At 69.8% G+C, this 110,366-nt stretch carries 107 protein-coding genes, 3 tRNA genes, 1 pseudogene and 2 riboswitches (2 of these 113 cut by a window edge); of the genes and pseudogenes, 51 read left to right on the top strand and 60 right to left on the bottom strand.

All coding sequences use genetic code 11. From position 1 onward, the window contains the following. Together ASF44_RS24140 and ASF44_RS24145 are read right to left on the bottom strand one after the other, a co-directional pair. Positions 1–739: the 5' portion of an alpha/beta fold hydrolase gene (locus ASF44_RS24140; RefSeq protein WP_082525012.1), read on the bottom strand. The gene continues 125 nt to the left of window position 1, outside the view; only the first 739 of its 864 coding nucleotides appear in the window; it begins with the start codon at positions 737–739; its stop codon lies off the left edge, out of view. Next, positions 736–1,494: an SDR family NAD(P)-dependent oxidoreductase gene (locus ASF44_RS24145; RefSeq protein ID WP_082525033.1), complete on the bottom strand. Its 759-nt coding sequence runs from the start codon at positions 1,492–1,494 to the stop codon at positions 736–738. The genes ASF44_RS24140 and ASF44_RS24145 overlap by 4 nt, the downstream gene beginning before the upstream one ends. A 241-nt stretch (positions 1,495–1,735) precedes the next feature. Between ASF44_RS24145 and ASF44_RS24150 the strand changes: the two genes are divergently transcribed. Then, the gene (locus ASF44_RS24150; protein ID WP_156374657.1) at positions 1,736–2,659 is read left to right on the top strand and encodes a tripartite tricarboxylate transporter substrate binding protein; all 924 of its coding nucleotides are present in this window, start codon (positions 1,736–1,738) and stop codon (positions 2,657–2,659) included. Between the two features lie 175 nt (positions 2,660–2,834). Then, the gene (locus ASF44_RS24155; protein WP_056901817.1) at positions 2,835–4,955 is read left to right on the top strand and encodes a bifunctional diguanylate cyclase/phosphodiesterase; all 2,121 of its coding nucleotides are present in this window, start codon (positions 2,835–2,837) and stop codon (positions 4,953–4,955) included. Positions 4,956–4,968: 13 nt separating this feature from the next. On the opposite strand, the gene ASF44_RS24160 is transcribed toward ASF44_RS24155, so the two are convergent. Next, entirely contained in the window at positions 4,969–5,169 is a 201-nt protein-coding gene (locus ASF44_RS24160) for an Lrp/AsnC ligand binding domain-containing protein (RefSeq protein ID WP_235579333.1), read from the bottom strand. Positions 5,170–5,177: 8 nt separating this feature from the next. Between ASF44_RS24160 and ASF44_RS24165 the strand changes: the two genes are divergently transcribed. After that, positions 5,178–6,101, top strand: a complete 924-nt coding sequence (locus tag ASF44_RS24165; RefSeq protein ID WP_056901818.1) for a DMT family transporter — start codon at positions 5,178–5,180, stop codon at positions 6,099–6,101. A gap of 31 nt (positions 6,102–6,132) precedes the next feature. Here ASF44_RS24165 and ASF44_RS24170 read toward each other — a convergent pair whose 3' ends face one another. Genes ASF44_RS24170 through ASF44_RS24190 form a run of 5 tightly spaced genes read right to left on the bottom strand, consistent with a single transcriptional unit; the run spans position 6,133 to position 11,170 of the window. Next, positions 6,133–6,801 carry a hypothetical protein gene (locus ASF44_RS24170; RefSeq protein WP_056901819.1) on the bottom strand — a complete coding sequence of 223 codons (669 nt, stop codon included), beginning with the start codon at positions 6,799–6,801 and terminating at the stop codon, positions 6,133–6,135. Between the two features lie 50 nt (positions 6,802–6,851). Continuing rightward, positions 6,852–7,664, bottom strand: coding sequence for an IclR family transcriptional regulator (locus tag ASF44_RS24175; RefSeq protein ID WP_056901820.1), 813 nt, complete (start codon positions 7,662–7,664; stop codon positions 6,852–6,854). 1 nt (position 7,665) lies between these two features. Further along, positions 7,666–8,883: a CaiB/BaiF CoA-transferase family protein gene (locus tag ASF44_RS24180; protein WP_056902032.1), complete on the bottom strand. Its 1,218-nt coding sequence runs from the start codon at positions 8,881–8,883 to the stop codon at positions 7,666–7,668. 8 nt (positions 8,884–8,891) lie between these two features. Next, complete coding sequence (locus ASF44_RS24185; protein WP_056901821.1) at positions 8,892–10,088, bottom strand: acyl-CoA dehydrogenase family protein; 1,197 nt, start codon at positions 10,086–10,088, stop codon at positions 8,892–8,894. 2 nt (positions 10,089–10,090) lie between these two features. After that, positions 10,091–11,170: an acyl-CoA dehydrogenase family protein gene (locus ASF44_RS24190; protein ID WP_056901822.1), complete on the bottom strand. Its 1,080-nt coding sequence runs from the start codon at positions 11,168–11,170 to the stop codon at positions 10,091–10,093. A gap of 103 nt (positions 11,171–11,273) precedes the next feature. Here ASF44_RS24190 and ASF44_RS24195 point away from each other — a divergent pair, with 103 nt between their 5' ends. Continuing rightward, positions 11,274–12,230: a tripartite tricarboxylate transporter substrate binding protein gene (locus ASF44_RS24195; RefSeq protein WP_056901823.1), complete on the top strand. Its 957-nt coding sequence runs from the start codon at positions 11,274–11,276 to the stop codon at positions 12,228–12,230. A gap of 14 nt (positions 12,231–12,244) precedes the next feature. Continuing rightward, positions 12,245–13,216, top strand: coding sequence for a tripartite tricarboxylate transporter substrate binding protein (locus ASF44_RS24200; RefSeq protein WP_056901824.1), 972 nt, complete (start codon positions 12,245–12,247; stop codon positions 13,214–13,216). On the opposite strand, the gene ASF44_RS24205 is transcribed toward ASF44_RS24200, so the two are convergent. Continuing rightward, the gene (locus ASF44_RS24205) at positions 13,176–14,114 is read right to left on the bottom strand and encodes a LysR family transcriptional regulator (RefSeq protein ID WP_056901825.1); all 939 of its coding nucleotides are present in this window, start codon (positions 14,112–14,114) and stop codon (positions 13,176–13,178) included. The genes ASF44_RS24200 and ASF44_RS24205 overlap by 41 nt on opposite strands. 107 nt (positions 14,115–14,221) lie before the next feature. On the opposite strand from ASF44_RS24205, the gene ASF44_RS24210 reads away from it, so the two are divergent. Beyond that, a complete protein-coding gene (locus ASF44_RS24210) occupies positions 14,222–14,992 on the top strand; it encodes a sulfite exporter TauE/SafE family protein (protein ID WP_156374659.1) in 771 nt (256 codons plus the stop codon). Positions 14,993–15,044: 52 nt separating this feature from the next. On the opposite strand, the gene mnmH is transcribed toward ASF44_RS24210, so the two are convergent. Next, positions 15,045–16,163 (bottom strand): tRNA 2-selenouridine(34) synthase MnmH, encoded by a 1,119-nt coding sequence (gene mnmH, locus ASF44_RS24215; protein ID WP_056901827.1) that lies wholly within the window; start codon positions 16,161–16,163, stop codon positions 15,045–15,047. Positions 16,164–16,351: 188 nt separating this feature from the next. Between mnmH and selD the strand changes: the two genes are divergently transcribed. Next, positions 16,352–17,416 (top strand): selenide, water dikinase SelD, encoded by a 1,065-nt coding sequence (gene selD, locus ASF44_RS24220; RefSeq protein ID WP_056901828.1) that lies wholly within the window; start codon positions 16,352–16,354, stop codon positions 17,414–17,416. A gap of 10 nt (positions 17,417–17,426) precedes the next feature. On the opposite strand, the gene ASF44_RS24225 is transcribed toward selD, so the two are convergent. The 5 genes from ASF44_RS24225 to ASF44_RS24245 form a co-directional block, all read right to left on the bottom strand. Then, on the bottom strand, positions 17,427–17,933 hold the full coding sequence (locus ASF44_RS24225) for a GAF domain-containing protein (RefSeq protein ID WP_056901829.1): 507 nt from the start codon (positions 17,931–17,933) through the stop codon (positions 17,427–17,429). Positions 17,934–18,099: 166 nt separating this feature from the next. After that, entirely contained in the window at positions 18,100–18,831 is a 732-nt protein-coding gene (locus ASF44_RS24230) for a DUF502 domain-containing protein (protein ID WP_056901830.1), read from the bottom strand. Further along, complete coding sequence (locus tag ASF44_RS24235; protein WP_056901831.1) at positions 18,780–20,468, bottom strand: hypothetical protein; 1,689 nt, start codon at positions 20,466–20,468, stop codon at positions 18,780–18,782. Before ASF44_RS24235 ends, ASF44_RS24230 begins: the two co-directional genes overlap by 52 nt. Then, complete coding sequence (locus ASF44_RS24240; RefSeq protein WP_056901832.1) at positions 20,465–21,061, bottom strand: YceI family protein; 597 nt, start codon at positions 21,059–21,061, stop codon at positions 20,465–20,467. The genes ASF44_RS24235 and ASF44_RS24240 overlap by 4 nt, the downstream gene beginning before the upstream one ends. Beyond that, positions 21,058–21,834, bottom strand: a complete 777-nt coding sequence (locus ASF44_RS24245) for a CDP-alcohol phosphatidyltransferase family protein (RefSeq protein ID WP_082525014.1) — start codon at positions 21,832–21,834, stop codon at positions 21,058–21,060. The genes ASF44_RS24240 and ASF44_RS24245 overlap by 4 nt, the downstream gene beginning before the upstream one ends. Positions 21,835–21,886: 52 nt before the next feature. Between ASF44_RS24245 and ASF44_RS24250 the strand changes: the two genes are divergently transcribed. The 5 genes from ASF44_RS24250 (at position 21,887) to ASF44_RS24270 (ending at position 25,936) form a co-directional block, all read left to right on the top strand. Continuing rightward, positions 21,887–22,867, top strand: a complete 981-nt coding sequence (locus ASF44_RS24250; RefSeq protein ID WP_235579336.1) for a zinc-binding alcohol dehydrogenase — start codon at positions 21,887–21,889, stop codon at positions 22,865–22,867. Beyond that, entirely contained in the window at positions 22,864–23,505 is a 642-nt protein-coding gene (locus ASF44_RS24255) for a DUF938 domain-containing protein (RefSeq protein ID WP_056901834.1), read from the top strand. The genes ASF44_RS24250 and ASF44_RS24255 overlap by 4 nt, the downstream gene beginning before the upstream one ends. 4 nt (positions 23,506–23,509) lie before the next feature. Further along, on the top strand, positions 23,510–23,923 hold the full coding sequence (locus ASF44_RS24260) for a 6-carboxytetrahydropterin synthase (protein ID WP_056901835.1): 414 nt from the start codon (positions 23,510–23,512) through the stop codon (positions 23,921–23,923). Positions 23,924–23,928: 5 nt separating this feature from the next. After that, a complete protein-coding gene (locus tag ASF44_RS24265) occupies positions 23,929–24,999 on the top strand; it encodes a glycosyltransferase family 4 protein (protein WP_056902034.1) in 1,071 nt (356 codons plus the stop codon). Positions 25,000–25,072: 73 nt separating this feature from the next. Beyond that, positions 25,073–25,936: a class I SAM-dependent methyltransferase gene (locus tag ASF44_RS24270; RefSeq protein WP_056901836.1), complete on the top strand. Its 864-nt coding sequence runs from the start codon at positions 25,073–25,075 to the stop codon at positions 25,934–25,936. Positions 25,937–25,946: 10 nt separating this feature from the next. On the opposite strand, the gene ASF44_RS24275 is transcribed toward ASF44_RS24270, so the two are convergent. Continuing rightward, the gene (locus tag ASF44_RS24275) at positions 25,947–26,720 is read right to left on the bottom strand and encodes a RibD family protein (RefSeq protein ID WP_200930653.1); all 774 of its coding nucleotides are present in this window, start codon (positions 26,718–26,720) and stop codon (positions 25,947–25,949) included. Positions 26,721–27,023: 303 nt separating this feature from the next. Here ASF44_RS24275 and ASF44_RS24280 point away from each other — a divergent pair, with 303 nt between their 5' ends. Continuing rightward, positions 27,024–28,337 (top strand): DUF4010 domain-containing protein, encoded by a 1,314-nt coding sequence (locus ASF44_RS24280; RefSeq protein WP_235579337.1) that lies wholly within the window; start codon positions 27,024–27,026, stop codon positions 28,335–28,337. Here the strand turns inward: ASF44_RS24280 and ASF44_RS24285 are convergent. From ASF44_RS24285 to ASF44_RS24330, 10 genes are all read right to left on the bottom strand, one after another. After that, on the bottom strand, positions 28,297–29,556 hold the full coding sequence (locus tag ASF44_RS24285; protein WP_056901838.1) for an MFS transporter: 1,260 nt from the start codon (positions 29,554–29,556) through the stop codon (positions 28,297–28,299). The genes ASF44_RS24280 and ASF44_RS24285 overlap by 41 nt on opposite strands. Positions 29,557–29,642: 86 nt before the next feature. After that, the gene (locus tag ASF44_RS24290; RefSeq protein WP_056901839.1) at positions 29,643–30,275 is read right to left on the bottom strand and encodes an RluA family pseudouridine synthase; all 633 of its coding nucleotides are present in this window, start codon (positions 30,273–30,275) and stop codon (positions 29,643–29,645) included. A gap of 193 nt (positions 30,276–30,468) precedes the next feature. Further along, positions 30,469–32,553 carry an ATP-binding protein gene (locus ASF44_RS24295; RefSeq protein WP_082525015.1) on the bottom strand — a complete coding sequence of 695 codons (2,085 nt, stop codon included), beginning with the start codon at positions 32,551–32,553 and terminating at the stop codon, positions 30,469–30,471. Between the two features lie 22 nt (positions 32,554–32,575). Beyond that, positions 32,576–35,452 carry an aminomethyl-transferring glycine dehydrogenase gene (gene gcvP / locus ASF44_RS24300; RefSeq protein WP_056901840.1) on the bottom strand — a complete coding sequence of 959 codons (2,877 nt, stop codon included), beginning with the start codon at positions 35,450–35,452 and terminating at the stop codon, positions 32,576–32,578. Positions 35,453–35,474: 22 nt separating this feature from the next. Beyond that, positions 35,475–35,843 carry a glycine cleavage system protein GcvH gene (gene gcvH, locus ASF44_RS24305; RefSeq protein ID WP_056901841.1) on the bottom strand — a complete coding sequence of 123 codons (369 nt, stop codon included), beginning with the start codon at positions 35,841–35,843 and terminating at the stop codon, positions 35,475–35,477. A 26-nt stretch (positions 35,844–35,869) separates the two neighbouring features. Next, entirely contained in the window at positions 35,870–36,994 is a 1,125-nt protein-coding gene (gene gcvT, locus ASF44_RS24310) for a glycine cleavage system aminomethyltransferase GcvT (protein ID WP_056901842.1), read from the bottom strand. 57 nt (positions 36,995–37,051) lie between these two features. Further along, a riboswitch (glycine riboswitch) is annotated at positions 37,052–37,151 on the bottom strand. Between the two features lie 4 nt (positions 37,152–37,155). Continuing rightward, positions 37,156–37,247, bottom strand: a riboswitch (glycine riboswitch). Between the two features lie 15 nt (positions 37,248–37,262). Then, on the bottom strand, positions 37,263–38,555 hold the full coding sequence (locus tag ASF44_RS24315; RefSeq protein WP_056901843.1) for a TRAP transporter large permease: 1,293 nt from the start codon (positions 38,553–38,555) through the stop codon (positions 37,263–37,265). Between the two features lie 58 nt (positions 38,556–38,613). Beyond that, positions 38,614–39,126, bottom strand: coding sequence for a TRAP transporter small permease (locus ASF44_RS24320; RefSeq protein ID WP_056901844.1), 513 nt, complete (start codon positions 39,124–39,126; stop codon positions 38,614–38,616). A gap of 68 nt (positions 39,127–39,194) precedes the next feature. Further along, positions 39,195–40,166, bottom strand: coding sequence for a TRAP transporter substrate-binding protein (locus ASF44_RS24325; protein WP_056901845.1), 972 nt, complete (start codon positions 40,164–40,166; stop codon positions 39,195–39,197). Between the two features lie 162 nt (positions 40,167–40,328). Then, entirely contained in the window at positions 40,329–42,026 is a 1,698-nt protein-coding gene (locus tag ASF44_RS24330; protein ID WP_056901846.1) for an electron transfer flavoprotein-ubiquinone oxidoreductase, read from the bottom strand. A 164-nt stretch (positions 42,027–42,190) separates the two neighbouring features. On the opposite strand from ASF44_RS24330, the gene ASF44_RS24335 reads away from it, so the two are divergent. Then, positions 42,191–42,973, top strand: coding sequence for an SDR family oxidoreductase (locus tag ASF44_RS24335; RefSeq protein WP_056902037.1), 783 nt, complete (start codon positions 42,191–42,193; stop codon positions 42,971–42,973). Between the two features lie 4 nt (positions 42,974–42,977). Then, positions 42,978–43,400: a thioesterase family protein gene (locus ASF44_RS24340; RefSeq protein ID WP_056901847.1), complete on the top strand. Its 423-nt coding sequence runs from the start codon at positions 42,978–42,980 to the stop codon at positions 43,398–43,400. Position 43,401: 1 nt separating this feature from the next. On the opposite strand, the gene ASF44_RS24345 is transcribed toward ASF44_RS24340, so the two are convergent. From ASF44_RS24345 to eat, 4 genes are all read right to left on the bottom strand, one after another. Beyond that, positions 43,402–43,992, bottom strand: a complete 591-nt coding sequence (locus ASF44_RS24345) for a peroxidase-related enzyme (RefSeq protein WP_056901848.1) — start codon at positions 43,990–43,992, stop codon at positions 43,402–43,404. A 98-nt stretch (positions 43,993–44,090) separates the two neighbouring features. Then, positions 44,091–44,885 (bottom strand): ethanolamine ammonia-lyase subunit EutC, encoded by a 795-nt coding sequence (gene eutC / locus ASF44_RS24350; RefSeq protein WP_056901849.1) that lies wholly within the window; start codon positions 44,883–44,885, stop codon positions 44,091–44,093. Continuing rightward, positions 44,882–46,282 (bottom strand): ethanolamine ammonia-lyase subunit EutB, encoded by a 1,401-nt coding sequence (locus ASF44_RS24355; RefSeq protein WP_056901850.1) that lies wholly within the window; start codon positions 46,280–46,282, stop codon positions 44,882–44,884. Before ASF44_RS24355 ends, eutC begins: the two co-directional genes overlap by 4 nt. Before the next feature lie 11 nt (positions 46,283–46,293). Continuing rightward, on the bottom strand, positions 46,294–47,700 hold the full coding sequence (eat, locus tag ASF44_RS24360; RefSeq protein WP_056901851.1) for an ethanolamine permease: 1,407 nt from the start codon (positions 47,698–47,700) through the stop codon (positions 46,294–46,296). Positions 47,701–47,833: 133 nt separating this feature from the next. On the opposite strand from eat, the gene ASF44_RS24365 reads away from it, so the two are divergent. Continuing rightward, positions 47,834–48,817 (top strand): helix-turn-helix domain-containing protein, encoded by a 984-nt coding sequence (locus tag ASF44_RS24365; protein ID WP_056901852.1) that lies wholly within the window; start codon positions 47,834–47,836, stop codon positions 48,815–48,817. On the opposite strand, the gene ASF44_RS24370 is transcribed toward ASF44_RS24365, so the two are convergent. After that, a complete protein-coding gene (locus ASF44_RS24370) occupies positions 48,807–49,361 on the bottom strand; it encodes a PAS and helix-turn-helix domain-containing protein (RefSeq protein WP_056901853.1) in 555 nt (184 codons plus the stop codon). The two genes, ASF44_RS24365 and ASF44_RS24370, sit on opposite strands and share 11 nt — an antisense overlap. A 76-nt stretch (positions 49,362–49,437) precedes the next feature. Here ASF44_RS24370 and ASF44_RS24375 point away from each other — a divergent pair, with 76 nt between their 5' ends. The 5 genes from ASF44_RS24375 to ASF44_RS24395 all read left to right on the top strand — a co-directional run bounded on the left by ASF44_RS24375 (position 49,438) and on the right by ASF44_RS24395 (position 53,313). Then, positions 49,438–50,250 (top strand): CoA transferase subunit A, encoded by an 813-nt coding sequence (locus tag ASF44_RS24375; protein ID WP_056901854.1) that lies wholly within the window; start codon positions 49,438–49,440, stop codon positions 50,248–50,250. 2 nt (positions 50,251–50,252) lie between these two features. Then, positions 50,253–50,891 (top strand): CoA transferase subunit B, encoded by a 639-nt coding sequence (locus tag ASF44_RS24380; RefSeq protein WP_056901855.1) that lies wholly within the window; start codon positions 50,253–50,255, stop codon positions 50,889–50,891. 2 nt (positions 50,892–50,893) lie between these two features. Further along, positions 50,894–51,847, top strand: a complete 954-nt coding sequence (tilS, locus tag ASF44_RS24385; RefSeq protein ID WP_235579338.1) for a tRNA lysidine(34) synthetase TilS — start codon at positions 50,894–50,896, stop codon at positions 51,845–51,847. A gap of 63 nt (positions 51,848–51,910) precedes the next feature. Then, entirely contained in the window at positions 51,911–53,182 is a 1,272-nt protein-coding gene (locus ASF44_RS24390; protein WP_056901856.1) for an aspartate kinase, read from the top strand. Between the two features lie 38 nt (positions 53,183–53,220). After that, positions 53,221–53,313, top strand: a tRNA-Ser gene (locus ASF44_RS24395). 298 nt (positions 53,314–53,611) lie between these two features. Here ASF44_RS24395 and ASF44_RS24400 read toward each other — a convergent pair. From ASF44_RS24400 to ASF44_RS24410, 3 genes are all read right to left on the bottom strand, one after another. After that, a tRNA-Gly gene (locus tag ASF44_RS24400) sits at positions 53,612–53,685 on the bottom strand. Between the two features lie 81 nt (positions 53,686–53,766). Beyond that, positions 53,767–54,066 (bottom strand): AzlD domain-containing protein, encoded by a 300-nt coding sequence (locus tag ASF44_RS24405; protein WP_235579352.1) that lies wholly within the window; start codon positions 54,064–54,066, stop codon positions 53,767–53,769. Positions 54,067–54,071: 5 nt separating this feature from the next. Then, the gene (locus tag ASF44_RS24410) at positions 54,072–54,755 is read right to left on the bottom strand and encodes an AzlC family ABC transporter permease (protein WP_056901858.1); all 684 of its coding nucleotides are present in this window, start codon (positions 54,753–54,755) and stop codon (positions 54,072–54,074) included. Positions 54,756–54,861: 106 nt separating this feature from the next. Here ASF44_RS24410 and ASF44_RS24415 point away from each other — a divergent pair, with 106 nt between their 5' ends. Then, complete coding sequence (locus tag ASF44_RS24415) at positions 54,862–56,430, top strand: AMP-binding protein (protein ID WP_235579339.1); 1,569 nt, start codon at positions 54,862–54,864, stop codon at positions 56,428–56,430. 28 nt (positions 56,431–56,458) lie between these two features. Here the strand turns inward: ASF44_RS24415 and bktB are convergent, their stop codons facing one another. After that, positions 56,459–57,643 carry a beta-ketothiolase BktB gene (gene bktB / locus ASF44_RS24420; RefSeq protein ID WP_056901860.1) on the bottom strand — a complete coding sequence of 395 codons (1,185 nt, stop codon included), beginning with the start codon at positions 57,641–57,643 and terminating at the stop codon, positions 56,459–56,461. 90 nt (positions 57,644–57,733) lie between these two features. Continuing rightward, the gene (gene cadR / locus ASF44_RS24425; RefSeq protein ID WP_056901861.1) at positions 57,734–58,174 is read right to left on the bottom strand and encodes a Cd(II)/Pb(II)-responsive transcriptional regulator; all 441 of its coding nucleotides are present in this window, start codon (positions 58,172–58,174) and stop codon (positions 57,734–57,736) included. A 61-nt stretch (positions 58,175–58,235) separates the two neighbouring features. Here cadR and ASF44_RS24430 point away from each other — a divergent pair, with 61 nt between their 5' ends. Further along, positions 58,236–60,302: a heavy metal translocating P-type ATPase gene (locus ASF44_RS24430; RefSeq protein WP_235579340.1), complete on the top strand. Its 2,067-nt coding sequence runs from the start codon at positions 58,236–58,238 to the stop codon at positions 60,300–60,302. 3 nt (positions 60,303–60,305) lie between these two features. Here the strand turns inward: ASF44_RS24430 and ASF44_RS24435 are convergent, their stop codons facing one another. Next, positions 60,306–61,109, bottom strand: coding sequence for a helix-turn-helix transcriptional regulator (locus ASF44_RS24435; RefSeq protein ID WP_235579342.1), 804 nt, complete (start codon positions 61,107–61,109; stop codon positions 60,306–60,308). A gap of 157 nt (positions 61,110–61,266) precedes the next feature. Here ASF44_RS24435 and ASF44_RS24440 point away from each other — a divergent pair, with 157 nt between their 5' ends. From ASF44_RS24440 to ASF44_RS24460, 5 genes are all read left to right on the top strand, one after another. Continuing rightward, on the top strand, positions 61,267–61,740 hold the full coding sequence (locus tag ASF44_RS24440; protein WP_056901862.1) for a DUF3237 domain-containing protein: 474 nt from the start codon (positions 61,267–61,269) through the stop codon (positions 61,738–61,740). Positions 61,741–61,769: 29 nt separating this feature from the next. Further along, positions 61,770–62,744 carry a tripartite tricarboxylate transporter substrate binding protein gene (locus ASF44_RS24445; protein ID WP_056901863.1) on the top strand — a complete coding sequence of 325 codons (975 nt, stop codon included), beginning with the start codon at positions 61,770–61,772 and terminating at the stop codon, positions 62,742–62,744. Positions 62,745–62,772: 28 nt separating this feature from the next. Beyond that, positions 62,773–64,431, top strand: coding sequence for a DUF6351 family protein (locus ASF44_RS24450; RefSeq protein WP_056901864.1), 1,659 nt, complete (start codon positions 62,773–62,775; stop codon positions 64,429–64,431). A gap of 37 nt (positions 64,432–64,468) precedes the next feature. Then, positions 64,469–65,188: a TetR/AcrR family transcriptional regulator gene (locus tag ASF44_RS24455; RefSeq protein WP_056901865.1), complete on the top strand. Its 720-nt coding sequence runs from the start codon at positions 64,469–64,471 to the stop codon at positions 65,186–65,188. 122 nt (positions 65,189–65,310) lie between these two features. Continuing rightward, on the top strand, positions 65,311–66,300 hold the full coding sequence (locus tag ASF44_RS24460; RefSeq protein WP_056901866.1) for a nitronate monooxygenase family protein: 990 nt from the start codon (positions 65,311–65,313) through the stop codon (positions 66,298–66,300). Between the two features lie 57 nt (positions 66,301–66,357). Here the strand turns inward: ASF44_RS24460 and ASF44_RS24465 are convergent, their stop codons facing one another. The 3 genes from ASF44_RS24465 to ASF44_RS24475 form a co-directional block, all read right to left on the bottom strand. Next, positions 66,358–67,335, bottom strand: a complete 978-nt coding sequence (locus ASF44_RS24465; protein ID WP_082525017.1) for an acyltransferase — start codon at positions 67,333–67,335, stop codon at positions 66,358–66,360. 129 nt (positions 67,336–67,464) lie between these two features. Further along, positions 67,465–68,010: a hemerythrin domain-containing protein gene (locus ASF44_RS24470; RefSeq protein ID WP_056901868.1), complete on the bottom strand. Its 546-nt coding sequence runs from the start codon at positions 68,008–68,010 to the stop codon at positions 67,465–67,467. 95 nt (positions 68,011–68,105) lie between these two features. After that, a complete protein-coding gene (locus tag ASF44_RS24475) occupies positions 68,106–69,125 on the bottom strand; it encodes a zinc-binding alcohol dehydrogenase family protein (protein WP_056902040.1) in 1,020 nt (339 codons plus the stop codon). Between the two features lie 101 nt (positions 69,126–69,226). Between ASF44_RS24475 and ASF44_RS24480 the strand changes: the two genes are divergently transcribed. Then, the gene (locus ASF44_RS24480; RefSeq protein WP_056901869.1) at positions 69,227–70,138 is read left to right on the top strand and encodes a LysR family transcriptional regulator; all 912 of its coding nucleotides are present in this window, start codon (positions 69,227–69,229) and stop codon (positions 70,136–70,138) included. A gap of 4 nt (positions 70,139–70,142) precedes the next feature. On the opposite strand, the gene ASF44_RS24485 is transcribed toward ASF44_RS24480, so the two are convergent. Continuing rightward, positions 70,143–70,610: a DUF192 domain-containing protein gene (locus tag ASF44_RS24485; RefSeq protein WP_082525019.1), complete on the bottom strand. Its 468-nt coding sequence runs from the start codon at positions 70,608–70,610 to the stop codon at positions 70,143–70,145. 180 nt (positions 70,611–70,790) lie between these two features. Between ASF44_RS24485 and icd the strand changes: the two genes are divergently transcribed. From icd to ASF44_RS31295, 3 genes are all read left to right on the top strand, one after another. Next, the gene (icd, locus tag ASF44_RS24490) at positions 70,791–72,044 is read left to right on the top strand and encodes an NADP-dependent isocitrate dehydrogenase (protein ID WP_056901870.1); all 1,254 of its coding nucleotides are present in this window, start codon (positions 70,791–70,793) and stop codon (positions 72,042–72,044) included. Positions 72,045–72,221: 177 nt separating this feature from the next. Continuing rightward, complete coding sequence (locus tag ASF44_RS24495; protein ID WP_056901871.1) at positions 72,222–72,920, top strand: DJ-1/PfpI family protein; 699 nt, start codon at positions 72,222–72,224, stop codon at positions 72,918–72,920. Positions 72,921–73,603: 683 nt separating this feature from the next. Continuing rightward, positions 73,604–74,158 (top strand): DUF427 domain-containing protein, encoded by a 555-nt coding sequence (locus ASF44_RS31295; RefSeq protein ID WP_082525037.1) that lies wholly within the window; start codon positions 73,604–73,606, stop codon positions 74,156–74,158. A 233-nt stretch (positions 74,159–74,391) separates the two neighbouring features. Here ASF44_RS31295 and ASF44_RS24500 read toward each other — a convergent pair whose 3' ends face one another. The 6 genes from ASF44_RS24500 to ASF44_RS24525 all read right to left on the bottom strand — a co-directional run bounded on the left by ASF44_RS24500 (position 74,392) and on the right by ASF44_RS24525 (position 81,508). Beyond that, positions 74,392–75,438 carry a tripartite tricarboxylate transporter substrate binding protein gene (locus ASF44_RS24500; RefSeq protein ID WP_056901872.1) on the bottom strand — a complete coding sequence of 349 codons (1,047 nt, stop codon included), beginning with the start codon at positions 75,436–75,438 and terminating at the stop codon, positions 74,392–74,394. Positions 75,439–75,479: 41 nt separating this feature from the next. Then, positions 75,480–76,655 carry an iron-containing alcohol dehydrogenase gene (locus ASF44_RS24505; RefSeq protein WP_056901873.1) on the bottom strand — a complete coding sequence of 392 codons (1,176 nt, stop codon included), beginning with the start codon at positions 76,653–76,655 and terminating at the stop codon, positions 75,480–75,482. 11 nt (positions 76,656–76,666) lie between these two features. Beyond that, the gene (locus tag ASF44_RS24510; protein WP_056901874.1) at positions 76,667–77,872 is read right to left on the bottom strand and encodes a CaiB/BaiF CoA-transferase family protein; all 1,206 of its coding nucleotides are present in this window, start codon (positions 77,870–77,872) and stop codon (positions 76,667–76,669) included. Positions 77,873–77,924: 52 nt separating this feature from the next. Beyond that, on the bottom strand, positions 77,925–79,358 hold the full coding sequence (locus tag ASF44_RS24515; RefSeq protein WP_056901875.1) for an aldehyde dehydrogenase family protein: 1,434 nt from the start codon (positions 79,356–79,358) through the stop codon (positions 77,925–77,927). A gap of 28 nt (positions 79,359–79,386) precedes the next feature. After that, entirely contained in the window at positions 79,387–80,505 is a 1,119-nt protein-coding gene (locus tag ASF44_RS24520) for an iron-containing alcohol dehydrogenase (RefSeq protein ID WP_056901876.1), read from the bottom strand. Between the two features lie 223 nt (positions 80,506–80,728). Next, positions 80,729–81,508: an SDR family oxidoreductase gene (locus ASF44_RS24525; protein WP_056901877.1), complete on the bottom strand. Its 780-nt coding sequence runs from the start codon at positions 81,506–81,508 to the stop codon at positions 80,729–80,731. A 226-nt stretch (positions 81,509–81,734) separates the two neighbouring features. On the opposite strand from ASF44_RS24525, the gene ASF44_RS24530 reads away from it, so the two are divergent. Genes ASF44_RS24530 through ASF44_RS24545 form a run of 4 tightly spaced genes read left to right on the top strand, consistent with a single transcriptional unit; the run spans position 81,735 to position 86,510 of the window. Beyond that, positions 81,735–82,955, top strand: a complete 1,221-nt coding sequence (locus ASF44_RS24530) for an acyl-CoA dehydrogenase family protein (protein WP_056901878.1) — start codon at positions 81,735–81,737, stop codon at positions 82,953–82,955. Next, positions 82,952–84,286: a 3-hydroxyacyl-CoA dehydrogenase gene (locus ASF44_RS24535; RefSeq protein WP_056901879.1), complete on the top strand. Its 1,335-nt coding sequence runs from the start codon at positions 82,952–82,954 to the stop codon at positions 84,284–84,286. Before ASF44_RS24530 ends, ASF44_RS24535 begins: the two co-directional genes overlap by 4 nt. Further along, positions 84,283–85,467, top strand: a complete 1,185-nt coding sequence (locus ASF44_RS24540) for an acetyl-CoA C-acyltransferase (RefSeq protein ID WP_056902042.1) — start codon at positions 84,283–84,285, stop codon at positions 85,465–85,467. The genes ASF44_RS24535 and ASF44_RS24540 overlap by 4 nt, the downstream gene beginning before the upstream one ends. After that, a complete protein-coding gene (locus ASF44_RS24545) occupies positions 85,464–86,510 on the top strand; it encodes a phosphotransferase (RefSeq protein ID WP_056901880.1) in 1,047 nt (348 codons plus the stop codon). Before ASF44_RS24540 ends, ASF44_RS24545 begins: the two co-directional genes overlap by 4 nt. A 9-nt stretch (positions 86,511–86,519) precedes the next feature. Here ASF44_RS24545 and ASF44_RS24550 read toward each other — a convergent pair whose 3' ends face one another. After that, the gene (locus tag ASF44_RS24550) at positions 86,520–87,356 is read right to left on the bottom strand and encodes an IclR family transcriptional regulator (RefSeq protein WP_056901881.1); all 837 of its coding nucleotides are present in this window, start codon (positions 87,354–87,356) and stop codon (positions 86,520–86,522) included. A 117-nt stretch (positions 87,357–87,473) separates the two neighbouring features. Here ASF44_RS24550 and ASF44_RS24555 point away from each other — a divergent pair, with 117 nt between their 5' ends. The 9 genes from ASF44_RS24555 (at position 87,474) to ASF44_RS24595 (ending at position 96,380) form a co-directional block, all read left to right on the top strand. Continuing rightward, entirely contained in the window at positions 87,474–88,505 is a 1,032-nt protein-coding gene (locus ASF44_RS24555) for a tripartite tricarboxylate transporter substrate binding protein (protein WP_082525020.1), read from the top strand. Next, on the top strand, positions 88,502–89,344 hold the full coding sequence (locus ASF44_RS24560; protein WP_082525021.1) for an ABC transporter ATP-binding protein: 843 nt from the start codon (positions 88,502–88,504) through the stop codon (positions 89,342–89,344). Before ASF44_RS24555 ends, ASF44_RS24560 begins: the two co-directional genes overlap by 4 nt. Next, positions 89,341–90,060 carry an ABC transporter ATP-binding protein gene (locus ASF44_RS24565; protein ID WP_056901882.1) on the top strand — a complete coding sequence of 240 codons (720 nt, stop codon included), beginning with the start codon at positions 89,341–89,343 and terminating at the stop codon, positions 90,058–90,060. Before ASF44_RS24560 ends, ASF44_RS24565 begins: the two co-directional genes overlap by 4 nt. Before the next feature lie 22 nt (positions 90,061–90,082). Then, positions 90,083–90,955, top strand: coding sequence for a branched-chain amino acid ABC transporter permease (locus tag ASF44_RS24570; RefSeq protein WP_056901883.1), 873 nt, complete (start codon positions 90,083–90,085; stop codon positions 90,953–90,955). Between the two features lie 26 nt (positions 90,956–90,981). Then, positions 90,982–91,998, top strand: a complete 1,017-nt coding sequence (locus ASF44_RS24575) for a branched-chain amino acid ABC transporter permease (RefSeq protein ID WP_056901884.1) — start codon at positions 90,982–90,984, stop codon at positions 91,996–91,998. 102 nt (positions 91,999–92,100) lie between these two features. Further along, positions 92,101–93,291: an ABC transporter substrate-binding protein gene (locus ASF44_RS24580; protein ID WP_156374660.1), complete on the top strand. Its 1,191-nt coding sequence runs from the start codon at positions 92,101–92,103 to the stop codon at positions 93,289–93,291. A 44-nt stretch (positions 93,292–93,335) separates the two neighbouring features. Further along, entirely contained in the window at positions 93,336–94,100 is a 765-nt protein-coding gene (locus ASF44_RS24585) for an SDR family NAD(P)-dependent oxidoreductase (protein ID WP_056902046.1), read from the top strand. Positions 94,101–94,146: 46 nt separating this feature from the next. Next, on the top strand, positions 94,147–95,169 hold the full coding sequence (locus ASF44_RS24590) for an MBL fold metallo-hydrolase (protein ID WP_082525022.1): 1,023 nt from the start codon (positions 94,147–94,149) through the stop codon (positions 95,167–95,169). Positions 95,170–95,207: 38 nt separating this feature from the next. Continuing rightward, positions 95,208–96,380, top strand: a complete 1,173-nt coding sequence (locus tag ASF44_RS24595) for an iron-containing alcohol dehydrogenase (protein WP_056901885.1) — start codon at positions 95,208–95,210, stop codon at positions 96,378–96,380. Positions 96,381–96,449: 69 nt separating this feature from the next. Here the strand turns inward: ASF44_RS24595 and ASF44_RS24600 are convergent, their stop codons facing one another. Together ASF44_RS24600 and ASF44_RS24605 are read right to left on the bottom strand one after the other, a co-directional pair. Continuing rightward, positions 96,450–97,430, bottom strand: coding sequence for an NADPH:quinone reductase (locus ASF44_RS24600; protein ID WP_056901886.1), 981 nt, complete (start codon positions 97,428–97,430; stop codon positions 96,450–96,452). Between the two features lie 541 nt (positions 97,431–97,971). Continuing rightward, positions 97,972–98,412, bottom strand: a complete 441-nt coding sequence (locus tag ASF44_RS24605) for an H-NS family nucleoid-associated regulatory protein (RefSeq protein ID WP_056901887.1) — start codon at positions 98,410–98,412, stop codon at positions 97,972–97,974. A 253-nt stretch (positions 98,413–98,665) separates the two neighbouring features. On the opposite strand from ASF44_RS24605, the gene ASF44_RS24610 reads away from it, so the two are divergent. The 4 genes and pseudogenes from ASF44_RS24610 to ASF44_RS33300 all read left to right on the top strand — a co-directional run. Then, positions 98,666–99,130 (top strand): hypothetical protein, encoded by a 465-nt coding sequence (locus ASF44_RS24610; RefSeq protein ID WP_156374661.1) that lies wholly within the window; start codon positions 98,666–98,668, stop codon positions 99,128–99,130. Positions 99,131–99,274: 144 nt separating this feature from the next. Continuing rightward, on the top strand, positions 99,275–99,658 hold the full coding sequence (locus tag ASF44_RS32060; protein WP_156374662.1) for a hypothetical protein: 384 nt from the start codon (positions 99,275–99,277) through the stop codon (positions 99,656–99,658). Between the two features lie 2 nt (positions 99,659–99,660). Further along, positions 99,661–100,167 carry a hypothetical protein gene (locus ASF44_RS32065; protein WP_156374663.1) on the top strand — a complete coding sequence of 169 codons (507 nt, stop codon included), beginning with the start codon at positions 99,661–99,663 and terminating at the stop codon, positions 100,165–100,167. Positions 100,168–100,955: 788 nt separating this feature from the next. Continuing rightward, a pseudogene (locus tag ASF44_RS33300) lies at positions 100,956–101,039 on the top strand (SEC-C metal-binding domain-containing protein); the annotation flags it as partial. Positions 101,040–101,057: 18 nt separating this feature from the next. Here the strand turns inward: ASF44_RS33300 and ASF44_RS31305 are convergent. The 8 genes from ASF44_RS31305 to ASF44_RS24640 all read right to left on the bottom strand — a co-directional run bounded on the left by ASF44_RS31305 (position 101,058) and on the right by ASF44_RS24640 (position 105,844). Then, positions 101,058–101,603 (bottom strand): site-specific integrase, encoded by a 546-nt coding sequence (locus tag ASF44_RS31305; protein WP_162243866.1) that lies wholly within the window; start codon positions 101,601–101,603, stop codon positions 101,058–101,060. A 215-nt stretch (positions 101,604–101,818) separates the two neighbouring features. Continuing rightward, positions 101,819–102,367 carry a hypothetical protein gene (locus tag ASF44_RS32070; protein ID WP_156374664.1) on the bottom strand — a complete coding sequence of 183 codons (549 nt, stop codon included), beginning with the start codon at positions 102,365–102,367 and terminating at the stop codon, positions 101,819–101,821. Between the two features lie 312 nt (positions 102,368–102,679). Next, entirely contained in the window at positions 102,680–103,699 is a 1,020-nt protein-coding gene (locus tag ASF44_RS24620; protein WP_156374665.1) for a site-specific integrase, read from the bottom strand. 31 nt (positions 103,700–103,730) lie between these two features. After that, on the bottom strand, positions 103,731–103,883 hold the full coding sequence (locus tag ASF44_RS33305; RefSeq protein ID WP_369820956.1) for a DUF6538 domain-containing protein: 153 nt from the start codon (positions 103,881–103,883) through the stop codon (positions 103,731–103,733). 82 nt (positions 103,884–103,965) lie between these two features. Next, positions 103,966–104,056: transfer RNA gene (locus ASF44_RS24625), tRNA-Ser, on the bottom strand. Between the two features lie 24 nt (positions 104,057–104,080). Then, positions 104,081–104,470 (bottom strand): DUF2237 family protein, encoded by a 390-nt coding sequence (locus ASF44_RS24630; protein ID WP_056901891.1) that lies wholly within the window; start codon positions 104,468–104,470, stop codon positions 104,081–104,083. After that, a complete protein-coding gene (locus ASF44_RS24635; protein WP_056901892.1) occupies positions 104,467–105,384 on the bottom strand; it encodes an SPFH domain-containing protein in 918 nt (305 codons plus the stop codon). The genes ASF44_RS24630 and ASF44_RS24635 overlap by 4 nt, the downstream gene beginning before the upstream one ends. A 34-nt stretch (positions 105,385–105,418) precedes the next feature. Further along, positions 105,419–105,844, bottom strand: a complete 426-nt coding sequence (locus tag ASF44_RS24640) for an NfeD family protein (RefSeq protein ID WP_056902048.1) — start codon at positions 105,842–105,844, stop codon at positions 105,419–105,421. A 127-nt stretch (positions 105,845–105,971) separates the two neighbouring features. On the opposite strand from ASF44_RS24640, the gene ASF44_RS24645 reads away from it, so the two are divergent. Continuing rightward, the gene (locus ASF44_RS24645; RefSeq protein WP_056901893.1) at positions 105,972–108,323 is read left to right on the top strand and encodes an arginine/lysine/ornithine decarboxylase; all 2,352 of its coding nucleotides are present in this window, start codon (positions 105,972–105,974) and stop codon (positions 108,321–108,323) included. A gap of 1 nt (position 108,324) precedes the next feature. Here ASF44_RS24645 and ASF44_RS24650 read toward each other — a convergent pair whose 3' ends face one another. Together ASF44_RS24650 and fabI are read right to left on the bottom strand one after the other, a co-directional pair. Continuing rightward, a complete protein-coding gene (locus tag ASF44_RS24650; RefSeq protein ID WP_056901894.1) occupies positions 108,325–109,206 on the bottom strand; it encodes a DNA ligase in 882 nt (293 codons plus the stop codon). Continuing rightward, a complete protein-coding gene (gene fabI, locus ASF44_RS24655; RefSeq protein ID WP_056901895.1) occupies positions 109,157–109,942 on the bottom strand; it encodes an enoyl-ACP reductase FabI in 786 nt (261 codons plus the stop codon). Before fabI ends, ASF44_RS24650 begins: the two co-directional genes overlap by 50 nt. Before the next feature lie 95 nt (positions 109,943–110,037). Here fabI and ASF44_RS24660 point away from each other — a divergent pair, with 95 nt between their 5' ends. Beyond that, positions 110,038–110,366: the start of an extracellular solute-binding protein gene (locus tag ASF44_RS24660; RefSeq protein ID WP_056901896.1), read on the top strand. The gene runs 1,468 nt beyond the window's last position; 329 of the gene's 1,797 nt are visible here — the first part of the coding sequence; it begins with the start codon at positions 110,038–110,040; the stop codon falls past the right edge of the window.

Consider the following 110,366-nt stretch of genomic DNA (forward strand, 5'->3'; position numbering starts at 1 on the left):
CCGCGATGCGGCGGGGGTGCACGAGCGAGCCGTATTCGTCGTCCTCGCCGTGGATGGCCAGCACCGGGCAGCGCACGGCCGGCAGCGCGGCGTGGATGGACCAGCCGGCGAACGCCGGCGAGAGCCAGGTGCCGGTCCACGCCTGCAGCACCCAGCGCGCCTTGTCGCCGTGGTAGCGCGCCAGGCGGTCGAGCTGGCCCGGCTCGGCGAACTGCGCCTGGGCCACGCGGATGCCCGCGAGCGTGCGGTCTTCGGCAAAGGTCTGGGCCGATTCGGTGACGAGCGCCGTGCAACGCTCGCCGAAGGCCGCGGCCGTCTCCACCGCCATGGCGCCGCCCACGCTGTGGCCAAACGCGGCGAAGCGGTCGATGCCGAGCTGCGCGCACAGCGCCGGCACATTGGCCTGTGCCTCGTGTCGCACGAAGGCCGGCGTCAGGCTGGCGCTGCAGGCGTCGGACTGGCCGAAGCCCAGCCGGTCGTAGGCCACCACGCGCCGGCCGGTGGCCTGGGCCAGCGCGGCGGGAAAGTCGCGCCACAGCGCGACGCTGCCCAGCGAGTCGTGGAACAGCAGCACGGGCGGCGCAGGCGGCACGCCCGCCACCGCGTCCGGCACCCAGCTGCGCGCGAACAGCCGGCCAGCCGGCGTGGCAATGGCGTGGTCCGCGGTGCGCACGGCCTCCGCGTTCCCCGCCGCGCGGGGTTCGCCTGCGCCCGAGGGGGGTGGCGCAGCGTGGCTCATGCCGGGTCGCGCACGTCGGCCACCGGGTTGGCGCCGAAGTCGGGCCGTGCCAGGTAGGCCAGCACGCGCGCGGCGGCTTCGTCGGGCGCGGTCAGCTGTCCGCCCGCATGCATCTTCGCGAAGCTGCCCTGGTCCGGGAAGCTGGCGGCGTCGGCGCCACGCAGCTGGGCCTGCATGTCGGTGTCGATCACGCCGGGGGCGAGCGAACAGACCTTGGCGCCGTTGGGCCGGGCCGTCTCGTCCAGCGCCAGGCAGCGCGTGAAGTGGTCCATGCCGGCCTTGGCCGCGCAGTAGGCCGATTGCGAGGCCTGGGCGCGCCGGCCCAGGCCCGAGGAGATGTTGAGCACACGGCGCTGGCCGCTCCAGCCGGCGGTGGCGCCGAGGAAGGCCGCGCTGAGCTGCATCGGCGCTTCCAGGCCCACGCGCAGCGCGCGCGCCAGGTCGGCCGGGTCGGCCTCGCTGAGCGGCACCAGCGCCGGGATCACGCCCGCGTTGTTGACCAGCGTGGCGCTGGCCCAGCGCGCGCCGTGGTGGGCGCTGAGCCAATGGTCCAGCCGCGCGGCCACGGCCGCGCCGTCGGCCAGGTCGGCCTGCCACTGCGTGCAGTGCGCGCCGCCGGCCTGGGCCAGTTCGTCGTTGGCCTGGCGCGAGATGCACAGCAGGTGGTGGCCAGCCTGCAGCAGCTGCCGGGCCATGGCCAGGCCCATGCCGCGCGAGGCGCCGGTCAGGATGGTGAGGTGGGAAGGGGAGGTCATGGCGGTGCCGGAGGCGGGAAACGGGGGAGCGGCCATGTTAGGCCAGGCGCCGGCCAGGAAGGCGAGGCGTGCCACGCAGGCACACTCCGACGGGTTCCAGCCTTTCACCACACCCAGGAGACACACCATGCAAGCGTTGCGCCGCCCGTTATCCCACACCCGGTTTTCCCGCCCCCGGTTCTTGCGCCTCGGGTTCGTTCGCCGCGGATGGCTCGCCGCCGCGGGCGCGGCCTTGTGCGCCATGGCCGGCCCGTCCGCATTCGCGCAGGCCTGGCCCGACCGGCCGGTCCAGCTCGTCATCCCGTACCCGCCCGGCGGCAGCGCCGACCTCGTGGCCCGGCCGCTGTCGATCAAGCTGCAGGAACGCCTGGGCCAGCCCGTGGTGCTGGAGTACAAGCCCGGCGCGGGCGGCACGCTGGCCTCGCAGTACGCCGCGCGCGCCAAGCCCGACGGCCATACCTTCATCATGGTGCTGGCCGCGCACGCCATCAACGCGAGCCTGTACCCCAAGCTGCCCTACGACACGCGCAAGGACTTCGCGCCGGTCTCGCTGGTGGCCAACCTGCCGCTGCTGGTCACGGGCAGCAGCTCGCTGAAGGCGCGCACGGTGCCCGAGCTCATCGCCGAGGCCAAGGCCAACCCGGGCAAGATCACCTTCGCCTCGGCCGGCAACGGCAACACCAGCCACCTGGCGGCCGAGTACTTCAGCACGGCGGCCGGCGTGAAGATGACGCACGTGCCCTACAAGGGCAGCGCGCCCATGGTCAACGCGCTGCTGGGCGGCGAGGTGAACCTGGCCTTCGACAGCGCCTCGACCTCGCTGCCGCATGTGAAGGCCGGCAAGCTGCATCCGCTGGCCGTGACCGGCGACCGCCGCATGCCCATGCTGCCGGACGTGCCGACCATGCAGGAGCTGGGCGTGCCCAACTTCGTCGTGAACGGCTGGTACGCCATCCTGGCACCGGCCGGCACGCCGGCCGAGATCACCGAGCGGCTGAGCCGCGAGATCGCCGCCGTCGTGGCGCAGCCCGAGACCCGCGCGCAGCTGGAGGCCAGCGGCTACCAGCTGGTGGGCTCCACCCCGGCCGCGCTGGGCGCGCACATCGATGCCGAACTCACGCGCTGGGCCAAGGTGGTCAAGGACTCGGGCGCGCGCGTGGATTGAACGGCGCGGCCGGTGCGCGACCGGTCCGCCAGCGCCGGCGGGCACGGCCAGGCCTTCGGGGAACGCCATGCTTGCTCAACAATTGCGTGCCGGCCTGGCGGGAGAATTTGGCACTTCGCCGCACAGCGCCCGCCTCCCGGGTGCGGTCCACGCGGCCCACCGGAGTTCCCGCGCCATGCCCGCATCCTTCGCCGAGGTCAGCTACAACCACTGGGTCGTGGCGCTGTCGTTCCTGATCGCCAGCTATGCCTCCTTCGTCGCGCTGGACCTGGCGCAGCGCGTGCGCGCGACCGACCGCACCATCGCCCGGGCCTGGTGGGTCGGCGGTTCGCTCGCCATGGGCACGGGCATCTGGTCCATGCACTTCGTCGGCATGCTGGCCGCCACGCTGCCGTTCGAGGTGGGCTACGGCTATGCCATCACCGCGCTGTCGTGGGTGGCGGCGGTGGTCGTGTCGGGCGTGGCGCTGCACACGGCCAGCCTGGCCCGGCTGAACCTGGTGCGGCTGTGCCGCGGTGCGCTGGCCATGGGCGCCGGCATCTGCGCCATGCACTACCTGGGCATGGCCTCGCTGGAGCTGACGCCGGGCATCCAGTGGGATGGGCTGCTGGTGCTGGCGTCGGCCGCCATCGCCGTGGTGGCGTCCGCCGCGGCGCTGGTCATCTTCTTCGCGCTGCGCGGTTACCGCGGCGTGGCCGCGCGCAACCGGCAGGTGCTGGCCGCGCTGGTGATGGGCGCGGCGATCAGCGGCATGCACTACACCGGCATGGCCGCCGCGGAGTTCTCCACCGGCAGCGTGTGCCTGACCGCCAACCAGCTGCGCGGCGACAGCCTGGGCGTGCTGGTCACCGTGGCCGCCACCCTGCTGCTGAGCATGGCCATGTCCACCTCGCTGCTGGACGCCCGCATGCAGGGCAAGACCGAGAAGCTGGCGGTGTCCCTGAAGGCCGCCAACGCCGAGCTGCAGCAGATCGCCTTCCGCGACGCGTTGACCGGCCTGCCCAACCGCCTGCTGTTCGACGACCGCGTCACGTCCGCGGTGGAGCGCTGCCGGCGCGACAGCACCAGCCTGGCGCTGCTGTTCATCGACCTGGACGGCTTCAAGCCCGTCAACGACTCCTTCGGCCACCGCGTCGGCGACGCGGTGCTGCAGGAGGTCGGGCGCCGCCTGGCGATCGGGCTGCGCGCCTCCGACACGGTGGCGCGTGTGGGGGGCGACGAGTTCGTGCTGCTGCTGGAGGGCTGCTGCGATTCGGCGGCCATCGCCCAGACGGCCCAGCGGCTGATCGACGTGGTCAGCATGCCGATGGAGCAGGGCGGGCACGAGGTGCGGCTGTCGTGCTCGATCGGCATCGCGCTGTTCCCCTCCGACGGCCCGGACGCCGAACTCATGGCGCATGCCGACGCGGCGATGTACGCGGCCAAGCGTGCCGGTGGCGCGTCCTACGCCTTCTTCGAGGCGCACATGAACGCCGGCGTGCGCGAGCAGATCGCGCTGCAGCGCGACCTGCGGCTGGCCATCGAGCGCGGCGAACTGGCGCTGCACTACCAGCCCAAGGTCAGCGCGGGCCGCGCGGTCATCACCGGCGTGGAGGCGCTGGTGCGCTGGCACCACCCGGCGCGCGGCCTGCTGGGCCCGGCGCTGTTCATCCCGGTGGCAGAGCGTTTCGGCCTCATCTCCGCGGTCGGCAACTGGGTCGTCGAGGAGGCCTGCCGCCAGGTCGCGGCCTGGCAGCAGCAGGGCCTGCGCCTGCGCGTGGCGATCAACCTGTCGGTGCACCAGCTGCGCCAGGAGGATTTCGTGCGGCGCGTGGCGGCCATCATCGCGCGCGCCGGCATCGACCCCGCGCTGCTGACCTTCGAGATCACCGAGTCGGTCGCGATGGACGATGCCGAGGGCACGCTCAAGGCCTTCGAGGCGCTGAGCGGCATCGGCGTGCAGCTGTCGATCGACGACTTCGGCACGGGCTATTCCAGCCTGTCCTACCTGCGCCAGCTGCAGGTGGGCGAGCTCAAGATCGACCGCTCCTTCGTGCAGGACCTGGAGTCCAGCGCCGACGCGCGGGCCATCGTGGAGGCCGTGATCCGGCTGGCCCATGCGCTGGGCCTCAAGGTGGTGGCCGAAGGGGTGGAAACCGCCGCCCAGCGGGACGTGCTGACGCACCTGCAGTGCGACGACCTGCAGGGCTACCTGTTCGCCAAGCCGATGACGGCCGAGCGCGTGGCCGAGTGGGCTGAGGACAACCGCCGGCCGAACCAGTTGCCGTTCGCGCTGTCGACCTACCGGCCGGCTTGAGCTTGCCGGCGCGTCAACCCGCGCGCACGGGCACCTGCAGGCCGAGCTTGAGGCAACCCAGCGCCACGGAGGTGCGAAAGCGCCGCACGTTCTCGTCGCCGCGCAGCAGGCGGTCGGCCAGCGCGTCGTAGTCGGCCATCGAGGCCACGGTGACGACCAGCAGGTAGTCCGCCTCGCCCGTCCGAGCCAAAACGAGCCGCTCGGCGCAATACATTCTCTCCAATGTCGTCCCAACGCAGCCTTGCCGGCACCTCCCTCTGGTTTCCCTTCCTGGCCATCCTGGGCGCCGTCGGCTTCCTGGGCATCGGCACCTCCTGGGCCAAGATCGCCCTGTTCCCGCTGGTCGGCGCACAGGGCACGACGGCCGTGCGCGTGGGCCTGTCGGCCGTGGTGCTGCTGCTGTTGTGGCGGCCCTGGCGGCGCCTGCCCGGCCGCGCCGACCTGCGCGTGATCGCCTGCTACGGCGCGGCGCTGGGCATCATGAACCTGGCGTTCTACATGTCGCTGCGCACCTTGCCCTTCGGCGTGGCCGTGGCCATCGAGTTCTCGGGCCCGCTGGCGGTGGCGCTGTACGGCTCGCGCCGGCCGGTCGACTTCGTCTGGGTGCTGCTGGCCGTGGCCGGCCTCGCATTGCTGCTGCCGCTGGGGCACGGCGTCGCCACGCTCGACCCGGTGGGCGTGGGCTTCGCGCTGCTGGCGGCCGTGTGCTGGGCCACCTACATCGTCTTCGGCAAGCGCGTGGGCCATGTGCCGGCGGGCCTGTCGGTGTCCATGGGCCTGGCCGTGGCCGCGCTGGTGGTGCTGCCGGTGGGCGTGGCGCATGCGGGTGCGGCGCTGCTCTCGTTGCCGGTGCTGGGCATCGGCCTGTGCGTGGCCATCCTGTCCAGCGCGGTGCCGATCTCGCTGGAGATGCTGGCGCTGCAGCGGCTGCCGAAGCAGGCCTTCGGCATCATGATCAGCATGGAGCCGGCCGTGGCCGCCCTGGTGGCGCTGGGCCTGCTGGGCGAGCGGCTCAGCGTGGGGCAGTGGGCGGCGATCGGGCTGATCATGGCGGCCTCGATGGGCAGTGCCGCCACGGCGCGTGGCACGGCGGTGCCGCGGCAGGCCAGGCAGGCGGCCGATGCTGCGGCGATGGCGCCGCGCTGACTGCCGCAGCTTGTGGTTTGCTCTGGCCGAACTAGATACTCTGCGGAAAATTAAGCAGCAAAAACAGGCCGCCGCTCACTGACGCGTATCCCAGGACGAACCACAGTCGGGCGCGGCGCCGCCACTGCCACGGCGTCAACAGACTCAACAGGCACAGCGCCCACGCAACAGGCAGGAGCAGCGGAAGGGGCAGCATGAACAAGAGCAGGAGCGACCAGAACCGCAGGCCAAATTCATGGTCGTGCCAGCGCGTCAGAACGGGCACAAGATGAGACTTCTCCAGCTCCGCCTGGAAATCTTCGGCATCTGAAAACGCGATGGCCTGGTCGCCACGGACGATGTAGTAGCTCTTTTCATCGGCCGGCTGACGTTCGCTTGTCGCCGTCGCGGGATCGTATTGCGCGACCAGGGCACCGCGGTAAAGATAGAACGAGGTGAATGCCAAACCATCCAGCGTCACCACGCGATGGTCCCCGCCATCGTGCGACAGTTCGTACCCTCCAGGCACCACCTCTTTCCAGGCGGACAAGCCGCCTGCCCATGCACTGAAGGTGCAGCACAGAAGCACGAACGTGAACCACTGCTTGCGTATCGGCCAAAACATGAATGCGATGGGATGAATGGAACTCTCGAGCCGGGCCAGCTTCACGGCCTCGGCGCGCACCGGGTCCTGCGGCACCGGCACATCGACCAGGCCCATGGCCAGCGCCGCGTCGTCGCCGATGCGCCGGCCCGGTGGGGTGGTGCGGCTCAGGCATGGTGGTTCGGGTCGACCAGCAGCGCGCGCAGCTGCGGCACGACCTCGTCGACCGTGCGTTCGAGCTGGGTGATCAGGCCGCCCACGCCCACGGCGAAGCTGGCACCGGCCGAACCGGCCGGCGCCGCGACCGCGACGATGCCGATGCCCTCGGTCACCACGCCCCTGGAGAAGGCGTAGCCCTGGCGCCGCGTCTCCTCGACGCGCGCCATCACGAAGTCCGCATCGATGGTCTGCCCGCCGGGCTGCAGCCGCAGGTTGCTGCGGTGCACTGCGCGCGCCATGTGCTCGTCGCTGCCGGCGGCCAGCAGGGCCCAGCCCATGCCCGACATGCACAGCAGCCGGCGCGTGCCGGGCTGCACGTTGAACTGCACGGCACGCGTGCCCAGGATCACGTGCACGTACTGCGCGTAGATGTCGTTCTCCACGCCCAGGATGGCGGTGAAGCCGGTCTTGCGCGCGATCTCGGCCAGCGAATCCAGCACGCGGCCGCCCTGGAACATGGTGTCCATGACCCAGTCGCCGATCGAGGCCAGCCGCGGTGTCGCCAGGTAGGCGCGCAGCGCGGAGTCGTAGCGCAGGTAGCCCAGCGTGGCGATGCTCTTGAGCAGCACCTGGGCGCTGGACAGCGGGTAGGCCAGCTTCTCGGAGATCTCGCGCACCGTCACCGGCCGGCGCACCTCGCGCAGGTACTCCAGGACCTCGAACACGCGTCCCGCCGTCTTGATGACCGATTGCTCCATGCCTGCCCCGTTGTTGTCCACCGTCGGCATCTCGACACGGTCGTCCAGCCAAACGGCGGCCATGCTACTGCAGCCCGGGGCCGGGCCCGGGCCCGGCCAGCGCGGCGATGGCCTCGGGCGCCAGGCCCGCCTCGCGCAGCACCTCGGCCGTGTGCTGGCCGATGGTCGGCGCCTGGCGGTACACGCGCGTGGGCGTGGCGGCGAAGCGCGTGGTCGGGCGCAGCTGGCGGACCGGGCCCTCGGTGGGGTGCTCGGCGTCCTCGAACAGGCCGACGGCCTGCAGCTGCGGGTGCGCGGGCAGCTCGTCCAGCGTGTAGATCGGCGTGGCCGGGATGTCCAGGCGCTCGCACAGGGCCATCCAGTCGGCCGTGCTGCGCAGGGGCGTCAGCGCGCGCAGCTGCGCGTACAGCGCGCGCACCTGGGCATTGCGCGCGTGCCGGTCGCGGATGCCGTATTTCTCCGCCAGGTCGGGCCGGTCCACCTCCAGGAAGAAGGCGGCCCAGTGGCGCTCGGTGTAGGGCAGCATGCTGATCCAGCCGTCGCGCGTGGGCGCGGGCTGGCGCCCGCCCTCCAGCAGGCGCGGATAGCCGGCCTTGACGTGCGATCCGCGGAAGGTCAGCCCGCCCATGTGCTCGGCCAACACGAAGGCGGCCATGGTCTCCAGCATGGGCACCTCCACGTACTGGCCCTGGCCGCTGCGGCTCTTGTGCAACAGCGCGGCCATGACGGCGTTGGCCACCACCAGGCCGGTGGTCTTGTCCGCGATCAGGCTGGCGGTGTAGGCCGGTGTGTCGCCACCGCCCGCGCCCAGGCTGGCCAGGCCGCAGCCGGCCTGGATGATGTCGTCGAAGGCCGGCTTGTCGCGGTGCGGCCCGTCCTGGCCGAAGCCCACGGCCGCGCAGTAGACGATGCCGGGGTTCAGCGCCGCCACGGCCGCGTAGCCCAGGCCCAGCCGCTCGATGGCGGCCACGCGCATGTTGTGCACCAGCACGTCGACGGTGGGCACCAGGGCCTGCAGCGCCGCCAGGCCCTGGGGCGTCTTGAGGTCCAGCGCGATGGAGCGCTTGTTGCGGTTCACGGCCAGGAAGATCGAACCCATGCCCGGGTGCTGCGAGATGCCGTTGGCACGCATCATGTCGCCCTCCGGCGGCTCGACCTTGATCACGTCGGCACCGTAGTCGGCCAGCGTCAGCGTGGCCAGCGGGCCGAGCACCACGGCCGTGAGGTCGAGCACGCGGATGCCCTGCAGCGGGCCGGTGGGGGTGGTGGGATCGGTGGTCATCTTGGAGATCAATTCGGGAGCCCGACGAGGTGGCGGCTCATCACCACGCGCTGGATCTGGCCCGTGCCTTCGACGATGTCCAGCGCCTTGACGTCGCGGAACAGCTTTTCGACCAGGTGCTCGCCGGCGCCGCCGGCCAGGCCCAGCACCTCCATCGCGAAGGCAGTGGCGTCGAATGCGGCCGGCGGCGCCATGGCCTTGGCGGCCGAGGCCTCCAGCATGTTGGGCTGGCGCTGGTCGGCCAGCCAGGCGGCCTTGAGCGCCAGCAGCAGCGCGCCCTTGAGCTTGCGGCGGTGGCGTTCCAGCCGGTCGCGCAGGCGCTGGTCGGACCACAGGCCTTGCGCCTGCATCGCCTGCGCGGCTTCGTCGAGCGCCGCGCGGCCGATGCCCACCGCCATGCCCGCGATCGCCGGCCGGCCGGCGTTGAAGGTGTTCATCGCGCCCTTGAAGCCGCCGGAGCGCTGCCTGTAGTAGTCCTCGCCGCCGAGCAGGTTGGCATGCGGCACGCGGCAGCCGCTCAGGAAGAACGAGGTGGACTCGTAGGCCTTCAGTCCCATCTTCTTCTCGGTGCGGAAATCCGCGAGCCCGGGCGTGCCGCGTTCGACCACGAAGGCGCGGTGGCCGGCGCGGCCCAGCGCCGGATCGACGGTGGCGAACACCACGATCCATTCGGCCCGGCCGGCGTTGCCCGAGAACGACTTGGCGCCGTCGATGACCCAGCCGTCGCCATCGCGGCGCGCACGCGTCTTGATGTTGGCCACGTCCGAGCCGCCCGAGGGCTCGGTCATCGCGAAGGCGCCCCAGATCGGCTTGGCGGGATCGACGAAGGGCGCGAGGAAGCGCTGCTGCTGTTCGGGCGTGCCCATCGACAGGATGGCCGGCTCGCCCAGGCCGGGGCCGGGCAGCGCCACGCCGATGCCGCGGTCCCAGTAGGCGCCTTCCTCGGCCAGCAGCACCTGGGTGACGGCGGACTCGGCCTTGTTCGGCGCCGTGGCCGCACTGCCGGTGCCGTCTGCCCCGCCCGGGGGGCGCCAGCGCGTGCGGCCGAAGCCCTCGGCCAGCATGCGGGTGAAGAACGGGTCGTCGGCCGGCAGCGGTGCGCCGGCGCGGTCGGCGCGCCAGCCAGCGGGCCGCATCTGCTCGCGGCCGAGCTGGCGCAATCGCGCGATCCTGGCGGCCTGGTCGGTGGTGATGGCGAAGTCCATGTTCAGTGCTCCAGGGCTGCGGTCTTGAGGAATGGCGGCAGGGCGCCTTCAGCCACGGCGTCGTCGCGTGCCGCGTCGGCGCCGCCCAGCAGAAGGCCCAGCGCGCGCAGCTCGCGCAGGTGCTTTTCCACCGGCACGTCGCGCATGAAGCCGGCGCCGCCCAGGATCTGCACCGCGTTGGCGCCGATGAACAGCGCGGATTCGGCGGCCTCGACGAAGGCCGTGGCGGCGGCGGCCGTGTCCTGCGCATCGGCGTCGAGACGCCAGGCGGCCTCGTACGCCACCTGGCGCGCGGCATCGACGGCGATGTGCATGTCGGCGATCAGGAAGGCCAGCGCCTGGTGGTGTGCGATGGGCCGGCCGAAGGCCACGCGCTCCAGCGCGTAGTGGCGCGCGTACTCGGCCGCCGCATGCATCTGGCCGACCAGCAATGCCGCCACGTGCAGGCGCGCATGGGCCAGTGCGCGCGCGGCGGCGGTGCGGTCGGTCCAGTGCGCACGCACGGGCGCGGCCTGCAGGCGGACCGCGCTGGCGCCCGCGCCGCGCAGCCCGCTGCCGGCGACCGCGGTGAGCGCCAGTCCCTCGTCGACCAGCACCAGGCCGTCGCGCGTGAGCACGGCCAGCAGGTCGATGCGGGCGCTGGGCACCCAGGCCAGCTCGCCGCTCAGGGTGTTGCCGTGGCGTTGCAGCGCGCCGCGCGCGTCGAACACCAGGCAGGCGCGCGCGTCCGGCGTGGCGGACAGGCGCTGCGCATGCGCATCCAGCAGCTGCGGGCCGCCGAACGCCAGCAGCGCGTGCGCCACGCTGCCCATGGGCTGCAGCGCCAGCGCCGCGGCCGGGCAGCCGGTAGCCAGCGCCTCCAGCATGCGCACCCGTGCCAGCGCCCCCATGGCGGCCCCGCCGCACGAGTCGGGCCAGTCGATGCGCTCGAAACCGATGGCGGCGGCCTCGCGCTGCAGCTGCGGCGGCACACCAAGCGCCGATTCGAAGGCGCGTTGCTGCGGTGCCAGCCGCTCCTGCGCGAAGCGCCGGGCGGTCTCCAGCACCAGCTCCAGTGCCTCATCCGTCGCGAAATCCAGCATTTGCCCGTCTCCTCAGTCCATAAAAACATGAATGTGTTTTTATTAAACCATGGATGTATTATTGACACGCGAATTCCAGCCAAAAGGAGACAACGTGAAGCCAATGAGAAGACAGGTCTGCGCCGCCGCCCTGCTGGGCTGGGCGGCCGGCCTGGCCGCCGCGCAGCCCGCGCCGTACCCGAACCGGCCGATCAGGATCGTGGTGCCGTTCACCGCGGGCAGCGGTTCGGACAATTCCTCGCGCTACTTCGGCGACCAGATCGCCACGCTGCTCAGCCAGCCGGTGGTGGTGGAGAACAAGCCCGGGGCCAACGGCATCATTGCGCTGCAGGCCGTCAAGAACGCGCCGGCCGATGGCTACACGGTGCTGCTGGCCAGCAATTCACCCATGGCGGTGAACCCGCTGGTGGTCAAGGACCTGGGCTACGACTCGGTGAAGGACTACAAGCCGGTGTCCGGCCTCACGCGCGGCATGAACGTGATCGTGGTGTCCAACGACGCGCAGTTCGCCGACATCGACGCGCTGCTGGCCGCGGGCCGCCAGCGCGCGCTCAACGTGGGCACCTATTCGGCCGGCTACGAGCTGGCTGCGTCGTGGCTGTCCAGCGTCTCGGGCGCCCGGTTCACCAACGTGCCCTACAAGGGCCAGGCGCCGATCATGACGGACGTGATCGGCAACCAGCTGGACTTCGCGCTGGTCGACCTGGGCGGCGCGATGCCGCTGATCAAGGGCGGCAAGGTGCGCGCGCTGGCCGTGACCGGCGAGGCGCGCAACGCCGACCTGCCCGATGTGCCCACGGTGCGCGAGCGCGGCTTCGACGAGTACGTGCAGTACAGCTGGGTCTCGTTCTACGTGCGCACGCAGACGCCCGACGACGTGACGGCGCGGCTCGCCAGCGCGCTGCAGACGGCGCTGGGCGCGCCCGGCGCGCGCGACTTCGTGCGCAGGAGCGGCGCCGAACTCATGGCCTACGGACCCGAGCGGATGCGCGCCTTCCACCTGTCGGAGATCGAGCGATTCCGCAAGATCGCCGAGGCGGCCGGCGTGCGGCCCCAATGAGGAAGGACGACGCCATGGTGTTCACACGCCGACGCATGGCCCAGGCCGTGGCACTGGGTGCGGGCCTGGCCGCGCTGCAGCTGCGCGCCGCCGGCTTTCCCGACAAGCCGATCCGCATGATCCTGCCGTTCTCGGCCGGCGGCGGCACGGACGAAAGCTCGCGCTCTTACGCCGACGAGATGCACAAGCTGCTGGGCGTGCCCATCGTGGTGGAGAACAAGCCCGGCGCCAGCGGCCTGGTGGCCATCAACGCCTTGCTGGCTGCGCCGGCCGACGGCTACACCATGCTGGTGGCGACCAATTCGCTCGCGGCCGTGAACCCGGTCATGCGCAAGGACCTGCCTTACGACGCGTTCAAGGACCTGCAGCCCATCCACGGCCTGGTCAACAGCGCGCCGGTGGTCTCGGCGCCGCTGTCCTCGGGCGCGGTGCCGCTCAAGGAGATGCTGCTGCGCGCGAAGAGGGAGGGCAGGGCGCTGTCCATCGGCAACTACTCCGAGGGCTACCAGCTGCTGGCCGCCTGGATCGGCACGCTGGAGCAGGTGCCGGTGGTGCACGTGCCCTACAAGGGCCCGTCGCCGATGCTGGTGGACCTGGTCGGCGGCCGGCTCGATTTCGCCATCAGCGACCCGACCAGCGCGATGGAACTGGTGCGCACCGCCAAGCTGCGCGGCGTGGCCACCGGCGGCGCCGAGCGCGAGCGCCAGATGCCCGACATGCCGACCATGGCCGAGCTGGGCTACCCGGAGTTCGAGACCTACGTGTGGTCGTCGCTGTTCGTGCGCGCCGGCACGCCGGTGGACATCGCGAGGAAACTGGCCGACGCCGTCGGCGCGGCCTTGGTGGCGCCCGCCGTCGTGGCGCGCAACGCCAGCCGGCCCGGCACGCCGATGATGATGGCGCTGGGTGCGCTGGGAGATTTCCAGCGGCGCGAGTACGAGCGCTTCAGGCGCGTGGCCGACGCGGCCGGGATGGCGCCGCGCTGACCGCGCCGGGGGCGCAACTGCCCAGCAGGTGCTGCACGAACAGCTGCGCCGCCGGGCCCAGCGCGTGGCCCTCGCGCAGGCACAGCACCAGCTGGCGCGCCGCCCAGGGCTCGGCCAGCGCCACGCGCTGCACGCCGGCCTGGCGCGCGCAGCGCAGCGCCACGGTGCGCGGCACGATGCCCACGCCGATGCCGGCGCCCACCAGGCGGCAGACCGACTCGAAGCTGCGCAGCCGCACCCGGTAGGCCAGGCGCCTGCCGATGCGCCGGGCGTGCTGCGCCAGGTGCGCGTGGAAGGCGCTGTGCTCGGCCAGGCCGACCAGCGGTGCATCGGCCACCTCGGCCAGCGTGACGCCGGCGCGGCCGGCCCAGGCGTGGCCGCGCGGCACCACGAGCACCAGCGGATCTGCCCACAGCGCGTGCACCTGCAGCCCGGCCAGGTCGGCCGCGTCCGAGGCCAGGCCGACATCGCACAGGTCGTTGCGCAGCGCGTCGGCGATGTCCTCGCTGGGCCGCTCCTCCAGGTCGACCGAGATGCCGGGGTGCTCCGACAGGAAGGCGGCCAGCACGCGCGGCAGGTGCTCGGCCATGGCCGAGGTGTTGCACAGCAGGCGCACCTGGCCCTGCAGGCCGGCGCCGTAGTGGCCCAGGTCGGCCTGCAGGCGCTCGACCTGCAGCAGCACCTGGCGCGCGTGCTGCAGCAGGCTGCGCCCGGCAGGCGTGGGCTGCACGCCGCGCGGCTGGCGCTGCAGCAGCGGCACGCCCAGCGAATCCTCCATCGCGCGGATGCGCTCGCTGGCCGAGGCCAGCGTCATGTGGCTGGCCTGGGCGCCACCGGTGATGGTGCCGGCCTGGTGGATGTGGGTGAACAGGCGCAGGTCGGTGAGGTCGAAGCGCATGGCGGCACGCTACCACGCCGGTGGCGCCGCGGTTCAGGCATGGCCTGAGCCCGGCTGCGCGCATGCCGGCTGGTCGCCGCAGGCCGGTGCTGCGCAGAATCGGCGCCATGGCCCTGTCGCAAAGCCTCGCCCAATCGCCCTTCGTGCTGCCCGCGCTGGTGGCCGGTGTGTTCCTGCTGGCCGGCCTGGTGAAGGGCGTGGTCGGCATGGGGCTGCCGACCGTGGCGCTGGGACTGCTGGCGCTGTGGATGGCGCCGGCCGAGGCCGCCGCACTGCTGATCGTGCCCTCGCTCGCCACCAACCTGTGGCAGATGCAGCCCTGGGGCCGCCTGCTGCCCATGCTGCGGCGCCTGTGGCCCATGCAGCTGGGCGTGGTGGCCGGCACGGTGGGCGGGGCCTGGTGCTTCGGCGCGCTGGCCGGGGCCTGGGCGCCGGTGGCGCTGGGACTGGCGCTGGTGGCCTATGCGCTGTGGAGCCTGGCGGGCCTGCGGCTGGCGGTGGCGCCCGGGGCGGAGCCGGTGCTGGGCCCGCTGGTCGGCGGCATCACCGGCCTGGTGACCGCCGCCACGGGCGTGTTCGTGCTGCCGGCCGTGCCCTACCTGCAGGCGCTGCGCTGGAGCAGCGACGAACTGATCCAGGCCATGGGCATCTCGTTCACGGTGTCCACGCTGGCGCTGGCCATCGGCCTGCGCCTGGGCGACGGGAGCGCGGAGATGGCCTGGGGCCTGTCGCTGGGCATGCTGGTGCCGGCGCTGGCGGGCATGGCGCTCGGGGCCGGGCTGCGGCGGCGGCTGTCGCCGGCGGTGTTCCGGCGCTGTTTCCTGGCCGGGCTGCTGGTGCTGGGCGCGCACATGGTGCTGCGCGAGCTGCTGCGCTAGCGGCGGCAGGACGCCTTCTGCGCGCCCGGTGTGGGGCGCTGCCGGAGCGCGTTCAGCCCGCGCCGTGGCCGCGCGGCGCATCGGCACCGGCATCGGCCCGTGCGGCAGGCGGCCGGCTGCCGGCGTGCAGGTCCAGCGCGGCAACGCGCTGCGCCAACGCCTCGATGCCTTGGGGCGAGAGGTCATCGGCCTCGACGACCCGGCGCTGCCCCCAGGCACGGAAGTACGAGCGGTTGGAGCGCGCGTACCAGGGGTCGTAGTGCCGCGTCACCAGCTCGTCGAACAGCTGCGGCAGCTGGCGCGCCAGGGCCATGGCCTGCCAGGCGGACGTGGTCTCGTTGCCGTGCAGCGGCTTGAGTGGATCGAGCCGGTCCGCCAGCCACTGCGGCCGCTCGCCCAGGTAGGCATAGTCGCGCAGCAGGAATTCGACGCGCGCCGCGGTCGACGCGTTCAGCTCGATGCAGGGGCTGTCGCGCATGCGCTCGACCAGGGCGAGCGGCACGGTCAGGCGGCCGATGCGGCGGCCCTCGCCCTCGACGTACAGCGGGCGTCGGGGGTCCAGCCCTTCCAGGACGGTGGCGATGGCGGTCTCGAAGGCCGTCTGCGAGGGTTGCGGCTGGTCGGGCAGTGCGCCCAGCAGCGAGCCCTTGTGCCGGGCCAGGCCTTCCAGGTCCAGTGTCTGCTGCCCCTGCGCGGCCAGCGCGTGCAGCAGCCGGGTCTTGGCGGTGCCGGTGGCGCCGCACACCACCACCAGCGCCAGGTGCGGCGCCTGCTGCGCGATGGTGTCGATGACGTGGCGCCGCCATCCCTTGTAGCCGCCGGCCAGTTGCTGTGCGTCCCAGCCCACCAGGCGCAGCCAGGAGGTCATGGAACCGCTGCGCAGCCCGCCGCGCCAGCAGTAGACGAGCGGCTTCCAGTGCGCGGGGCGGTCGGCGAGCGGGCCCTGCAGGTGGCGCGCCAGGTTGGCGGCCACCATGGCACCGCCGACGCGCCGGGCCTCGAAGGCGCCGACCTGCTTGTACAAGGTGCCCACGATCCGGCGTTCCTCGTTGTCGAGCACGGGATAGTTCACCGCGCCGGGGATGTGGTCGATGGCGAACTCGGCCGGGGTGCGCGCATCGATCAGCGTGTCGAAGCCGTGCCTGTCCTGCACGCGGGTGGGCGCCTTCATGCGGGCACCTTGCGGCTGGCCGTTGCACCAGCGCCGCGCGGCTGCGGTGCCTGCGGACCCGTCGATGGAGGGTTCTCGGTCATGGTGCGCATTGTCGGTGCGCCATGCACGGCGGCGCGCGGGCCTCTGGGAAAATCGGGGCGTTGCCGATGCCGCCCTGCCGACGCCCCGCACCCTGGACACACGCCATGAACGCACCCGACCAGACCGCAGAACCCCGCCTGACCTCGCTGTCCCACGGAGGCGGCTGCGGCTGCAAGATCGCGCCGGGCATGCTGTCGGAGATCCTCAAGGGAACCTCCTCGATGCCGATCCCGAAGGAGCTGCTGGTCGGCATCGAGACCGCCGACGACGCCGCGGTCTACCAGCTCAACGGCGAGCAGGCCCTGGTCGCCACGACCGATTTCTTCATGCCCATCGTCGACGACCCGCACCACTTCGGGCGCATCGCTGCCACCAACGCGATCAGCGACGTGTATGCCATGGGGGGGCGGCCGATCATGGCCCTGGCACTGGTGGCCATGCCGATCGCCGTGCTGTCCACGCAGACGATCGGCCGCATCCTCGAAGGCGGTGTATCGGTCTGCCGCGACATCGGCATCCCGGTCGCGGGTGGCCACACCATCGACTCGGTCGAGGCGATCTACGGGCTGGTGGCGCTGGGGCTGGTGCATCCGCGCCACGTCAAGCGCAACGCCGATGCCCGGCCCGGCGATGTGCTGGTGCTGGGCAAGCCGGTTGGCGTCGGCGTGATGTCCGCCGCGCTCAAGAAAGGGCTGCTGGGCGAGGCCAGCTATGCGCAGATGATCGCGACGACCACGCAGCTGAACACGCCCGGCCCCGACCTGGCGGCGCTGCCCGGCGTCCATGCGCTGACGGACGTGACCGGTTTCGGCCTGGGCGGGCATGCGCTGGAGATGGCCCGTGGCGCGGGCTGCGATGTCCGGCTGGACTGGGCGGCCGTGCCGTTGATGGCCGGCGTCCGCGCGCTGGCGTCGCAGGGCTTCGTCACGGGGGCCTCGGGCCGCAACTGGGCGGGATACGGCGGCGACGTGGCCTTGCCCGCGTCCTTCGCCGCCGAGGACCAGGCGTTGCTGACCGATCCGCAGACCAGCGGCGGCCTGCTCGTGTCGTGCGCGCCCTCCGCGCTGGACGAGGTCATGGCCGTCTTTCGCCGCCACGGTTTCGACCAGGCCGCGGTCGTCGGCAGCATCGGCCAGGCGAGTGAAGCCCCGCGCCTGGTGGTGGGCTGATCCCGGCTTCTCAGCCCTTGCCCGGTGCCAGCCGGGCCGCCAGCAGGCTCGCCGTGTACCGCAGACGGCTGATGTCCGCGTCCGCCTGCACGCCGCGGCTGAAGCAGCACAGCGTGCCGTAGACCGTGCCGTCCGCCAGGCAGACGGGCGTGCTCAGGTGGGTGCCGATCGGCATGCCCGGATCGGGCGCCAGCCCCGACGCGACGAAGGGCGCTGCGTCGTCCATGCACTCGGGCAGGCGGCCTTCGACCACGCGCTGGCACCAGCTCTCCTCGATGGGATCCGACATGCCGACCTGGATCGGGCTGAACTCCGGCGCGCAATCGACGGCCTTGAAGGTCCGGCGTCCGCCGGCGATCTGCGAGACGAAGGCCACGTCCATGCCCAGGCGCTGGCGCAGCAGTCGCAGCACCTCCGACACGGCGGCCGGCAGTTCGGGGTCGGCGACGTCGCTGGTGGCGACCAGCAACTCGGAGATCGTGACGTCGAAGGCGTCGGGGCTGTAGTCCAGGTGCATGGAGCGGGGTGTCCTCCAGCGCCGCCCAACTTGCGAAAGGCACATGGCGCAGCTGTGGTGGTGGAGCGCGGCGCCACGTCGCCGCGCCGGCCGCCAAGATTGCACAGTCTAGCCAGTCGGTACAAGCCCCTGCGGTCACAGGGTGTGGCGGGCGCCCTGCGCCGGATCAGGCGGGCTTCACGGGCGCGGTGCCTGGCGGGTTGGCCGCCGGCCGCGCACCCATGTACTGGTTGGTCGTGAGGCCCATCGAGACGTAGATGCTGGTCAGGCCCTCGATGCCGATGTCGGCCCGGCTCACCCAGTCCTCGGGCACATACAGCAGGCCGCCGCCGACGGGCACCGGCGCGGTGGGGACCAGCACGCCGAGGTAGCGCCGGCCGCCGTCCATGACCACGGGCTCGGGCGTGCACAGCAAGGCCAGCACGGCCACCTTCTGCGCGTCGCTGCCCGCGGCGCCCTCGGCCGGCCGGCCGCCGAAATGCAGCCACACCGGGCTCATCGAGCCCAGGCCCTCGCCGCCCCGGCGCGAGAACAGGTCGACCATGCGCTTGACCAGGTCGTAGATGTTGCGCACCAGCGGGATGCGCGTCACGAGCCGGTCGACGATGCGCTGCAGGCCACGCTGCAGGCCGGCCTGCACCAGCAGCCCGAGCGCGTAGATGGCCACGCACAGCAGCAGCAGGCCCAGCACGTAGCCGATGGACTCCGAGCGCGTGACGGAAAAGCCGATCGCCACCAGCACCGAGCCGAACAGGCTGGACGGGCCGAACCAGGCCGCCAGCAGCTGCCAGAACCAGCCCAGCAGCGTGAGCGTGGCGGCCAGGGGCAGGATGGCCAGCAGCCCGGTCAGGAAGGGGCGGGCGAGGTGTTTGGACTGGGCCTGCAGGCGGGCGAGCATGGTGTGGTGGCGGGGAGGGTGGGGGCGGGCGATGGTAAGGCCAGTGCCGTGCCGGCGAACGCGCGCAGCAGCACGGGCGTGAGCTCGTGCATGCCGCCCAGCGCCGGGCCGCGCGGCGCCAGGCCTTCGACGAAGCCCGCGTCCAGCAGGTGCTGGCGCAGTGCGCGGTCGTGCCCCATCACGTGCACGGGCACGTCCCAGGGCGCCTGGGCGCCGCTGACGCCGGCGAAGGCCTGGTGGTCGCCGAGCACGATGGTCACCAGGCCCGGTGGTGCCAGCCGCTGCAGGTAGTCGCCCAGCCAGGCCCAGGTGCCGGCGATGGACTGCACGTAGGCCGGCACCGGCGCGCGCAGGGACACCGGCTCGTCGAGCGCCTGCGCGCGTTCCTGGACGGTGTAGGGCTGCGGGCCGGCCAGCCGCTGCCAGTCGGCGACGAAGGGCGCCAGTGGCCGGAACGGGGCGTGGCTGTCGAGCGTGGGGAACACCACGAAGCGCGGTGCGCGCGGCGCCGGGCTGGCGAACTCCTGCGCATGCAGCTGCGCCATGGCGGCCTGGTCGGGCAGGCGGGCGTTGCCAAAGGGCATGCCGGCGCGGCCGATGTCGCGCGCGTCGGCGATGCGGTCGAAGCCGAAGAAGCGGCCCTCGGGCCAGTCGCGCTGCAGGCCCGGCATCCAGCCCACCGTGCGCCAGCCGTGGGCACCGAAGTGCTGCACCAGCGTGCGGCGCTGGCTGCTCAGCAGCAGTTCGTAGTCCAGCGGGTCGCGCGTGTCCACGCCGGCCAGCAATGCGCCGTGGGCCAGCCACGAGCCGCCCGCGAAGGTGGGCGAGCGCACGCGCGCCGACACGGCCCAGCGGCCGCTGCCATCGAGGGCCCGGGCCAGCGCGGCGCGCGGGGCGGCGAGCGCGGCATCCTGCGCGGGCAGGTCCAGCGTGCTGACGCCATAGGACTCGGAGAACAGCAGCAGCACGTCGGCGCCGTGCAGGCCGTCGAGGCCGGTGTCGAAGGCCGGGCTGGCCGTCAGCCGGTCGGCCGCGGCATCGCGTGGCAGCAGCAGCGCCGTCAGCGCCAGCTGGCGTGCCAGCACGGGCGTGACGGTGCCGGCGAACCAGCGGTGCCGGTCCAGGCCCTGCACACCGTGCGCGCTGAACAGCGCCAGCAGCAGGGCGCTGGCGCCCAGCGCCGCGTGGCGCAGCGGCCCCACCGCGAGCGCCTGGCCCAGTGCGCGCCAACCGGCCAGCGCCAGGCGGTACAGCAGCGCGCAGGCCAGCACGAGCAGGCAGGCGCCGGCTGCCACCTGCCAGCGCGCGACGCCCTGGTCCGCCAGCACCTGGCCCAGGTGGCGGCCGTCCCAGTAGATGTGCAGCGTGCGGCCGTACAGCGCGGCCGAGGTGACCTCGGCCAGGCGCACCACCACGAGCACGGTGGATGCGGCGGCCAGGGCATGCGCCAGGCGGGCCGGCAGGCGGCCGTGCCAACCGGTCCAGGCCGCGGCCAGCAGCACCGCCATGCACAGCTCGGGTGCGATGCGCGCGGCCAGCTGCGGCCAGGGTGTGGGCCCGGGATTGACCAGCGTCAGCAGCGCATTGAGCAGCAGCAAGGGCACGGTCAGCCGCAGCAGCGGCAGGCCCCAGCTCACTTGCGGATGGCCTCGAACTCGATGAGCAGCTGCACCTCGTCGCCGACCCAGCCATTGGCCACGCCGTAGTCCATGCCGAAGGCACTGCGCTTGACGCTGCCGCGCGCCGACACGCCCATGGTGTGCAGCTTGGTGATCGGCGAGGGCGCGCTCTTGTTCCACGTGGCGGTCAGCGTGAGCGGCTGCCTGCGGCCCAGCAGCTCCAGCTCGCCGACGATCTCGTACTGGCGTTCGGCCACGCGCTTGCCGCCGGCAGCGGTGAAGACCATGCGCGGGAAGCTGGAGGCATTGAGGAAATCGGAGCCGCGCACATGCCGGTCGCGGCCGTTGTGCTGCGTGGTCGCGCTGTCGGTCTCGACCTCGATGCGCACTGCGCCCAACTGGCCGCTGGCCTCGTCGAAGCTGTAGCTGCCGCTGGCCTTGCGGAACTGGCCCAGCACCTTGGCGTAGCCGATGTGCTCGACCAGGAAGGCCAATGTCAGGTGGTCGGGGTCGATCTCGTAGCGCGCGCCCTGCGCGAAGGCGGGCAGCGCGGCGGCGCAGAGCAGGCCGGTGCACAGCAGGCGGCGCAGGCGGGCGGGAGCGGATTTCATGGGTGGACTCCGGTGGCGTGCCGGCGCGCGAGCCAGGCGATGTCGACGGCGAAGGACCAGGCCAGCAGCGCCAGGCTGGCCGCGGCCAGCGCGCCGGACGCCAGCGGCGGCACGATGGGTCCCAGGCACACGATGAGCGCCACGATCTGCACCACGCAGACCGTCTTGCGGCGCCAGCTCGGGGGCAAGGGCGCGTCCAGCCAGGGCCAGGCGCGCGCGGCCAGCACGAAGGCATAGCGCATGCCGCCTGCGGCCAGCACCCAGGCGCCGGCCTTGCCGAACTGCAGCACCAAGGCGCAGAGCACGAGGATCAGCAGCGCGTCGGTCTCCATGTCGAAGCGCGCACCGAAGGCGCTGGCCTGGCCCCGGGCGCGCGCCAGCGGGCCGTCCACGGCGTCGAGGACGGCCGTCAGCGTGGCCAGCAGCACGGCCGCCCAGGCCAGGCCGGGCTGGCTGGCCAGCGGCTCGCCCAGTGCCGCGGCCAGCAGGGCGGCCAGCGCCAGCCGCGCCAGCGTGATCGCGTTGGCCGCGCCGAAGCGCCGGTGTGGCGCATGCGCATGCAGGCCCTGCCAGACGCAGGCCGCGCCCAGCCCGAACAGCGCCAGTGCCTTGGGGGCGTACCACGCACCGAAGCCGGCCAGCAAGCACGCGGCCACGGCCGCCGCCAACAGCGCCAGCGTGGCGCCGGCCAGGGCGAGCGCCGTGTCGCGCCGCAGCGCCGCGCGATCGCGCGGTGCATCGCGTGGTGCAGCAAGGGCATGGGCCGTGGTCATGGAGTGCCTCGATAAGATGCGGGCAAGCATGCCAGCAACGCATTCCCCGAAAGTGTCCAAGGGTTACAGCGCCTGCTGGACCGAAGCGCCCGGCCGCGCCGCGCTGCGCCAGGGTGCGCTGCCCGCGCTGGCCGCCGGCATGCTGCAGGTGCGCGCGCTGCACAGCGCCGTGAGCCGCGGCACCGAGCTGCTGGTGTTCCGCGGCGAGGTGCCGGCCAGCGAGGCCGCGCGCATGCGCGCCCCGTTCCAGGAAGGCGAGTTCCCCGGCCCGGTGAAGTACGGCTACGCCAGCGTCGGCGTGGTCGAGGACGGCCCGGCCGACTGGCTGGGCCGCCAGGTGTTCTGCCTGCACCCGCACCAGACGCGCTACCAGGTGCCCGCCACGGCCGTGCACGCGCTGCCCGAGGGCCTGCCCCCCGCCCGCGCGGTGCTGGCCGCCAACATGGAGACGGCCGTCAACGCGCTATGGGACGCCACGCCGCGCCTGGGCGACCGCATCGCCGTGGTCGGCGGCGGCGTGGTGGGCCTGCTGGTGGCCTGGCTGGCCGCGCGTGTTCCCGGCTGCGCGGTGGAGCTCGTCGATGTGCAGCCCGCGCGCGCGGCCGTGGCCGCGCGGCTGGGCCTGGCCTTCGCGCTGCCTGCGGCGGCACGGCGCGAGGCCGACCTCGTGGTCCATGCCAGTGGCCAGCCGCAGGGCCTGGTCACGGCGCTGGGCCTCGCCGGTTTCGAGGCGACGGTGCTGGAGCTGAGCTGGTACGGCCAGCGTGCCGTGACGCTGCCGCTGGGCGAAGCCTTCCACGCGCAGCGTCTGAGCCTGCGCAGCTCGCAGGTCGGCCATGTCGCCGCGCCCCAGCGCAGCCGCTGGAGCCATGGCCGGCGCATGGCCCTGGCGCTGGACCTGCTGCGCGAGCCCGCGCTCGACGCGCTGCTGACCGACCACGCGCCTTTCGACGCGCTGCCTGCCGTGCTGCAGCGCCTGGCGGGCGGCGCGCCCGACACCCTTTGCCAACGCATCGACTACACCCCACCATGACCATCGCCTCCACCCTGCAGCACCTGGCCCAGCGCAGCCCGGCCAGCGAACGCAACCGCGAACCCATCCTGCAGCGGCTGCTGCAACTGCTGCCGCCGGCCGGCAACGCGCTGGAGGTCGCCAGCGGCACCGGCCAGCACGTGGCCTTCTTCGCGGCGCGCATGCCGCTGTGGATCTGGCAGCCCAGCGACCGCACGGACGAAGCCTTCGCCTCCATCGACGCCTGGTGCGCGCAGGAGGGCGCGGCCAAGGTGCATGGGCCGGTGCTGCTGGACGCCACGGCGCCGCGCTGGCCCGACGACGGCCCGGCCTTCGAGCCCGCCAGCTTCGACCTCGTGCTGTGCGTCAACATGCTGCACATCGCGCCCTGGGCCGCCTGCGCGGGCCTCATGCGCGGCGCGGCGCGCTGCCTGGCGCCCAATGGCCGGCTCGTGACCTACGGGCCGTACACCGAGGCCGATGTGCCCACCGTGCCCAGCAACCTGGCATTCGATGCCGACCTGCGCCAGCGCGACCCCGCCTGGGGCCTGCGCGCGCTGGCCGACGTGGTGGCCGAGGCCGAGGCCGCCGGCCTGCGGCTGGCCGAGCGCCACGCCATGCCTGCCAACAACCTGCTGCTCGTCTTCCAACCGGCCTGAACCCATGTACAGCGTCAACGTCCGCGACCACTTCATGATCGCCCACAGCTTCCGCGGCGAGGCCTTCGGGCCGGCCCAGCGCCTGCACGGTGCCACCTACGTGGTCGATGCCACGTTCCGGCGCCGCGCGCTCGATGCCGACGGCATGGTGGTCGACATCGCGCTGGCCACCTCCGTGCTGCGCGAGGTGCTGGCCGCGTTCAACTTCCGCAACCTCGACGACGAGAGCGCCTTCGCCGGCCAGAACACCACGACCGAGTTCATGGCCCGCGTGGTGTTCGAGCGCATCGCCGCGCGCGCGCTCGCCGGCGAATTGGGGCCGCATGCCCACGGCCTGGAATCGCTGCGCGTACGCCTGCACGAATCGCACGTGGCCTGGGCCGAGTACGAAGGCCCGCTGGCGCCGGCCGCGGCCTGACGGTGGTGGCCATTCCGCGCCGCTGCGTGTTCCTGGTGCCGGGCGATCCGCAGGCCCGCACCGGCGGCACGCTGTACGACCGGCGCATCGCGGGCGGCCTGCGGGCCGGCGGCTGGCAGGTGGACTGGTGTGCGCTGGCCGAGGGCTTCCCCCGGCCCGGTGCCGCCGCGCTGGCGCAGGCCGAGGCGCTGGTGGACGCCCTGCCCGATGGCATGCTGGTGGTGGCCGACGGCTTGGCCTTCGGCGCGCTGCCGGAACTGGCCGAACGCCATGCGGCCCGGCTGCGCTGGGTGGCGCTGGTGCACCATCCGCTGGCACTCGAAAGCGGCCTGTCGCCGCGCGCGCAGGACGTTCTCCAGGCCAGCGAGCGGCGCGCGCTGGCCTGCGCGCGCCAGGTGGTCGTGACCAGCCCTGAGACCGCGCGGGCCCTGGCGCCGTACGCGGTGCCGGCGGCGCGCATCGCCGTGGTCGAGCCGGGCACCGAGCCGGTGCCGCCGGCGCAGGGCAGCCCCGATGGATCGGGCGAATCGGGCGGACTGTCGCTGCTGTGCGTGGCCACCGTCACGCCGCGCAAGGCGCATGCGCTGCTGCTGCAGGCGCTGGCGGGCCTGCGCGACCGGCCCTGGCACCTGCACTGTGTCGGCAGCCTGGCGCGCGATGCGGCCACGGCCGCCGCGGCGCAGGCCCTGGTGCCGGCGCTGGGGCTGGCCGGGCGCGTGACTTGGCACGGCGAGCTGGCGTCCGCGCCGCTGCAGGCGCTGTACCTGCAGGCCGACCTGTTCGTGCTGCCCTCGCTGTACGAAGGCTACGGCATGGCCTTCGCCGAGGCGCTCGCGCATGGATTGCCGGTGCTGGGTTGCGCCGCCGGTGCGGTGCCCGACACGGTGCCGGCCACGGCCGGTGTGCTGGTGCCGCCCGGCGACGGGGACGCGCTGCAGGCCGCGCTGCAGGACTTGCTCGACGACGCGCCGCTGCGCCGGGCGCTGGCCGCGGGCGCGCGCGCGGCGGGCCTGCAACTGCCGCGCTGGGAACAGTCGGCCGCCCGCTTCGCGGCCGTGCTGGAGGCTTGCGCGTGAGCGCCGTGCCGGGCTGCCCCCGACGAGCGCGCTCGCCCTCGGGTGGAGAGCCCGCAGGCCGATGGGGGCACCAATGAGCGGTTTCAGCCCCGGCTGGCTGGCCTTGCGCGAGCCCTTCGACCGCGCTGCACGCGCCGCTGGCGATGCCGCCATGGCCATGCTGCGTCCGCCCGGCCTGCTGCAGGTGCTGGACCTGGGCTGCGGCACCGGCAGCAGCCTGCGCGCGCTGGCGCCTCGCCTCGGCGGCGCGCAGCGCTGGTGCCTGGTGGACCACGACCCGGCGTTGCTCGCCACCGTTCCGCAGGCCGTGCAGGCATGGGCTGGCAGCGAAGGTCTGCGCGTGCAGACGCAAGGCCCGCAGTGGTTGCTGCAGGGCGCCGGCCTGCAGGTCGAATGGGACAGCCGGCAGGCCGACCTGGCCACGGGGCTGGCGGGCCTGCCGTTCCCGCAGGCCGGCCTGGTCACGGCCTCGGCGCTGCTCGACCTGGTGTCCGAGGGCTGGCTGGCCGATCTCGTGGCGCGCTGCCGCGCAGTGGGCGCGGCCGTGTGCTGGGCCTTGAGCGTCGACGGGGGCGTGGACTTCACGCCGGCCGATCCGGCCGACGCGCAGGTGCTGGCGCTGTTCGCCGCGCACCAGCAGCGCGACAAGGGCTTCGGCCCGGCACTGGGCGCTGCGGCGCCCGCGCGGGCAGAGGTGCTGCTGCGCGCGGCCGGCTACCGCACGGTACGGCTGCAGAGCGACTGGCACATCGCCGGAGCCAGCGGTGCGGACGGCCGCGGCATGCTGCGTGCGCTGGTCGACGGCATCGCCACGGCGGCCCTGGAGCAGGGCCCGCACGATGCCGAAGCGGTGCAGGCCTGGCGCGCGCGCCGCCTGGCCCGGCTGGCCGGCACGCGGCTGCGCGTGGGCCACGCCGACCTGGTCGGCACGCTGTAGCCGGCCTGGTTCAGCCGCGCAGGTCCATGTCCCACAGCACGTCGCCGCCCAGGGCGAACGTGCGCGTGGGTGGCCGCAGCGCCTGGGCCATGGCGTCGGCGCGGCGCACCTGCAGGCCGGGCCGGCCGGCGCCGATGACCACGGGCGCGACGATGAGGTGCAGCCGGTCCAGGCAGCCCTGCTGCGCGAACTGCGACACCGTGACGCCGCCGCCCTCGACGAACAGCGTGCGCAGGCCGCGCTCGGCCAGCGCCTGGCGCAGCGCCGGCAGCGGCAGCTGGCCATCGGCGCCGGGCACGAGCGCGATGACCTGCTCAGCGCCCAGCCGCGCCTCGGCCTGCGCCCGGTGGGCGGCGTCGCAGACCAGCAGCGTGGGCGCCGCGCCGTCGCGGAACACGCGCGCATCGGCGCGCACGCGCAGCCGCGGGTCCAGCACCACGCGCACGGGGTTGGGGCCGGCCACGTGGCGCGTGGTCAGCTGCGGGTTGTCCAGGCTCGCCGTGCTGGCGCCCACGACCACCGCGTCGCACAGCGCGCGCAGGCGGTGCAGGTGGGTCAGGCCCTCGGGGCCGTTGACGTAGAACGCGTCACCGCAGTGCGTGGCGATGCAGCCGTCCAGGCTCTGGCCCAGCTGGGCGATGGTCCAGTCGGCGCCCGCGCCCTGGCGGTCCAGCAGGGGCTTGAGCAGCGCGAACAGCTGCATGGCCTCGGCGTCCCAGCCCGGGCGCAGCGCATAGCCGCCCGCCCCGGACCAGCGCAGCGCCGCACCATCGGCCAGCGGCAACCGGCCTTCGCGGCGGCGCTGCGCGAGCGCCAGGCACAGTGGCCACAGGGCATCGATGCCGCACGGCTGGGCGGCGGCCTGCGTTGGTTCGGCTGGCGGTGCGTCGGCGTGCAGCAGGGGAACGGCGCTCAGGGTCTTCTCCCGGGGACAGGCACGCGCCGGACTGGCGCGGGCAGCTGCGGGCCATGCTAGCAGCGCGCGGCAGGGGTCCCTGTAGGCCAGGAGGCCTTCGCCGGGCGTGCGGCCGCGGCGCGCAATGAGTCTTGCAACCGGCGTCTTACACTGGCCCGCGCCATGCCCGACATGTCTTCTCCCTTGCCGGCCGAGAGCTGGCCCTACGTGCAGATCCTCGTGCGGCTGGCGCTGAGCCTGGCCCTGGGCCTGCTGATCGGCCTGGAACGCGAGCGCCGCGGCAAGGAGGCCGGGCTGCGCACCTTCGGCTTCGTCTGCCTGCTGGGCGCGCTGGGCGGCTCGATGGGCACGCCCTTCGCGCTGCTGACGCTGGCGCTGACCGGCATGCTGGCCGTGGTGCTCAACGTGCAGACGCTGCGCGCGGGCCAGGGCGCGGAGCTGACCACCTCGGCCGCGATGCTGGTGACCTGCATGTCGGGCATTCTGTGCGGGCTGGGCCACACCATCTCGCCGGCCGCCGTGATGGTGATCGCCACCGCGCTGCTGGCCTGGAAGGAGCGGCTGGCCGGCCTGTCGATGGGCCTGTCCGAAGGCGAGATGCGCTCGGCGCTGCTGCTGGCCATCCTGGCCATCGTGATCTACCCGGCGCTGCCGACCGGGGCCATCGGGCCCTTCGGCCTGGTGGAGCCGCGCGCGGCCTGGGTCACGGTGATCCTGATCGCGGGCATCGGCTTCGTGAACTACATCCTCTGGAAGATGTACGGCACGCGCGGAGCCGAACTCTCGGGTTTCCTCGGCGGGCTCGTCAACAGCAACTTCACGGTGATCGAGATGGCCTCGCGCGTGCGCCAGTCGGCCGGTGCGCTGCAGGGCACGGCCTTCCGCGGCATCCTTTTGGCCACCGCGGCCATGCTGCTGCGCAATGCCGCGCTGCTGGCCATCCTGGCGCCGCTGGCGCTGCTGGGCTCGCTGGGCGCGTTCGGTCTCATGCTGCTGTGCTGCCTGGTGCTGGTGCTGGCCAGCCTGCGCGGGCGCCGCGGTGCGCTGCCCGCGCCCGCACCGGCCATCACGCTGGACCTGCCGTTCTCGCTGCCGCAGGCGCTCAAGTACGGCGTGGTGTTCCTGTTGCTGCACGTGGTGGGCGCGCTCACGCAGCGCCAGTTCGGCGATGCAGGCTTTTATTTCGTGAGCGTGGTCGGCGGGCTGATGTCCAGCGCCAGCGCGGTGGCGGCTGCCGCCACGCTGGCCGCGCAGGGCAGCCTGGCACCGGGCGTGGCCGGCACCGGCGCGGTGCTGGCCTCGTTCACGAGCATGGCGTTCAGCCTGTCGTTCGTGCTGCGCACGCGCGAACGCGGGCTCATCCTGCGCCTCGGCGCGGCCATGCTCGGCGTGGCTGCCGCCGGCCTGGCGGGCCTGCTGCTGGCGCGCCGGATCGAACCCCTGCTCACGCAGTGGCTGCCGGCGCTGGGCCGGCTGCATTCCTAGGCGCCTGGCCGGGCGGCGGCCGGGCTCCGAACGCGAACACGATCTGCGTGATGCCGGCGGCCAGCCCCATCGCCGCCGCGACCTGCCAGGCCAGCTGGTAGTTGCCCAGCAGGTCGTAGACCAGGCCGCCGCCGAAGGCGCCCAGGAAGCTGCCGAGCTGGTGGCTGCAGAAGGCCACGCCGGCCAGCATGGCCTGCCAGCGCAGGCCGAAGGTGTCGGCGATCCAGCCCGAGACCAGCGGCGCCACGCCCAGCCACAGGAAGCCCATGACCGAGGCGAACACCAGCGTGCTCTGCACCGTGGGCAGGGTGTGGAAGTACCAGACCACGACGAAGGAGCGCAGCACGTAGATCAGGCCCAGCAGCACCTGCTTGGGCCAGCGCCCGCCGGCCCAGCCGAAGAACAGGCTGCCCAGCACGTTGAAGCCGCCGATCAGGCCCAGCGCCTGCGCGCCGAGCATGGGGTCCATGCCGCACAGGTCCAGGTAGGCCGGCAGGTGGGTGGTCAGGAACACCAGCTGCATGCCGCAGACGAAGTAGGCCAGTGCCATCACGACGAAGGGCCGGTGCGCCAGCGCCATGCGCAGCGCGCTGCCGGCGCCTTGCTGCACGCCGCCGGCCGGCGGCACCGGCGCGGGCAGGCGGTCGACCCGGCCGGCCCACCAGGCGGCCGGCAGCATGGCCAGCGCCAGCACCGCGAAGGCCACCACGCCCATGCGCCAGCCCGATTGCTGGCTGATGGCCTGGCCCAGCGGCGCCGCGACCAGGGCACCCAGGGAGCCGGCCGCAGAGACCATGCCCAGCACGCTGCTGCGCAGCAGCGGCGGCACGGCGCGCGCGGCCACCGCCATGGCCAGCGCGCTGCCGGTGCAGGCCATGGCCGCGCCGATCAGGATGCCGGCGCCCAGCAGCACGCCCAGGAAGCCCTGGGCCATGGCCAGCAGCACCAGGCCCAGCAGGTACAGCACCGCACCGCCCAGCAGCAGCGGCCGGTAGCCGATCCGCACGGCCAGCGCGCCCGCGAACGGCTGGAAGAAGCCCCAGGCCAGGTTCTGCACCGAGATGGCGATGGTGAAGTCCGACACCGAGATGCCGATGTCGCGCGTCAGCGGCGGCATGAACAGGCCCAGGCTCTGGCGCAGCCCCATGGCCAGGCTCAGCAGCAGCGAGGCGCCGACGAGGATCGGAAGGACGGGGCGCGCGTCGGTCCAGCGGGACATCGCTTGTCTCTGGTCGTGGGGAGCGGGCAAGCATAGTCCTGCGGGCGCCCTGCGGCGCGCACGGCTGTCGCCTGCGCGTCTGGGTATCAAAACGGCGCCGGACTGCCGAACTCCAGGGTGCGGCCATCGGTCGGGTGCTGCAGCTGCAGGCAGCACGCATGCAGCAGCAGCCGTGGCGCACGCGCCTGCACCGCTGCGCCGGCGTAGAGCGGATCGCCCAGGATGGCGTGGCCCTGCGCCGCCAGGTGCAGCCTCAGCTGGTGCGAGCGGCCCGTGACCGGCTCCAGCGCCAGCCGGCTGCGCTGGCCATCGCACGCCAGCAGCTGCCAGCGCGTGCGGCTGGGCTTGCCGGCCGCGGGGTCGACGATGGACAAGGGCCGGCGCGGCCAGTCCAGGCGGATCGGCAGGTCGATGGTGCCCCAGCCATCGGGGCCGGGCGGCAGGTCCCACGCGCCGTCCACCACGGCTTCGTAGCGCTTGCCGATGCGGCGCTGCTCGAAGGCCATGGACAGCGCACGCTGGGCCTGCGGCCCGCGGCCCATGAGCACCAGGCCCGAGGTGGCCATGTCGAGCCGGTGCACGACCAGCGCGTCGGGGTAGGGGGCCTGCGCGCGCGCGGCCAGGCAGTCCTGCTTGTCGGGCCCGCGCCCCGGCACGCAGAGCATCCCCGCCGGCTTGACGAGCACCAGCAGCGCCTCGTCGACGTACAAGACCTGCATGTCGATGGACTACCGCGCGGCAGCCCACCCGCCGAGCACGACGCCGGCCCGCAGGCCGCGGGACCGAAGGTCGCGGAGCAGGCCGTGCGCGTGCGCCCGCGGGACGGGCTTCACCGGACCGCTGGGTGCGCCGCTGCGGGGGGATGCAATGGCGACGCGCAGTGCGCCATTCCAACGGGGCGTTTCCATCCCTTCAAGCGCTTTCCTGCAGCAGCCGCTGCACGGTGGCGCACAGCTCCTGCACGTCGTTGGGCTTGTGGATCAGCGCGCGCGCGCCCTCGGCCATGGCCTCGCGCTCGATCTCGGCCGTGACGTAGCCCGAGGCCAGCGCCACCGGCAGGTCGGCGCGGATGCCACGCGCCTCGCGCACCAGGTCCACGCCGCAATAGCCGGGCATGTTGTAGTCGGTCACGACCAGGTCGTAGCCCTGGGGTTCGGCACGCAGTGCATCGGCCGCGGCATGCGGATCGGTGAACCCGCTGACGCGAAAGCCGCGCCGGCGCAGCAGGCGCTCGACCAGGAACACGAGGGCCTGGTCGTCGTCCACGTACATCACGTGCTGGCCGGCACCCTGCACGCTGGCCGGCGGGGGCGGCGCGCTGGCGGCGGTCTCGGCCGCCTCGCTGGTGGCGGGGAAGTACAGCATGAAGTGGCTGCCGCGGCCGGGCTCGCTGTGAACATCCACCGCGCCGCCATTGCTGCGCATCACGCCGTGCACCACGGCCAGGCCCAGGCCCGTGCCCTGGCCGACTTCCTTGGTGGTGAAGAAGGGCTCGAAGATGCGCTCGCGCGTGGCCGGGTCCATGCCCGGGCCGTTGTCGCGCACGCTGAGCCGTGCGTAGTGGCCCGGCGCCAGCCCCAGCCGCGCGCAGCGCGCGGGCGAGGGCGCCTCGCTCTGCAGCTCGATCCAGACCGTGCCGCGCGCCTCGGCCGTCGCCTGGATCGCCTGGATGGCGTTCGTGCACAGGTTCAGCACGGCCTGCTCGACCTGCGTGGGATCGGCCAGCACCGCGGGCACCCCGGGATGCACGCGCAGCTGCAGTTCCACCTGCGGCGGCAGCGTCACGCGCAGCAGGCGCTCGGTCTCGCTGCCGACTTCGGCCAGGTCGATGGGCACGCGGCGCGGCGCCTCGTTGCGGCTGAAGGTCAGGATCTGGCGCACGAGGTCGCGTGCGCGCCGGCCGGCCTTCTCGATCTCGCGCAGGCTTTCCTGGGCGGTGGCGTTCAGGGCGCTGTCTTCCTTGGCCAGTTCCACGTTGCCCAGGATGGCGTGCAGGATGTTGTTGAAGTCGTGCGCGATGCCGCCGGCCATGGTGCCCACGGCCTGCATCTTCTGCGACTCGCGCAGCTGCGCCTCCAGCGCGCTGCGCTGCGCCTCCTCGCGCTTGCGCGCGGTGAGGTCGCGCGCGAACACGGTGGTGGTGTCGCCGAAGGCCATGCTGACCTCGACCGGCACGGCGGCGCCGAGCGCGGTGCGGGCCTGCATCTCGGTGGCCGGCAGCTCGGTGGAGATCTGGTGCATCGCCAGCACCTCGGCCGCGTCCGGGAAGAAGCGCTCCAGCGGGCTGCCCAGCGCGTCGGCCGGCGGGCACTGGAACAGCGCGGCGGCCGTGGGGTTGAACACCGTGATGCGGCGCTCGCGGTCGACGCAGACGATGGCATCCAGCGAGGAGTTGATGATGTCGGCCAGCCGCGCCTCGCTCAGGCGCAGCTGCTCGTTGCGCTGCTGGAGCTCGGCGCCGCTTTGCAGCAGCGCGCGGCGCTCGGCGAGCAGGGGGCCCTGGTCGATCACGGCGCAGATGAAATGCGCCACCGGCTCGTGCGCGTTGTCCAGCCGCGCGATGTGCAGGTCGCCGGTGATGGCGCCGTCCTCGCCGATCTGGAACACGACCTCCTTGGCCTCGGCATGGCCCTCCGTGCGGGCCTGCGCGAAGGCGGCCTGCACGGCATCGGCGCTGCCGGCGCTCACGAAGGGCATCAGGAAGTTGAGCGGCCGGTCGCGCTCCGTCGGCTGGAACGAGCGCTGCGCCATCGAGTTGCTCTGCACCACGAGGTCGTGCTCGTCGACCACCATGAGCGCCAGCGGCACGCTGGAGAACAGCGTCTCGAAGCGCTCGGACGCGGCCTCGGCCATGGACTGGCTGTAGCGCAGGACCTTGTTCTGGCTCTCCAGCTCGGCCTGGTAGGTGCGCAGGTCGCGGATCAGCTGGGGCAGCTGGTAGCTCTCGATGGTGGGTTCGGCCGGGGCCCCGGCCAGGGGGTGGGCGGGGGTGTTCATCGCGCGCCGCCCGCCGCCCTCGTCAGGCGTAGGCGTCCACCGGCACGCAGCTGCAGAACAGGTTGCGGTCGCCGTAGACGTTGTCCACGCGGGCCACCGGCGGCCAGTACTTGGCCAGGGCCTGGCCCGGCCGGGCGACGGCACCGAGCTCGCGCGCATACGGGCGCGGCCAGTCGGCCTGCAGCAGCGTGGCGGCGGTGTGGGGAGCGTTCTTGAGCGGGTTGTCGTCGCTGGGCCATGTTCCGTTCTCGACCTGCCGTATCTCGGCGCGGATGGCGATCATCGCATCGATGAAACGGTCCAGTTCGTACAGGGTCTCGCTCTCGGTGGGCTCCACCATCAGCGTGCCGGCCACCGGGAAGGACAGCGTGGGCGCGTGGAAGCCGTAGTCGATCAGGCGCTTGGCCACGTCCTCGGCCGTCACGCCGCTGGACTTGGTGATGGGGCGCAGATCCAGGATGCACTCGTGCGCCACGTGGCCGTTGGCCGAGGCATACAGCGTGGGGAAGTGATCGCGCAGCCGCGCGCTGACGTAGTTGGCCGACAGGATCGCGGTCTCGGTGGCCTGCGTGAGGCCGGCGGCGCCCATCATGCGGATGTACATCCAGCTGATCGGCAGCACGGCCGCATTGCCCAGCGGCGCAGCCGAGACGGCGCCCACGCCGGCATGTTCCAGGCCCGCGGCGTCGTGGCCGGGCAGGTAGGGCACGAGGTCCTCGACCACGCAGACCGGGCCGACGCCGGGGCCGCCGCCGCCGTGCGGGATGCAGAAGGTCTTGTGCAGGTTCAGGTGGCTCACGTCGCCGCCGAACTCGCCCGGCGCGGCCACGCCGACCAGCGCGTTCATGTTGGCGCCGTCCACGTAGACGCGGCCGCCGTGCCGGTGCACCAGCGCGCACAACTCCTTGACCTGGGTCTCGAACACGCCGTGCGTGCTGGGGTAGGTGATCATCACGCAGGCCAGGCGGTCGGCGTGCTTCTCGCACTTGGCGGCCAGGTCGGCCAGGTCCACGTTGCCCTGGCTGTCGCAGGCCGTCACGACCACCGTGAGGCCCACCATCTGCGCGCTGGCCGGGTTGGTGCCGTGCGCCGAGGAGGGGATCAGGCAGATGTCGCGCTGGCCCTGGCCGCGCGCCTTGTGCCAGGCGCGGATGGCCAGGAGGCCCGCGTACTCGCCCTGCGAGCCGGCGTTGGGCTGCAGGCTGATGCCGGCGTATCCGGTGGCCTGGGACAGCCAGTCGCACAGCTGGCGGTTCAGCGTGGCATAGCCCTGCAGCTGGTCGGCGGGCGCGAAGGGATGGATCTCGGCGAAGCCCGGCCAGGTGATGGGGATCATCTCGCTGGTGGCGTTGAGCTTCATGGTGCAGCTGCCCAGCGGGATCATGCTGCGGTCCAGTGCGAGGTCCTTGTCCGACAGCGCGCGGATGTAGCGCAGCATGCCGGTCTCGCTGTGGTGGGTGTTGAACACCGGGTGCGTGAGGAAGGGCGTGCTGCGGCGCAGCGCGGCCGGGATGCGGTCGGGCGCGCCGGCTTCGAGCGCGGCGAAGGCGGGCACCTTGGCCGGGTCGTCGGCGAACCAGGTCCACAGCGAGACGACGTCCTCGCGCGTGGTGGTCTCGTCCAGCGCCACGCCCAGGCGGTCGGCCGCCAGCTGGCGCAGGTTGGCCTGGCCGCGCTGGGCGCGGTCGAGGATGGCGGAAGTCTGCTCGGCCGTGCGCACGGCCAGCGTGTCGAAGCCGGCGCCGTGCACGGGCGCGAAGCCCATCTGCTCCAGCCCGCGGGCCAGGATGGCGGCCAGGCGTGCCGTGCGCTGGGCGATGCGTGTCAGGCCTTGCGGCCCGTGGTAGACCGCGTACATGCTGGCGACGACGGCCGGCAGCACCTGGGCCGTGCAGATGTTGGAGGTGGCCTTCTCGCGCCGGATGTGCTGCTCGCGCGTCTGCAGCGCGAGGCGGTAGGCGGGGCGGCCCTCCACGTCGACGCTGACGCCCACGAGGCGGCCCGGCAACGAGCGCTTGAACGCGTCGCGGCAGGCCATGTAGGCCGCGTGCGGGCCGCCGTTGCCCATGGGCATGCCGAAGCGTTGCGTGGTGCCGACCACGATGTCGGCGCCCCAACTGCCGGGCGCTGCCAGCAGCGTGAGCGCCAGCAGGTCGGCCGCCACGCACAGCGCAGCGTCCTGCGCGTGCAGCGCGTCGGCCAGGCCCTGCACCTCGGGCAGCGCGCCGTCGGTGCCCGGGTACTGCAGCAGCAGGCCGAAGCCGGCCTGCGTGCGCAGTTCGGCCAGCGGCGCGACCACGACGGCGATGCCCAGCGGCTCGGCGCGCGTGCGCACCACCTCGATGGTCTGCGGATGGCAGTCGTCCGCGACCAGGAACACGTTGCTCTTGCTCTTGACGCTGCGCCGGGCCAGCGTCATGGCCTCGGCCGCGGCCGTGGCCTCGTCCAGCATGGAGGCGTTGGCAATGTCCATGCCGGTGAGGTCGGTCACCATGGTCTGGAAGTTGACCAGCGCCTCCATGCGGCCCTGGCTGATCTCGGCCTGGTAGGGCGTGTAGGCCGTGTACCAGGCGGGGTTCTCCAGGATGTTGCGCAGCACCACGCCCGGCGTCAGCGTGCCGTGGTATCCCTGGCCGATGTAGCTCTTGAACACGCGGTTCTGCGCGGCGATGGCGCGCAGCTCGGCCAGCGCGGCGGCTTCACTGGTGGCCGGCGGCAGCTGCATGGGCGTGGCCCGCGCGATGCTGGCCGGCACGATGCCTGCCACGAGTTCCTGGCGCGAGGCGGCTTCGACCACGGCCAGCATGCGGGCCTCGTCGTCCGGCGTGATGCCGATGTGGCGGGCGATGAACTCGGACGGGTTCTCGAGTTCGGAAAGAGAAGGCGTGGTCTCGGCCATGGCGCGCAGGATCCGGTGTCAGTCAGCTGTTGGCGGCGAACGCGTTGTAGGCCGTTTCGTCGAGCAGGGCGTCCAGTTGGCTGGCGTCCGAGAGCTTGACCTTGAAGAACCAGCCGGCGCCCAGAGGATCGCTGTTGGCCAGGGCCGGGTCGGCGCGCAGGGCTTCGTTGACCTCGGTGATCTCGCCGTCGACCGGCATGTAGACGTCGGCCGCGGCCTTGACGGATTCGACGACGCCGGCAACGTCCTTGTGCGCCAGGGTCTTGCCGACTTCGGGCAGGTCGACGAACACCACATCGCCCAGCGCGTCCTGCGCATGCACGGTGATGCCGACGGTGGCGGTGTCGCCCTCGACCTTCAGCCATTCGTGGTCTTCGGTGTACTTGATCATGGGTTGTCCTTGGGTTGGGAAAAGGTTCAGCCGCGGTGGTAGCGCGGCGGGATGAAGGGCAGGGCGACCACTTCCATGGGCACGGCCTTGCCGCGCACGATGGCGTGCACCCTGGTGCCAGGCGCAGCAAATTCCGTGCGCACGTAGGCCATGGCGATGGGTTTGTCGACGCCGGGGGCGAGCAGGCCGCTGGTCACTTCGCCGATGGCCTGGCCGTCGGCCGACTGCAGGGTGGTGTGCTCGCGCACGGGCACGCGCTCCAGCGCGACCAGGCCCACGCGCTTGCGTTCGACGGGCGCGCTGCCGTCCAGCTGCGCCAGCACCTTGCTGGCGCCCGGGAAGCCGCCCGCGCGCGCGCCGCCGGTGCGGCGCACCTTCTGCATGGCCCAGTTCAGCTGGGCTTGCACCGGCGTGGTGGTGGTGTCGATGTCGTTGCCGTACAGGCACAGGCCGGCTTCCAGCCGCAGCGAGTTGCGCGCGCCCAGGCCGATCGGCAGCACCTCGGGCTGGCCCAGCAGCGCGCGGGCCAGGGCCTCGGCCTTGGCGCCGGGCACCGAGATCTCGAAGCCGTCCTCGCCCGTGTAGCCGCTGCGCGTGATGTACAGCGCGGCGCCGTCCCAGTCGAAGGCGCCGCCGGTCATGAACACCAGCCTGTCGACGCCGGGCACCACGCGGGCCAGCGCGTCCACCGCCTTGGGGCCTTGCAGCGCGAGCAGGCCGTGGTCCGGCATGGGCACCACCGCGCAGCGTTGGCCGATGCGGGCCTGGATGAACGCGATGTCTGCCACCTTGCAGGCGCCGTTGACGATCACGAACAGGTGGTCGCCGCGGTTCACGAACATCAGGTCGTCCAGGATGCCGCCGTCGTCCGCCAGCAGCAGGCCGTAGCGCTGCCTGTCGATACCGAGGCCGAGCACGTCGACCGGTACCAGCGTCTCGAATGCGGCTGCCGCATCGGGCCCTTCCAGGCGCAGCTGGCCCATGTGCGAGACATCGAACAGGCCGGCGGATGCGCGCACCTGCAGGTGTTCGGCCATCAGGCCCTTGGGGTACTGCACCGGCATGCTGTAGCCGGCGAAGGGCACCATGCGCGCGCCCAGTTCGAGGTGCAGGGCGTGCAGCGGCGTGTGCAGCAAGGTGTCGGTGGACATGGCGGTCTTCCCGGAGGCAGAAACACGGCATGGCGCTCCCCAAAAGGAAACGCCACGGGCTGCCTCGCTGTCCGCTTTACCTGAGAGATTCGCCGCTTGCGCGGGTTGCCCCTTCGGTGGACCCGCTCGGGGCGGGCCTCTCTCCAGTGAGGAAGGTCGGATGACCTGGGTCAGTCTTTTTGCCTGAGCGTTCGGGTGGTGTCCTGCGCCGTCGGCGGCCCTTGCGAAAAAGGCTCTCTCCTGACCGGCGGCGAGTATAGCCGTGGGTCTACTTGAATCCCCACAGGTGCGGCAGCCAGGTCGACAGCGCCGGCACGAAGGTCAGCAGCACCAGCACCGCGCCATGCGCCCACAGGAAGGGCACGAGCTCGCGCACCAGCGGCCCCATGGGCACCTTGGACACGTTGGCCGTGACGAACAGCAGCCCGCCCACGGGCGGCGTGATCATGCCCAGCGTGAGGTTGACGATCACCACCATGGCGAAGTGCACGGGGTCGATGCCCAGCTTGAGCGCCACCGGCGCCAGGATGGGCACCAGCACCATCACGCCCGGCAGCGGCTCGATGAAGATGCCGAACAGCAGCAGGAAGATGTTCACGAAGACCAGGAACATCCAGGGCGACAGGTTCATGCTGATCAGCCACTCGGCCAGTTGCTGCGGGATGCCCTCGATGGTCAGCACCCAGGCGAACGAGGCCGACAGCCCGATGATGATCAGCACCGAGGCCGACAGCAGGGCCGAGCGCGACAGGATGTCGGGCAGCGCCTTCCACTGCAGCGTGCGGTAGACGAACTTGCCGCAGACCAGCGCGTAGAACACCGCCACCACCGAGGCCTCGGTGGGTGTGAACCAGCCGGCGCGCATGCCGCCCAGGATCACCACCGGCAGCAGGATGGCCGGCAGGGCCCGCCAGGTGGTGCGCAGGATCTCGGCCAGCGGGGGCAGCTGGCCGTCGCCCTTGTAGTTGCGTTGCTTGGAGACCCGGTAGTTCACCACGCACATGGCCACCGCGATCAGGATGCCCGGGACGATGCCGGCCACGAACAGCGCGCCGACCGAGACGCTCTCGTCCTGCAGCGCGTAGATGATCATCGTGATCGACGGCGGGATGATGGGTCCGACGATGGCCGTGGCGGCCGTCAGCGCGGCGGCGTACGAGCGGTCGTAGCCGGCCTTGTCCATCATGCGGATCAGCATCGAGCCGGGGCCGGCGGCGTCGGCCAGCGCCGAACCCGAGATACCCGAGAAGAAGGTCAGCGAGACCACGTTGGTGTAGCCCAGCCCGCCGCGCTTGTGGCCCACGAACTGGCCGGCGAAGCGCAGCAGCACCTCGGTCAGCGAGCCGCCGCTCATGAGCTCGGCCGCCAGGATGAAGAAGGGCACGGCCATCAGCGGAAAGCTGTCCATGCCCGTGAAGGTCTCCTTGAGCAGCACCATCAACGGATAGTTCTCCGCGAGGATCAGCGTGGCGGCCGTGGCCAGGCCGAGCGCGAAGGCCACGGGCACGCCGATGGCCAGGAAGATGCAGGCCGAGACGATGAGGACGAAAGAAGCGCTCATTGGAAAACCTCCGCGTTACGCGCTGCGGTGCGAGCGCCTTCGGGCGGCCAGGCGGCGCTCATAGCGATGCACTCGCGGTGGCGTCGAAATGCTCGTCGGCGGCGAAGCGCCGCTCCAGCACGTAGCCGCGCACGATCAGCAGGAAGTGCACGATCAGCAGCACCCCGCCGATGGCCATGGCGCTGTAGACGTAGGCGAACGGGATCTGCGTGACGGGCGTGAGCTGGAACATGGTGCGCTCCATGTAGAGCCAGCCATACCAGACCATGAAGCCGAAGAAGCCGAACAGCAGCGCGGCGACGACGGCGCGCAGCGCGATGCCGGCGGCGCGCGGCAGCGTGTCCTGCAGGTTCTCCACGGCGATGTGGCCGCCGTAGCGCAGCACCGGGCCGGCGCCCAGGAAGGTCAGCCAGATCATCATGTGCCGCGCCACCTCCTCGGCCCATTCGAGCGAGGAGTCGGTCAGGTAGCGCAGCGCCACGTTGGTGAAGATGATCACCGACATGGCCGCCAGCAGCAGGATCAGCGCCCAGCGGTTGGCGGCGAGGAAGTAGCGTTCGAAGGTCTGCATGGGCGTCGGGTGGATTCGCAAGCGACAACGCCCGGGCGGGCCCGGGCGCGTGGAGGGGCGTCAGCGCCTCACTTCATGTCGGCGATCTTCTTGATGTTGTCGGCGCCGAATTCCTTGGCGTAGCCCACATAGGCGGGCTTGAGCGCCTCGCGGAAGGCGTTGCCGTCGACGGTCTTGGTGACCTTCATGCCGTCTTTCTCGAGCTGGGCGATGCCGTTGCTCTCGTCCTCGTTGACCTTCTTGCGCTGTGCGATCGAGGCCTTGTGCGCGGCTTCGGTGAAGACCTTCTTGTCGGCGTCCGACAGCTTGTTCCAGACCCTGGGCGAGAGCAGCAGCAGGGCCGGCGAGTAGACATGGCCGGTGAGCGAGAGGTGCTTTTGCACCTGGGCGAACTTGGCCGACAGGATCACGGGGATGGGGTTTTCCTGGCCGTCCACGGTGCCCTGCTGCAGCGCGCCGAACAGCTCGGGGAAGGCCATCGGCGTGGGCAGGATGCCGAAGGTGCGGTAGCCATCCATGTGCACCTTGTTCTCCATGGTGCGCATCTTCAGGCCCTTGGCGTCCTCGGGCTTGACGATGTCGCGCTTGCTGTTGGTCATGTGGCGAAAGCCGTTCTCGGTCCAGCCCAGCGCGATCAGGCCCTTGCTCGGGAACTTGGCCAGGATGTCCTGGCCGATCGGGCCGTCCATGACCTTGCGCGCGTGGTCGTAGTCGCGGAACAGGAACGGGATGTCGACGATCTTGACCTCGGGCACGAAGTTGCCGACCGGGCCGGTGGAGGTGTTGACCAGGTCCTGCGTGCCGATCTGCACGGCCTCGATCTGCTCGCGCTCGCCGCCCAGGGCCGAGTTCGGGAACTGCTGGCACTTGTAGCGGCCGGCCGTGCCCTTCTCGACCTCTTCGCAAAAGACCGTGGAGCCCACGCCATAGTGCGAGGTCGGCGCCGTGGCATAGCCGATCTTGAGCACGGTCTGGGCGAAGGCCGGGGCGGCGAGGGTGGAGGCGGCGGCCACTGCAACGGCCAGTCTTGAAAAGCGCATGGTTGTCTCCTGCATGAAACCGGTCTCAGGGCGGGCCGAAAAAAAGCGGCCATTGATTGCTCAATGGCCGCTTGGTTCGGTCCGCAGTGCGCGCGGATTATTTCCGGGTTTGCTGCAGGGCAGCATCCGGGTTTTCGCGGGGTTCAGGCCCTGCCTGCGCCCTCACATGCCCGCGTAGTTCGGTCCGCCGCCGCCCTCGGGCGTGACCCAGACGATGTTCTGTGTCGGGTCCTTGATGTCGCAGGTCTTGCAGTGCACGCAGTTCTGCGCGTTGATCTGCAGCTTGTCGGCGCCGGCATCGGTCTTGACGAACTCGTACACGCCGGCCGGGCAGTAGCGGGCCTCGGGGCCGGCGTACTTGGCCAGGTTGATCTGCACCGGCACGCTCGGATCCTTGAGCGTCAGGTGCGCCGGCTGGTGCTCGTTGTGGTTGGTGTTGCTCACGAACACGCTGGACAGCTTGTCGAACGTGAGCTTGCCATCGGGCTTGGGATAGACGATGGGCTTGCATTCGGACGCCGGCTTGAGCATGGCGTGGTCGGGCTGGGTGCGGTGCAGCGTCCACGGCATCTTGCCCTTGAGCACGAACTGTTCGAAGCCGTTCATGACGGTGGCCACCGTCAGGCCCTTCTTGAACCAGTTCTTGAAGTTGCGGTCCTTGTTGAGCTCGGTGTAGAGCCAGCTCTTCTCGAACGCCTCGGGGTAGGCGCTCAGTTCGTCGTGCTGGCGCCCGGCCTGCACGGCGTCGTACGCGGCCTCGGCGGCCAGCATGCCGGTCTTGATGGCGGCGTGGCTGCCCTTGATGCGGCCCACGTTAAGGTAGCCGGCCTCGCAGCCGATCAGCGCGCCGCCCGGGAACACGGTCTTGGGCAGCGACAGCAGGCCGCTGGCGTTGATGGCGCGCGCGCCATAGGCCAGGCGCTTGCCGTGCTGGATGCCCTTGGCCTCGTTGCCTTCCAGGTACCAGCGGATGTTCGGGTGCGTCTTCCAGCGCTGGAATTCCTCGAACGGGCTCAGGTAGGGGTTGCTGTAGCCCAGGCCCGTGATGAAGCCCAGGGCCACCTGGTTGTTGTCCAGGTGGTAGAGGAAGGCGCCGCCGTAGGTGTTGTTGTCCAGCGGCCAGCCGGCGCTGTGCAGCACCAGGCCGGGCTGGTGGCGTGCGGGATCGATCTCCCAGAGTTCCTTGACGCCCAGGCCGAAGCTCGGTGGGTCGCGGCCTTCGTCGAGCTTGAAGCGCGCGATCAGCTGGCGACCCAGGTGGCCGCGCGCGCCTTCGGCGAACACGGTGTACTTGCCATGCAGCTCCATGCCGATCTGGAACTCGTCGGTCGGCTCGCCGTCCTTGCCCACGCCCAGGTTGCCGGTGGCCACGCCCTTGACGGAGCCGTCGTCGTTGTAGAGCACCTCGGCCGCGGCGAAGCCCGGGAAGATCTCCACGCCCAGCGCCTCGGCCTGCTCGGCCAGCCACTTGACCACGAAGCCCAGGCGCACGATGTAGTTGCCGTGGTTCTGGAAGCACTCGGGCAGCAGGAAGTTGGGCGTGCGCACGCCGGACTTCTCGCCCAGGAACATGAAGGCGTCGTCGGTGACTGGCTGGGTCAGCGGCGCGCCCTTTTCCTTCCAGTCGGGGATGAGCTCGGTCAGCGCGCGCGGGTCCATGATGGCGCCCGACAGGATGTGGGCGCCGGGCTCGGAACCCTTCTCGAGCACCACGACCGAGATGTCGTTGCCCTTCTGCGTCGCCAGTTGCTTCAGGCGGATCGCCGTGGCCAGGCCGCCGGGGCCGCCGCCGACGACCACCACGTCGTACTCCATGGCTTCGCGCGGGCCGTACTGGGCCAGGATTTCTTCGTTCGTCATGTGGGCTGTCTCGTTCGTGGAAAGGGCATCCGGCGCGGCGCTGGCACGGGCCGTCCGCGCGCGGGAAAACCCGGGGATTCTATGCACAGCCCCGCGTGCGGCCTTCCACCTTGGCGACAGTCACAATGGGCCGCATCGAAGCGACACCACCCAGCGAGGCATCCATGCCATACACCATCGATCTGTCGGGCCGCGTGGCCCTGGTCACCGGCGCATCCAGCGGGCTCGGCATGCAGTTCGCGCAGGTGCTGGCCCGCGCCGGCGCGGCGGTTGTGCTGGCCAGCCGGCGGATGGAGCGGCTCAAGCGCTTGCGTGCGCGCATCGAGGGCGAGGGCGGCGATGCGCATGTGGTCGAGCTCGACGTGACCGACCTGCACTCCATCCGTTCGGCCGTGGCGCATGCGGAGACCGAGGTCGGCTCCATCGACATCCTGGTCAACAACTCGGGTGTCAGCACCATGCAGCGGCTGCAGGACGTGCAGGAGGACGACTACGACGAGATGTTCGACACCAACGTGAAGGGTGCGTTCTTCGTCGCGCAGGAGGTCGGCAAGCGCATGCTGGCCAGGGCGCGCGGCGACGCGCCGGGCAGCTGGACGGGCGGGCGCATCATCAACGTGGCCTCGATGGCGGGCATCAAGGCGATGCCGCAGATCGGCGTGTACAGCATGACCAAGGCGGCCGTGGTGCATATGACACGCGCCATGGCGCAGGAGTGGGGCCGCTTCGGCATCAACGTGAACGCGCTGTGTCCGGGCTACATCGACACCGAACTGAACCACGCGCACTGGCAGACCGAGCAGGGCAGGAAGCTGGTGCAGGCGCTGCCCCGCAAGCGCGTGGGCAAGCCTGAGGACCTGGACGCGCTGATCGTGCTGCTGGCCAGCGACCAGAGCCATTTCGTCAACGGCGCCGTGATCGCGGCCGACGACGGATTCGCCGCTTGACGCCATGCGGATCGCCATCCCCGAACGCAAGAAGCTGGTCTATGAGACGCGCATCGCGTTGCGCTGGGGTGACATGGACGCCATGGGCCACCTCAACAACGCCAACTACTTCCGCTACATCGAGACCGCGCGCGTGGACTGGTTCCAGCAGCTGGGCTGCATGGCCAACGGCCGCGGCGCGGGGCCGCTGATCGTCAACGCCTTCTGCAACTTCTACGCGCAGCTGCAGTACCCGGGCGAGGTGGTCGTCAAGCTCTACGCCAGCGACCCGGGACGCACCACCTTCGAGACCTGGGCCCAGCTTGCGCGGGCCGATGCGCCCGAGGTGGTCTGCGCCGAGGGCGGCGGCACCACCATGTGGGTGGACTACGAGGTCGGCAAGGCGGCCACGATGCCGGACTGGCTGCGCGCCATCGTCGCCGACTGAATCACTGCTTGGCCTTGGGCACGCGGCCCATCAAATAGAACTCGCTGTTGGGCTGCATGCCGGTGAAGCTGGCCATGCGGTTGGACAGGCCGAAGAAGGCCGTGATGGCGCCGATGTCCCAGGCGTCCTCGTCGCTGAAGCCGTGTTCGGCCAGCGCGGCGAAATCGGCGTCGTCGATCTCGTGCGACCGCTCGCAGACCTTCATCGCGAAGGCCAGCATGGCGCGCTGGCGCGGCGTGATGTCGGCCTTGCGCCAGTTCACCGCCACCTGGTCGGCCACCAGCGGCTTCTTCTCGTAGATGCGCAGCAGCGCGCCGTGCGCCACCACGCAGTACAGGCACTGGTTGGCCGCGCTGGTCGCCGTGACGATCATCTCGCGGTCGCCCTTGGTCAAGGGGCTGCTGCGGCCCACGCTCTCGGGGTCCATCAGCGCGTCGTGGTAGGCGAAGAAGGCGCGCCACTCGGCCGGCCGGCGGGCCAGCGCGAGGAACACGTTGGGAACGAAGCCGGCCTTCTCCTGCACCTCGAGGATCTTGGCGCGCAGGTCGTCGGGCAGCTGGTTCAGGTCGGGCAGGGGGTAGCGGTCGGGCATGGTGTGTCTCCTGGGCGGCGGCGCGCGCTGGCTGCGCGCTGGATGCGTGCGTTCGGTCGTTCGTCGCGCGTTGTACCACCGCCGGCGGTGCCCTGTGCTCAGCCAGGCAGCGGTGCCGCACCGGGTGCGCCGCCGTCCAGGATGGCCAGGTCGCTCTCGTCCTTGAGTTCCACACCGGTCAGGCCGCGGCGCAGGGCCTCGCGCAGCAGCCAGCCGAGCTTGAAGGCCGCCGCGTCGTAGCCCAGGCCCTGCGGCCGTATGTTGGAGATGCAGTTGCGCTGCGCGTCGTGGCGCCCGCGCCCAGGGCCGTGCGTGAGGTAGAGCCCCAAGCTGTCGGGAGACGACAGGCCCGGTCGCTCGCCGATCAGGATGGCCGCCACGCGGGCGCCCAGCGCCTCGCCCACCTCGTCGGCCAGCGCGACGCGGGCCTGCGTGGCGATCACCACGGGGCCGGTGCGCAGGCCGGCCGGCAGCTGCGTGCGCAGCGCGGCCAGCAGCGGCACGGCATGGCGGGCGACCGCCAGCGACGAAAGACCGTCGCCGACCACCAGGCACAGGTCGCAGCCTTGTGCCGCCCCGGCGCGCAGGCGATCCGCGTCGTCGGCATCGAGCTGGCGGCCGAGATCGGGCCGGCGCAGGTAGCTGGTGCGGTCGGCGGCGCGGCTGCGCACGGTGCGGGTGTCCCAGCCGCCGGCCTGCAGTTCGGCGGCCAGCGCATCGGTGTCCAGGGCCGCGTGGATCGCATCGCGCGCCATCGCGTGCGCCCAGCCGAAGCGCAGCGTCTCGTCGGTCGGCATGCCCTGGCCGGCGCGGCCCAGGGCCAGCCGCGCGGGCGTGGCGGCACGCCAGTCCTGCCAGGGGTCGGGGGTCACGCCGGGGATGGGCTGCGTCATGCCGGCCGCCCCAGCGCCGCCAGCGCATCCATGCCTTCCAGCAGGCGGTTGGCGGACGGCGGCGCGAGCCTGCCGCCAGCCTGCGTGATGTGCATGCGCTGCAGCCAGGCCTCGAACTCGGGCGCGCGCTTCAGGCCCATGGTCTCGCGCAGGAACAGCGCGTCGTGGAACGAGGTGCTCTGGTAGTTCAGCATCACGTCGTCGGCGCCCGGCACGCCGATCAGGAAGCTCAGGCCCGCTGCGGCCAGCAGCACCATCAGCGTGTCCATGTCGTCCTGGTCGGCCTCGGCGTGGTTGGTGTAGCAGATGTCGCAGCCCAGCGGCAGGCCCAGCAGCTTGCCGCAGAAGTGGTCTTCGAGCCCGGCGCGGATGATCTGCTTGCCGTCGAACAGGTACTCGGGGCCGATGAAGCCGACCACGGTGTTCACCAGCAGCGGCCGGTAGCGCCGCGCCAGCGCGTAGGCGCGGGCCTCGCAGGTCTGCTGGTCCACGCCGTGGTGGGCGTTGGCCGACAGCGCGCTGCCCTGGCCGGTCTCAAAATACATGACGTTGTCGCCCAGCGTGCCGCGGCCGAGTGCGCGCGCCGCGGCGCAGGCCTCGTCCAGCAGTTCGGGCGTGACGCCGAACGAAAGGTTGGCCTTCTCGGTGCCGGCGATGGACTGGAACACCAGGTCGACCGGGGCGCCGGCCTCCATGAGCCGCAGGGTGTTGGTCACGTGCGTGAGCACGCAGCTCTGGGTGGGGATCTGGAAGCGCTGGACCACCTCGTCCAGCAGGCGCAGCAGGCGGTCGAGCGCGGGCAGGCTGTCGGAGGCCGGGTTCAGGCCGATCACCGCGTCGCCCGCGCCGTAGAGCAGGCCGTCCAGCGTGGAGGCGGCCACGCCGCGCAGGTCGTCCGTGGGATGGTTGGGCTGCAGCCGCACCGCCAGGTGGCCGGGCAGGCCGATGGTGTTGCGAAAGCGCGTGACCACGCGGCACTTGCGCGCCACGGCGATCAGGTCCTGGTTGCGCATGAGCTTGGAGACGGCCGCCACCATCTCGGGCGTGAGGCCGGGCGCCAGGGACGTGAGCGCCGCGCTGTCGGCCGCGTCGGACAGCAGCCAGTTGCGGAAATCGCCGACCGTCAGGTGTGCGACTGGCGCGAAGGCCGCGGCGTCGTGCGTGTCGACGATGAGCCGCGTGATGTTGTCGTCCTCGTAGGGGACCAGGGCTTCGGTGAGGAACTGCCGCAGCGGCGTGTCGGCCAGCACGTGGCGCGCGGCCATGCGCTGCTGCGCGGTGCCGGCGCCGATGCCGGCCAGGTAGTCGCCGGAGCGTGCCGGGCTGGCGCAGGCCATCACCTGGCGCAGGTCGTCGAAGGCGAAGACCTGGTGGGCGATGGTGGTGCGGTAACGCATGGCGCTCGGGTTCAATCGTTGCCGGACAGCAGATCATCGTGCGCCGCCGCCGCGCGCTGGCCGGCCGTGCGCCGGAAGTAGATGTAGGCCAAAGCCATCAGCACCAGGAACAGCACCGTCAGCAGGGTGTTGAACCACACCATGGCGCCCAGGCACACCAGGCCCAGCCCCAGCGCAATGGCCGGGAACACGGGGTAGAACGGCGCGGTGTACGGGCGGTGCAGTTGCGGCTCGCTCGCGCGCAGCTTGAACAGCGCGGCCATGGAGATGAGGTACATCACGATGGCGCCCAGCACCGCCATGGTGACGATGTTGGCCGTCAGCGTCTGCCCGCCGAAGCTGATCCACCCGTCGCTGAAGATGGCGGCCACGCCGATCACGCCGCCGGCCACGAGCGCGCGGTGCGGCGTGTTGAAGCGCGGGCTCAGCGCGGCGAAGTAGCCGGGCAGGTAGCCGGCGCGCGCCAGCGCGAAGATCTGGCGCGAGTAGCCCATGATGATGCCGTGGAAGGAGGCGATCAGCCCGAAGAGCCCGATCCACACCATCATGTGCAGCCACCCGCTGGAGGCGCCCACCACCGCCTTCATGGCTTGCGGCAGCGGGTCGTTGATGTTGGCCAGCTGGCGCCAGTCGCCCACGCCGCCGGCGAACACCATGACGCCGAAGGCCAGCACGACGAGCGTGACGATGCCCGTGGTGTAGGCCAGCGGAATCGTGCGGTGCGGGTCGCGCGCTTCCTCGGCCGCCATGGCCGCGCCTTCGATGGCCAGGAAGAACCAGATCGCGAACGGGATGGACGCGAAGATGCCCGAGATGGCCTTGCCGTCCAGCACGCTGCCGCCGGCCCAGCCGTTGGCCACGAAGTTGGCCATGGACCAGCCCGGCGCCACCACGCCCATGAACACCAGCAACTCGAAGATGGCCAGCAGCGTCACGAACAGCTCGAAGGTGGCGGCGATGTTCACGCCCACCCAGTTCAGCGCGATGAAGACCACGTAGGCGCCCAGCGCCAGCATCTTCGGGTCGATGCTCGGGAACTGCACGTTCAGGTAGGCGCCGATGGCCAGCGAGATGGCCGGCGGCGCGAACACGAACTCCACCAGCGTGGCGAAGCCGGCGATGAAGCCGCCCGTGGGCCCGAAGGCGCGCCGCGCGTAGGCGAACGGGCCGCCAGCGTGTGGAATGGCCGTGGACAGCTCGGTGAAGCTGAAGATGAAGGTGGTGTACATGGCCGCCACCAGCACCGTGGCCACCAGGAAGCCCAGCGTGCCGGCGGTGTTCCAGCCGTAGCTCCAGCCGAAGTATTCGCCAGAGATGACCAGGCCGACGGCGATGCCCCAGAGCTGCAGCGGCCCGAGGACCTTGTTGAGATGACCCGAAGCCGGGGCGGATGCGGCAGGAGAGGGGATGGCGCTCATCGCAGCAAGGCTCACAGGGAGCGTGGAACAAGGATGGAGCCGATTGCAGCAGCGCCGCGCGCCCGCCGCTATCCGGTTTCGGAAAATCCGCAGGCGCCGACGACGTGGCATCGGTCTTGCATCCGGCCTGCGCATGGACGCCCTCTACCAAGTGCGGCGCAGCGACGACGTGGACGAGCACGCCAGCCACCTGTCGTCCTGGTGCCAGGAATACGACCAACTTTCGTGCGGCCACTTCACCGGCATGGTGCGCGAGCTATGCCTGCAGGCGCCGCGCCTGCAGGTGTTCCACGAATTCACGGGCCGGCAGACCAGCCAGCGCTGCCGCCCCTGGGCCGGCTCGGTCTGGTTCGGCATCCCGGACGGCATAGGCGAAGGCGCGCTGCATTTCTCGGGCCGGCTGCAGCAGGGCGAGCGCCTGCGCACCGTGATGGCCGCGCGCGCGGACGCCGGTTTCATGCTGCGCACGCCCGAGCGCTTCGGCATCTACGGCGTGGTGCTCGACGGCGACTGGCTCGCGGCTCAGTGCGAGTCACGCGGGCTGGCGCCGCTGCTGCCGGAGCGCATGGAGATCAACGCGGCGGCCGTGCCACCGCACCGGCATGTCGCGCTGTGCCAGACCATCGAATCCATGCTGTCGCTCGGTGCCGGCGACGAGATCGCCCAGCCCTGGGGCTGCAAGGCGATGGACATGCTGTGCGGTCAGTTGCTGCAGTTGCTGGCCGAGTGCGGCGACGATGCCGCGCCCCAGCCTGCGGGCGTGCAGCGCCGGCTGGCGCTGGTCATGGCCGCGCGGGACATGGCAGCCGACCCGTTCAACCACACGATGTCGGTGGACGCGCTGTGCCAGCGCCTGCACCTGACGCCGCGCACGCTGCACAACCATTTTCTCGGCACCGTGGGCACCGCGCCCGCGGAGTTCCTGCGGTCGGTGCGGCTGAACGCCTGCCGGCGCAAGCTGCGCGGCGGCGCGCAGGCGCCATTGCGGGTGCAGGACGTGGCGGCCCAGTGGGGCTTCTTCCACATGGGCCGGTTCTCGCAGGCCTACAAGGCGCTGTTCGACGAGCTGCCCTCGCAGACGCTGCGGCAGGCCCAACGCGCAGCGCTCAGCGCGTGACCAGGCGGTGCACCAGTTCGGCCGTGGAGCCGGCGCCGTACTTGCGCATCACGCGCGCCCGGTAGATCTCCACCGTGCGGTGGCTAATGCCGAGCGCGCGGCCGATCTCCTTGGCCGTGAGCCCCAGCATGACCTGGGCGGCGATCTCGCGCTCGCGCGGCGTCAGGCTGGCGTGCACGCTGCGGCGCGCGCTGAGGTCCTCGAAGCTCCAGATGCCCGCCGCGTGCGGCGCTGCGCGGTCGAACGCCCGGCCCGTGACGTGGCACCAGAAGGCCTCGCCCTTGAAGCGGCCGTCCACGCGCCGCATGATGCGGTCGTCGGCGTAGTGGCCCTTGGCGTTCATGATCGGCGTGATGCGCTCGCCGGTGCGTTCGTACTCGTCGGCGCTGGGGTAGAGCACGCGGAACGACTGGCCGACCAGCTGCTCGCGTGGGGCGCCGAACATCTCGCACAGGTGGCGGTTGCAGTCCACAATCGTCCGCTCGCGCGACACCACCAGCCCGATGGGTGCCAGGTCGAATGCCAGCCGGTAGTCGATGTCCATCGGGATTCTCATTAGGAAAAACTACGTACCTGGCTACGTAGTATCGTCCGCCCATCCGAATCCACAGGAGGCTTCCGTGAACAAAATCTATCCTTCCGCCGAAGCGGCGCTGAAGGGCATCGTCCAGGACGGCCAGTTGCTGGCCGTGGGCGGTTTCGGCCTGTGCGGCATCCCCGAGGCGCTGATCGAGGCGCTCAAGGATTCCGGCGTCAAGGACCTGACGGTGATCTCCAACAATGCGGGTGTCGATGGCTTCGGCCTGGGCAAGCTGCTGGAGACGCGCCAGATCAAGAAGATGATCGCCAGCTACGTGGGCGAGAACAAGGAGTTCGAGCGCCAGTACCTGGCCGGCGAACTGGAACTGGAATTCACGCCGCAGGGCACGCTGGCCGAGAAGCTGCGCGCCGGCGGCGCGGGCATCCCGGCCTTCTTCACCAAGACCGGCGTCGGCACCCAGGTGGCCGAAGGCAAGGAACTGCGCGAGTTCGATGGCGAAACCTACGTGATGGAGCGCGCGCTGCTGCCCGAGGTGTCGCTGGTCAAGGCCTATGCGGCCGACAAGTCCGGCAACCTGCAATTTCGCCGCACGGCGCGCAACTTCAATCCGGCCGCCGCGATGGCCGGCAAGATCTGCGTGGTCGAGGTCGAGAAAATCGTCGAGACCGGCGACATGGACCCGGACGCCGTGCACCTGCCCGGCATCTACGTGCACCGCATCGTGCTCAACGCCCACCCCGAGAAGCGCATCGAGAAGCGCACGCTGCGCGCCGCTGCGCCCGTGGATGCGGCCGCTGCGAAGGTCGAGGCCCAGGCCGTGATCGCCCAGGCCGCGGCCGTGGACGAGGTTCCGGTGCCCAAGGTGCCTGTCAACAAGCAAGCAGGAGTCTGAACATGCCCTGGACCCAAGACCAGATGGCCGCGCGCGCGGCGCAAGAACTCGAGGACGGCTTCTACGTGAACCTGGGCATCGGCATCCCGACCCTTGTGGCCAACTTCGTGCCGTCCGACAAGGAGGTCTGGCTGCAGAGCGAGAACGGCATGATGGGCATCGGCCCGTTCCCGACCGAGGACGAGGTCGATGCCGACCTCATCAACGCCGGCAAGCAGACCGTCACCACGCTGCCGGGCACCTCGATCTTCGGCAGCCACGAGAGCTTCGCGATGATCCGCGGCGGCAAGATCAACCTGTCCATCCTGGGCGCCATGCAGGTCAGCGCCGAGGGCGACCTGGCCAACTGGATGATCCCGGGCAAGATGGTCAAGGGCATGGGCGGCGCCATGGACCTGGTGGCCGGCGTCAAGCGCGTGATCGTTCTGATGGAGCACGTGGCGAAGAAGAAGGACGGCACCGAGGACATGAAGATCCTGCCCAAGTGCAGCCTGCCGCTGACCGGCGTGGGCGTGGTCGACCGCATCATCACGGACCTGGCCGTCATGGACGTGACGCCCGAGGGCCTGAAGGTCGTAGAGATGGCGCCCGGCGTCACGCGCGAATCGCTGCAGGCCAAGACCGGCGTCACGCTGATCTGAACTTGTTCGCCGAGGCGATCGCCGCCTTCGCGCCGCGGCTGCCGCTGGCCGTGGCCTACAGCGGCGGCGCCGATTCCACGGCGCTGCTGCGCGCCTGCGCCGCGCGTTGGCCGGGCCAGGTGCATGCCGTGCACGTGCACCACGGCCTGCAGGCCGCGGCCGATGGTTTCGAGGCCCATTGCCGGGACACCTGCGCCGCGCTCGGCGTGCCGCTGGCCGTGGCCCATGTGCAGGCCCGCCCTGCACGCGGGCAGAGCCCCGAGGATGCCGCCCGCCGCGCGCGCTACGCGGCCATCGGCGATGCCATCGCGCACACCTGGGGCGCTGGCGGCCCTGGCGACGTGGCGCTGGCGCAGCATGCCGACGACCAGATCGAGACCATCTTGCTTGCGCTCTCGCGCGGCGCCGGCCTGCCGGGCCTGGCGGCCATGCCGGGGCAATGGGAGCAGGGCGGTTTGCGCTTCCACCGTCCGCTGCTGCAGGTGCCGGGCGCCGAGCTGCGCGCCTGGCTCGACGCCCAGGGCGCCAGCTGGGTCGAAGACCCGAGCAACGCCGACACGGCCTACGTGCGCAACGGCATCCGCGCGGAGCTGCTGCCGGTGCTGCAGCGGCTGTTTCCGTCCTTTCGCACCACCTTCGCGCGCAGCGCCGCCCATGCGGCCGAAGCGCAGCAGCTGCTGCGCGGCCTGGCCGGGCAGGACCTGGGCACGACCGGCATCCCGCCTGCCATCGCCGCGCTGCAGGCGTTGCCGCGCGCGCGGCAGGCCAACGCCTTGCGCCATTGGCTGGCCGAAGCCCACGGCACCGCGCCCAGCGCGGCGCAGTTGGCCGAACTGCTGGACCAGATCGACGCCTGCCGCACGCGCGGCCACCGCCTGCACCTCAAGGTGGGGGCCGGTTTCGTGCGGCGCAGTGGCGCGTTGCTCGATTGGTACAATCCCGCGCTTTCGAGTTGACACACAGCAGGGGCGCAGCCGGCCGACAGCCGAGCCCGGACAAGGCGCCTCCTGCCACTATCCATGGCACTCATCGTTCATAAATACGGCGGCACGTCGATGGGCTCGACCGAGCGCATCCGCAACGTCGCCAAGCGCGTGGCCAAGTGGGCCCGCGCCGGTCACCAGATGGTGGTGGTTCCCAGCGCCATGAGCGGGGAAACCAACCGGCTGCTGGGCCTGGCCAAGGAGTTGGCACCGGCCAGGCCTGCCGATGCCTACCACCGCGAACTCGACATGCTGGCCGCGACCGGAGAGCAGGCCTCTTCCGCGCTGCTGGCCATCGCGCTGCAATCCGAGGGCGTGCAGTCGGTCAGCTATGCCGGCTGGCAGGTGCCGATCCGCACCAACAGCGCCTACACCAAGGCCCGCATCGAATCCATCGAGGACGACCGCGTGCGCGCCGACCTGAAGGCCGGCAAGGTCGTCATCGTCACCGGCTTCCAGGGCGTGGACGAGCGCGACAACATCACCACGCTGGGCCGCGGCGGCAGCGACACCTCGGCCGTGGCCGTGGCCGCCGCACTGAAGGCGCAGGAGTGCCTGATCTACACCGACGTCGATGGCGTCTACACCACCGACCCGCGCGTCGTGCCCGAGGCACGCCGGCTGCAGACCGTCAGCTTCGAGGAGATGCTGGAGATGGCCTCCATGGGCTCCAAGGTGCTGCAGATCCGCTCCGTGGAATTCGCCGGCAAGTACAAGGTGCCGCTGCGCGTGCTGTCCAGCTTCACGCCCTGGGACATCGACCTGGACGAGGAAGCCAAGTCGGGCACGCTGATCACTTTCGAGGAAGACGAGCAAATGGAACAAGCCATCGTGTCGGGCATCGCGTTCAACCGCGACGAAGCCAAGATCTCCATCCTGGGCGTGCCGGACAAGCCCGGCATCGCCTACCAGATCCTGGGCGCCGTGGCCGACGCCAACATCGAGGTCGACGTCATCATCCAGAACGTCAGCAAGGACGGCAAGACCGACTTCAGCTTCACCGTCCACCGCAACGACTACGCGAAGACGATCGACCTGCTGAAGGAAAAGGTCCTGCCCGGCCTGGGCGTGCAGGAGGTCGTGGGCGACGCCAAGATCTGCAAGGTCAGCATCGTCGGCATCGGCATGCGCAGCCATGTGGGCGTGGCCAGCAAGATGTTCCGCTGCCTGTCGGAAGAGGGCATCAACATCCAGATGATCTCCACCAGCGAGATCAAGACCTCGGTCGTGCTCGACGAGAAGTACATGGAACTCGCGGTGCGCGCGTTGCACCGGGTTTTCGATCTGGATCAGCCCGCCGCGGCCTGATTCGGCTTGAATCCGTGCCATAATGCGCGGGTTTTCCAGGAAACGTGACCGAGTGGCCGAAGGTGCTCCCCTGCTAAGGGAGTATGGGGTGTAGAGCCTCATCGAGGGTTCGAATCCCTCCGTTTCCGCCAAACAACAAGCAAAGACGGGCCTTCGGGCCCGTTTTTCGTTGGCGCTGCAGCCGACGCGATCCATCTGTTGCGTCGAGAAGAAGTACAGCCTGTACATCTGCGAACGTCATGCGGCGCTGCCCCTGACCCATGCGCCGTCAGGCGACCGGCGCACTGCCATGGCGGCTTATGCGCTCACCATCGCGGCATCGCAACGTGAAGAATCGAGTGATGGAAGTCGCTACGTCGTCGTAGCGCTTGTCTGCTGACAGGCGGCTCGTTGGCCTGCTGCGCCGTGCTGCGGCAACACGGCATGGAGTGGAGCGGGTGAAGGGAATCGAACCCTCGTATGAAGCTTGGGAAGCTGCCGTTCTACCATTGAACTACACCCGCGCGGCGCGCATTCTACTGTGGAGAACATGTCGATCCCGCCGCGTTGGAGCGGGAAAACCTGCTCTCGACCGACGGCGTGCATCAGCCGACGTGCCGCAGCCCTGCCGTGGCCAGCACGCCCAGCAGCACGCTGCCGAACTGGCCCGCCCGCAGGGACCAGGCCACGGCCACCGTCGCCAGTCCGCCCAGCACGGTCGGGTCCAGCCCGCGGCCGGACGCGCCCACCACCGAACTGGCCAGCATGCCGGCCAGCAGCGCGGCCGGCAGTGCATCGACGAAGGCCGCCACGCGCGGCGGGAAGCGGCGCCCGTGCAGCAGCACCGGGCCGATGGCCTTGATCGCATAGTTGATCGCCGCGAACGCCAGCACGGTCCACAGCATCGTGCTCACGGCGCCGCCCCGCCGCGCAGCAGCATGGGCAGGGCGGCGGCGCTGGCGGCCATCAGCGCCACGCCGGGCGGCACGAGCCAGCACATGCCCGCCGTGATGAGCACGGCCAGCGCGACGGTGCCGCGCCGCCGCGGTTCGCTGCGCAGGATGTCGAGCACGAACACCAGGAAGAAGCCCGGGAAGACGAGGTCCAGGCCGATCGCGCGCGCCAATGCGGGCGCGGGCGCGAGATACGCGCCCAGGGCGGTGCCGACGACCCAGGCGGGCCACTGTGCCAGCGTGGCCCCCAGCATCTTGGTGCGGTCCACGCTGCCATCGGGCCGGCGCGCGGCAGCCCAGGATGCATCGACCACGGCCTGCGCTTCGAGCGAGCGGCGCCACGGCCCGCCCTTGAATTCGGACGTCAGCGCCATCGGGATGAAGCGCAGGTTGATCAGCGTCGCCGCCCCCAGCGCGGCCGACATGCCGCCACCGGCGAAGGCCATGACCAGCGCGAACTGCGCGCCGCCCGCGAACACGATGGCCGACATGAGCGTGGCCAGCCAGGCCGGCCAGCCCTGGGCGACCGCGGCCGCACCGAAGCCGACGGCCAGCGCGAATGCGCCCACGCCGAAACCCGCGCCCACGGCCAAGCCCGCGCGCCAGCCGCCGCCGGGTGCCGCGGTCCGCTCTGCCTCCATGCTGTCTCCCCAAAGCCAGGAGCCGAGAATCTAGCAGGCCAAGCACAGGCGACATGCGGCTAGGCCTGCGGCCCGCAGAATGCGGAGCGATTTCCACGGAGACTCCATGCACGTTCCACCCGAGGCCCTGCGCGGCGGCACCGTCGCCGACCTCATCGTCGCCGCCATCGCCAAATACCCCGAGCGGCCGGCCTTCGCCAACGACGAGGCCACGGTCCGCTACGCCGAACTGGGCCAGGCCATCAGCCGCATCGCCCAGCACTTCGACCGGCTGGGCCTCAAGCCCGGCGACACCGTGGCCCAACTGGCCGTGAACCGCTGGGAAGTGTTCGCGGTGGTCGCTGCCGTCTACCTGCGCGGCCTGCGCTCGGTCACGCTGCACGCGCTGGGCAGCGAGGCCGACCATGCCTACATCCTGGGCCACAGCGGCGCCCGCACGGTCATCGTCGACAGCCACCACCAGGCGCGCGGCCACGCGCTGCGCGCGCAGTGCGGCCAGGTGCAGACCTGGCTGTCCCTGGGCGCCATCGACGGCTTCGGCGACCTGCTGCAGGCGGTGCAGGACCTTGCGCCGCAGCCGCTGGTGGCGCACGGCGACGCCGAGACCGTCGTGCGCCTGGCCTACACCGGCGGCACCACCGGCCGCCCCAAGGGCGTGATGCTGACCAACCGCGCCCTGGCCACCAACGCGGTGCTGGACCTGGCCGTCAAGGACTGGCCGCAGGAAGTGCGCTACGTGTGCCCGGCGCCCATCTCGCACGGCGGCGGCTCGCTGGTGGTGCCCACGCTGGTGCGCGGCGGCTGCGTGACGCTGCTGCGCGGCTTTGCGGCCGGCAGCTTTGTCGATGCCGTGGCGAAGTACCGCTGCAACCTCTCCTGGCTGGTGCCGACCATGCTCTATGCGCTGCTGGACAGCCCGCGCGTGCGCGAGGTCGACTGGGGCGCATTCCATACGCTGATCTACAGCGCAGCGCCGGCCTCGCCGGCCCGCATCCGCCAGGCGCTGGACATCTGCGGACCGGTGCTGGTGCAGAGCTATGGCCAGACCGAATCGCCCAACGACATCCTGATCCTGGACCGGCAAGACCATGCGCGGCTGACCGACGCGCAGCTCACGGCCGCCGGGCGGCCGTATCCCCTCATGCAGCTGGCGCTGCTCGATGCACAGGGCGCACCCGTGGCCGACGGCGAGCGCGGCGAGATCTGCGTGCGCGGCCCGCTCGTGATGTCGGGCTACCTGGACAACCCGGCCGAGACCGCTGCCGCGCTGGCTGGCGGCTGGCTGCACACGGGCGACGTGGCCTACCGGGGCGCCGACGGCCTGTACTACATCGTCGACCGCATGAAGGACCTGATCATCTCGGGCGGCTTCAACGTCTATCCCAAGGAGATCGAGGATGCGCTGTGCGCCGAGCCCGGCGTGGCGGCCGCCGCCGTGATCGGCATTCCCGACGAGAAATGGGGCGAGCTGGTGCTGGCCTATGTGCAGCCCAAGCCGGGCGCTGCGCCATCGGCAGACGCCCTGGTGGCGGCCGTGCGCGCCGCCAAGGGCGCGGTGGCCGCGCCCAAGCGCGTGGAGTTCATCGACGCGCTGCCGCAGACCGCCCTGGGCAAGATCGACAAGAAGGCGCTGCGCGCGCGCCACTGGGCCGCCGGCGCCCGCTCCGTGCATTAAGGCGCTGCGGACAGCCCCTCACGACCGGTCAGATCCGCTCGAACACGGCGGCGATGCCCTGGCCGCCGCCGATGCACATGGTGACGAGCGCGTAGCGGCCGCCCACGCGCTGCAGCTCGTGCAGCGCCTTGACCGTGATCACGGCGCCGGTGGCGCCGATCGGGTGGCCCAGCGAGATGCCCGAGCCGTTCGGGTTGACCTTGGCCGGGTCCAGGCCCAGGTCCTTGGTGACGGCGCAGGCCTGGGCCGCGAAGGCTTCGTTGGCCTCGATCACGTCCAGGTCCGAGACCTTCAGGCCGAGCTTCTCCAGCAGCTTCTTGCTGGCCGGCACCGGGCCGATGCCCATGTACTTGGGGTCCACGCCGGCATGGGCATAGCCGACCAGGCGCGCCAGCGGTGCCAGGCCGCGGGCCTTGGCCACCGAGGCCTCCATCAGCACCACGGCGGCGGCCGCGTCGTTCAGGCCCGAGGCGTTGCCGGCCGTGACCGTGCCGTTCTCCTTGACGAACACGGGCTTGAGCTTGGCCATGTCTTCCACGGTGGCGTCGGCACGGAAATGCTCATCGGTGTCGAACACCACATCGCCCTTGCGGCCCTTGGAGACCACCGGGACGATCTGCTCCTTGAAGTAGCCCGCGGCGCTGGCCTTGGCGGCGCGGCGGTGGCTCTCGACGGCCAGGCCGTCCTGGTCGCTGCGCGTGATGCCCCACTTGGCGGCGATGTTCTCGGCCGTCACGCCCATGTGGATGGTGTGGAAGGGGTCGTGCAGCGCGCCGACCATCATGTCCACGAGCTTGGTGTCGCCCATGCGGGCGCCCCAGCGTGCGTTGAGCGAGGCGTAGGGGGCGCGGCTCATGCTCTCGGCGCCGGCGCCGATGGCGATGTCCGTGTCGCCCAGCAGGATGGACTGCGCGGCCGAGACGATGGCCTGCAGGCCCGAGCCGCACAGGCGGTTGACGTTGAATGCAGGCGTGTCCTCGCCGCAGCCGCCCTCGAGCGCGGCCACGCGCGAGAGGTACATGTCGCGCGGCTCGGTGTTGACGACGTGGCCGAAGACCACATGGCCTACGTCCTTGCCCTCGACCTTGGCGCGTGCCAGCGACTCGCGCACGACCAGCGCGCCCAGCTGCGTGGGCGGCACGTCCTTGAGGCTGCCCCCGAAGGTACCAATGGCGGTGCGCACACCGCTGACGACGACGACTTCACGACCCATGTTGTTGCTCCTGCTGGTAAGAAAAATCGGCCGGCGATCTTCCCACGATGGCGCCGGGCCCGGTGTCACCAAGCTGCCAAAGGTGGCAATTCAGTGCGCGCCGTGCACATGCCGCGGCCATGCCTGCACGGTCGGCGCAGGCTCCTCGGCCAGGCTCCTGAGGATGCCGCAGTCTCCGGTGGCCTGGGCTTCGTGGCACTGGCTGCGCAAGGCCTGCAGCTGGCGTTCGAGCGCGCGCAGCTCGCGGATGCGCAGCGCCACATGGCCGATGTGGGCGTCCAGCAGCGCATTGACGCCGCCGCAATCGCCGCCCGGCGCGTCCTGGAACTGCAGCAGCGTGCGGATCTCGTCCAGCGCCATGTCCAGCGCGCGGCAATGCCGGATGAAGGACAGGCGCTGCACATGGGCCTGCGCATAGTCGCGGTAGTTGCCCTCGGTGCGCGGCGCGGCCGGCAACAGGCCGGCGCGTTCGTAGTAGCGGATGGTTTCGACCGACGTGTCGGTGGCGGTGGCGAGTTGTCCGATCTTCATGGCGCTTGACTCTACAGCGGCTTCAGGGTTTCCAATGCCTGCAACCGAGGAAAGACACCGCATGAAGCATTGCTGTTCCGAACCCGCGCCACGCGCGCAGGCCGCACACACGGGCCACGCCCACACGCCTGGCCAAGCGCACGGCCACGAAGGCCACGACCACCACGATCCTCACGACGAGGACGGCGGCCATCTGCACGACCATGACCACGGTGCGGGCCCGGGCGTGGGCCGCCTGGCCGCGGCGCTGGGGTTCGCCATCGCGGCCGAGCTGCTGCATTTCATGGCCGGCGATGCGCTCTGGTCCAAGGCGCTGGGTCTGGCCGTGGCTGCCGTGGCCATCGGCCTGTCGGGCGTGGAGACCTACACGCAGGGCTTTGCCGCGCTGCGTCGCGGCCGTCTGAACATCAACGCGCTCATGAGCGTGGCCGTGACGGGCGCCTTCCTGATCGGCCAGTGGCCCGAGGCCGCCATGGTCATGGCGCTGTACGCCATCGCCGAACTCATCGAGGCGCGCGCTGCCGACCGTGCGCGCAACGCCATCGCGGGCCTGCTGGCGCTAGCGCCCGGGCAGGCCGAGGTGCTGCAGCCCGACGGCAGCTGGCGCGCCCAGCCTGCGGCCGAGGTGCCGCTGGACGCCGTCGTCCGCATCCGCCCTGGCGAGCGCGTGCCGCTCGATGGCACCGTGACCGAAGGCCGCAGCAGCATCGACCAGTCGCCCGTGACGGGCGAGAGCCTGCCGGTGGACAAAGGCCCGGGCGACACCGTGTTCGCCGGCACCGTCAACGCCGAGGGCGCCCTGCAGTTCCGTGTGACGGCCGCTGCGGGCGACACGCAGCTGTCGCGCATCATCCACGCCGTCGAGCAGGCCCAAGCCACGCGGGCGCCCACGCAGCGCTTCGTCGACCGTTTCGCCGCCATCTACACGCCGGCCGTGTTCGCGCTGGCGCTGGCCGTGGCGCTGGGCGGGCCGCTGCTGTTCGGCATGGCTTGGCTGGACGCCATCTACAAGGCGCTGGTGCTGCTCGTCGTGGCCTGCCCCTGCGCGCTCGTGATCGCCACGCCGGTCACCGTCGTCAGTGCGCTGGCCGCGGCTGCGCGGCGCGGCATCCTGGTCAAGGGCGGCAGCCACCTGGAGAACGCGCGCCTGCTCAAGGCCATCGCGCTGGACAAGACCGGCACCATCACCGCCGGCAAACCGCAGCTCGTGCACTGGGAAGCGCTGGGCGCGGACCGCAAGACGCTGGCCGGACTGGCCGCAGCGCTCGCTGCGCGCTCGGACCACCCGGTCTCGCGCGCGATCACACAGGGGCTGGCCCAGGCGTCGGCCCAGGAGTCCGCGCAGGATTCGGCACAGGGGCATGACGCCGCACCGCTGCCGGTCGACGACTTCCGCGCCTTGCCCGGCCGTGGCGTGCAGGGCCGCATCGGCGGTCGCGAGTTCGTGCTGGGCAACCACCGCCTCGTCGAGGAACGCGGCCAGTGCGGCGCGGGCCTGGAAGCACTGCTGCGCACGCACGAAGCGCAGGGCCGCACGCTCACGCTGCTGGCCGATGCCAGCGGCGTGCTGGCGTTGTTCGCCGTGGCCGACACCATCAAGGACAGCTCGCGCGAGGCCGTGGCCGAGCTCAAGCGCCTGGGCGTGGTGCCCGTCATGCTGACCGGCGACAACCTCGCCACGGCGCAGACCGTGGCGCGCGAGGCCGGCATCGCGGAGGTGCAGGGCAACCTGCTGCCCGAAGACAAGCTGGCCGCCATCGAGGCCTTGCAGCGCCGCCACGGCCCCACCGCCATGACGGGCGACGGCATCAACGACGCACCGGCGCTCGCGCGCGCCGAGATCGGCTTCGCCATGGGCGGCGCCGGCACCGACGTGGCCATGGAAGCGGCCGACGTGGTCATCATGAACGACGACCTGCGCCGCATCCCCGAGACCATCCGGTTGTCGCGCCGCACGCACGCCGTGCTGTGGCAGAACATCGTGCTCGCGCTGGGCATCAAGTCGGTGTTCATGGTGCTGGCGCTGCTGGGCACGGCCACCATGTGGATGGCCGTGTTCGCCGACATGGGGGCCACGCTGCTGGTGGTGGCCAACGGGCTGCGCCTGCTGCGCGCGCGCCCGGCCTGAAGCTCAGCCGGCTTCGCGTTCGAGCACGAGCGCGAACAGCTCGTTGCGGAAGTGGATGCCCAGCCGCGCGAACGCACGGTTGCGGTAGGTCTTGACGGTCGGCACGGACAGCGCGAGGTCGGCCGCGATGCCGTCCTGTGTCATGCCGCGCAACAGCCGGGTGCACACGTCCAGCTCGCGCACGGTGAGTTCGCCGTTGACCTGCAGCAGCCGCTGGCGCAGGGCCTCGGGCGAGCGCTGCGGCTCCGGTGCCGGCCCGCGCAGCGCGACCTGCTTGCGCGCCAGTGCCAGCAGCGCAGGGGCCAGCTGCTCGAAATCGCCGATCTGCGCATCGCTCAGCGCGCGCTGGTGCGCATGCCGGTAGAAGTTGACGGCGAACAGCGCATCGTCCTCGCCGTGCTGCACGATGGACACGCGCTCGGCCATGCCATGTGCCTCGTAGACGCGGGCGCGGTGCTCGTCGGCCACCTCGCGCGCCGTGATGTGGCACAGCTGCGTGCGTTGCGCCGGCGCGCCGTCGAAGCCCAGGCTGCGGTCCTGGCGCACGGGGCCCGATAGGTAGGCGTTCCAGCAGGCGCGCGTGGTGTCCGGAATGCCCAGGCTGGCCGAAAGGTACAGCCGCGGCGCGCAGCCCGGCCCGACCTGGTAGACCGACCAGGACGCAGCCGGCAGGGTGGGGTGCAGCTGCTGCAGCAGCCGGGCGCCGAAGTCGTCTTCGCCCAGTCGCTCGACCATGGCGCCCACGGCGGTGGCGACACCGGCTGCGGGTGTGCCTGGCTGCCAGCTGTCGGGGGCCCATTTGCGCATGGTTCGTCTCCTGGTTCTCCCGTCATCCTCTGGGATGACAGGCGCCGCCGCACGGCGGATTTACGCTCGGCGCCGATTGTTACTCCGATCCCGATCCGTGCGTCCGCCCCGTTCGTCCGATCTTTCATTCCAACCCGCCACGCCATCTTCACAAGCCATGGATTCCGCTTCGATCAGTGCGCCGCAGCTGCGGCCGTTCGCCGGTTTCGCCGTCGAGGTGGCCGAACCCCAGGTGGTCGGCCCCGTGCCGCACGGCGTGCGCCGTGTGATTCCCATCCTGGGCGGCACCGTGCAGGGCGAGGGCTGGAGCGGCCGCGTGCTGCCCGGCGGCGCCGATTTCCAGCTCATCGTGAACGAGGGCTATGCCGAACTCGACGCGCGCTACGTGGTCGAGACCGACGGTGGCGACCTCGTCTTCGTGCAGAACCAGGCCGTGCGCAGCGGCCCGCCCGCGCTCATGCAGCGCATTGCGCGCGGCGAGCCGGTCGACCCCGGCCAGATCTACTTCCGATGCCAGCCACGCTTCGAGACCGCATCGAAGGCGCTCGGCTGGATCAACGAACGCTTGTTCGTGGGCAGCGGCGTGCGCCGGCCCGACTGCGTCGTGATGCGCTTCTTCGCGCTCGACTGAACCTTTCGACCATTCCAAGGAGACATGCCATGAACTTCACCCGCCGCCTGGCGCTGTGCGCCGCCGCGCTCGTCCCGTTTGCCGCCCTGGCCCAGGCCCCGGCCTATCCCAGCAAGCCGGTGCGCATCATCGTCGGCTTTCCGGCCGGCACCGGCCCCGACATCGTGGCACGGCTGCTGGCGCAGAAGCTGTCCGAGGGCTGGGGCAACCTCGGCGTGATCGTCGACAACAAGCCCGGCGCGGCCGGCCTGATCGCGGCTTCGGAAGCCGCGCGCGCCGCGCCCGACGGCTACACGCTGATGCTGGGCGAAACCGGCCAGCTCAGCATCGCGCCCAGCAGCTACAACAAGCTGCCCTACGACCCCGCGCGCGACTTCGTGCCGGTGTCGCAGGTCGTGACGGCCGATTTCATCCTGCTCGTCAACCCTGCGAAGGTGCCTGCGAAGAACGTCAAGGAGTACGTGGACTGGACACGCCAGCAAAAGGGCATGTTCATGGCTACCTTCGGCGCCGGCACGCCTGGCCACTTCGGCGCCTTCATGTTCGGCGACGCCATCGGCATCAAGCCCGAGCCCGTGCACTACAAGAGCACCGGCGACGCCATGAGCGGCATCTTCGGCGGCGACGTGTCGGGTGTGTTCGCCAGTGCCGGCCTGGCCGCGCCCAACGTCAAGTCGGGCAAGCTGGTCGCGCTGGCCAGCACGGGCGGGCAGCGCACGGCGGCCTTGCCGGACGTGCCGACCTTCAAGGAGCAGGGCTACGCCAACCTGGAGTTCAACTCCTGGTTCGGCATCGTGGCGCCCGCGAAGACGCCGCCCGAGGTCGTGGCCAAGCTCAACGCCGACATCGTGCGTGCCATGCACTCGCCGGATGGACAGAAGAAGATGGAGGACGCGGGCTTCCGCGTCACCGGCACCACGCAGCAGGAGTTCGCCAGCGTCATCGCCGCGGACACCGCCAAGTGGGGCAAGGCCGTCGCCGCAACGGGCTTCAAGGCCGACTGACAGTTTTCCAAAAAGAGGAGACACGTAGATGAAGAACACGCACATCGCCTTTCCGCTGTCCACGTTCGCGCTGGCCTTGCTGGCCGGTTGCGGCGGGGGCAGCGGCGCATCGCTGCTGGAACTGGACGCCAAGGCCGCCGAAGCCGCCTGCGCCGACATGGTGACCAAGTCCGGCCTGCCCGCCACCACGCTGACGACGCGCTATGTGGCAGACGGCACGCGCCGCCCCGGCACGCTGACCAGCGGCGACTACCTGGGCGGGCACTGCGTGGTCACCGGCAGCCGCGACGCGCGCACCGGCACGGACGGCAAGCCCTATGCGATCGGCTTCGAGCTGAGCCTGCCGGACCGCTGGAACGGCCGCTTCCTGTACCTGGGCGGCGGCGGCAACGACGGCACGCTGCGCGACACCTCGCTGTCGTCCAGCATCTCCATCGGCACGCCTTCGCCGCTGGGGCAGGGCTATGCGGTCGTGTCCGCCGATGCGGGCCACCAGGGCACCAGCGCGAGCTTCGGTGCCGATCCGCAGGCGCGCATCGACCATGCCTACAACGCGCACGACAAGACCGCGCAGTCGGCCAAGGCGCTGATCGCGTGGCGCTACGGCCAGGCGCCCAACTACTCGTACTTCTCCGGCTGCTCGGGCGGAGGGCGCCAGGGCATGATGTTCTCGCAGCGCTTTCCGAGCTACTTCGACGGCATCACGGCCGGTGCGCCGGCCATGCGCGTGTCCAGCGGCGCCACCGTGGCCGCGATGTGGAACAACCGCAAGTTCAACGACATCGCGCCGTTGGGCGCGGACGGCAAGCCGGTGCTGTCGCAGGCCCTGTCCAACGGCGACCTGAACCTCGTGGCCAACGCTGTGCTGGCGGCCTGCGATGCCGGCGACGGTGCCGTCGACGGCCTGGTGCAGAACACGCGGGCCTGCAGCTTCGACCCGGCCGTGCTCCAGTGCACCGGCGCCAAGAACGACAGCTGCATCAGCGCGGCCCAGGTCGGCGCGCTCAAGGCGGTGTTCGGCGGCCCGAAGAACACGGCCGGCCAGGCGCTGTACGCCGGCCAACCCTGGGACCCGGGCATCCGCGACAGCGGCTGGCGCGCCTGGACGCTGGGCACCTCGACCACCGCCACGCCCAACTCGCGCTACATCACGCTGATGCTGGATGCGCTGCGCAACGAGTTCTTCACGCCGGCAGACCCGACGTTCGACGCGCTGGCCTTCAACTTCGACACCGACCCGGCGCGCATGGAGGCCTTCTCGACGGTCTACGACACCTACCGCGACACGCAACTCGCGGCCTACAAGGCGCGCGGCGGCAAGCTGCTGTTCATCCACGGCATGGCCGACCCGATCTTCTCGGCCAAGGACACCGTGGACTACTACGAGCGCCTGGCCGCCAGCAACGGCGGCATCGCAGCCACGCAGGGCTTCGCGCGCAACTTCCTCGTGCCGGGCATGGCGCACTGCTCTGGCGGCCCGGCCACCGACACCTACGACTCCCTGCAGGCCATGGTGGACTGGGTGGAAAAGGGCGTGGCGCCGGACACCATCGCCGCGCGCGCCAGCGCCACCAATGCCTATTTCCCAAACCGCACGCGGCCGCTGTGCGCCTACCCCAAGTTCGCGAAGTACAAGGGCACGGGCAACATCGAGGACGCGGCCAATTTCAGCTGCGAGGCGAGTTGACGGCAAGGGCGGCGCCTGCCCTAAGATCGCGCCGCCCATGACCGACGCCAAGCCTGCCACTTCCCCACGCCGCAAGGCCGTGCGCGCCGTCAAGCCCGAGGGCCAGTGGCACCACGGCAACCTGCGCGAGTCGCTGATCCAGTGGGGCACGCACCTGCTGGACACCGAGGGCAGCGACGCCATGAGCCTGCGCGCCACGGCCAAGTTGGCGGGCGTCTCGCAGGGCGCCCCGGCCCACCACTTCGGCGACAAGAACGGCCTGTTGGCGGCCATCGCGGCGCAAGGGTTCCGCGACCTGGTCTCGCAGCGCCAGCGCCGGCTGGCCACGGTCGACGCGGCCGACGGCCGGGCCCGCCTGCGTGCGCTGCTGCTGACCTACATCGAATTCGCGCAGGCCCATCCGGCGCGCTTCCAGCTCATGTTCGGCCCCCTGCTGGGCCGGCGCGACGACTACCCCGAACTGATCGAGGCCGGTACCGCCTCGTTCGCGCTGCTGCGCAGCGTGGTGCTGCCGCTGCTGCCGTCGCCGCGCTCCGACCTGCTCAGCGACGACGAGCTGGCGCACATCGTCTGGGCCGCGGTGCACGGCCTGGCGACACTGCGCATGCACCGCCGTGGCGCGCCCCTGCGCACCGGGCCGCGGCTGAGCATCGAGCAGATCGGCGATGCGCTGGTGCGCTTCTGCCTCCTGGCCTTCTCGGGCCTGGCGCTCCCACCCGGAACCACGGGCGGCCCCACGGGCGAACCCCGCGGCTGACCCGCAGGGGCTTGCCGCGCCGGCCGGCTGCGTGCTAATCTTGCGCTCAACTAGACAGTGCCTAGTTCAGCCGCCGACACCGGCGCGCCTGCACCGCCCCATCCAGAAGGAGACCCGCCGCCATGAGCCTGCCGCCCATCCTGTCCGAACGCTTGCGCCTGCCCGTCGTGGCCTCGCCGCTGTTCATCATCTCCAACCCCGACCTCGTGATCGCCCAATGCAAGGCCGGCATCGTGGGCTCGTTCCCGGCGCTCAATGCGCGGCCGGCCGAGCAGCTGGAGGTCTGGCTGGAGCGCATCACGACGGAGCTGGCCGAGCACGACCGGCTGCACCCCGAGGCGCCCTCGGCCCCGTTCGCCGTCAACCAGATCGTGCACCGCTCCAACGACCGGCTCGAGCACGACATGGCGGTCTGCGCCAGGTTCAAGGTGCCCATCGTGATCACCTCGCTCGGCGCGCGCACCGAGATCAACGACGCCGTGCACGCCTGGGGCGGCATCGTGCTGCACGACGTGATCGACAACCACTTCGCACACAAGGCGATCGACAAGGGCGCCGACGGCCTGATCGCCGTGGCCGCGGGCGCGGGCGGGCATGCGGGCTTCCAGTCGCCGTTCGCGCTGGTGCAGGAGATCCGCGAATGGTTCGACGGGCCGCTGCTGTTGTCGGGCGCCATCGCCTCGGGCCGCGCCATCCTGGCTGCGCAGACCCTGGGCGCCGACCTGGCCTACATCGGCTCGGCCTTCATCGCCACCGAGGAAGCGAACGCGGTGGAAGGCTACAAGCAGATGATCGTGGACAGCAGCGCCAAGGACATCGTGCACACCAACCTCATCACCGGCGTGCACGGCAACTACCTCAAGCCCTCGATCCGCAACGCCGGCATGGACCCGGACGCTTTGCCGACCAGCGATCCGTCCAAGATGGACTTCGGCTCCGACCGGCAAAAGCCCAAGGCCTGGAAGGAGATCTGGGGCTGCGGCCAGGGCATCGGCGTGCTGCGCGACGTACCACCCGCGGCCGACCTGGTGGCCCGCATGGCGCGCGAGTACGACGCGGCCCGCCGCGAATGGGTGCAGCGGGTGCTGCCGGCGGTGACGCAGGCGGCCTGAAGGTTCGAATCCTCGCTCCCACGCTCCAGGGGATTGCCGGGTCGGCGTCCTCGGACGTCAGATGGCCCAGCGCAGCCAGGGCTTCGACTTGGAGAGCAGGTGGGCGGCTGCCAGCGCCGCCGCAAGGCACAACGCGAACAGGACGGTTCGATGCGCGTGCACATGCGGCGCCAGGAGGAGCAGGGGCAACGGATGGATGAGATAGACGCCCGTCGACAACAAGGCCAACCTGCGGCCATCGCCCGAGAACTGCAGGCGCGCCACGGCCAGAAAGATGGCGGGACACACGATCACCAGCGTGAGCAGCATGTCGATTTTCCGGTCGCCCATGCTGTAGGCCAGTGAAACCTCTCCCAGCATCAGCAGCGCCCCGACGGCCAGAAGGATCGCCAACGCCGTGCCGGAGATCTTGTGGCGCCAGTCTTCCCGGGCAGCCAGATAGCCTGCCGTCATGAACGGCAGCCCGAAGAACAGGAAGTTGCGCCATGTCCATTCGTACGGGGCCAGTCGTTCCAGCAGGGGGTGCTCGGGGTTGCCGTAGAGGCTGATGTACTGCCAAGCCGCGCCGCAAAGGAACAGGAGCATCGCGACACCCAGCAGCAGCACCGTGCCGCAGTGTCGAACCTTGTACAACAGCAACCCAGCGAGGGGCACCGCAATGAGGTACCACAGGTGGAAGTAGCCCGTTGCCAGGGTGGCGCAGAACACGCGCCACTCGTAGAAGGTTCCGTTCACGGGAAGATAGAACGGCAGGAACACCAGCATCCAGATGGCATACATGCCGAACAGATGCCTGGCCCACGAAGCGAATCGCGCAGGGTCGTCGATCAGGCGCGCCAGGAAAAATCCGTTGATGATGAAAAAGATCGGAACGGCAACCCGAAACAAACCATTGACCAGGAAGAAGCTCAGCTGGGGCGAGTACTCGGCCAGGACCGAGGTGTGCAGCCCCACCACAAACACTGCCAGAACCATCTTCAATGCATCGATTGCGGCACTGCGGCCAGCGTCGATCGGGTCGGCCTTCGCTCCCATCGGTACTCCCTGTTTCTGCAGCAATTCTTGCACGCTGCCGGTACCGGCCAAGGAGCGCCGGCCTCGTGGGGCGCGGTCCGCTGCACGCCCATGCGGCAGCCGGAGTCGGGGCGGACAAGTCCGGTGGTCTCAACCTGCAGCTTGCATGCCGCGCCGCTTGGCCATCTCCCGGCCCATGGTGTTTTGCTGCGCCGGTGTCAGCCCTGCGCTGGCGGCAGGAAAGGCGCGCGCCTCTTCGGCCGCCAGGTGCCGCCGGTACAGGGCTGCGAACTGCGTCCAGCGCGCCACGGCGGGCGGCAGCGCGCTCCCGCCCAGGCTGCCGTCGACGACGGCGAGCAGGTCAGGCCGCAGCCGCGCCCAATCGTGCTCCATGACCTGGTGGTCGGCGCGCAGCCGCGCGGCCAGGCCGGCCTGGCCTTGTGCGCGCAACAGCGGCAGCACGTGCTGTTCCTCGTCCTGGTGGTGCAGCGGCGCGGCGATGTCGAAGTAGCGCAGCACGTCGGCCGCGGCACTGGCGGCGTGCGCGTCGCAGCCATGGGCGTGCAGGTGGTGGCCCAGGCGTTCGAGCAGGTCGAGCGAGCGGTCCATGCGCGCATGGCAGGCTGCCAGCATCTCGAAGGGCTGGTCGAAGCCGACGCTGGGGCCGGCATGCAGCAGTGGGTGCGGGGTGTTCATGCGCGCCGGCATTGTCCCTGCCACGCGGACTGGCGCACAGGGCCGAGGGCATGGATGCGCCGGCGTTTGATCCGCGTCAAACGCCGGCCGCTTTCTCAGAAGCCTTCGAGCACCACCTTGCCGCGCGCCTGGCCGCTCTCGATGTGGGCATGGGCACGGCGCAGGTTCTCCGCGTCGATGCGGCCATAGTGCTCGCCGATGGTCGAGCGCAGCACGCCGGCGTCGACCAGGCGGGCCACCTCGGTCAGCAGCCGGTGCTGCTCGACCATGTCGGGCGTCTGGAACAGCGAGCGCGTGAACATCAGCTCCCAGTGCAGCGAGACCGCTTTGCGCTTGAGCAATGAGATGTCGATGCTGCCCGGCTTGGGATCGTCGATCAGGCCGAAGCGGCCCTGCGGCGCGATCAGTTCGGCGATCTGCGCGAAGTGCCTGTCGGTCTGCGTGAGCCCGACCACGTAGCGCGGCGCGGGCAGACCGGCGTCCTTCAGCGCCTGGGCCAGCGGGAGGCTGTGGTCGATCACGTGGTGGGCGCCGAGCTTGCGCGCCCAGTCCTGCGTCTCGGGCCGCGAGGCCGTGCCGATGACGGTCAGCCCGGTCAGGTTGCGCGCCAGTTGCAGCAGGATGGAGCCCACGCCGCCGGCCGCGCCCACGACGAGCAGGCTGTCACTGCTGGGCGCGGTGTCGCGCGCAATGCCCAGGCGGTCGAACAGCAGTTCCCAGGCGGTGATGGCCGTCAGCGGCAACGCCGCGGCATCGGCGTCCGTGAGGCTGGCAGGCGCCAGCGCGGCGATGCGCTCGTCCACCAGGTGCAGCTCGGCATTGGCGCCCGGGCGGTCAATGGCACCGGCGTACCACACGCGCTGGCCCGGCTGGAACAGCGTCACCGCGCTGCCCATGGCGCGCACGGTGCCCACGGCATCCCAGCCCAGCACCTTCCAGCCGCCGGGTGCGGCGCTGGTGCTGGCGCGCACCTTGGTGTCGACCGGGTTCACGGCGATGGCGCGCACCTCGACCAGCAGGTCGTGTGGGCCGGGCGTGGGGTCGGGCAGGGTCACGTCCTGCAGCGCGTGCGGGTCGCTGATGGGCAGTGCGGTCTGGTAGGCGATGGCTTGCATGGCGATTTTTCTGGAAATGGTGGCAGTGGCGCCAGTGTGGCGCGCATCGTCCATGGCAACCAGCATGCGGCGGGCGATTCACTTTCAAAGAAAATGGAACGATGACCCGCATCGCCGACCTCGAACTGCTGGTGCGCGCGGCCGAGCTCGGCAGCCTCACGGCGGCAGCCCGCGCGCTGGACTGGTCGCCGGCCGCGGCCAGCGCCGCCGTCAAGCGCATGGAGGCCGAGTGGGGCGTGCCGCTGTTCGTGCGCAGCACGCGCAGCCTGCGCCCGTCTGCCGAAGGCGAGCGGCTGCTGCCACATGTGCGCCAGGCCCTGCAGGCGCTGCAGCAGGGGCGCGATGCGGCCCAAGCACAGCACCAGGCGCTGCAGGGCGAACTGCAGCTGGCCCTGCCGTCAGACCTGGGCCGGCATGTGCTGCTGCCCTGGCTGGAGGAGTTCCAGCAGCGCCACCCACGCCTGGCGCTGCGCCTGCACTTGGCCGACCTCAACAGCGACCTGCTGCGCACGCCGATCGACCTGGCCATCCGCTATGGCGCGCCCGACGCGGCCACGCAGGTGGCGCTGCCGCTGGCGAGCGACAACCGGCGCGTGCTGGTGGCCGCGCCGGCCTACCTGGCGCAACACAGCAGCCCAACCACGCCGCAGGATCTGGGCGCGCGCGAGGCGCTGCGCTTCATGCTGGGTGGCGAAGTGCCGCCGGCCTGGCCGCTGCAGGTGGACGGGCAGTGGCTGCAGGTGCAGGTGCAGGGCCGCCGCTCGGCGAACGACGGCGAGGTCGTCAAGCGCTGGGCGCTGGACGGCCTGGGCATCGCCTACAAGTCCTGGCTGGACGTGGCGGCCGAGCTGGCGGCCGGCCGGCTCGTGCATGTGAACCCGCACTGGCTGGGCGAGCCCTCGCCGCTGGCCCTGGTGGTGCCGGCGCGCCGGCAGCTGACACCGGCCGTGCGCAGCCTGCGCGACTGGTTGCACGCGCGCTTTGCCGCGATGGCGAAGGGGGCGGGACGCTGAACCTTCAGCGCTTGGGCGCGAACGGCTGGCCGGCCAACTGGTAGCCGGCCTTGATGCCCTTCTTGGCGAACCAGCCTTGGTTCATCTCGAGCACGAAGCGCACGGGCTTGGCGGAGCAGTGCGAATCGGTGGTCTGCGGCTTCATGTCTGCCAGGTTGACGATCACGCCGGCGTCGTCGACGAAGGCGGCCGTCAGCGGCAGCAGCGTGTTCTTCATCCAGAAGCACTGCACACCGGGCTCCTCGAAGATGAACAGCATGCCCTCGTGCTGCGGCATCTCCTTGCGGTTCATGAGGCCGATCTGGCGCTGCAGCGGCGTGGTGGCCAGCTGCACGTCCAGGTGGTGCATGCCGGCCGCCAGCTGGGTGCGCGGCAGGTCGAGTTGCGGCCCCTCCTGGGCCAGGCCGGCGCCGGCGAAGCTGGCGAGAAGCAGGGGGGCGAGCAGGCGGAACAGCTGGGAAAACGGGCGCATGGCAGCGGTCTTTCAGTGGCGGCGAAGCGGCCATTTTTCCACGCCGGGCCGTCGCCTGCGTGCCAGCGGGCGCGCCGGGGCGAGGGCTAGAATCGCCGCGCTTTTCGTCCGGTGCGAAGCTTGCCGCGCACCGCGTCCCCACATCCCCGATTCCCAGCCTGCGCCGGAGTTCCTCCCACCATGTACCAGCACATCGCGCCGCCCGAACGCGGCCAGAAGATCACGGTCAACGCCGACCATTCGCTGAACGTGCCCGACGAGCCCATCATCCCGTTCATCGAGGGCGATGGCGTGGGCCGCGACATCACGCCGGTCATGCGCAAGGTGGTCGATGCGGCCGTGGCCAAGGCCTATGGCGGCCAGCGCCAGATCCAGTGGATGGAGGTCTACGCCGGCGAGAAGGCCACGCGCCTGTACGGCGCCGATGCCTGGCTGCCCGACGAGACCGTGGCCGCCGTGCGCGAGCACGTGGTCTCCATCAAGGGCCCGCTCACCACGCCGGTGGGCGGCGGCATCCGCTCGCTCAACGTCAAGCTGCGCCAGCTGCTGGACCTGTACGTCTGCCTGCGCCCGGTTCAGTACTTCAAGGGCGTGCCGTCGCCGCTCAAGGAGCCGGAGAAGACCGACATGGTCACCTTCCGCGAGAACTCGGAAGACATCTACGCCAGCATCGAGTTCGCCGCCGAGACCGAGCAGGCCAGGAAGCTCATCGACTTCCTGGTGAAGGACATGGGCGTCACCACCATCCGCTTTCCCGGGACCTCGGGCATCGGCGTCAAGCCGGTTTCGCGCGAGGGCACGGAGCGCCTGGTGCGCAAGGCGCTGCAGTACGCCATCGACCATCAGCGCGACAGCGTCACGCTGGTGCACAAGGGCAACATCATGAAGTTCACCGAAGGTGCCTTCCGTGACTGGGGCTATGCGCTGGCCGAGAAGGAGTTCGGCGCCGAGCGCATCGACGGCGGCCTGTGGTGCCGGTTCAAGAATCCTGATACAGGCAAGTGGATCATGGTCAAGGACGTGATCGCCGATGCCTTCCTGCAGCAGATCCTGATGCGCCCGGCCGAGTACGACGTGATCGCCACGCTGAACCTCAACGGCGACTACATCTCCGATGCCCTGGCCGCGCAGGTCGGCGGCATGGGCATCGCGCCCGGCGCCAACATGTCGGACACCGTGGCCGTGTTCGAGGCCACGCACGGCACCGCGCCCAAGTACGCCGACAAGGACTACGTGAACCCCGGCTCGCTGATCCTGTCGGCCGAGATGATGCTGCGGCACATGGGCTGGAAGGAAGCCGCCGACCTCATCATCCACGCGATGGAGCAGGCCGTGCTGTCCAAGAAGGTCACCTACGACTTCGCAAGGCTCATGGACGGCGCCACGCAGGTCTCGTGCTCTGGCTTCGGGCAGGTGATGGTCGACCAGATGTAACGCGCAGCGTCACCTCATCCCAGTTCGCCTCATAGGCCGTAGATTTTTGAAAGAAATCTGCGGCCTTTGTGTTTCAGGGCGCTCCACGACATTTCGAGAAATCCCGCCGATCTGGCCATGGCCTTGCCGGCGCATGGGGGCGCGCGTTTCATCAACGACTGACCTTTGTCTCCAACCATGACACAGACCAAGACCACCCGCATCGGCATGCTCGTGTTTCCCAAGATCACCGCGCTCGACATCCTGGGCCCATTCGAGGTGCTGGCCCGAACCCCGAACTGCAGCGCGCAGCTGGTGTGGAAGGACACATCTCCTGTGCAGGGCGATACCGGCCTGCGCCTGCTGCCCGACGTGGATTTCGCCAACGCGCCCCAGTTCGACGTCATCGTCGTACCCGGCGGGCCGGGACAGACCGATTTGATGGAGGACGAGGAAGTGCTGCAGTTCCTGAGGCGTCAAGCCGCTGGCGCGGAACTCGTCACCTCGATCTGCACGGGCTCGCTGCTGCTGGCAGCCGCTGGCCTGTTGACGGGCTACAAGGCAACCTGCCACTGGCTGTCGATGGACCAACTCGAGCAGTTCGGCGTGCAGACCGTGCCCGAGCGTGTCGTGGTCGACCGCAACCGCATCACGGGGGCTGGGGTGACCTCGGGCCTGGACTTCGCGTTCACCGTGGTGGCGACCTTGCGCGGAGAGGATGTCGCCAGGTCGATCCAGCTGATGATGGAGTACGACCCCGCGCCGCCGTTCGACAGCGGTCATCCGCGGGTGGCATCCCCATCGCTTGTCGAGCAGGTTAGGGCGGCTGCTGCGGCGATGCTGGACCGGCGGCGCGCCGTGTCCGCGCGTGTGGCCGCGCGGCTGAGGAGCAGCTAGGCAGTGGCAGGGTGCGGCCGCCCTCTCTCGCGTTGGAGGGTGCGCAGTGGTGACCCTGCGGGCTCACATGGAGCAGTGTTCAAACAACTTGTCGGGCCTGGATGACGGCGGCGCTAACCGGCCGGACCCGCAGCGTCGCGCGCATTGTGACGGGCGCGGAACGCGCGCTGAGCGCGCGAAACTGTGTCGCTCCACCAAACTGCTGAAGCACCAATACCGCTGTCGGCAGTCTCGCAACGCGCCGTCAAGGCTTGTTTGAACGCGCTCGCAAGGCTTCCAGAAGGATGCCCAGAAAAGGAGCTCCGAGAATCCAGACTGGGATGGCCCAGCTATGCCAAGTGTTGTTCATGTCATCTCCTTGAAAAGAGATCGCTACGGCAGCGGTCCCGTCGCCCATGGTGAAGGTGCTGCGGACCTCCATCGTCAGACACGGCGCCGGGGCTGTGTGGGCGCGATGCGGGGACGTCATTGGGCAATGAGCGGAGAGAAGCCAGCCGGATGTGTCGGAGCACAGGCCGCGAGGGGATTGAGTGTGGCAGGGCCTGGGCGTCGCAGGTGGCCGATGGGATAAACCCAACCAGCGCAAGGCTCACGTCGAAGCAACCGCCCCAGCGAAAAGCAGGTTGTTCTGAAACGCTTTGGGTGCTCGGCATTTCGGCCTCGTCTTGTATGCTCTGGACTCCATGGGCAGCGATTCCAAATGGCTTGATAGCGCCCGCGCGCAATGGCGCTGGCGAGGGAAAGAGCGGCCGCCGTTCGCCAATGTCACAGCGTCGGGGCAGGTTTCGGTTTGGGATTTCCCGAGGCCGCCAGAGCTCGTGCGTGAAGCACGTGAGATCGTCGTGCGCTGGGGCCATCTCGAGGTGGCGCGCACCCGCGCTGCTTGGGCGGTCCGCGAAACGGCCCACCCACCGACGTTTTACCTGCCGCTGGTCGACGTACAGCCTGGACTGTTGGAGCCCGCTGGCGGTAGCTCGTTTTGTGAGTGGAAGGGACCGGCGCGCTATTGGAATCTGGTAGATGGCGCACGCCGCTTGGACCACGTCGCCTGGAGCTACCCCCATCCCCTGTCTGGTGCCGAGCCGCTCGCCGACTGTGTGGCCTTCTATGCCCACCATCTCGACTGCCGCGTCGGCGGATCGAAGGCCCATCCGCAAGCGGGCCGCTTCTATGGGGGCTGGATCACCCCCGACTTGGCGGGGCCCTTCAAAGGCGAACCCGGTAGCGAAAGTTGGTAGCCAGTCGGTTTCGGCGACCCGGCGAACAGGCAAGGATCACGCACATCAAGTGCCATCGCGAGTGCGACAGCGGTCACCTTGGCAGACGGTGTGCGCTGGAGGACAAGGCGCCGACCGCGTCGTCCTCGGAGGCAGGTTGCTGCCGTCACGTCACGCACCTGCATGTGGGCCGCGTGGCGGTATGCGCTGGTGCGGGTGAGCTGTCCGGGCTCGACGCGAAGGTCGAGTCCGTATCAATCCAGGGTGATGCCCGCTGCAGACGTGACGGATTTCCACATCGGCACCTCCTCGCGGATGCGCGCCGCAAACTGCTCAGGCGTGCTTCCGACGCCATCGCTGGCCGTGGCCGCAAGCCTCGCCTTCACGTCAGCACTCTCCAATGCACTGACGGCCGCATCCCGCACCTTGTTCACAACCGGAGCCGGCGTCCCTGCCGGGGCGACCAGCCCATACCAGCCCAGCACGTTCACGCCCTTGATGCCCATTTCGGCCAGCGAAGGGACGTCCGGCAAGTAGCGCGAACGCCCGGGTCCCGTGACCGCCAGCGCCTTCAGCTTGCCTGCCTGAAGATACGGCATGACGGGTGTCAGGTCCGACACGATGAACTGGATGTGGCCTGAGAGCAGGTCCGTGACGGCGTCATGTCCTCCCTTGTAGGGCACATGCATGGCACTGACGCCGCTGGATGCCTTGAACAACTCGGTCATCACGTGGGGGAACCCACCCACGCCCGATGAGCCGTAGTTCAGCCTCTTCGGATCGGCTTTCGAGACACCGACCAGGTCCTGGACGCTGTTCATCTTCGATGCGGGGTTGACGACCAAGGCCGTGGGCGCCGAGGCGACGATGCTGACCGCCTCGAAGTCCTTGACGGGATCGAACGGCATTTTTCGCGTCAACCCAGGGTTGACGACGAAGCTGCTGGTGATCAACAAAAGGGTGTAGCCATCGGCGGGCGCCTTGGCCACCAGGTCGCTGCCAAGCAGGCCGTTCGCCCCTGGACGGTTGTCGATGACGACCGGCTGCCCCAGGGTTGGCGCCATCTTCTCGGCCAGCACCCGCGCCAGGATGTCGGCTCCACCACCGGCTGCGAACGGCACGACGAGGCGAATGGGCTTGACCGGGTAGGCCGGGGTTTGGGCGAGCACGGTCGTCGGCGCACCCCAGCCGGCGGCGCCGAGGACGGCACAGGGGACCAGCGCCAAGGCAAGGCGCCGTGCCCGGAACTGGGCGTCGTGTCCAGGAGTTCTCGTGTGTTTGGATCGGTCGATGTTCAGCATTGCGTCGTCTCCTTGGTGGTGGTGTGCAAATCCAGTGGCGCCTACCCGCGCGCAACCTCCAACAGGTCCCGCACCTGCGCGGCCTGCGTGATCGGCCGGGGATTGGTCGCGATCCAGGGGTCTTCCATCGCGGCCAGGGCGATGGCATCGAGCTGCGCATCCGTGGTGATGTGCACCTCGCGCAGCGTGCGCGGCACGTCCAGACCGTCGATGAGCCGGGCCACCAGGTCTGCTGCCGCCGTGGTGCGGCTTCCGAGCGCCTGTGCGATCAGCACATGCCTGTCGTGCACCGCCGCTTCGTTGAAGCGCATCACGTGCGGCATCATGATGCAGCTGGTGTAGCCGTGCGGCACATGGCCCGTGCCGCCCAGCGCGTGCCCGATGGCATGGCTTGCGCCCATGTTGACGCCCGCCTGGGGCCCGACGGACGACAGCCACATGGCCATCTGCGCATCCAGCCGGCTCTGCAGGTCTTGCGGATCCTTGCGTGTTGCAGGCAGGGCGCGGGCGAGCAGCCGGATCGCCTGCAGTGCCGTGCCTTCAGAGAACGGCTGCGCATCGACCGAGCAGATGTCCTCCACCGCGTGGTCGAGTGCCCGCACCCCGGTCGACAGCCACAGCCAGTCCGGCGTGTGCAGGGCGACCTGCGGATCGAGCACCACGATGCGTGGCGCCTGCAGCGGGTGGGTGAAGACTTCCTTGACGCCGCGCTGGCGGTTCGTGATGCCCGCATAGGGCGTGAACTCGGCGCCGGCCAAGGTGGTCGGGATGGCGATCATGCGCACCGTGGGCGCGCGCAGGCCCGGCCGTGCAGCGGTCATCGCTTCGTCCGGCCGCTTGCGCAGCGCATCGATCTGCTCCAGTGCGGTGACGTTCTGCGCCAGGAAGGTCTGCACGCCCTTGGCGGCATCGGTGATCGAGCCACCGCCGATGGCGACGATCACCTCGGCCTGCGCCTCGCGCGCCGCGGCGGCCGCGGCGAGCACGTCCTCGCGCGGCGTGTGGGCGGCGATGCCGCTCCAGACCGTCACGCTCTTGTGCTCCAGCGCAGCGACGATCTGCGACACGAGGGGCGTCGCCTCCACCAGCGCCGTCGGCGCCATCAGGAACACGCGGGTGAAGCCCAGCCGGTCCATCTCCTCGCGCACGACCTCGGCGGCGGGACGGCCGAAGACCACGCGCTCGGTGGCGGGAAAGGTGTAGGTGCCTTGGTACATCTGCTGCTCCTTCAGATGACCCGGGCTGCGCGCAGCTCGGCAAGGCGTTGCGCCGACAGGCCCAGCATCTGGCCGAAGACCTCGTCGTTGTGCTGGCCCAGGCGGGGACTGGGCCGCAGGACCGGTGCCGGCGCATCGCCCAGGCGCAGCGGCGTCGTCGGCAGCACCACCGGGCCCAGGTCCGGGTGGTCCACGTTCTGCAGCATCCCGCGCTGGTGCAAATGCGGGTCGTGCATCAGCTCCTCGAGGTTGCGCACGGGCGCCGCCGGCAGATGCGCGCGCCGGGCCGCGGCGAACACCTCGTCCTTGGTCTGCCCGGCCGTCCAGGCCTCCACCAGCGCGTCCACCTCCGGCATGATCTTCACGCGGTCCGCGTGGGTCGCGAAGCGCGGGTCCGTCGCCAGATCTGGCCGGCCCATCGCACCGGCCAGGCTGCGCCAATGCCCGTCGGTGACGCAGATGATGGCGGCGTAGCCGTCCTGCGTGCGGTAGACGTTGTACGGCGCCATCGCCATGCCGCCGTGGCGGTTGCCGGTGCGCGCCAAGGCCTGGCCCTTGGTCGCATGGTGCATGCCCAGGTTGGAGCACAGGGTAGGGTAGACGGCGTCGAGCATGGCGACTTCCACGTTCTGGCCCTTGCCGGTGCGCTCGCGCTGGTACAGCGCCGTCATGATCGCGCCATACAGATGGATGCCGCCCAGGAAGTCCGAGACGGCAGGGCCGGCCTTGACCGGGGGCAACTCGGGAAACCCGGTCGCTTCCATGATCCCGCCCATGGCCTGGATGGTGAGGTCCATGGCCAGGTAGTCGCGGTACGGACCATCGGTGCCGTAGCCCGATGCCGATGCATAGACCAGCCGCTGGTTGCGCTCGCGCAGCACGGCGGCGCCGACGCCCAGCCGGTCCATCACGCCAGGCGCGAAGTTCTCCAGCACCACGTCGGCCCGGTCCGTGAGTTGCAGGAACAGCGCCCGGCCTTCCTCCGACTTGAGGTCCAGCGTCACGCCGAGCTTGTTGGAGTTGAGCATGGCCAGTGGGAGCGAGGCCACGTCGATGTCGGCGCGCAGGCGCGCGGGTTCGCCGCGCAGCGGCTCGACCTTGATGACCGTGGCGCCGGCCATGGCCAGCAGCAGCGAGCAGTAGGGGCCCTGGTAGATCTGTCCGAGGTCGATGACCAGGACGCCAGCCAGCGGTGCGGGTGGGGCGGGTGCGTTCATGAAGATGGCCTGAAGTGGATGCGTGCAGCGCGGTTGGGGGGAGGTCCGTCGTTCAGGCCCGCAGGTAGCCGGTCTTGACGATGGTGTGGAAGTCGCGCGCATAGCTGCCCTGCTCGCGCGGGCCGTAGCTCGAACGCTTGCGGCCGCCGAACGGGACGTGATAGTCCGCGCCGCCGGTGGGCGCATTGACCATCACCATGCCGGCCTGCGCGTTGCGCAGGAAGTGCCGGGCATGCTTGAGCGAGGCCGTGCAGATGCCGGCGGCCAGGCCGAACTCGGTGTCGTTCGCCACGGCCAGCGCCTCCTCGTAGTCGCGCACGCGGATGACGGCCGTCACCGGCCCGAACACTTCCTCGCGGTTGATCCGCATCTGTGGCGTGGTCTCGGTGAACAGGGCGGGCGCGAGGTAGTGGCCGCGCTGCGGGCGCTCCACCAGCGTCCCGCCGGTCACCAGGCGCGCGCCTTCCCGGACGGCCCCTTCGATGTAGCGCAGGTCCTTGGCCAGCTGGTTCTCGTCGACCACGGGTCCCATCTGCGTGGCCGGGTCGAGCGCATGGCCCACCCGGATGGCGCGCAGGCGCTCGGTCAGCGCTTTCACGAACCGGTCGTGGATGCCCTGCATGACCACCAGGCGCGTGGACGCGGTGCAGCGCTGCCCGGTCACCGTGTAGGCGGCCAGCGCGCACTCCAGCGCCGTGTCCAGGTCGGCGTCGTCCAGCACCACGAGCGGGTTCTTGCCGCCCATCTCCAGCTGGAACCGCGCCATGCGGCGCACCGCGGACGCGGCGATCTTCTCGCCGACGGCCACCGAGCCGGTGAACGAGATGCCGTCGACGAGCGGATGGTCCACCAGGGCCTGGCCGGCGCGCGCGCCCGCGCCCATCACCAGGTTGAATGCGCCGGGCGGCAGGCCGGCGCGCGAGATGATCTCGGCCAGCACCCAGGCCGATCCCGGTGTCAGTTCCGCCGGCTTGTGCACCACGCAGTTGCCGTAGGCCAGCGCCGGCGCGATCTTCCACGCCGGAATGCCGAGCTGGAAGTTCCACGGCGTGACCAGGCCGACCACGCCGAGCGGCTCGCGCGTCACCTCGATGTCCAGTCCCGCCCGCAGCGAACCCAGCGCCTCGCCCGCGTTGCGCACGGCCTCGCCCGCATAGAAGCGGAAGATCTGGGCTGCGCGCAGCGCCTCGCCAGTCCCTTCGGCCAGCGTCTTGCCCTCCTCGCGCGAGACCAGCGTGCCGATCTCGTCCTTGCGACGGAACAGCTCGTCGGCGACCGTGTCCAGCACGTTCGCGCGGTCCTGCACCGTGGCCGCCGCCCAACGCGGGCGCGCCGCTGCGGCGGCCTCGGCCGCCTGCGCGACCGTCGCCGCGTCGGATTCGGCGTAGTCGCCGATGCAGTCGCCGAGATCGGAGGGGTTGAAGTTCGGTCGGGCATCGCTGGCAGCCAGCCATTCGCCGCCGATGTAGTTGGGATAAGTCTTCATGCGTGTGGTCCTTGCGGGCGGATCTTGGTCACCAGGCAGCTGTCAACACGGCCAGGTAGTCGGGCGCGGCCATCGGTCGCGGGTTGCTCTGCGACGAATCGGCCAGCGAGCGCTCGGCGTAGGCGGGCAGCGCCGAGCGCTCGATGCCGAGGTCGCGCAGGCGGCCGGGAAGGCCGAGGCGTTCGCGCAGGCCGTGGAAGTAGCCCGCCACGTCGCCGGCCTCGCCCAGGCCCAGCGCATGCCGCAGCCGGGGCAGCTTGTCGGCCAGGGCCGGCGCATTCCAGGCCAGCACATGCGGCAGCAGCACGGCGTTGAGCTGCCCGTGGTGGACGCCGGTCGCGCCCAGCGGGTGCGACAGTGCATGCACGGCGCCGATGCCTTTCTGCAGGCACATGCCGCCCTCCAGCGCGCCGAGCATCATCTCGGCCCGGGCCCTGGCATGCAGGCCGTCCTGGGTCGCCGCCTCGATGCTGGCTGCAAGCCGCTGCAGGCCGTCCAAGGCGATGGCATCGGCCAGCGGATGGCGTGTGGGCGAACAGAACGCTTCCACGCAGTGGCTCATCGCATCCACGCCCGTGGCAGCGGTCAGGCGCGCCGGCAGGCCGTGGGTCAATTCCGGGTCGCACAGCGCCAGGCGCACCACGCCCTGCGCGAGGATGCCGGACTTGCGGCCATCCTTGAAGGTCAGCACGGCGCCGCGGCTGACCTCGCTGCCCGTGCCTGCCGTGGTGGGCATGAGAACCAGGGGCGGCACGGCTGGCAAGGCCGGCGCATTCCAGCCGCACACGTGGAAAGCACGGTGCGCGAGCGGCCTCCCGTCGCCGACCAGCACGGCCAGCGCCTTGGCCAGGTCCATGGGCGAGCCGCCGCCCAGCCCCACGATGCCGTCGCACGACCGCTCGCGGTACAGCACCGCCGCCTGCTCCACGGCGGCCTCGGTCGGGTTCTCGGGCACGGCATCGAAGAGCTCCGGCCGGCGGTCGGCGGCGAACGCCGACACCACGCGTTCGGCGATGCCGGCCCGCACCAGCCCGGCATCGGTGACAAGCAGCGGGCGGCGCACGGCCAGTGCGTCGAGTTGCGTTGGCAGGCCGCTGCGGACGCCATCGCCGAGGATGACGCGGGTGCCGAAGTTGAAATCGATCATGGGTGTGTGACGCGGCGGCCTAGGAGGCATTTCGACCCCGGGCCTTGCGGCGCCGTGGTCGGGATGCAGACACTTGCCAGCCCGCGCAATCTCCTGCTTTTTGTGATGCGCCAATTTAGCGGCGCATCCCGCTCCGTGGCTGCCGGAGCATCGGCAGATTTCCGTTCTTTGGAAATGTCAGGCTGCCTGCCAACCCGTGCTGCGCCCAGGCTTGCAGCCTGCACTAGCGGCTGAGCGACAGGCCTCCGTCCACCACCAGCGTCTGGCCCACCACGTAGTCGCCGGCGCGGGAAGCGAGGTAGACCACCGCGCCCGCGATGTCCTCGGCGGTGCCGAGCCGTCCCGCGGGGATGCCCTGGGCGGTGTCCTGCGGCGCATCGCGCGCGGCCGTGTTCATGTCGGAAGGAAACGCGCCCGGTGCCACGGCGCTCACAGCGATGTTGTCGCCGATCAGGCGCAGTGCGAGCCGGCGGGTCAGGTGCACCAGGCCCGCCTTGCTGGCGGCATACGAGTAGGTCTCCAGCGGATTGACCGAGGTGCCGTCGATCGATGCGATGTGGATCACCTTGGCCAGGCCTGCGCGGCCGGCTTCGCGCAGCAGCGGGTGCAGGGCCTGGGTCAGGAAGAAGGGGGCCCGCAGATTCAGGTCCATCACCTTGTCCCAGCCGGAGCGCGGGAACTCCTCGAACGGCGCGGCCCAGGCCGCGCCAGCGTTGTGGACCAGCACATCGAGCCGAGACTCGCGCGCCGCGAGCCCGTTGGCGAGCGCCTGGATGCCCTCGTCGCGGCCCACGTCGGCCGGCAGCGAGACGCACGCGCCCAGGTCCGAGAGTTCGCGCGCAGTGGCGTCGCAGGCCTCGCGCTTGCGGGACGAGATGTAGACCTTGGCGCCGCGCCGCAGCAGCGCTGCGGCGATCAACCTGCCCAGTCCGCGGGATCCGCCGGTGACGAGCGCAGTCTTGCCATGGAGGCTGAAAAGGGGGTCGAGCGTGGTGGGGTGCATTGGACGAGGCGCCGTTGCGGCGCGGTGGAGAAAGGGTGCCGCCATCGGTCGATCGCGGCCTGCAAGGATCACGCGGATCTTAGGAACGGCCTGCGCCGCCGCGCACGCCAAGCCCTCCATCAATTCCATTCGCCGGAAATACCGCGGTGCCCACCAGGTCGATCCTGGTCAGACTTCCGCGCACCGTCTCCGGCCGTTTGCGGGGGCGACAACCTGAAAGGCTCCGATGTTCGAAATGACTCCCCGCGTCCAGGCGCTGCACCAGCGCATCTCTGATTTCATGGACGAGCACATCTACCCCAACGAGCGGCGGCTGTACGAGGAGGCCGAGCGCCTCGGTGCCTGGGCGGTGTATCCGGTGGTGGAGGAGCTCAAGCCCAAGGCCCGGGCTGCGGGCCTGTGGAACCTGTTCCTGCCGCAGTCCGAGCGCGGGGCCGGGCTGACCAACCTGGAGTACGCCTCGCTGTGCGAACTGATGGGCCGCTCGCACCTGGCGCCCGAGGTCTTCAACTGCTCGGCGCCCGACACCGGCAACATGGAGGTGTTCGAGCGCTACGGCACACCGGAGATGAAGAAGCGGTGGCTGGAGCCGCTGCTCGCAGGAGAGATCCGCTCCTGTTTCGCGATGACGGAGCCGGCGGTGGCCTCGAGCGACGCCACCAACATCCAGTCGGCGATCGTCCGCGATGGCGACCACTACGTGGTGAACGGGCACAAGTGGTACACGACGAATGCCACCGACCCGCGCTGCAAGGTGGCAATCTTCATGGGCAAGACCGATCCCGACCATCCCGACCGGCACAAGCAGCAGTCCATGGTCGTGGTGCCGATGGACACGCCCGGCGTGCGCGTCGTGCGGCCGCTGGGCGTCTTCGGCTTCTACGGTGTGCCGGACCGCGCCTCGGAGGTGGTCTTCGAGAACGTCCGCGTGCCCGTGCAGAACATGCTGCTGGGCGAGGGGCGCGGCTTCGAGATCGCCCAGGGCCGGCTGGGGCCGGGCCGCATCCACCACTGCATGCGGCTGATCGGCCTGGCGGAGCGCGCGCTGGAGATGATGTGCAAGCGCGGCCTGGCGCGCGTTGCGTTCGGCAAGCCGGTGGTTCGCCACGAGGTCTGGTACGAGCGCATCGCCGAATCGCGCATCCTGATCGACCAGGCCCGTCTGTTGACACTGCAGGCCGCAGAGCTGATGGACACGGTCGGCAACAAGGCGGCAAAGTCCCACATCGCCATGATCAAGGTCGCCGCGCCGCAGATGGCCTGCCGGGTGATCGACTGGGCCATCCAGGCGCACGGCGGTGGGGGCACCAACAACGACCTGGGCCTGGCCAGCTTCTACGCCACGGCGCGCATCCTGCGGCTGGCCGACGGGCCCGACGAAGTCCACCGCGAGCAGCTCGCCAAGATGGAGCTGAAGAAGTACGACACCGCCCGGAGCGCGCCGTGAGCGCCGCCGCTCCGCTGGCGGCGGCAGAGTACCTTGCCGCGGCCCGGCGTGAGGCCTGGCGCGTGCCCGATCTGGGGGAAGCGGTCGCGCGGCCCGTGGGCACGGTCGGCGTGCTGGGCGCCGGCACCATGGGCCGCGGCATCGCCATGTGCTTCCTGAACGCCGGCATCGCCACGGTGCTGGTGGACACGAACGAGGCCGGGCTGCGCGCAGCCGTCCAGACCGTGCGCGGCCTGTACGACGCCAGTGCCGACAAAGGACGGATCACCGCGCAGCAGGTGGATGCACGCATGGCGCTGCTGCGCGTGCAGACCGACGACGCCGCACTGGCGCAATGCGATCTGGTGGTCGAAGCCGTGTTCGAAGATTTGGTGCTGAAGCAGCAGGTGGCCGCCCGCCTGGGTGCACTGTGCAAGCCCGGCTGCGTCATCGCGACCAACACCTCCACGCTCGACGTGGACCTGGTCGCCGAAGCCAGCGGGCGTCCGGCCGACGTGGTGGGGCTGCACTTCTTCAGTCCCGCCAACGTGATGAAGCTGCTCGAGGTGGTCCGCGGCCGGCACACCGCGCAGGATGTGCTGGCCACCGCGCTGGCCGTCGCCCGGACCATCGACAAGCAGGCGGTCGTCTCCGGCGTGTGCTACGGCTTCATCGGCAACCGCATGGCCGAGGTCTACCTGCGGGAAACCGAGTTCCTGCTGCTGGAGGGCGCGACGCCCCGGCAGCTCGACGCCGTGATGGAGTCCATCGGCATGGCCATGGGGCCGTGCCGGATGCTGGACATGGCCGGGGTGGATGTGGGCGCCAAGACGGTGATCGAGCGCGGCAAGGCCGGCGGGCTGCCCGACGATCCGGGCTACCGCTGCCTGGTCCGCGAACTGCATGCCCAAGGACGCCACGGACAGAAGACCGCAGCCGGTTTCTACCGCTACGAAGGTCGTCTTGCGGTGGACGATTCCCGCACCCTGGAGATCGCCGCAGCGTTGGCGCAGCGCCACGGCATCGCCAGGCGCGACGGCATCGACAGCCAGGAGGTGCTGGAGCGGCTGCTCTATCCCATGGTGAACGAGGCGGCGCGCCTGCTGGAAGAGGGCATCGCCCTGCGCGGCAGCGACGTCGACGTGGTGTGGACCAGCGGCTACGGCTTCCCCGAGGCGCTGGGCGGGCCGTTGTTCATGGCGGACGCCATCGGCCTGGCCGACATCGTCCGGCAGCTCGACCACTACGCCCGACAGCACGGCGATGGCCACGGCTACTGGACCGTCTCGCCGCTGCTGCGGCAACTCGCGGCCGAGGGCCGCCGGATTTCCCAATGGAGAACATGCGCATGAGAGAAGCAGTCATCGTGTCGACCGCCCGCACCGGGATCGGCCGCGCCTACAAGGGCGCCCTCAACAACGTCCGTTCGCCGTCGCTGCTCGGCCACGTCATCTCTCACGCCGTGCGCCGTGCGGGCGTCGATGGCGGCGAGATCGAAGATGCGGTCTTCGGCACCGTGCTGTCCAGCGGAACGGCCGGCATGAACGTGGCACGCAACGCCGTGCTGGCGGCTGGCCTGCCCGCCAGCGTGGCAGCCCAGACCATCGACCGCCAGTGCGCCTCCGGCCTGATGGCCATCGCCACGGCAGCCAAGCAGATCACGGGGGACGGGATGGACGTGGTGCTGGCCGGTGGGCAGGAGAACATCACGGCGGAACAGAAGTCCTACTTCGAGGGCATCACGCGCGCACGGGACGCGCTGGTCATGGCGCGGGCCCCCCATGCGTACATGCCCATGCTCGAGACGGCCGAGTTCGTGGCCCGCCAGTACGGCATCACGCGGGAGGCGCAGGACCTCTACGCGCTCGAGTCGCAACGCCGCACCGTCGCGGCCCAGGCCGCAGGCCGCTTCGCGGACGAGATCGTCGCCTTCGAGACCCGCATGGCTGTGGCGGACAAGGCGAGCGGCGCCATATCGCACCGCGCGGTCACGCTCGACCGCGACGAGGGCAACCGGCCGGACACCACCCTCGAAGGGCTGGCGGCCTTGAAGCCCGTGGTCGACGGTGGGGTGGTGACGGCCGGCAACGCCAGCCAGTTGTCCGACGGCGCCGCCGCCTGCGTGCTCATGGAGGCCGGGCTGGCCGAGCGCCGCGGCATCCGCCCGCTGGGCATCTTCCGCGGCATGGCGGTGGCGGGCTGCGCGCCCGAGGAGATGGGCATCGGTCCGGTGTTCGCCGTGCCCAAGCTGCTGGCACGCCATGGCCTGCGCGTGGACGACATCGGCCTGTGGGAGCTGAACGAGGCCTTCGCCTGCCAGGCGCTGTATTGCCGCGACCGGCTCGGCATCGACCCGGCGCGCTACAACGTGGACGGCGGCGCCATCTCGATCGGCCACCCTTACGGCATGACGGGGGCGCGCCTGGTCGGCCACGCCCTGCTGGAGGGCCGCAGGCGCGGCGTGAAGTACGCCGTGGTCACGATGTGCGTGGGCGGCGGCATGGGCGCGGCGGGGCTGCTGGAGATCCTGTGACGGCAGGCCGCGCCCCGGACTTCGACACGGCTGCGCTCGGCGCCTACCTCGCCCGGCACATCGACGGGCTGCGCGCGCCGATCGAGGCGACGCGCTTCGCCGGCGGGCAGTCCAATCCCACTGACCTGCTCACGGACGCGCAGGGCTGGCGCTTCGTGCTGCGCCGCAAGCCCGGCGGCGCGTTGCTGGCCTCGGCGCACGCCATCGACCGCGAGTACCGCGTGGCCAGCGCGTTGGCGGGCAGCACCGTGCCCGTCCCGCGCATGCACTGCTATTGCGACGATCCCTCGGTGATCGGCATGGCGTTCTACGTCATGGCCCATGTCGACGGGCGGATCTTCTGGGATCCGGCCCTGCCGGAGCTGCCGCCGGCGGAACGGGCGGCACTGTATGCCGATGTCAACCGGGTCGTGGCCGGCCTGCACCGTCTCGACGTGCGGGCCATCGGCCTGGAAGACTTCGGGCGGCCCGGCAACTACTTCGAGCGCCAGATCGCGCGCTGGACGCGGCAGTACCGGGCGGCCGAGACCGAGCCGATCGCTGCGATGGAGCGGCTGATCGCCTGGCTGCCCGCGCATGTTCCCGCCACCGGGCCGGCGACGCTGGTGCACGGCGACCTGCGGATCGACAACATGATCGTCCACCCGACCGAGCCGCGCGTGGTCGCGCTGATCGACTGGGAACTGTCGACCCTGGGCCATCCCCTGGCGGACTTCGCCTACCACCTGCTGCCCTGGCGGCTCACGTCCGAGCAATTCCGCGGCATGGCCGAGAAGTCGCCGCTGCCCGAGGGCGTGCCATCGGAGGCCGGCTACGTGGCGCGCTACGACACTGCCATGGGCACGGCGACGGATCCGCAGGCCCTGGAGTTCGCCATCGCCCATGCGATGTTCCGCATGGCGGCCATCCTGCAGGGAATCCACCGGCGTGCACGCGATGGCAATGCGTCGAGCGCCGAAGGGCTGGCCGTGGGCGCCCGTGCACGCCGGATCGCGGACGCCGCGTGGGCGCAGGTGCAACAGCACTTCGCCGACGCACGTTGAGGCGGCGTCTCAGGGCACGGCCAGCCGCGCCGCCTGGTCCCAGGTCCCGAGGATCTCTTCGCGCAGCGCCAGCAGCAGGCTGCCGTAGTACGCCTCCTGGGACTTGGGCACGTCCATGGAGTGGTAGGTGATGCTCAGCGCGTAGCTGCGCCCGTCGGGTGCGGCGATCGGGGTACCGATGGCCGTCATGCCTGGCGCCCAGTAGGCCACGCAGTGCCCGTGCTGCGCCACGTCGGCGAAGGCCGCCTCGATCTCGGTGCGCAGGGCCTTCCATGCACGTCCGTGCTTGTGGCCCAGCTGCTGCAGGACGGCGCGGCGGTTGGGCTCGTCCAGGCCCGACATGAAGGCCCGACCGCCGGCCGTCAGTTCGATGGGAAAGCGCGACCCGGGCACCGCGCGCCGGAAGATGCCGCGCTTGCTCTCGCGCAGCGAGACCACGTAGACCATCTCCAGGTGGTCGGCCACGGACAGGCCGACGTTGATGCGCTCCTTCTCGGCCAGCGACTTCATTTTCGGGAATGCCGCCTCGGAGGTGTGGTCGTTGCGGCTGAAGGTGTCAGCCAGGCTCAGGATGACCGGCGCCAGCCGGTAGGACTGGCGTTGGATGTCGTAGTCCAGGAAGCGCTCCTGCACCAGGGTGCTCGTCAGGCGGCTGACCGTGGAGAGCGGCAGCCCCGCACGGACTGCCAGTTCGCCGTTGCCCAGCAGCTCCGCGCCATGGTTGAACGCGCGCAGGAGCTGCAGGCCACGCTGCAGCGAACGGTTGATCGGCGTGACACGCGTGAACGTGCCCGATTCGCGCGTGAGCGCCCGCGACGACTGCGCGGGCGTGGGACGGGATGCCATCTCGATGCCTCATGGATTTCCGAAGAATGGAATTCTAGGCTGGTCCGCAGCCGCGTCGCGCCGAAGAATGTACCCACAAACACGGAGACGACCGCATCCCTGCGGACTGGCAACAGCATGGCGACACCACACCCTCATCTTGCGGTTCATGGCGACGACCCCATCGCGCGGGTTGCGTTGAACCGGCGCACGGTCCTGTTGCGCAGCGCGGCGCTGCTGGCAGCGGGCGCCGCCGCGCTGCCGTCCAACGCCGCCTCCTTTCCGAGCCGGCCGTTGAAGCTGGTGGTTCCGTTTCCCCCCGGCAGCGGCACCGATGCGGGTGCCCGGCTGATCGCACAGGCACTGTCCGCGCTGACGGGCGTTCCGGTCATCGTCGACAACAAGGCCGGCGGCAATGGCGTGATCGCCGTGCAGCACGTGCTGGGAGCGCCGGCAGACGGGCACACCATCCTCATCGGCAGCAACACCACGCTGTCGGCCAACGCGGCGACCTACCGCAAGCCGCCCTACGATCCTTTGGCCGACTTTGCGCCGATCTCGCTGTTGCTGAGCGCACCGGTGCTGATCGCGGCACCGGCCGAATCACCGTACCGCAGCTTCGGCGCACTGGTCGAGGCCGCGCGGGCGCGGCCCGGGGCACTGAACTATGGAACCGGCTCGGTCAGCTACACGCTGTACGGCGAATGGCTGTGCCAGCTCGCGGGCGTGCGTGCCACACCGATCGCGTTCAAGGGATCGGGCGACGTGGTCCCCGCGGTGATCGCCGGCACCGTGGACTTCGCCGTGCTGGACGCCAGCACCACGGTCGAACTCGTCCGGACGGGGCGCCTGCGCGGGCTGTTGCTGGGCGCAGCGGAGCGCTTCCCCCAGTTGGCCGATGTGCCATCGGCCACGGACGCGGGTGTGCCCGCGTTCGACGCGTTCACCTGGGTTGCCGCTGCCGTCAGCGCACGCACGCCCACGCCTGTCGTTCAAGCACTGGAAGCGGTCTTCGCCAAGGTCGGCGCCGATGCCGATCTGCGCCGTGCCTACGCCGGACAGATCACCACCGTGCGCATGACCGACGCCCAGGAGATGCGCCGGTTCCAGGTCACCGAGATCGCACGCTGGAAGGCGTTGGTCGCCAAGGTCGGTCTCGCGTTGCAATGAGCGCCGTGCCCGTTTCCAGCCCCCGGCGAGCCGCCCCGTCAGGGCGACCCGATCTGTCCGCATCCGATCTGGCCGCCCCGCAACTGCGCCTGCGCGGCGTGACCGTCCGGTTCGGCGGCATCACCGCGCTCGACGACCTGTCGTTCGACGTGGCGCCTTCCACGATCTGCGGCCTGATCGGCCCGAACGGCGCAGGCAAGACCACGTGCTTCAACTGCATCAGCGGCGTCTACCAGCCGGCTGCAGGAACGATCGTGTTCGAAGGCACGAGCTTGACCGGCATGGCACGGCACGCCATCGCCGCCGCCGGCATCGGGCGCACCTTCCAGAACCTCGCCTTGTTCCCCTCGATGTCGGTCGAGCGCAATGTGCTCGTCGGCGGGCATGGCCGCACACGCGGTGGATTTCTCGCGCACATGGCGCGCCTGCCGTCGGTGCTGCGGTCGGAGCAGACCTTGCGCGAGCGTGTGCTGGCGTTGCTGCGCCGGTTCGAGCTCGGCCAGGTGGCCGACACGCCGGTGGGCGAGTTGCCCTTCGCCGTTCAGAAACGGGTGGAACTGGCGCGGGCGCTTGCCGGGCAACCGAAGCTCCTCATCCTGGACGAACCGGCCGCCGGGCTGAACCATGAGGCCGTCGAGCAGCTGGCCGACAACATCCGCCGCATCCGCGACGACGACGGCATCACCGTGCTGCTGGTCGAGCACCACATGAACCTGGTGATGCGCATCTCCGACCAGGTGGTCGTGCTGGACTTCGGCCGCAAGATCGCCGATGGCGTGCCGGACGCGGTGCGGCGCAACGCCGACGTCGTCCAGGCCTACCTGGGACAAGCGGCATGACCGCGCCGCTGCTGGAAATCCGGAACCTGCAGGCCTGGTACGGTGGCGTGCAGGTGCTGTTCGGCTACGACCTGACGGTCGCGCAGGGCAGCATCACCGCGCTGCTGGGCGCCAACGGCGCCGGCAAGACCACCACGCTGCGCGCCATCTGCAACGTGATGGTGCGGCGCCAGGGCGAGATCCGCTTTGGCGGCCGCTCGCTGCAGGGCCTGCCGGCCCAGGACGTCGTGCGCCTGGGCATTTCCCACGTGCCCGACGGGCGCGGCACCTTCGCGCAGTTGTCGGTGGTCGAGAACCTGCAGCTGGGCGGCTACACGCTGCCCTCGCGCGACGACGTGGCGCAGGGCATCGAAGAGGTCTACGCGATGTTCCCCCGGCTCAAGGAGCGCCACGGCCAGCAGGCTGGCACGCTGTCGGGCGGCGAACAACAGATGCTTGCCATCGGGCGCGCGCTCATGCCACGGCCGAAGCTGCTGCTGCTGGACGAGCCCTCGTTCGGCCTGGCGCCGTTGATCGTGCGCGGCATCTTCGACACGGTGCAGCGCATCGTGGCCGAGCGCCAGGTGAGCGTGCTGATCGTCGAGCAGAACGCCCACCTGGCGCTGGAGATCGCGCACGAGGCCTGCCTCATCGACGTCGGCCGCGCCGTGCTCAGCGGCAGCGCCGACGACCTGCGCCGCGACAGCACCGTGCGCCAGGTCTACCTGGGTTATTGATGTCCGCACCGAGGTCCCCCGCATGAACGGCTTTCTCCAACAGATCGTCTCCGGCCTCGCCATGGGCTGCGTCTACGCCAGCCTCGCGCTCGCGCTCGTCATGATCTACCAGACCACCAGCCTCGTGAACTTCGCGCAGGGGGAGATGGCGATGGCCTCGACCTTCCTCGCCTGGTCGCTGGTGGCGCATGGCGTGCCGTACTGGCCCGCGTTCGTCGCGACGGTCTTGGTCTCGTTCGCCGCCGGCATGGCGATCGAGCGCTTGCTGATCCGCCGCTTCCGGCACGCGCCGGCCCACTCCGTGATCATCGTGATGGTCGGGCTGATGATCCTCATCGACGGCATCGTCGGCTGGAGCTTCGGCTACGACGTGCGTGCCGTCGACAGCCCCTTCGAGAAGATGCCATGGCTCTCGCTCGGCCTGGTCTCGGCGCACCAGGCGGGCATCGGGTTGGTGACGCTGGTGCTGATGGCGCTGATCTTCTGTTTCTTCCGCTTCACGCGGCTTGGACTGGCCATGCGGGGCGCCGCGCTCAACCCGCTGTCGAGCGCTTTTGTCGGCGTCAATGTCGGCCTGATGCTGTCCCTGGGCTGGGGGCTGGCGGCGGGCATCGGCGCGATCTCGGGAATGCTCACCGCGCCGATCGTCTACCTCGATCCCAACATGATGCTGCACGTGATCATCTACGCCTTCGCCGGCGCGGTGCTGGGCGGCATCTCCAACCCGTGGGGCGCCGTGTTCGGCGGCCTGGTGATCGGCGTGGCCGAGAACCTCGCGGGCGCCTACGTCGTGGGCACCGACCTGAAGCTGGTGTTCGTGCTGGGCATCATCGTGGCGGTGCTGACGCTGCAGCCGAACGGCCTGTTCGGCCGCCGGATCGTGACCCGCGTGTGAACCGGCCATCCACCAGGGCACTCTCCATGCACACCTCTTCGCTCCGTTCCGCGGCACCGTCGGCTTTTTCCCCGAAGGCGCGAGGGCGCGGCCTCGCGCGCCATCTGCTGCCGGCCGTGCTGCTGGCCGCCGGCATCTCGGCCATCTTCGCGTTCAAGGGCTACCAGCTCCTGCTGGCGGCCAACATCGTCTCGTACGCGATCGCCATCCTCGGGCTGAACCTGCTCGCGGGCTACAACGGACAGATCTCGCTCGGCCACGGCGCCTTCCTCGCGATCGGCGGCTACGCCACCGCGATCCTGATGGAGCGCTTCGGCGTGCCGTATTGGCTCGCCGTGCCGATGTGCGGGATGGTCGCGATGGCGGTCGGCTTCCTGGTGGCGATCCCGGCTCTGCGCCTGGAGATGCTGTACCTGGCGCTGGCCACCTTCGCACTGGCCATGGCGGTGCCACAGCTCGCCAAGAACAAGCTCGTGGCGGACTGGACGGGCGGCGTGCAGGGCCTGTCCCTGCCCAGGATCGCGCCATGGAGCGCGCTGGGGCTGGACGTGGACCAGACCGTCTACGCCTACACGCTGCTGCTGGCCGTGCTCGCCTTCGGCGCGGTGGTCAACCTGCTGGGCGGCCGGATCGGCCGCGCGCTCGAGGCCATCCGCGACCAGCCGGTGGCCGCCGAGACCATGGCCATCGACATCCGCCTGTACAAGACCGTGGCCTTCGGGCTGTGCGCGTTCCTGACCGGCATGGCCGGCGGCCTGGGCGCCATCGCGACGCACTTCGTCTCGCCGGACAGCTACGCCATGTTCCTGTCGATCACGCTGCTGGTGGGCGCCGTCATCGGTGGCTTCCGCAGCGTCTACGGTGCGCTGTGCGGCGGCGCCTTCGTGGTGCTGATGCCGGGCTATGCCGAAAAGCTCTCCCAGGGCGCGCCCTGGGCCATCTACGGGGCCTGCACCATCGTGTTGATGCTCGCCATGCCCGACGGCCTGGCCGGCCTCGTGCACGGCCTGGCGCGACGCTGGAAGTCGCGCCACCCAGGCTGACGACCGGCCGCCGCGCTGCGCCGTCGGAAATGGCGCAGCGGTTCCGCCCACGCTGCGGCAACGGCCGCCCACCCGACATCCATCTTTCCAGGAGACGACCCGATGAACATCCCACGACGCACCTTCACCCTGTCCATGGCGGCTGCGGCGCTGCCGGCGGTCCGGCCCGCCCTCGCGCAGCCCGCGGCCATGCCGGGCGTCACAGACAAGGAGATCCGCATCGGCTCGACGGGGCCGCTGAGCGGGCCGGCGGCCGCCTGGTCTGCGGTCAACAAGGCCATGCGCGCCGGCTTCGACAGCGTCAACGCCGCCGGCGGCATCAACGGGCGCCAGATCAAATTCATCCTGGTCGACGACGGCTATAGCCCGCCGCGCACGGTGGAGCAGACGCGCAAGCTGGTCGAGGTGGAGCAGGTCGCGTTCGTCACGGCGCAGATCGGCTCGGCCACCGGCATGGCGGCGCGCAAGTACATGAACGAGGCCAAGGTGCCGCAGCTCTTCATGGCCTCCGGCGCGGACGCCTGGCTGGACGACATCGACAAGTTCCCATGGACGCTGGGCTCGTTTCCCTTGTATTCGGACGAGGGGCGCGCCATCGGCCGGCACCTGCTGGCCGTGAAGCCGGGCGCCAGGGTCGGCGTGCTGTACCAGAACGACGATGCCGGCCGCAGCTTCCTGCGCGGCCTCAAGGAGGTGCTCGGCAGCACCAAGGCGATCGTGCGCGAGGAGTCCTACGAGACGACCGATCCGACGGTGGACTCGCAGGTCGTCTCGCTGCAGTCCGCGGGCGCGGACACCCTGGTCATGTCCGCAAATCCCAAGTCCGCCGTGCAGGCCATCCGCAAGAGCCAGGAATCGTGGCGGCCGCAGCTCTACATGACGCAGCCGACGGCATCGATCTCGCAGGTGCTGATGCCGGCGGGACTGGAGCGCTCCAAGGGCGCCATCTGCTTCAACTTCGTGAAGGATCCGAGCGACCCGGTGTGGGCGAACGACCGGGGCGTGCAGGAATTCAACGCCACCATGGACAAGCACGGCCAGGGCCTGCCGCGCGACACGCTGACGGCGCTGGGCGCGTACCTGGGCTCCTGCGTCGTCCAGCTGGTGCGCCAGTGCGGCAACGACCTGTCGCGCGAGAACCTGCTCAAGCAGACCATGGCGCTGGACCTGGAGGTGCCGATGCTGCTGCCGGGTCTGCGCGTGAAGACGGGGCCGCAGAACCGCCACCCTCTGCGCGAGCTGCGTCCCATGCAGTTCGACGGCACGCGCTGGGCCTTGCTGGACCGGCGATGACAGGCCCCGGCAACGCCGGCTCTGGCCGCACGGAAGAGGCTGGCATGCACCCGCCATCCCTGTTCATCGTCACGGGCGCGTCGCGTGGACTCGGCCGAGCCATCGTCGAGCTGGCGCTGGTGCCCGGGCGCACGGTGGTCTGCATCTCGCGCGGCGTGGAGCCGGCGCTGGCGCTGGCCGCACAGTCCTGCGGCGCCCGCCTGGTCCAATGGCCGGTCGATCTGCAGCAGCCCACCGAGGCGGCCGACCGGCTTGCCGGCTTTCTGGCGGAGCAGGACGGCAGCGTCTTTGCGCGCGCGGTGCTGGTCAACAACGCGGGAACGGTGGGACAACCCGGTCCCCTGGCGACTGCTGACGCGGCCGATCTGGCGCGCGCACTGCGCATCGGCCTGGAGGCACCGCTGCTGCTGTGCGCGGCGTTCCTGCGCGGCACCCAGGCGTGGCCGGGCGCCCGGCAGATCCTCAACATCTCCTCGGGTCTCGGGCGCCATGCGATCCCGAGCCAGTCGGCCTACTGCGCAGCGAAGGCGGGAATGGACCATTTCTCGCGCGTCATCGCGCTGGAAGAGGCGCTGCGGCCGGGCGGCGCACGCGTCGTCTCGCTCGCACCGGGCGTGATCGACACCGACATGCAAGGCGCGCTGCGCGCGACCGATGCGCGGCTCCTGCCGGACCGCGCGCGCTACGAACAGCTCAAGGCCGAGAACCGGCTCGATTCACCCGCCCTCGCGGCATCGAAGGTGTTGGCCTACCTGGAGCGCGCCGACTTCGGCAGCCAGCCGGTGGCCGACGTCAACGCCGCCGCATAGGCGGGCCGCCCCCGCTCATTCACCCGTTCGCATTGGAACCCCGACCATGCACCTGCATCCCGACACACGTCCGGCCCGCCGGGCCTTGCGCCGCGCCACGGCCTTCGGCGCCGCACTCCTGTGCGCCGGCGCACTGTCACTCACCGGTTGCGCCGGCACCTCCGACGGCACGCCGCGCGGCGCGGCGCGCGGCCAGCCGAAGGACCAGGCGCCGGCCTTCTACCGCATGCCCCTGGGCGACTTCCAGGTCACCGCGCTGTCCGACGGAACGGTCAAGCTGCCGCTGGACGCGATCATGTCGAACATCCCGGCCGGCCGGGCGCGCCAACTGCTGGATGCCGCCTTCGAATCCACGCCGCCCGAAGCATCGGTCAACGCGTTCCTCGTCCACACTGGCGACCGTCTGCTGCTGGTCGACGCGGGTGCGGGCAAGCTGTTCGGTGCGGGCGCAGGGCATCTGCTGGAGAACCTGAAGGCGGCGGGCTATGCGCCCGGCGACATCGACGCCGTCCTCCTCACGCACCTGCACAAGGACCACTCCGGCGGCCTGGCCGTCGACGGGCGGCGCCTGTTCCCGCGCGCGACCGTCTACGTGCACAAGGCCGAGCGGGACTTCCGCTTCGACCTCCAGGCAGAGGCCAAGGCGCCACCGGGCGCGAGGCCCTCGTTCGCCGAAGCGCGCGAGGCGCTGTCGCCCTACGAGGCTGCGGGCAAGGTCGTGCTGTTCGAGGGCGAGGGGGAACTATTCCAGGGCGTGCGCACGCGCGCCGCACACGGCCACACGCCGGGCCACACGCTGTACGAGGTGGAAAGCCGCGGCGCCAGGATCCTGTTCATCGGCGACATCATCCACGCGGGCGCAGTGCAGTTCCCGCATCCCGAGGCCACCATCGCGTTCGACACCGACCCGCACGCGGCCGCGAGCGACCGCGCCGCCTTGTTGCGCGACCTGGCCGCGGGCAAGACGCTGGTGGGCGCCGCGCACATTTCGTTCCCAGGCCTGGGCTACGTCGCCGTCGGCAGCGCTGGCGAAGCCTACCGATGGATGCCCAGGCCCTACAGCCGTTGACCCCGCCCCAACCGTATCGCACGAACCGAGAACACACGATGTACCAAGGAACCTACCAACTGCCCAAGATCGAACGCGTGGTGTTCGGCCGGCCCGCCGCCGACGTGGTGCGCGAGGAAGCCGAACGCGCCGGAGCACGCCGCGTGGTCGTCTTCGCGCCCGAGATCCTGGCCCGCAACACCGAGGTGCTGTCGCGGCTGGAGCGCGCGCTGGGCGAACGCCACGCCCTCACGTGGACGCGCATGGCCGCCCACACGCCGCGCGAGGATGTCGTCGCCGCCACCGAGGCCGCGCGTGCAGCCGGTGCCGACCTGCTGGTCACGGTGGGCGGGGGCTCCATCACCGACGCGGCCAAGGTCGTCAACAGCTGCCTGGCCAATGATGTCCGCACGGTCGAGCAGATGGACCTGCTGCGCAAGCCGCCCGGCGCATCGATGGTCGGCGGCCGCGAGGGGCTGCGTGCACCGGCGCTGGCGCAGGTCGCCGTGCCGACCACGCTGGCCGCGGCCGAATTTACCGCCTACGCCGGCGTCACGAACACGGCCACTCGGCTGAAGGAGGTCTTTACCCACCCGCTGCAGGTGCCCAAGGTGGTCGTGCTCGATCCCGAGGTGACGTTGCACACGCCGCAGGCCCTGTGGCTGTCGACCGGGATCCGTGCGCTGGACCACGCGGTCGAGGACATCTGCTCCATCGACGCACAGCCCTACTCCCAGGGCACCGCCTTGCAGGCGATCCGCTTGCTGGCGCGGGCCCTGCCGCAGACGCTGCGCGACCCGACCGACCTGCGTGCGCGGCTGGACGCGCAGGTGGCGGCGTGGCTGTCCACCGTCGGCTCGCAAGCCGGCGTGAACAAGGGCGCCAGCCACGGCATCGGCCATGCGCTCGGTGGAACGGGCGGGGTGCCGCATGGCTTCACCTCCTGCATCCTGATGCCGCACGTCATGAAGTTCAACCAGCCCGTGGTGGGCGACCGCCACGCGCTCATCAGCGAGGCGATGGGCGAACCTGGCGTCGACGCATGGCGGCTCGTGGAACGGCTGATCGCGGAGCTCGGGCTGCCCCGCAGCTTGCGCGAAGTGGGGCTGGAGGCGCCGGAGACGCTCGACGCCATCGCAGAGGCGGCGATGCATGACCCCTGGATCAAGACGAACCCACGACCGATCGGCAGCGCAGCGGAGGTCAGGGCCTTGCTGGACCTGGCACGTTGAGGCCGGCGCACGGCAGCGGCCGGCAACCGCTGTGCCCCTGCGGCAGGGCCGTTCCCGGCCGCTGACCGCTTAGGGCAGGTCCACGATGACCTGCCCGATCTTTCTTCCGGACTCGACAGCGCGGTGTGCATCCACGATGCGGTCGAGCGCGAACCGCTCTGCGATGCTGAACCGCGCCTGGCCGCCCATCGCCCACGCAGAGATGTCCCGGATGGCCGCTTGCTTCTCGGGCATGGGCAGCCCGTACATGTGCACGAAGCGCAGCACGAGGTTGCGCTTGAGCAGTTCGAAGAAGGGAATCTGCGGCGTGCGCGCCAGCGCAGCGTAAACGGAGATGGAGGCCCCCATCTTCGCGACCTGCAGGTCGAGCGCCAGGTTCTGCGCGAAGTCGACCTCCACGATGCGGTCGACCCCGACGCCATCCGTGAATGCGAGGATGCGCTCGGCGGCGTCCTGCTGGCGGTAGTCGATGGCCGCATCGGCGCCGGCGGCGCGCGCGTGTTCGGCCTTCTCCGGCGAGCTGACGGTGGTCACCACGCGTGCGCCGGCCCACTTCGCGAACTGCACGGCGTAGTGCCCCACCACGCCGGCGCCGCCGGCGACCAGCACCGTCAGGCCGGTGGGCGGACCCTCGGCAAAGACGGCGCGGTGGGCGGTGATGACGGGAATGCCCAGGCAGGCACCTGCGGCGCCATCCAGGCCTGGCGGCAGCGCGACCGCCTGGGCAGCAGGGACCACGGTCCATTGCGCAGCGGTGCCGCCGGCACGTTCGAAGGCCGCATTCCAGATCCACACGCGCTCGCCCAGACGGTTACCGGGAACGCCCGGACCGACCTCGTCGATCACGCCCGCCCCGTCGCTGTGCGGGATCTGGCGCGGGAACTGGATCTGGCGGGAACTTCCCGCGCGCGACTTGACATCGGACGGGTTGACGGCCGACGTGACGATTCGCACCCTCACTTCGCCGGGTCCGGCATGCGGCTGCGGCAAGTCGCCGACGACCAGCACATCGGCGGCGTCCCCATTGCGTTCGTACCAAGCTGCTTTCATTCTTCCATCCACCTGTGTTCGGGTTGATCCATCTTCGGCAACGCCATGTCCCGTCGCGAAGGCTGAATGGAATCTATGCGAGGGTGGGCGAGGGCGATCTCTTGCACATCCGGAAGTTTTCGCCCCTTGGAATTGAAGACCGTTGGTGCACGCACCTTGCGGTTTCAGGCCCGGTGCGAGTGCTGCGATGGGTCGCAAGGCAACCCGTCGGGCAGGCATTTCCGATGTCCGCTGAGGAATTTGCGTCCTGAGAATGATCTCAACAGGTCGATGGGTCCTGCAGCATCTACGACGCGCGGCCGATGGCCTGGATATTCCGGTGCCGTATGCGAACAGCGGGCAGTTCAAGACCTTGTTGGTGATGGCGCAATCCAACTCTCCCACGGGCCAGCAGTGCTCGCGAGAACCCGAGCCTGAATCCGAATCCGAATCTGAATCGCGGCGCCTGCGAAAGAGTCACCGGCTACAGTGATGGCGCGAGCGTGAAGTCCAGTCGAAAGCCGTTGTTGTGGCTTGGGTCACATGACTGCCTGAGTTGCAGTCAGGCCTTCAGATCCTCTGGCGTCTTTCCTCCGGCCAATGCTTCTGTGAACCAGCGCGGCTTCGGTCCAAACCCAGACCACGCGTTGCCTGCATCGTCCTTGTACTTGATGACGCCTGCGCCAGAGCGAGGCTTCTTGAGTGGCTTGGCTGCTTCCGTCTCCAACGGGTTGGCACCTGTCGCGGCCTGCACCCTGCGCTTGGCCAGCTTTTCCGACTTGACGCTCGCAACAGATTCGCGGGCACCGCGGAACCCGAGCTCGGCGGCGGTGATGCCGTAGTAGGAGATGGCTTCCTTGATGCGTGTGATGACGCCCGATTTTTCGGCGGTGACGATTGTCGCGGCGCGTTCCTTGAGTCGCGCAATCTCCTGGTCAATCTCCTTGAGCGTCTGGGTCGGCTCACTGACCAGCGGTTGCACTTGCGTCCGGCGATGCTTCATAGCGTTCAATCGAGTTGCGAATGGGCGATCAGTCTAGTGCCGTTGATTGGCGTGACACGTCAGGTCACCCGTCTTTTCATTCAAGGCTTGTAGGTGCGCAAGCCCACAGGCCAGTCGAGCGAAAGCAATCATGCGCATTGCGCCGGCGACACCGAAGAGCCGCTGAAAGCGGCACTTGCAAGGCAACTTCCCGATGAGATCCTGAATTGCGCGTCGGTACTGATGCCGAAGCGGCATTCACACAGGCGTGCGCATGAGACTTTCCCCATTGGAATGCGAGGCCGTCATCCAGGCTTCGCAACGCACCTTCATTCCCTTGCGGCAACGCGTGCCGTCGGTGGACGGCCAGGCCCGCACGCCGGGCGTCACCCTCAAGCGCAGCATCGCTGAACTGGCCGCATCCCTCAAAGAATACGGTGGGCTGCAGAACCTGATCGTCGTGCAGGGCGCGCGCAATCTCTATGAGGTCTGCGCGGTTGGACGTCCTTTCGAAGCCCTGACCCAACGCGTGAAGACCGACGAGTGGCCCGAGAACGATCCCGTGCCTGTGCTGGTCTTCAGCCCGTGGCCCGTTCCGTTGCATGGCCTTGAGAAGAAAAAAACCCTGCAAGAACAATGTCCTGCAGGGTTTTTTGCGGTCTTCTTGCGCCTCGATGAGACGCTCAAGAATGTGTGTTTGGCGGAGCAGGCGGGATTCGAACCCGCGGTGGGCTATTAACCCACACACGCTTTGGGTTGGCGGCCCCTGCGGGGCCTTCCAGGCGTGCTCCAAACCGTCCCTGTGTAACAGTTCAGTGTAGCAGTTTGGGCATGTCGGAGAACGCCATGTGCACTTCTACTGCTGCCGCTGGACAATCCGGCAATGCAACAGCCCTTTGTCTACCTGTACGACCGCGACCACTATTTCTATTTGGGGGTAGAGATCGCCGACCAATGCCAACTAACAGGCGTCCCAATACTTCCGGGCTTTGCAACCTTCAAGGCCCCGCCGAGTTTAGAAACACGAGACTCGCACATCTCTGTTTTCGATCCGACCGCACAAGAGTGGCGGCTGGCACCAAATGATTTTTGGCGGCCAGACGTAACGCGCAGACTTGTGAACTTGAAAAACACTCTAGGAGGTGATTTCTCAATCATGCAAGTCGAATGCCATCGATGGACATCAAAATACAACGGGATACCTCGCGTCATTTCTCCCGGCGTCATCTCCATGAATCTAACTGGCCGACTGACCATCTATCTCTGAGATTGACAGAGATTTTGCGCCTGGACTCCAGCTTTCGCCAAAGTCGAATGACTACAGTGGTTCAAATTATTACAATGACAGCAGAGGATTTTGTCATTGGAATGAAGAGATTCATTGATGATATTTTCGTGTACGAGTGGGTGGAACAAGTCCGCTTAGCAGGACTATTGCGTTCAGTGCGGAAGCTTGAGATTCAAGGCGTCAACGAAATTGACAGGGTCAGTCTTGCTCCGGCCCGAGGTCACCTGCAAAGCCTGTTCTCGAGGCACCAGCTGTTCCTCGAAACCCTAATTGACCTGAGAAACTCGTTCGCGCACCACACGGCGGCACCCGAGGCACGAATGCTCTTTGGCGTTGAGCGTCCCACTGTCAATACAGCGTTTTCCAAGAATGGAAATATTGCAAAAATCGAGGTGATTGAGGTAGCAATTGAAGACTTGGCAAAGTCATTCAATTCATTTGTACTTGATGTGCTGCAGGTAGATGGACCAAATGCACCGCAATTTTAAAGACCACAAGCGACAAGGGGCTTGAAGATGCTCCGGATGGATGCCCTCAATAATCTAGTATCCAAGAGCGAAAAGGGCTTGAAATGACTAAGCACATCCAATCCACAGCTGAGCTTGAGCAGCATCTGAGCGAGCACATCGAATTCATGAAGGCTTCCGCAGATGCGTTTGACGCGGGTTCTACCGGCGAGGCAAAGCGCATTGCGGTATCGCTGAGGGTGCTCCTGCACGACACCACTTCTTCGGTGTCTCTTCTGGGCCAACTTGGGCGCAAGTCGGTGCAGTTTGTTGACTCCTCAACGCCGATGAATCCCCGCAACATGCTGTCGCAGAATGTCCTGGTTGCAATGCTCATGGGGCCCTCGGGCGGAAGCTATGTTCCCTTTCTGGATCTATCCCCGGAGCCCCCGCGCATGTTGCCATTCGACGCTTGGTGGGATGCCGTAGTTGTTTCCGATGCAAAGAAGAACTCTCTGAGTCGGAAGCAACTCATACTCGCAGCCGCCAATCAAGATGGCGGAGCGCACGTGGACCCGAAGCTCAACGCGATCTATGCCGCCTTGTCTCGCCAAAATTCTTCCGGATGGACGTATTCTGAAGGCGGTAAATTGAGCATCCCGAAGGGCGAAGAACTGGCTGCGATACGGCAGATCGGTCATGAAGTGCTCAAGACTTTAGTGCCTGGGTACACGAAAGAGGTGAAGCTTCCCGACGAGTCGGCGATGTTTGGTGGCGCAGTGTTCATGGAGGCCGAGCAGGCCCCTGTGCCTGCGGGGGCCCCACTTGGCGTGCCGGTGAGAGTTGGCCGTAACGACAAGTGCCCGTGTGGTAGCGGCGCCAGATACAAGGAATGCCACGGCAAGTTGACGTAGCCGTCACCCGGCGCAGCGCTACCCCAGCTTTGCCGCCAGCTTTCTCGCGTCCAGGTGCGTGTAGCGCATCAGCATTCGCAGGTCTTTGTGGCCCGAAATGGCGGCCACCTCCACAGCATGGAGCCCGCGCTCGAAAAGCCGGCTGATGGCCTCGTGCCGCAGGTCGTGAAAGCGCAGCCCCTGGATGTCTGCGGGTTCACAAGCCCGCTGGAAGGACTGCTTTACCGCTTCGGTGGTAATGCCCGTCCAGACCTGTCCCGTCGCCCGGCCCGGCGGCCTGCGGTGCTTCAACAGCGCCACGGCAGTGGTGCTCAACGACACCGTGCGCGAGTCCCCATTCTTCGTGTCCACAAGGTGCGCTGTCTGTTTGGCCAGGTCGATCAGTTCCCAGCGCAAGGCGATGAGTTCGGATTGCCGCATTGCGGTTTCCAAGGCCATCACGACCACCTCGCGCAAGTAGTCGCGCCGGCTTTCCGCACAGGCCGACAGCAACAGGTCTTCCTCGCCCGACAGCAGCCGTCCGTTGCGGCCTTTGCTGCTCTTGGGCCGTGCAACGTCAGACACGGGATTGATGTGGCCGATGTCCTGGGGCCGCTGGCGCCGTGATGCCCTAGGACTGCGCGACACCGTGCGCGTTAACGAGCGTGTGTCGTGCGCGGGCGCACTCGCGTGATACCGGGCGCGTTGACGGGCGCGTGGCTCAGGGTGGGGCCACGGGGGAACTCGGGGTGCGAGCCGTGGCGTGAGGCCCACGAAAATCTCCGGCGATTTTTTAGACGCTAACTGCGCGCTCTGATCGTCCCTTGTAATCGGCTATCCGAAACATTCTTGTGGCCGCAATAGTCTTGGAGGAGGCTTTCCACGATAGTCTTTTCAGCGGTGGTTGCCATCGGCCCAAGCGTCACTTTCATCTGTTGCAACTTCTGCGGGTCAATATCGACGTCAAAATATTGAAGCTCCGGCCCTTGGCCCTTCGCCAAGGAGACAGCAATGTGATTTGAATATGACGCAAACGCTGAGTCGCTCTGGAGGAAGTCCGATATTGGACCCGGGGTTGGAAGAATGTAGAGCACGAACCGATACTCGTGCTGGAATGCCCATTCTTTACTCTTGTGTACCGCGATATCCCCGGGACCGCGGCCAGTTCCGCTGAAAGTTCCATCAGGATTAACCTTGATTTTTAAGGCATCCGCATAGATGCCTTGGCTGTTCTCCACGTAGCTAACTTTCGAGCCAAACTTGTCGGGCTTGAAAAAGCTTGGGACTACAAAATGCTTGTCGCCCATGATCTGCTCAATCGACAATGGCGAAAAGACGTCTTCGGTCAAGTGGAGGCCGGGTCTTTGCTGCTTAGGGATTAAGAGATACTGGAATGGGTTTTCCGGGAATGAAAGTCGCACACCTCGCATGTTTCCCGTGTACATGTTCCAAAGGGGTATGTTCTCCTCATCGCTGTCTGTCCAACAACTGATGTAGAGGAAGGGTGCGAGGGTGTAGTCTCCAAAGGTGCTTGACTCACTGATATCGTCAACGCGATCAAGCCTATTAAACCGGATCTTCTTCGATCTGAGAATTAGAGAAAGTGTTTCAATGCTCGTATAGTGATGAAGCATGTGGGTTCCGAAAGCGCAGGTATCTGATTATGAGTGGCGCGATGCAGTCGGCAGACGTTGGATAGCCGCATCCAGTGCAGCAGGAGCCATCTGCCCCGCGCCGTAGGTTCCCGCCGCACCGCCTTCACTGTGGCCCATGAGGGCCATGCGCACGTCTGGCGGCACTCCAACGGCCCGGCACATGCCCGCGAAGGCATGCCGCCATGAGTGGAAGGTGATGCGGTCGTCTGCAATGCGCCATGGCCCGCGCAGTGCCCGTCCGTACCACTTGGACAAGGCATCGCTGATGACGCCGAACTTGTTGGCGTCAGCAGGGAACAGCGCGCCATCGGGTTGTCCCTTCGCCCACGTCCAGAATTCGGCAACCCCGGAGTGCAAGGGCACCCATCGCCGGCTTCCTGCATTCTTAAGCCGCATGGCCAGGCCGGGCATGCATTCGCCATGGTCGGTGATGCTGATGCCTCGGATGCCGTCGCACTCGACCACATCCATGCGGCGCAGTTGGTGCAGTTCATTGAGACGTGCCCCTGTCCAGCGCGCAAGGCGGGGGAGCCAGTAGCGGGCCGGGTGCGTGTCCTTGTACACAGCGGTACCGGCCATCACTACATCGGCCTGTGCAGGCGAATAGGGCATGCGGGCCTCTACGGCGCGCTTCGCGGCCGGCAGGGTCGTTTCCTCAGCTGCATTAGCCGTGATGATGCCGCGCCCCTTCGCAACGCCGAGCAACGCACGCAGGAAGGCCATGCGGCCGTTCACGGTCACGACCGACTTGCCGGACTCTTGCAACTTGTCGCGGTACATGACCACCATCGTTCGCGTGATGGCCTTCAAGGCAGGGGAGCGATGCAGCGCGTCGAACTCTTCGACCGCCCTCGTATAGGCGTGCTCGGTCTTGTCGTTGGGCCTGCGCTCGCGCTTCCAGATGGGCAGCATTTCGGCGAGGCGTTCGGCGTCGGGCTTGGGTGCAGAAGAGGGTGTGGCGCCAGTAAATGCGGCCACGGGCCGAGGCAGGGCGACAGGCAAGGGCGTCGGCGTTTCATCTGCCATCGGCGGTGTACCCCGCAACTCTCACCATCGATCATCCAGCGCGCAGCGCCTTGCGCATGGCCTCTGGCCGGTCTTTCGTGCGAAGGGAGTGAAGAACCTCGCGCTGTCCGCCGTGAGCGGCTACAAGGTCTTGGGGGATACGGCGGCGGAAGTAGTAAACCCCGCCCCGTTTGATGATATGCATCTGTCGCTCCTGTGTAGCACACACAGGGAACAGATTGCCAAGAGTGCTGATTTGTTTTTATAAATCAACAACTTAGATGTCTTGGCGGAGCAGGCGGGATTCGAACCCGCGGTGGGCTATTAACCCACACACGCTTTCCAGGCGTGCGACTTAAACCACTCATCCACCGCTCCGTGGGAAGCCCGCGATTCTAGCAGTCAATTCGTGGCGTTTCGCTGCGGCCAGGCGTGGCGTTGCAAATCTTCCAGCAGCACGAACTCCAGCGCGCTGATATGCGTGGATTCCAGCACCACGTGCGGCGCGCAGCCGGCTTCGTGCGCCTCTTTCCAGCGTGCCGCGCACAGGCACCACCGGTCTCCCGGCTTGAGGCCGGCGAAGCGGTGCTCGGGCCGGGGCGTCGAGAGGTCGTTTCCGCGCAGCTTGGAGAAGGCAAGGAACGCCGCCGTCACACGGGCGCAGATGACATGCGAGCCCAGGTCGCCGTCGTCGGTGTTGCAGCAGCCGTCGCGGAAGTAGCCCGTCAATGGCGCGTAGGAGCAGGGCACCAGCTCGGAGCCCAGGACGTTGTGCGCCACGGTGTCGCTCATGGCCTGGGCTGCTGCAGCCGCACCATGTTCATGGCGGAGCCGATCAGGGCGGCCGCATCGGCCATGTTGCTGGGCACGATCAGCGTGGTGGTGGCATCGGCCGCCACCTTGCTGTAGGCGTTGACAGCGGCCTCGGCCACCTTCAGCTGCACCGCCTCGTTGCCGCCGGGTTGGCGGATCGCGGCGGCCACGCGCTCGATGGCCTGGGCCGTGGCGTCGGCCACGGCGGTGATCGCGGCGGCCTCGCCCTGGGCCTGGTTGATGGCGGCCTGCTTCTCGCCTTCGGAGCGCGCGATGAAGGCCTCGCGCTCGCCGGTGGCGATGTTGATCTGCTCCTGGCGCCGGCCTTCGGAGGCGGCGATCAGCGCGCGCTTCTCGCGTTCGGCGGTGATTTGCGCCTGCATCGACCGCAGGATCTCGGCCGGCGGCGTCAGGTCCTTGATCTCGTAGCGCAGCACCTTGACGCCCCAGTTCAGCGCGGCCTCGTCGATGGCGGCGACGACCTGGGCGTTGATGATGTCGCGCTCCTCGAAGGTCTTGTCGAGTTCGAGCTTGCCGATCACGCTGCGCAGCGAGGTCTGCGCCAGCTGCGTGACGGCGACGATGTAGTTGGACGAGCCGTAGCTGGCGCGCATCGGGTCGGTCACCTGGAAGTACAGGATGCCGTCGACCTGCAGCTGCGTGTTGTCGCGCGTGATGCAGACCTGGCTCGGCACGTCCAGCGGGATCTCCTTCAGGCTGTGCTTGTAGGCCACCTTGTCGACGAAAGGCAGCAGGAAGTTCAGCCCCGGCGTCAGCGTGCTGTGGTACTTGCCCAGACGCTCCACGACCCAGGCGTTCTGTTGCGGCACGACCTTGATCGACTGCGAAACGAACACCGCGGCAATGACCAAGAGCACGAGTGCGACTTCCATCCAGGAACCTCCAGCGCGTTGAAAGGGAAAGCGTTCAGGCCTTGTCGACCATCAGCCGGTTGCCGACCACGCCGACCACGCGGTAGATGCCGGCCACGGGCGGCTGTGCGGCGCGCTGCACCACGGTCCAGCGCGCGCCGCGGTAGTGTACGGACGCCGTGCCATCGGCATTCCAGCTGTCCACCGAGAGGACTTCGCCGATGTCCAGGTTCATGTCGGGGTTGGCCGTGGCGCCGGCCCGGCGGCCGCGTGCGCTGCGCACGGCATACCAGATGGCGACGGCGCCGCCGCCGGCGATGGCGGCCGTGGCGACCTGCCCGGTCAGGGCCAGGCCCAGATAGGCGGCCAGCGCCGCGGCCACGAAGCCCAGCGCGAGCATCAACAGGTAGAAGGTGCCGGTGAGCAGTTCCAGCACGATGCAGGCACCGGCCAGGAGCCACCAGAAGGTCGAATCTGCGATGCCCATGGCTGCGTGCCCTCCTTTGAATCCCGCGCATTGTGGGACAAAAGCCGCCGCGCTCATCGGGCCGTCATGCATTGTCCGTACACTTCGCGCCTTTCCATTTCAGCCTGGCCCGGAGCTGTCCATGAAGTTTCGTTTCCCCATCGTCATCATCGACGAGGACTACCGCTCGGAGAACACCTCCGGCCTGGGCATCCGCGCGCTCGCCCAGGCCATCGAGAGCGAGGGCTTCGAGGTGCTGGGTGTGACCAGCTATGGCGACCTGTCGCAGTTCGCCCAGCAGCAGAGCCGCGCCAGCGCCTTCATCCTGTCGATCGACGACGAGGAGTTCAGCGCCGGCCCGGACCTCGATCCCGCGGTGCTGAACCTGCGCAAGTTCATCGAGGAGGTGCGCCGCAAGAACCTGGACGTGCCGATCTACGTGTACGGCGAGACCAAGACGTCGCGGCACATGCCCAACGACATCCTGCGCGAGCTGCACGGCTTCATCCACATGTTCGAGGACACGCCGGAGTTCGTGGCGCGCCACATCATCCGCGAGGCCAAGAGCTACCTGGAGAGCGTGCAGCCGCCGTTCTTCAAGGCGCTGCTGGACTACGCCGAGGACGGCTCGTACTCCTGGCACTGCCCCGGCCACTCGGGCGGCGTGGCCTTCTTGAAGAGCCCGGTCGGCCAGATGTTCCACCAGTTCTTTGGCGAGAACATGCTGCGCGCCGACGTGTGCAATGCGGTCGAGGAACTGGGCCAGCTGCTGGACCACACCGGCCCGGTGGCCGAGAGCGAGCGCAACGCGGCGCGCATCTTCAACGCCGACCACTGCTTCTTCGTCACCAACGGAACCTCGACCTCCAACAAGATGGTCTGGCACCACACGGTGGCGCCGGGCGACGTGGTGGTGGTGGACCGCAACTGCCACAAGTCGATCCTGCACGCGATCATCATGACGGGCGCAGTGCCCGTGTTCATGAAGCCCACGCGCAACCACTTCGGCATCATCGGCCCCATCCCGCAGAGCGAGTTCGAGCCCGCCGCGATCAAGGCCAAGATCCGCGCCAACCCGCTGCTGGCCGGCGTCGACGCCGACACCGTCAAGCCGCGCGTGATGACGGTCACGCAGTCCACCTACGACGGCGTGCTCTACAACACCGAGACCATCAAGGGCCTGCTGGACGGCTACGTCGACACGCTGCACTTCGACGAGGCCTGGCTGCCGCACGCGGCCTTCCACCCCTTCTACGGCGCCTACCACGCCATGGGCAAGCGCCGCGCCCGGCCCAAGGAGTCGCTGGTGTTCGCCACCCAGTCCACGCACAAGCTGCTGGCCGGCATCAGCCAGGCCAGCCATGTGCTGGTGCAGGATTCGCAGCACCGCAAGCTGGACCGCCACCTGTTCAACGAGGCGTTCCTGATGCACACCTCCACGAGCCCGCAGTACGCCATCATCGCCAGCTGCGACGTGGCCGCCGCGATGATGGAGCCGCCCGGCGGCACGGCGCTCGTGGAAGAAAGCATCCTGGAGGCGCTGGACTTCCGCCGCGCCATGCGCCAGGTCGAGCGCGAGTTCGGCGCGCAGGAGTGGTGGTTCAAGGTCTGGGGCCCGGACGCGCTGGTCGAGGAGGGCGTGGGCACGGCCGACGACTGGATCATCAAGGACGCCGCGGCCGCCAAGTGGCATGGCTTCGGCGACCTGGCGGACGGCTTCAACATGCTGGACCCGATCAAGTCCACCATCGTGACGCCGGGCCTGGACCTGGACGGCAAGTTCGCCGCCGAGGGCATCCCGGCCAGCATCGTCACCAAGTACCTGGCCGAGCACGGCATCATCGTGGAGAAGACGGGCCTGTACAGCTTCTTCATCATGTTCACCATCGGCATCACCAAGGGCCGCTGGAACACCATGCTGGCGGCGCTGCAGCAGTTCAAGGACGACTACGCCAAGAACCAGCCGATGTGGCGCATCCTGCCGGAGTTCTGCCAGCAGCACCGCCGCTACGAGCGCATGGGCCTGCGCGACCTGTGCCAGCACGTGCACCAGCTCTACGCCAAGTACGACATCGCGCGGCTGACGACCGAGATGTACCTGTCGGACCTGACGCCCGCCATGAAGCCCAGCGATGCCTACGCCCACATCGCGCACCGCAAGACCCAGCGCGTGCCGATCGACGAGCTGGAAGGCCGCATCACGACCAGCCTGGTCACGCCGTACCCACCCGGCATTCCGCTGCTGATCCCGGGCGAGGTCTTCAACAAGAAGATCGTCGACTACCTGAAGTTCTCGCGCGAGTTCAACCTCCTGTGCCCGGGCTTCGAGACCGACATCCACGGGCTCGTGGAGGTGGAGGACGAAACCGGCAAGGTGAGCTACTTCGCCGACTGCGTGGCCGAGGGCACGCCGATGTCCGAGGCCGAGAAGATCACGCGTGCCGAGGACATGATCCAGGTCGGCAACGACGGCCCGTACAGCCGCACGATCTGAGTCAGCCGTCGCTGCGCACGCGCAGGAAGCGCGCGTGGCGCGGCAGGCCGCTGGCGTTCAGGCCGTTGTAGCGGTAGGTGACCAGGCTGCCGAGGGGCGGCGGGTCAGCCCGCTGCGCGTCCGTGAAGCCACCGCCGAGCTTGAAGCGCCGGCCCTCGCCGGTCTCCACCAGCAAGGCGCCCAGCCGGCCGGCGTGCCGCCCCTGGCCGGGCAGGTGCCCGACCACGCGGGCCTCGGCATCGTCGTAGGGCTTGAACTTGAGCAGGTCGTCGCTGCGCTCGCTGCGGTAGGGCGCGGTGCCCAGGTGCAGCATGAGGCCCTCGCCGCCATCCCGGACGATCTGGTCGAGCCGGGCCTGCAAGGCCGCGTGCGTGCCGGCGCGCTGCTGCGGCACGGCGACGATCCATGGCGCGCCGGCGATGGGCAGCAGTTGGCGCAGCCGCGCGAGGCGGTGGTCGAAGTCGCCGGGTTCGGCCGGCAGGTCGAACACCATGAAGCGCAGGGTGCGCCAGGCCGCATCCGTGGGCTGCTGGCTGCGCACGGTGGACAGCGCATGTTCGAAGCGGCCGCGGCCGGCCCAGAGTTCGCCGTCCAGCGGCATGGCGGGCAGCGGGGCCGTGAACCAGGCCGGTGCGGCAACGCGTTCGCCACCGCGTGTCCACAGCGCCTGCCCGTCCCAGTAGCCGCGCAGGCCGTCGTACTTCTCGCTGACCCAGTAGCCGGCCAGCGGCATGCCGCGCCGGTAGACGTTGGCCAGCATGAGCCTGGGCGGTGCCGCCCAGGCGGGCAGCCACGCGCTGCCCAGCGCCGCGAGCAGCAGCGCGCGGCGGCGCTTATTCGCCGTCGATGCCGCCCACGACCTGGCTGAAGCCGCCGTCGACATAGGTGATCTCGGCCGTGACGCCGCCGGCCAGGTCCGACAGCAGGAATGCCGCCACGTTGCCCACATCCTCGATGGTCACGTTGCGGCGGATGGGCGAGACCGCGGCCACGGCGGGCAGCAGCTTGCCGAAGCCCTTGATGCCGCTGGCGGCCAGGGTCTTGATGGGGCCGGCGCTGACGCCGTTGACGCGGATGCCCTTGGGGCCCAGCGAGCCGGCCAGGTAGCGCACGGATGCTTCGAGCGAGGCCTTGGCCAGGCCCATGGTGTTGTAGTTGGGCACGGTGCGCACGGCGCCCAGGTAGGTCAGCGTGAGCAACGCCGACTTGTCGCTGAGGTAGGGCAGGGCGGCCTTCGCCATGGCCGGGAAGCTGTAGGCGCTGATGTCGTGCGCGATCTTGAACGCCTCGCGCGACAAGCCTTCGAGGAAGTCGCCGGCAATCGCCTCGCGCGGCGCGAAGCCGATGCTGTGCACGAAGCCGTCGAATCGGGGCCAGACCGCACCGAGGTCTTCGAACAGCTTGGCGATCTGCGCGTCGTCGCCCACGTCGCAGTCGAAGATCAGCTTGGAATCGAAGTCGGCAGCGAACTCGGTGATGCGGTCCTTGAAGCGCTCGCCCACGTAGCTGAAGGCCAGTTCGGCGCCTTGTGCGTGGCAAGCCTTGGCGATGCCGTAGGCGATGGAGCGGTTGGACAGCACGCCGGTGATCAGCAGCTTCTTGCCAGTCAGAAATCCCATGTGGTTCGGTCTCGTTCGTTGCGACGTTTGCCTGCGTTCGGCCATCCGTTCAGGGTTTATCCGAAGGCGCAAAGCGATTGGTGCAGAATTGTCGCATGCGATTTCTGTGGCTCTGGTTGGCATTCGCGGCGTGTGCGCCGGCCTGGGGAGCCCACGCTTACGCGCAGTTCGGCGACATCAAGTACGGACCGGACTTCAGCCACTTCTCCTATGTGAATCCTGAGGCGCCCAAGGGCGGCGAGATCCGCATGGTGCCGCCGACGCGGCCGACCAATTTCGACAAGTTCAATCCGTTCACGCTGAAGGGCACGGCGCCCTACGGCATCGGCGGGCTGCTGTTCGAAAGCCTGCTGACCGGCAACATGGAGGAGCCGACCACGGCCTATGGCCTGTTGGCCGAAGACGTGGAGGTGGCGGCCGACAA

This window comes from Pseudorhodoferax sp. Leaf274 (assembly GCF_001422445.1).
Classification (GTDB): domain Bacteria; phylum Pseudomonadota; class Gammaproteobacteria; order Burkholderiales; family Burkholderiaceae_C; genus Pseudorhodoferax.

Excerpts from the sequence above, each read along its gene's own strand:
- ASF44_RS24555 (WP_082525020.1), top strand. The coding sequence starts at position 87,474 with ATGGCGACACCACACCCTCATCTTGCGGTTCATGGCGACGACCCCATC.
- ASF44_RS24245 (WP_082525014.1), bottom strand. The coding sequence starts at position 21,834 with ATGACCACGGCCCATGCCCTTGCTGCACCACGCGATGCACCGCGCGAT.
- ASF44_RS24530 (WP_056901878.1), top strand. The coding sequence starts at position 81,735 with ATGTTCGAAATGACTCCCCGCGTCCAGGCGCTGCACCAGCGCATCTCT.
- bktB (WP_056901860.1), bottom strand. The coding sequence starts at position 57,643 with ATGGGTCGTGAAGTCGTCGTCGTCAGCGGTGTGCGCACCGCCATTGGT.
- ASF44_RS24620 (WP_156374665.1), bottom strand. The coding sequence starts at position 103,699 with ATGGCAGATGAAACGCCGACGCCCTTGCCTGTCGCCCTGCCTCGGCCC.
- fabI (WP_056901895.1), bottom strand. The coding sequence starts at position 109,942 with ATGGGATTTCTGACTGGCAAGAAGCTGCTGATCACCGGCGTGCTGTCC.
- ASF44_RS24290 (WP_056901839.1), bottom strand. The coding sequence starts at position 30,275 with ATGCAGGTCTTGTACGTCGACGAGGCGCTGCTGGTGCTCGTCAAGCCG.
- ASF44_RS24390 (WP_056901856.1), top strand. The coding sequence starts at position 51,911 with ATGGCACTCATCGTTCATAAATACGGCGGCACGTCGATGGGCTCGACC.
- ASF44_RS24525 (WP_056901877.1), bottom strand. The coding sequence starts at position 81,508 with ATGCACCCCACCACGCTCGACCCCCTTTTCAGCCTCCATGGCAAGACT.
- ASF44_RS24460 (WP_056901866.1), top strand. The coding sequence starts at position 65,311 with ATGAGCCTGCCGCCCATCCTGTCCGAACGCTTGCGCCTGCCCGTCGTG.
- ASF44_RS24610 (WP_156374661.1), top strand. The coding sequence starts at position 98,666 with ATGAGACTTTCCCCATTGGAATGCGAGGCCGTCATCCAGGCTTCGCAA.
- mnmH (WP_056901827.1), bottom strand. The coding sequence starts at position 16,163 with ATGAAGGCGCCCACCCGCGTGCAGGACAGGCACGGCTTCGACACGCTG.
- ASF44_RS24550 (WP_056901881.1), bottom strand. The coding sequence starts at position 87,356 with ATGGCATCCCGTCCCACGCCCGCGCAGTCGTCGCGGGCGCTCACGCGC.
- ASF44_RS24410 (WP_056901858.1), bottom strand. The coding sequence starts at position 54,755 with ATGGAGGCAGAGCGGACCGCGGCACCCGGCGGCGGCTGGCGCGCGGGC.
- ASF44_RS24485 (WP_082525019.1), bottom strand. The coding sequence starts at position 70,610 with ATGCGCCCGTTTTCCCAGCTGTTCCGCCTGCTCGCCCCCCTGCTTCTC.
- cadR (WP_056901861.1), bottom strand. The coding sequence starts at position 58,174 with ATGAAGATCGGACAACTCGCCACCGCCACCGACACGTCGGTCGAAACC.
- ASF44_RS24150 (WP_156374657.1), top strand. The coding sequence starts at position 1,736 with ATGGCCGGCCCGTCCGCATTCGCGCAGGCCTGGCCCGACCGGCCGGTC.
- ASF44_RS24325 (WP_056901845.1), bottom strand. The coding sequence starts at position 40,166 with ATGCGCTTTTCAAGACTGGCCGTTGCAGTGGCCGCCGCCTCCACCCTC.
- ASF44_RS24190 (WP_056901822.1), bottom strand. The coding sequence starts at position 11,170 with ATGCTGGATTTCGCGACGGATGAGGCACTGGAGCTGGTGCTGGAGACC.
- ASF44_RS24475 (WP_056902040.1), bottom strand. The coding sequence starts at position 69,125 with ATGCAAGCCATCGCCTACCAGACCGCACTGCCCATCAGCGACCCGCAC.
- ASF44_RS24635 (WP_056901892.1), bottom strand. The coding sequence starts at position 105,384 with ATGGAAGTCGCACTCGTGCTCTTGGTCATTGCCGCGGTGTTCGTTTCG.
- ASF44_RS24285 (WP_056901838.1), bottom strand. The coding sequence starts at position 29,556 with ATGTCCCGCTGGACCGACGCGCGCCCCGTCCTTCCGATCCTCGTCGGC.
- ASF44_RS24255 (WP_056901834.1), top strand. The coding sequence starts at position 22,864 with ATGACCATCGCCTCCACCCTGCAGCACCTGGCCCAGCGCAGCCCGGCC.
- ASF44_RS24435 (WP_235579342.1), bottom strand. The coding sequence starts at position 61,109 with ATGCGCAAATGGGCCCCCGACAGCTGGCAGCCAGGCACACCCGCAGCC.
- ASF44_RS24595 (WP_056901885.1), top strand. The coding sequence starts at position 95,208 with ATGTACCAAGGAACCTACCAACTGCCCAAGATCGAACGCGTGGTGTTC.
- ASF44_RS24520 (WP_056901876.1), bottom strand. The coding sequence starts at position 80,505 with ATGATCGATTTCAACTTCGGCACCCGCGTCATCCTCGGCGATGGCGTC.
- ASF44_RS24315 (WP_056901843.1), bottom strand. The coding sequence starts at position 38,555 with ATGAGCGCTTCTTTCGTCCTCATCGTCTCGGCCTGCATCTTCCTGGCC.
- ASF44_RS33305 (WP_369820956.1), bottom strand. The coding sequence starts at position 103,883 with ATGCATATCATCAAACGGGGCGGGGTTTACTACTTCCGCCGCCGTATC.
- ASF44_RS24585 (WP_056902046.1), top strand. The coding sequence starts at position 93,336 with ATGCACCCGCCATCCCTGTTCATCGTCACGGGCGCGTCGCGTGGACTC.
- ASF44_RS24440 (WP_056901862.1), top strand. The coding sequence starts at position 61,267 with ATGGATTCCGCTTCGATCAGTGCGCCGCAGCTGCGGCCGTTCGCCGGT.
- ASF44_RS24175 (WP_056901820.1), bottom strand. The coding sequence starts at position 7,664 with ATGGCCGCCGTTTGGCTGGACGACCGTGTCGAGATGCCGACGGTGGAC.
- ASF44_RS24380 (WP_056901855.1), top strand. The coding sequence starts at position 50,253 with ATGCCCTGGACCCAAGACCAGATGGCCGCGCGCGCGGCGCAAGAACTC.
- ASF44_RS24605 (WP_056901887.1), bottom strand. The coding sequence starts at position 98,412 with ATGAAGCATCGCCGGACGCAAGTGCAACCGCTGGTCAGTGAGCCGACC.
- ASF44_RS32060 (WP_156374662.1), top strand. The coding sequence starts at position 99,275 with ATGCAACAGCCCTTTGTCTACCTGTACGACCGCGACCACTATTTCTAT.
- ASF44_RS24240 (WP_056901832.1), bottom strand. The coding sequence starts at position 21,061 with ATGAAATCCGCTCCCGCCCGCCTGCGCCGCCTGCTGTGCACCGGCCTG.
- icd (WP_056901870.1), top strand. The coding sequence starts at position 70,791 with ATGTACCAGCACATCGCGCCGCCCGAACGCGGCCAGAAGATCACGGTC.
- eutC (WP_056901849.1), bottom strand. The coding sequence starts at position 44,885 with ATGACGCAGCCCATCCCCGGCGTGACCCCCGACCCCTGGCAGGACTGG.
- ASF44_RS24565 (WP_056901882.1), top strand. The coding sequence starts at position 89,341 with ATGACCGCGCCGCTGCTGGAAATCCGGAACCTGCAGGCCTGGTACGGT.
- ASF44_RS24650 (WP_056901894.1), bottom strand. The coding sequence starts at position 109,206 with ATGTCGACGGCGGCTTCAGCCAGGTCGTGGGCGGCATCGACGGCGAAT.
- ASF44_RS24370 (WP_056901853.1), bottom strand. The coding sequence starts at position 49,361 with ATGGACATCGACTACCGGCTGGCATTCGACCTGGCACCCATCGGGCTG.
- ASF44_RS24165 (WP_056901818.1), top strand. The coding sequence starts at position 5,178 with ATGTCGTCCCAACGCAGCCTTGCCGGCACCTCCCTCTGGTTTCCCTTC.
- ASF44_RS24465 (WP_082525017.1), bottom strand. The coding sequence starts at position 67,335 with ATGGGAGCGAAGGCCGACCCGATCGACGCTGGCCGCAGTGCCGCAATC.
- ASF44_RS24160 (WP_235579333.1), bottom strand. The coding sequence starts at position 5,169 with ATGTATTGCGCCGAGCGGCTCGTTTTGGCTCGGACGGGCGAGGCGGAC.
- ASF44_RS24210 (WP_156374659.1), top strand. The coding sequence starts at position 14,222 with ATGGCCCTGTCGCAAAGCCTCGCCCAATCGCCCTTCGTGCTGCCCGCG.
- ASF44_RS24200 (WP_056901824.1), top strand. The coding sequence starts at position 12,245 with ATGGTGTTCACACGCCGACGCATGGCCCAGGCCGTGGCACTGGGTGCG.
- ASF44_RS24205 (WP_056901825.1), bottom strand. The coding sequence starts at position 14,114 with ATGCGCTTCGACCTCACCGACCTGCGCCTGTTCACCCACATCCACCAG.
- ASF44_RS24470 (WP_056901868.1), bottom strand. The coding sequence starts at position 68,010 with ATGAACACCCCGCACCCACTGCTGCATGCCGGCCCCAGCGTCGGCTTC.
- ASF44_RS31295 (WP_082525037.1), top strand. The coding sequence starts at position 73,604 with ATGGGCAGCGATTCCAAATGGCTTGATAGCGCCCGCGCGCAATGGCGC.
- ASF44_RS24195 (WP_056901823.1), top strand. The coding sequence starts at position 11,274 with ATGAGAAGACAGGTCTGCGCCGCCGCCCTGCTGGGCTGGGCGGCCGGC.
- ASF44_RS24230 (WP_056901830.1), bottom strand. The coding sequence starts at position 18,831 with ATGCTCGCCCGCCTGCAGGCCCAGTCCAAACACCTCGCCCGCCCCTTC.
- ASF44_RS24455 (WP_056901865.1), top strand. The coding sequence starts at position 64,469 with ATGACCGACGCCAAGCCTGCCACTTCCCCACGCCGCAAGGCCGTGCGC.
- ASF44_RS24430 (WP_235579340.1), top strand. The coding sequence starts at position 58,236 with ATGAAGCATTGCTGTTCCGAACCCGCGCCACGCGCGCAGGCCGCACAC.
- ASF44_RS24330 (WP_056901846.1), bottom strand. The coding sequence starts at position 42,026 with ATGACGAACGAAGAAATCCTGGCCCAGTACGGCCCGCGCGAAGCCATG.
- ASF44_RS24445 (WP_056901863.1), top strand. The coding sequence starts at position 61,770 with ATGAACTTCACCCGCCGCCTGGCGCTGTGCGCCGCCGCGCTCGTCCCG.
- ASF44_RS24505 (WP_056901873.1), bottom strand. The coding sequence starts at position 76,655 with ATGTACCAAGGCACCTACACCTTTCCCGCCACCGAGCGCGTGGTCTTC.
- ASF44_RS24185 (WP_056901821.1), bottom strand. The coding sequence starts at position 10,088 with ATGGACTTCGCCATCACCACCGACCAGGCCGCCAGGATCGCGCGATTG.
- ASF44_RS24320 (WP_056901844.1), bottom strand. The coding sequence starts at position 39,126 with ATGCAGACCTTCGAACGCTACTTCCTCGCCGCCAACCGCTGGGCGCTG.
- ASF44_RS24365 (WP_056901852.1), top strand. The coding sequence starts at position 47,834 with ATGGACGCCCTCTACCAAGTGCGGCGCAGCGACGACGTGGACGAGCAC.
- ASF44_RS24270 (WP_056901836.1), top strand. The coding sequence starts at position 25,073 with ATGAGCGGTTTCAGCCCCGGCTGGCTGGCCTTGCGCGAGCCCTTCGAC.
- ASF44_RS24355 (WP_056901850.1), bottom strand. The coding sequence starts at position 46,282 with ATGCGTTACCGCACCACCATCGCCCACCAGGTCTTCGCCTTCGACGAC.
- ASF44_RS24515 (WP_056901875.1), bottom strand. The coding sequence starts at position 79,358 with ATGAAGACTTATCCCAACTACATCGGCGGCGAATGGCTGGCTGCCAGC.
- ASF44_RS24630 (WP_056901891.1), bottom strand. The coding sequence starts at position 104,470 with ATGAGCGACACCGTGGCGCACAACGTCCTGGGCTCCGAGCTGGTGCCC.
- ASF44_RS24540 (WP_056902042.1), top strand. The coding sequence starts at position 84,283 with ATGAGAGAAGCAGTCATCGTGTCGACCGCCCGCACCGGGATCGGCCGC.
- ASF44_RS24415 (WP_235579339.1), top strand. The coding sequence starts at position 54,862 with ATGCACGTTCCACCCGAGGCCCTGCGCGGCGGCACCGTCGCCGACCTC.
- selD (WP_056901828.1), top strand. The coding sequence starts at position 16,352 with ATGAACGCACCCGACCAGACCGCAGAACCCCGCCTGACCTCGCTGTCC.
- ASF44_RS24180 (WP_056902032.1), bottom strand. The coding sequence starts at position 8,883 with ATGACCACCGATCCCACCACCCCCACCGGCCCGCTGCAGGGCATCCGC.
- ASF44_RS24600 (WP_056901886.1), bottom strand. The coding sequence starts at position 97,430 with ATGAAAGCAGCTTGGTACGAACGCAATGGGGACGCCGCCGATGTGCTG.
- ASF44_RS24580 (WP_156374660.1), top strand. The coding sequence starts at position 92,101 with ATGAACATCCCACGACGCACCTTCACCCTGTCCATGGCGGCTGCGGCG.
- gcvT (WP_056901842.1), bottom strand. The coding sequence starts at position 36,994 with ATGTCCACCGACACCTTGCTGCACACGCCGCTGCACGCCCTGCACCTC.
- ASF44_RS24500 (WP_056901872.1), bottom strand. The coding sequence starts at position 75,438 with ATGCTGAACATCGACCGATCCAAACACACGAGAACTCCTGGACACGAC.
- ASF44_RS24170 (WP_056901819.1), bottom strand. The coding sequence starts at position 6,801 with ATGGGCCTGGTCGATGTGCCGGTGCCGCAGGACCCGGTGCGCGCCGAG.
- ASF44_RS24260 (WP_056901835.1), top strand. The coding sequence starts at position 23,510 with ATGTACAGCGTCAACGTCCGCGACCACTTCATGATCGCCCACAGCTTC.
- ASF44_RS24335 (WP_056902037.1), top strand. The coding sequence starts at position 42,191 with ATGCCATACACCATCGATCTGTCGGGCCGCGTGGCCCTGGTCACCGGC.
- ASF44_RS24145 (WP_082525033.1), bottom strand. The coding sequence starts at position 1,494 with ATGACCTCCCCTTCCCACCTCACCATCCTGACCGGCGCCTCGCGCGGC.
- ASF44_RS24645 (WP_056901893.1), top strand. The coding sequence starts at position 105,972 with ATGAAGTTTCGTTTCCCCATCGTCATCATCGACGAGGACTACCGCTCG.
- ASF44_RS24495 (WP_056901871.1), top strand. The coding sequence starts at position 72,222 with ATGACACAGACCAAGACCACCCGCATCGGCATGCTCGTGTTTCCCAAG.
- ASF44_RS24280 (WP_235579337.1), top strand. The coding sequence starts at position 27,024 with ATGTCTTCTCCCTTGCCGGCCGAGAGCTGGCCCTACGTGCAGATCCTC.
- ASF44_RS24405 (WP_235579352.1), bottom strand. The coding sequence starts at position 54,066 with ATGCTGTGGACCGTGCTGGCGTTCGCGGCGATCAACTATGCGATCAAG.
- ASF44_RS24225 (WP_056901829.1), bottom strand. The coding sequence starts at position 17,933 with ATGCACCTGGACTACAGCCCCGACGCCTTCGACGTCACGATCTCCGAG.
- ASF44_RS24345 (WP_056901848.1), bottom strand. The coding sequence starts at position 43,992 with ATGCCCGACCGCTACCCCCTGCCCGACCTGAACCAGCTGCCCGACGAC.
- ASF44_RS24480 (WP_056901869.1), top strand. The coding sequence starts at position 69,227 with ATGACCCGCATCGCCGACCTCGAACTGCTGGTGCGCGCGGCCGAGCTC.
- ASF44_RS24295 (WP_082525015.1), bottom strand. The coding sequence starts at position 32,553 with ATGAACACCCCCGCCCACCCCCTGGCCGGGGCCCCGGCCGAACCCACC.
- ASF44_RS24570 (WP_056901883.1), top strand. The coding sequence starts at position 90,083 with ATGAACGGCTTTCTCCAACAGATCGTCTCCGGCCTCGCCATGGGCTGC.
- gcvH (WP_056901841.1), bottom strand. The coding sequence starts at position 35,843 with ATGATCAAGTACACCGAAGACCACGAATGGCTGAAGGTCGAGGGCGAC.
- ASF44_RS24510 (WP_056901874.1), bottom strand. The coding sequence starts at position 77,872 with ATGAACGCACCCGCCCCACCCGCACCGCTGGCTGGCGTCCTGGTCATC.
- ASF44_RS24450 (WP_056901864.1), top strand. The coding sequence starts at position 62,773 with ATGAAGAACACGCACATCGCCTTTCCGCTGTCCACGTTCGCGCTGGCC.
- eat (WP_056901851.1), bottom strand. The coding sequence starts at position 47,700 with ATGAGCGCCATCCCCTCTCCTGCCGCATCCGCCCCGGCTTCGGGTCAT.
- ASF44_RS24560 (WP_082525021.1), top strand. The coding sequence starts at position 88,502 with ATGAGCGCCGTGCCCGTTTCCAGCCCCCGGCGAGCCGCCCCGTCAGGG.
- ASF44_RS24575 (WP_056901884.1), top strand. The coding sequence starts at position 90,982 with ATGCACACCTCTTCGCTCCGTTCCGCGGCACCGTCGGCTTTTTCCCCG.
- ASF44_RS24155 (WP_056901817.1), top strand. The coding sequence starts at position 2,835 with ATGCCCGCATCCTTCGCCGAGGTCAGCTACAACCACTGGGTCGTGGCG.
- ASF44_RS24590 (WP_082525022.1), top strand. The coding sequence starts at position 94,147 with ATGCACCTGCATCCCGACACACGTCCGGCCCGCCGGGCCTTGCGCCGC.
- gcvP (WP_056901840.1), bottom strand. The coding sequence starts at position 35,452 with ATGGCCGAGACCACGCCTTCTCTTTCCGAACTCGAGAACCCGTCCGAG.
- ASF44_RS24340 (WP_056901847.1), top strand. The coding sequence starts at position 42,978 with ATGCGGATCGCCATCCCCGAACGCAAGAAGCTGGTCTATGAGACGCGC.